The sequence below is a fragment of the Pseudomonas sp. GL-R-26 genome, from assembly GCF_019947365.1.
In the GTDB taxonomy this organism is placed as follows: Bacteria; Pseudomonadota; Gammaproteobacteria; order Pseudomonadales; family Pseudomonadaceae; genus Aquipseudomonas.
This window is the reverse complement of sequence record NZ_JAGYGI010000027.1, coordinates 1-81,548: the sequence shown is the minus strand read 5'-3', so window position 1 is coordinate 81,548 and position 81,548 is coordinate 1. Positions and strand designations below refer to the sequence as shown.

69 protein-coding genes, 1 other RNA gene and 1 pseudogene are annotated in these 81,548 nt (G+C 60.5%); 34 read left to right on the top strand and 37 right to left on the bottom strand.

Going from position 1 to position 81,548, the window contains the following annotated elements:
* The 4 genes and pseudogenes from KGA96_RS23695 to ffs all read left to right on the top strand — a co-directional run.
* A pseudogene (locus KGA96_RS23695) lies at nucleotides 1–178 on the top strand (group II intron reverse transcriptase/maturase); the annotation flags it as partial.
* Between the two features lie 86 nt (nucleotides 179–264).
* Complete coding sequence (gene ligA, locus KGA96_RS23690) at nucleotides 265–2,622, top strand: NAD-dependent DNA ligase LigA (protein ID WP_223515146.1); 2,358 nt, start codon at nucleotides 265–267, stop codon at nucleotides 2,620–2,622.
* Nucleotides 2,623–2,791: 169 nt separating this feature from the next.
* On the top strand, nucleotides 2,792–3,958 hold the full coding sequence (locus KGA96_RS23685) for a putative zinc-binding metallopeptidase (protein ID WP_223515144.1): 1,167 nt from the start codon (nucleotides 2,792–2,794) through the stop codon (nucleotides 3,956–3,958).
* Between the two features lie 111 nt (nucleotides 3,959–4,069).
* An RNA gene (gene ffs / locus KGA96_RS23680) (signal recognition particle sRNA small type) lies at nucleotides 4,070–4,166 on the top strand.
* A 60-nt stretch (nucleotides 4,167–4,226) separates the two neighbouring features.
* Here the strand turns inward: ffs and KGA96_RS23675 are convergent.
* Complete coding sequence (locus tag KGA96_RS23675; protein ID WP_223515142.1) at nucleotides 4,227–5,024, bottom strand: substrate-binding periplasmic protein; 798 nt, start codon at nucleotides 5,022–5,024, stop codon at nucleotides 4,227–4,229.
* 123 nt (nucleotides 5,025–5,147) lie between these two features.
* On the opposite strand from KGA96_RS23675, the gene dnaX reads away from it, so the two are divergent.
* From dnaX to KGA96_RS23650, 5 genes are all read left to right on the top strand, one after another.
* Nucleotides 5,148–7,229 (top strand): DNA polymerase III subunit gamma/tau, encoded by a 2,082-nt coding sequence (dnaX, locus tag KGA96_RS23670; RefSeq protein WP_046043928.1) that lies wholly within the window; start codon nucleotides 5,148–5,150, stop codon nucleotides 7,227–7,229.
* Between the two features lie 67 nt (nucleotides 7,230–7,296).
* The gene (locus KGA96_RS23665) at nucleotides 7,297–7,635 is read left to right on the top strand and encodes a YbaB/EbfC family nucleoid-associated protein (RefSeq protein WP_007971455.1); all 339 of its coding nucleotides are present in this window, start codon (nucleotides 7,297–7,299) and stop codon (nucleotides 7,633–7,635) included.
* A gap of 262 nt (nucleotides 7,636–7,897) precedes the next feature.
* Nucleotides 7,898–8,929 (top strand): NADP-dependent oxidoreductase, encoded by a 1,032-nt coding sequence (locus tag KGA96_RS23660; RefSeq protein WP_046041323.1) that lies wholly within the window; start codon nucleotides 7,898–7,900, stop codon nucleotides 8,927–8,929.
* A gap of 79 nt (nucleotides 8,930–9,008) precedes the next feature.
* On the top strand, nucleotides 9,009–9,611 hold the full coding sequence (gene recR / locus KGA96_RS23655) for a recombination mediator RecR (RefSeq protein ID WP_046041325.1): 603 nt from the start codon (nucleotides 9,009–9,011) through the stop codon (nucleotides 9,609–9,611).
* 190 nt (nucleotides 9,612–9,801) lie between these two features.
* Nucleotides 9,802–10,950 (top strand): acyl-CoA dehydrogenase family protein, encoded by a 1,149-nt coding sequence (locus KGA96_RS23650; protein WP_223515140.1) that lies wholly within the window; start codon nucleotides 9,802–9,804, stop codon nucleotides 10,948–10,950.
* A 171-nt stretch (nucleotides 10,951–11,121) separates the two neighbouring features.
* Here KGA96_RS23650 and KGA96_RS23645 read toward each other — a convergent pair whose 3' ends face one another.
* The 17 genes from KGA96_RS23645 to ccoN (KGA96_RS23565) form a co-directional block, all read right to left on the bottom strand.
* On the bottom strand, nucleotides 11,122–11,670 hold the full coding sequence (locus tag KGA96_RS23645; protein ID WP_008050206.1) for an adenine phosphoribosyltransferase: 549 nt from the start codon (nucleotides 11,668–11,670) through the stop codon (nucleotides 11,122–11,124).
* Nucleotides 11,671–11,750: 80 nt separating this feature from the next.
* The gene (gene fnr, locus KGA96_RS23640; protein ID WP_046041331.1) at nucleotides 11,751–12,485 is read right to left on the bottom strand and encodes a fumarate/nitrate reduction transcriptional regulator Fnr; all 735 of its coding nucleotides are present in this window, start codon (nucleotides 12,483–12,485) and stop codon (nucleotides 11,751–11,753) included.
* Nucleotides 12,486–12,578: 93 nt separating this feature from the next.
* Nucleotides 12,579–13,961 carry an oxygen-independent coproporphyrinogen III oxidase gene (hemN, locus tag KGA96_RS23635; protein ID WP_046041427.1) on the bottom strand — a complete coding sequence of 461 codons (1,383 nt, stop codon included), beginning with the start codon at nucleotides 13,959–13,961 and terminating at the stop codon, nucleotides 12,579–12,581.
* A gap of 266 nt (nucleotides 13,962–14,227) precedes the next feature.
* A complete protein-coding gene (locus tag KGA96_RS23630; RefSeq protein WP_046041333.1) occupies nucleotides 14,228–14,911 on the bottom strand; it encodes a sulfite exporter TauE/SafE family protein in 684 nt (227 codons plus the stop codon).
* A complete protein-coding gene (gene ccoS / locus KGA96_RS23625) occupies nucleotides 14,904–15,122 on the bottom strand; it encodes a cbb3-type cytochrome oxidase assembly protein CcoS (RefSeq protein ID WP_046041335.1) in 219 nt (72 codons plus the stop codon). Before ccoS ends, KGA96_RS23630 begins: the two co-directional genes overlap by 8 nt.
* Nucleotides 15,123–15,144: 22 nt before the next feature.
* Nucleotides 15,145–17,595 (bottom strand): heavy metal translocating P-type ATPase, encoded by a 2,451-nt coding sequence (locus KGA96_RS23620; protein WP_223515138.1) that lies wholly within the window; start codon nucleotides 17,593–17,595, stop codon nucleotides 15,145–15,147.
* Between the two features lie 181 nt (nucleotides 17,596–17,776).
* Nucleotides 17,777–18,316: a FixH family protein gene (locus tag KGA96_RS23615; protein WP_046041339.1), complete on the bottom strand. Its 540-nt coding sequence runs from the start codon at nucleotides 18,314–18,316 to the stop codon at nucleotides 17,777–17,779.
* A gap of 11 nt (nucleotides 18,317–18,327) precedes the next feature.
* Entirely contained in the window at nucleotides 18,328–19,743 is a 1,416-nt protein-coding gene (gene ccoG, locus KGA96_RS23610; RefSeq protein ID WP_046041341.1) for a cytochrome c oxidase accessory protein CcoG, read from the bottom strand.
* Between the two features lie 254 nt (nucleotides 19,744–19,997).
* A complete protein-coding gene (locus KGA96_RS23605) occupies nucleotides 19,998–21,089 on the bottom strand; it encodes a metallophosphoesterase family protein (protein WP_223465742.1) in 1,092 nt (363 codons plus the stop codon).
* 146 nt (nucleotides 21,090–21,235) lie between these two features.
* The gene (ccoP, locus tag KGA96_RS23600) at nucleotides 21,236–22,213 is read right to left on the bottom strand and encodes a cytochrome-c oxidase, cbb3-type subunit III (RefSeq protein WP_046041345.1); all 978 of its coding nucleotides are present in this window, start codon (nucleotides 22,211–22,213) and stop codon (nucleotides 21,236–21,238) included.
* The gene (locus KGA96_RS23595; protein WP_003175465.1) at nucleotides 22,210–22,395 is read right to left on the bottom strand and encodes a CcoQ/FixQ family Cbb3-type cytochrome c oxidase assembly chaperone; all 186 of its coding nucleotides are present in this window, start codon (nucleotides 22,393–22,395) and stop codon (nucleotides 22,210–22,212) included. Before KGA96_RS23595 ends, ccoP (KGA96_RS23600) begins: the two co-directional genes overlap by 4 nt.
* Nucleotides 22,396–22,400: 5 nt before the next feature.
* On the bottom strand, nucleotides 22,401–23,009 hold the full coding sequence (ccoO, locus tag KGA96_RS23590; RefSeq protein WP_009042961.1) for a cytochrome-c oxidase, cbb3-type subunit II: 609 nt from the start codon (nucleotides 23,007–23,009) through the stop codon (nucleotides 22,401–22,403).
* Nucleotides 23,009–24,451: a cytochrome-c oxidase, cbb3-type subunit I gene (gene ccoN / locus KGA96_RS23585; RefSeq protein WP_223515137.1), complete on the bottom strand. Its 1,443-nt coding sequence runs from the start codon at nucleotides 24,449–24,451 to the stop codon at nucleotides 23,009–23,011. Before ccoN (KGA96_RS23585) ends, ccoO (KGA96_RS23590) begins: the two co-directional genes overlap by 1 nt.
* Nucleotides 24,452–24,951: 500 nt before the next feature.
* The gene (gene ccoP / locus KGA96_RS23580) at nucleotides 24,952–25,908 is read right to left on the bottom strand and encodes a cytochrome-c oxidase, cbb3-type subunit III (protein WP_046041351.1); all 957 of its coding nucleotides are present in this window, start codon (nucleotides 25,906–25,908) and stop codon (nucleotides 24,952–24,954) included.
* Nucleotides 25,905–26,099, bottom strand: coding sequence for a cbb3-type cytochrome oxidase subunit 3 (locus KGA96_RS23575; RefSeq protein ID WP_046041353.1), 195 nt, complete (start codon nucleotides 26,097–26,099; stop codon nucleotides 25,905–25,907). The genes ccoP (KGA96_RS23580) and KGA96_RS23575 overlap by 4 nt, the downstream gene beginning before the upstream one ends.
* A gap of 3 nt (nucleotides 26,100–26,102) precedes the next feature.
* Complete coding sequence (gene ccoO / locus KGA96_RS23570) at nucleotides 26,103–26,711, bottom strand: cytochrome-c oxidase, cbb3-type subunit II (protein ID WP_008020035.1); 609 nt, start codon at nucleotides 26,709–26,711, stop codon at nucleotides 26,103–26,105.
* 10 nt (nucleotides 26,712–26,721) lie between these two features.
* Nucleotides 26,722–28,146 (bottom strand): cytochrome-c oxidase, cbb3-type subunit I, encoded by a 1,425-nt coding sequence (gene ccoN, locus KGA96_RS23565; RefSeq protein WP_223515135.1) that lies wholly within the window; start codon nucleotides 28,144–28,146, stop codon nucleotides 26,722–26,724.
* Between the two features lie 94 nt (nucleotides 28,147–28,240).
* On the opposite strand from ccoN (KGA96_RS23565), the gene KGA96_RS23560 reads away from it, so the two are divergent.
* The gene (locus KGA96_RS23560) at nucleotides 28,241–28,918 is read left to right on the top strand and encodes an alpha/beta fold hydrolase (RefSeq protein WP_046041359.1); all 678 of its coding nucleotides are present in this window, start codon (nucleotides 28,241–28,243) and stop codon (nucleotides 28,916–28,918) included.
* Between the two features lie 112 nt (nucleotides 28,919–29,030).
* Here KGA96_RS23560 and KGA96_RS23555 read toward each other — a convergent pair whose 3' ends face one another.
* From KGA96_RS23555 to acnA, 4 genes are all read right to left on the bottom strand, one after another.
* Nucleotides 29,031–29,492 carry a hypothetical protein gene (locus KGA96_RS23555; RefSeq protein WP_223515133.1) on the bottom strand — a complete coding sequence of 154 codons (462 nt, stop codon included), beginning with the start codon at nucleotides 29,490–29,492 and terminating at the stop codon, nucleotides 29,031–29,033.
* A gap of 222 nt (nucleotides 29,493–29,714) precedes the next feature.
* On the bottom strand, nucleotides 29,715–31,280 hold the full coding sequence (locus KGA96_RS23550; RefSeq protein ID WP_046041362.1) for a methyl-accepting chemotaxis protein: 1,566 nt from the start codon (nucleotides 31,278–31,280) through the stop codon (nucleotides 29,715–29,717).
* A gap of 105 nt (nucleotides 31,281–31,385) precedes the next feature.
* Entirely contained in the window at nucleotides 31,386–32,177 is a 792-nt protein-coding gene (locus tag KGA96_RS23545) for a CPBP family intramembrane glutamic endopeptidase (protein WP_223515130.1), read from the bottom strand.
* Nucleotides 32,178–32,421: 244 nt separating this feature from the next.
* Nucleotides 32,422–35,163, bottom strand: a complete 2,742-nt coding sequence (gene acnA, locus KGA96_RS23540; RefSeq protein ID WP_223515127.1) for an aconitate hydratase AcnA — start codon at nucleotides 35,161–35,163, stop codon at nucleotides 32,422–32,424.
* 487 nt (nucleotides 35,164–35,650) lie between these two features.
* On the opposite strand from acnA, the gene rlmM reads away from it, so the two are divergent.
* Nucleotides 35,651–36,724 carry a 23S rRNA (cytidine(2498)-2'-O)-methyltransferase RlmM gene (gene rlmM / locus KGA96_RS23535; protein ID WP_046041367.1) on the top strand — a complete coding sequence of 358 codons (1,074 nt, stop codon included), beginning with the start codon at nucleotides 35,651–35,653 and terminating at the stop codon, nucleotides 36,722–36,724.
* A 92-nt stretch (nucleotides 36,725–36,816) separates the two neighbouring features.
* Entirely contained in the window at nucleotides 36,817–37,068 is a 252-nt protein-coding gene (tusA, locus tag KGA96_RS23530) for a sulfurtransferase TusA (protein WP_056721984.1), read from the top strand.
* Nucleotides 37,069–37,117: 49 nt separating this feature from the next.
* Here tusA and KGA96_RS23525 read toward each other — a convergent pair whose 3' ends face one another.
* Nucleotides 37,118–38,527 (bottom strand): MATE family efflux transporter, encoded by a 1,410-nt coding sequence (locus tag KGA96_RS23525; RefSeq protein WP_046041428.1) that lies wholly within the window; start codon nucleotides 38,525–38,527, stop codon nucleotides 37,118–37,120.
* A gap of 164 nt (nucleotides 38,528–38,691) precedes the next feature.
* Here KGA96_RS23525 and pdxB point away from each other — a divergent pair, with 164 nt between their 5' ends.
* Nucleotides 38,692–39,834 (top strand): 4-phosphoerythronate dehydrogenase PdxB, encoded by a 1,143-nt coding sequence (pdxB, locus tag KGA96_RS23520; protein ID WP_223515125.1) that lies wholly within the window; start codon nucleotides 38,692–38,694, stop codon nucleotides 39,832–39,834.
* A gap of 83 nt (nucleotides 39,835–39,917) precedes the next feature.
* On the opposite strand, the gene KGA96_RS23515 is transcribed toward pdxB, so the two are convergent.
* The gene (locus KGA96_RS23515) at nucleotides 39,918–40,097 is read right to left on the bottom strand and encodes a PA1571 family protein (protein ID WP_046041374.1); all 180 of its coding nucleotides are present in this window, start codon (nucleotides 40,095–40,097) and stop codon (nucleotides 39,918–39,920) included.
* A gap of 251 nt (nucleotides 40,098–40,348) precedes the next feature.
* Between KGA96_RS23515 and KGA96_RS23510 the strand changes: the two genes are divergently transcribed.
* Nucleotides 40,349–42,142, top strand: a complete 1,794-nt coding sequence (locus KGA96_RS23510) for an ABC transporter transmembrane domain-containing protein (protein ID WP_185754797.1) — start codon at nucleotides 40,349–40,351, stop codon at nucleotides 42,140–42,142.
* Nucleotides 42,143–42,245: 103 nt separating this feature from the next.
* Here the strand turns inward: KGA96_RS23510 and KGA96_RS23505 are convergent, their stop codons facing one another.
* Nucleotides 42,246–44,174: a transglycosylase SLT domain-containing protein gene (locus KGA96_RS23505; RefSeq protein ID WP_046041379.1), complete on the bottom strand. Its 1,929-nt coding sequence runs from the start codon at nucleotides 44,172–44,174 to the stop codon at nucleotides 42,246–42,248.
* A 214-nt stretch (nucleotides 44,175–44,388) separates the two neighbouring features.
* Between KGA96_RS23505 and KGA96_RS23500 the strand changes: the two genes are divergently transcribed.
* Complete coding sequence (locus tag KGA96_RS23500; protein ID WP_223515123.1) at nucleotides 44,389–46,308, top strand: ATP-binding cassette domain-containing protein; 1,920 nt, start codon at nucleotides 44,389–44,391, stop codon at nucleotides 46,306–46,308.
* 188 nt (nucleotides 46,309–46,496) lie between these two features.
* Here the strand turns inward: KGA96_RS23500 and KGA96_RS23495 are convergent, their stop codons facing one another.
* Nucleotides 46,497–46,937 carry a universal stress protein gene (locus KGA96_RS23495; RefSeq protein ID WP_046041383.1) on the bottom strand — a complete coding sequence of 147 codons (441 nt, stop codon included), beginning with the start codon at nucleotides 46,935–46,937 and terminating at the stop codon, nucleotides 46,497–46,499.
* A gap of 104 nt (nucleotides 46,938–47,041) precedes the next feature.
* On the opposite strand from KGA96_RS23495, the gene KGA96_RS23490 reads away from it, so the two are divergent.
* The 7 genes from KGA96_RS23490 to KGA96_RS23460 all read left to right on the top strand — a co-directional run bounded on the left by KGA96_RS23490 (nucleotide 47,042) and on the right by KGA96_RS23460 (nucleotide 55,437).
* Nucleotides 47,042–47,479 carry a hypothetical protein gene (locus KGA96_RS23490; RefSeq protein WP_046041384.1) on the top strand — a complete coding sequence of 146 codons (438 nt, stop codon included), beginning with the start codon at nucleotides 47,042–47,044 and terminating at the stop codon, nucleotides 47,477–47,479.
* Nucleotides 47,480–47,993: 514 nt separating this feature from the next.
* Entirely contained in the window at nucleotides 47,994–50,141 is a 2,148-nt protein-coding gene (gene fadB / locus KGA96_RS23485; RefSeq protein ID WP_046041387.1) for a fatty acid oxidation complex subunit alpha FadB, read from the top strand.
* 29 nt (nucleotides 50,142–50,170) lie between these two features.
* The gene (fadA, locus tag KGA96_RS23480) at nucleotides 50,171–51,346 is read left to right on the top strand and encodes an acetyl-CoA C-acyltransferase FadA (protein WP_008023006.1); all 1,176 of its coding nucleotides are present in this window, start codon (nucleotides 50,171–50,173) and stop codon (nucleotides 51,344–51,346) included.
* Between the two features lie 99 nt (nucleotides 51,347–51,445).
* Complete coding sequence (locus tag KGA96_RS23475) at nucleotides 51,446–51,682, top strand: DUF1653 domain-containing protein (RefSeq protein ID WP_046041390.1); 237 nt, start codon at nucleotides 51,446–51,448, stop codon at nucleotides 51,680–51,682.
* Between the two features lie 114 nt (nucleotides 51,683–51,796).
* Nucleotides 51,797–54,424, top strand: a complete 2,628-nt coding sequence (gene topA, locus KGA96_RS23470; RefSeq protein WP_046041393.1) for a type I DNA topoisomerase — start codon at nucleotides 51,797–51,799, stop codon at nucleotides 54,422–54,424.
* 160 nt (nucleotides 54,425–54,584) lie between these two features.
* Nucleotides 54,585–55,109, top strand: coding sequence for a DUF6586 family protein (locus KGA96_RS23465; protein ID WP_223465736.1), 525 nt, complete (start codon nucleotides 54,585–54,587; stop codon nucleotides 55,107–55,109).
* A 94-nt stretch (nucleotides 55,110–55,203) separates the two neighbouring features.
* Nucleotides 55,204–55,437: a hypothetical protein gene (locus KGA96_RS23460; RefSeq protein WP_046041430.1), complete on the top strand. Its 234-nt coding sequence runs from the start codon at nucleotides 55,204–55,206 to the stop codon at nucleotides 55,435–55,437.
* A gap of 93 nt (nucleotides 55,438–55,530) precedes the next feature.
* Here KGA96_RS23460 and sulA read toward each other — a convergent pair whose 3' ends face one another.
* Together sulA and lexA are read right to left on the bottom strand one after the other, a co-directional pair.
* A complete protein-coding gene (gene sulA, locus KGA96_RS23455) occupies nucleotides 55,531–56,007 on the bottom strand; it encodes an SOS-induced cell division inhibitor SulA (protein WP_046041397.1) in 477 nt (158 codons plus the stop codon).
* A gap of 10 nt (nucleotides 56,008–56,017) precedes the next feature.
* Complete coding sequence (gene lexA, locus KGA96_RS23450) at nucleotides 56,018–56,626, bottom strand: transcriptional repressor LexA (RefSeq protein WP_007974043.1); 609 nt, start codon at nucleotides 56,624–56,626, stop codon at nucleotides 56,018–56,020.
* A 229-nt stretch (nucleotides 56,627–56,855) separates the two neighbouring features.
* Between lexA and KGA96_RS23445 the strand changes: the two genes are divergently transcribed.
* The 3 genes from KGA96_RS23445 (at nucleotide 56,856) to KGA96_RS23435 (ending at nucleotide 59,482) form a co-directional block, all read left to right on the top strand.
* Nucleotides 56,856–57,563, top strand: a complete 708-nt coding sequence (locus tag KGA96_RS23445) for a TetR/AcrR family transcriptional regulator (RefSeq protein WP_007974041.1) — start codon at nucleotides 56,856–56,858, stop codon at nucleotides 57,561–57,563.
* A gap of 170 nt (nucleotides 57,564–57,733) precedes the next feature.
* On the top strand, nucleotides 57,734–58,732 hold the full coding sequence (gene nagZ / locus KGA96_RS23440; protein WP_223515148.1) for a beta-N-acetylhexosaminidase: 999 nt from the start codon (nucleotides 57,734–57,736) through the stop codon (nucleotides 58,730–58,732).
* Nucleotides 58,733–58,744: 12 nt separating this feature from the next.
* Nucleotides 58,745–59,482 (top strand): S-methyl-5'-thioinosine phosphorylase, encoded by a 738-nt coding sequence (locus tag KGA96_RS23435; protein WP_046041401.1) that lies wholly within the window; start codon nucleotides 58,745–58,747, stop codon nucleotides 59,480–59,482.
* 71 nt (nucleotides 59,483–59,553) lie between these two features.
* Here KGA96_RS23435 and KGA96_RS23430 read toward each other — a convergent pair whose 3' ends face one another.
* From KGA96_RS23430 to mfd, 3 genes are read right to left on the bottom strand one after another with little or no spacing between them, the layout of a single operon-like run.
* On the bottom strand, nucleotides 59,554–62,247 hold the full coding sequence (locus KGA96_RS23430) for a DEAD/DEAH box helicase (protein ID WP_046041403.1): 2,694 nt from the start codon (nucleotides 62,245–62,247) through the stop codon (nucleotides 59,554–59,556).
* 6 nt (nucleotides 62,248–62,253) lie between these two features.
* Nucleotides 62,254–62,832, bottom strand: coding sequence for a CsiV family protein (locus KGA96_RS23425; protein WP_046041404.1), 579 nt, complete (start codon nucleotides 62,830–62,832; stop codon nucleotides 62,254–62,256).
* 10 nt (nucleotides 62,833–62,842) lie between these two features.
* Entirely contained in the window at nucleotides 62,843–66,292 is a 3,450-nt protein-coding gene (mfd, locus tag KGA96_RS23420; RefSeq protein WP_223515121.1) for a transcription-repair coupling factor, read from the bottom strand.
* 363 nt (nucleotides 66,293–66,655) lie between these two features.
* On the opposite strand from mfd, the gene KGA96_RS23415 reads away from it, so the two are divergent.
* From KGA96_RS23415 to sthA, 3 genes are all read left to right on the top strand, one after another.
* Nucleotides 66,656–68,119: a glyceraldehyde-3-phosphate dehydrogenase gene (locus KGA96_RS23415; RefSeq protein WP_046041409.1), complete on the top strand. Its 1,464-nt coding sequence runs from the start codon at nucleotides 66,656–66,658 to the stop codon at nucleotides 68,117–68,119.
* A 182-nt stretch (nucleotides 68,120–68,301) separates the two neighbouring features.
* The gene (locus KGA96_RS23410; protein ID WP_223465731.1) at nucleotides 68,302–69,318 is read left to right on the top strand and encodes an FAD:protein FMN transferase; all 1,017 of its coding nucleotides are present in this window, start codon (nucleotides 68,302–68,304) and stop codon (nucleotides 69,316–69,318) included.
* Between the two features lie 207 nt (nucleotides 69,319–69,525).
* A complete protein-coding gene (sthA, locus tag KGA96_RS23405; protein ID WP_223465729.1) occupies nucleotides 69,526–70,920 on the top strand; it encodes a Si-specific NAD(P)(+) transhydrogenase in 1,395 nt (464 codons plus the stop codon).
* A 42-nt stretch (nucleotides 70,921–70,962) separates the two neighbouring features.
* Here sthA and KGA96_RS23400 read toward each other — a convergent pair whose 3' ends face one another.
* Nucleotides 70,963–71,685: a glycerophosphodiester phosphodiesterase gene (locus KGA96_RS23400; RefSeq protein WP_223465727.1), complete on the bottom strand. Its 723-nt coding sequence runs from the start codon at nucleotides 71,683–71,685 to the stop codon at nucleotides 70,963–70,965.
* Between the two features lie 14 nt (nucleotides 71,686–71,699).
* Nucleotides 71,700–72,281: a PilZ domain-containing protein gene (locus tag KGA96_RS23395; protein ID WP_046041414.1), complete on the bottom strand. Its 582-nt coding sequence runs from the start codon at nucleotides 72,279–72,281 to the stop codon at nucleotides 71,700–71,702.
* Between the two features lie 94 nt (nucleotides 72,282–72,375).
* On the opposite strand from KGA96_RS23395, the gene KGA96_RS23390 reads away from it, so the two are divergent.
* The 3 genes from KGA96_RS23390 (at nucleotide 72,376) to KGA96_RS23380 (ending at nucleotide 75,625) form a co-directional block, all read left to right on the top strand.
* Nucleotides 72,376–73,626, top strand: a complete 1,251-nt coding sequence (locus KGA96_RS23390) for a lipoprotein-releasing ABC transporter permease subunit (RefSeq protein WP_046041416.1) — start codon at nucleotides 72,376–72,378, stop codon at nucleotides 73,624–73,626.
* 7 nt (nucleotides 73,627–73,633) lie between these two features.
* Nucleotides 73,634–74,317 (top strand): lipoprotein-releasing ABC transporter ATP-binding protein LolD, encoded by a 684-nt coding sequence (gene lolD / locus KGA96_RS23385; RefSeq protein WP_173677889.1) that lies wholly within the window; start codon nucleotides 73,634–73,636, stop codon nucleotides 74,315–74,317.
* Between the two features lie 63 nt (nucleotides 74,318–74,380).
* Complete coding sequence (locus KGA96_RS23380) at nucleotides 74,381–75,625, top strand: lipoprotein-releasing ABC transporter permease subunit (protein ID WP_046041417.1); 1,245 nt, start codon at nucleotides 74,381–74,383, stop codon at nucleotides 75,623–75,625.
* 124 nt (nucleotides 75,626–75,749) lie between these two features.
* Here KGA96_RS23380 and KGA96_RS23375 read toward each other — a convergent pair whose 3' ends face one another.
* Both KGA96_RS23375 and KGA96_RS23370 read right to left on the bottom strand, forming a co-directional pair.
* Nucleotides 75,750–77,099 (bottom strand): heavy metal sensor histidine kinase, encoded by a 1,350-nt coding sequence (locus KGA96_RS23375; protein ID WP_223515118.1) that lies wholly within the window; start codon nucleotides 77,097–77,099, stop codon nucleotides 75,750–75,752.
* Nucleotides 77,099–77,779: a heavy metal response regulator transcription factor gene (locus tag KGA96_RS23370; RefSeq protein ID WP_008053332.1), complete on the bottom strand. Its 681-nt coding sequence runs from the start codon at nucleotides 77,777–77,779 to the stop codon at nucleotides 77,099–77,101. The genes KGA96_RS23375 and KGA96_RS23370 overlap by 1 nt, the downstream gene beginning before the upstream one ends.
* A 155-nt stretch (nucleotides 77,780–77,934) precedes the next feature.
* Between KGA96_RS23370 and KGA96_RS23365 the strand changes: the two genes are divergently transcribed.
* On the top strand, nucleotides 77,935–78,471 hold the full coding sequence (locus tag KGA96_RS23365; protein WP_223515115.1) for a plastocyanin/azurin family copper-binding protein: 537 nt from the start codon (nucleotides 77,935–77,937) through the stop codon (nucleotides 78,469–78,471).
* Nucleotides 78,472–78,532: 61 nt separating this feature from the next.
* Entirely contained in the window at nucleotides 78,533–79,363 is an 831-nt protein-coding gene (gene queF, locus KGA96_RS23360) for an NADPH-dependent 7-cyano-7-deazaguanine reductase QueF (protein WP_150717086.1), read from the top strand.
* Between the two features lie 54 nt (nucleotides 79,364–79,417).
* Here queF and KGA96_RS23355 read toward each other — a convergent pair whose 3' ends face one another.
* Both KGA96_RS23355 and KGA96_RS23350 read right to left on the bottom strand, forming a co-directional pair.
* A complete protein-coding gene (locus tag KGA96_RS23355; RefSeq protein WP_008053327.1) occupies nucleotides 79,418–79,681 on the bottom strand; it encodes a DUF4404 family protein in 264 nt (87 codons plus the stop codon).
* 112 nt (nucleotides 79,682–79,793) lie between these two features.
* The gene (locus tag KGA96_RS23350; protein ID WP_223515113.1) at nucleotides 79,794–80,414 is read right to left on the bottom strand and encodes an HAD family phosphatase; all 621 of its coding nucleotides are present in this window, start codon (nucleotides 80,412–80,414) and stop codon (nucleotides 79,794–79,796) included.
* 201 nt (nucleotides 80,415–80,615) lie between these two features.
* Here KGA96_RS23350 and KGA96_RS23345 point away from each other — a divergent pair, with 201 nt between their 5' ends.
* On the top strand, nucleotides 80,616–81,305 hold the full coding sequence (locus KGA96_RS23345; protein WP_046041426.1) for a VacJ family lipoprotein: 690 nt from the start codon (nucleotides 80,616–80,618) through the stop codon (nucleotides 81,303–81,305).
* Nucleotides 81,306–81,548 lie beyond the last annotated feature (243 nt).

Below are 81,548 nucleotides of genomic sequence, written 5' to 3'. Positions count from 1 at the left end.
CTTGATGCGTCTAGGGCTCAACGAAGCTCGTGCTTGTCACTCAGCATTCAACGGTCGAGGCCCTTGGTGGAATTCGGGAGCACCCCATATGAATCAGGCGCTGCCGAAGAAACTCTGGGATCGACTCAGGCTGGTCTCAATACTGGACACGATAACCCGGCTTAACCGCTTAACCTGAACCGCCGTATACGGAACCGTACGTACGGTGGTGTGAGAGGACGGCGGATGTAAATCCGCCTCCTACTCGATTATGAGAGAACACCCATGACCGCCGCCAAGAACCGTATTTTAGAGCTGCGCGCTGAGCTGGATCAGCACAACTATCGTTACCACGTGCTCGACGAGCCGAGCATTCCGGACGCCGAATACGACCGCTTGTTCAACGAGCTCAAGGCTCTGGAAGCGGCCAATCCCGAACTGATCACCAGCGACTCGCCCACCCAGCGAGTGGGCAGCGCGGCGCTGTCGGCGTTTACCCAGGTGCGTCACGAAGTGCCGATGCTCAGCCTCGGCAACGCCTTCGAAGAAACCGACATGTGCGAGTTCGACCGCCGGGTGACCGAAGGCCTGGACCTGCCGGCCGGCGATCTGTTCGGTGGCGGCGCAACCGTCGAGTACAGCTGTGAGCCCAAGCTCGATGGCCTGGCCGTCAGCCTGCTGTATCAGGATGGCATCCTGGTGCGCGGCGCGACTCGTGGGGACGGCACCACCGGCGAAGACATCAGCGTCAACGTGCGCACCGTACGCAACATCCCGCTCAAGCTGCACGGTACTGGCTGGCCGGCGACCCTGGAAGTGCGCGGCGAAGTGTTCATGTCCAAGGCCGGTTTCGAGCGGCTCAACGCCACGCAACTGGAAGTCGGCGGCAAGACCTTCGCCAACCCACGCAACGCAGCGGCAGGCAGCTTGCGCCAGCTGGATTCGAAGATCACCGCCAATCGCCCGCTGGAGTTCTGCTGCTACGGCATCGGCCAGGTGTCGGCGGACATTGCCGATACGCATATCGGCAATTTGCAGCAACTCCAGGCCTGGGGCATGCCGATCAGCCATGAGCTGAAACTGGCGCACGGCATCGCCGAGTGCCTGGATTACTACCGCGACATCGGTGAGCGTCGCAGTGCGCTGCCGTATGAAATCGACGGCGTGGTGTTCAAGGTCAACAGCATTGCCTCCCAGCGCGAACTGGGCTTTCGCGCCCGTGAGCCGCGCTGGGCCATCGCCCACAAATTCCCGGCGATGGAAGAGCTCACCGAGCTGCTCGATGTGGAATTCCAGGTCGGCCGCACCGGGGCGGTGACGCCGGTGGCGCGTCTGAAACCGGTCAAGGTTGCGGGCGTCACGGTGGCCAACGCCACCCTGCATAACATGGACGAAGTTGCGCGCCTGGGCCTGATGATCGGCGACACGGTGATCATTCGCCGCGCCGGTGATGTGATTCCGCAGGTGGTGCAAGTGGTCATGGAGCGTCGTCCGGAAAACGCCCGGCCGGTGCAGATTCCCGAGCAGTGCCCGGTGTGCGGTTCCCATGTCGAGCGCACGCAGTTGATCAAGCGCAGCAAGGGTCGCGAGACGGTGAGCGAAGGCGCGGTGTATCGCTGCGTCGGTCGTCTGGCCTGTGGCGCGCAACTCAAGCAGGCGATCATTCACTTCGTTTCCCGTCGCGCCATGGACATCGAAGGCCTGGGAGAGAAGAGCGTCGAGCAACTGGTCGACGAAGGCCTGGTGAGCTCGCCGGCCGATCTGTACGCCCTCACGTTCGAGCAGATTGTCGATCTGGAAGGCTTTGCCGAACTGTCGAGCAAGAACCTGCTCGGCGCCATCGAAGACAGTAAGAAGCCGGGCCTGGCGCGGTTCATCTACGCCCTTGGGATTCCCGATGTCGGCGAGGAGACGGCCAAGGTACTGGCGCGTTCCCTGGGCTCGCTGGAGCGGGTGCAGCAGGCCTTGCCGCAGGTGCTCACGTACTTGCCGGATGTTGGCCTGGAAGTCGCGCACGAGATCCACAGCTTCTTCGAGGACGCGCATAACCAGCAGGTGATCGCGGAACTGCTCAAGCATGGTTTGCAGATTCAGGATCAGGGCGAGTTGGGTGCCGAGTTTTCGGCGAGCACCACCCTGGGTGGTTTCCTCGACAAGCTGCATATCCCCTTGGTCGGACCGGGCGGGGCGCAGAAACTGGCGGACAAATTCGGCTCGTTGCAGGCGGTGATCGGTGCTGACTGGCTGGATATGCGCCAGGCACTGCCGGAGAAGCAGGCCAATTCGGTGCGCGAATTTTTTGCGGTCGAGGACAATCGCCAGTTGGCCGAAGCGGCGGAGAAGCAACTGGCCGATTTCGGCATGCACTGGCAGAGCGAGAAGAAGGTCGTCGAAGGTTTGCCGCTGGCCGGGCAGACCTGGGTGCTGACCGGCTCGCTGGAGCTGATGAGCCGGGATATCGCCAAGGACAAACTCGAAAGCCTTGGCGCCAAGGTCGCCGGCTCGGTGTCGGCCAAGACCCATTGCGTGGTCGCAGGGCCGGGTGCCGGTTCGAAGTTGACCAAGGCCAATGAGCTAGGGCTAAAGGTGCTGGATGAAGAGGCGTTTGTGGTGTTCCTGAAGGATCACAACATCCCGATCTAGCACGAACCCTGTGGCGAGGGAGCTTGCTCCCGCTTGCCTGCGCAGCAGGCACCAAGACAGCACAGGGCTGCTTGCACCCCAGCGAGAGCAAGCTCCCTCGCCACAAAAAAGCGGAACGATGTGCGAGCAAGAATGATCTAGTCTCTGCAAGCCCCAGGGAGAGATCGCCATGTACCCTTTCTTCGAGCAGCTCAGCTCGCGCATCGCCGCGCCGTTCATGGGCGAAAGCTCGCGCAACAGCAAGGTCTGGTCCTGTCGTTGCGGGCAGTCGCTGTTCTTTCGCAACAGCCAGTGCCTGGCCTGTTCGGCGGCGTTGGGTTATCAGCCGGAGCAGAGTCGCTTGTCTGCGCTGCAACCGGGTGTGCAGGCGGGCACCTGGCTGCTGGATGCCGATCCTGGGGCAGGCCTGTTTCGACGCTGCGCCAACCTCGACTCCCCGGCGGCCTGTAATTGGTTGTTGTCTGCCAATGACCATGACGTCTTGTGCATTGCCTGCAGCCTCAATCGCACCATTCCTGATCTGTCGATAGCCGAAAACCACGAGCGCTGGCGCAAAGTGGAAACCGCCAAGCGGCGTCTGGTCGCGCAACTGCTCAGCCTGGGGTTGCAGGTGATTCCCAAAACTGTCGATGAAGAGACGGGCCTCGCCTTCGATTTCATCGGCGTGGACCTCGAAGGCAAACCGCCCACCACCGGCCACGCCAATGGCCTGGTCACCCTCGATGTCAAGGAGGCCGACGATGCCCATCGCGAGCAGGTGCGGGTGCAAATGCACGAACCCTATCGCACGCTGCTCGGGCATTTCCGTCACGAAGTCGGGCATTACTACTGGGATCGATTGATCGCCGATAGCCAATGGCTTGAGCCTTTTCGCGGATTGTTCGGCGATGAGCGCGCCAGCTATGCCAACGCCCTCGAACGGCATTATCAGCAGGGCGCACCGCTCGACTGGCAGCAGCACTACGTCAGCGCCTACGCCACCATGCACCCGTGGGAAGACTGGGCCGAAACCTGGGCCCATTACCTGCACATGATGGATGCGGTGGACACCGCGCTGGGGTTTGGCATGAGTGCACGGGAAATGGACTTCGACTATCAGCCGTTTCCGTTGGATACCCTCTACGATCCGCAGCATCCCGGCGGCGTGGCGTTCCTGTCGTTCGTCAATGCGTGGATCGAACTGGCGGGCATGCTCAACGAATTGTCACGCAGCATGGGGCAGCCGGATTTCTATCCGTTCGTCCTGCCGCCAGCTGTCATCGCCAAGCTGCACTTTATCCACCTGGTGATTCAACAGGAGGGCGGCAGGGCGGACGAGGTGCTAGAGGCGCAATAGCAAGTGCTTGAAGCCCCTCATGTTTTTAATCCGAAACCAACGGTTGTAACTTCGTCTCAGATAGGTACAATGGCGCGGCTCGCCGACAGGTGAGCGTCGTTATGGTGACCCCATCGGTCCCCCCGCAACGATTACCCGTGAACCTGGTCAGATCCGGAAGGAAGCAGCCACAGCGGGAACATTGTGTGCCGGGGTGTGGCTGGTGGGGTTACCACCTTAACGCCACGCGAGTGTTCTCCCGCGTTATCTTTCTGAATTCAGACTTTCGCTAGCTGCCAGGATCTTCTCCGGGGTGGTTTTTTGTCGTTTGCGGTTTATCCACAGCCGCAGGCTCGCCACCGATATACAGCCGAACAATTTCATCGATCTCCCCGGACATCTTCATCCGCGCCAGGGTACTCAGGATGCTCTGCACCGGGATCTTCGGGTCGTTGCGAACGTAGCAGCCAATACGGTGTTCCTGCAGCACTGCCACGCCTTGCAGTTGCTGCTCCGGCAGCAGGCGGTGATTGAACCAGTCCAGGCTCCATTGATTGCTGACGGCATAGTCGTTGCGGCCGGCCAGGAGTTTTTCCATTACTTGTTCCTGATTGCGTGCGTCGTCGCGTTGCAGTTGGCCGGTGTCGAACAGTGGCTGCAGGGTCGGGTAGCTGTAGCCCAGCACGGTTCCAATGGACTGTTGCGGCAAGTCGGCGGGTTTGACTGCGCTGGGCGACGCAAGTCGGGTGATCAACACGTCGGGTTGAATAAAGAGCGGGATACTCCAGAGAAAATCGCCAAGCTGATCGGGCAGCCACGATTGCGCGACATAACAGCGGACATCGACCTCGCCTTGCTCCATGGCGCTTTGTATGCGCCTGCGGGGCAATACATGAAATTCGGCCGGTACGCCGACCTGGGTCGCGAGGCTGAGCATCATGTCATACAGGATGCCCTGGGTCGGTTTGCCCCGTTCAATCTGCACCATGGGCATGGTCCAGCTGTCGGTTATCACGAAGCGCAGCGGTGCTTGCGCCGCCGCGCCATCCAGGCTGATCAACAGCAATGCCCCCAAGGCCAGCCGCATAAACACTCCATTAAAAGACCCCGATGTGCAGCTTAGCCACAATACACGAGCGCACCGGATGCAATTTGTCCCTTGCTCCGCTAGCATTAGCCGCTTCTGCTTCCTTCGCTGCGACGGTTTTCGATGAGTTATCAGGTTCTTGCACGTAAATGGCGTCCGCGCTCGTTCCGCGAAATGGTCGGCCAGACCCATGTGCTCAAGGCTCTGATCAATGCCTTGGACAGCCAGCGGCTGCACCACGCCTACCTCTTTACCGGTACCCGTGGGGTCGGCAAGACCACCATCGCGCGGATCATTGCCAAATGCCTTAACTGCGAGACAGGTATCACTTCGACTCCCTGTGGCGAGTGTTCGGTGTGTCGCGAAATCGACGAAGGCCGCTTTGTCGACCTGATCGAGATCGACGCCGCGAGCCGCACCAAGGTCGAAGATACCCGAGAATTGCTCGACAACGTGCAGTACGCCCCGAGCCGTGGGCGCTTCAAGGTCTACCTGATCGACGAAGTGCACATGCTCTCCAGCCATTCCTTCAACGCACTGCTCAAAACCCTTGAAGAGCCGCCACCCTACGTCAAGTTCATCCTGGCGACCACTGATCCGCAGAAACTTCCTGCAACGATTCTGTCGCGGTGCTTGCAGTTCTCCTTGAAGAACATGACACCGGAACGAGTTGTCGAGCACCTGACCCACGTATTGGGTGTCGAGAACGTGCCGTTCGAGGACGATGCGCTGTGGCTGCTGGGCCGTGCCGCCGACGGGTCGATGCGTGATGCCATGAGCCTGACCGACCAGGCGATTGCCTTCGGTGAAGGCAAAGTCATGGCCGCCGACGTGCGCGCGATGCTCGGCACCCTCGATCACGGGCAGGTCTATGACGTCCTGCATGCGTTGATCGAAGGCGATGCCAAGGCGTTGCTCGAAGCCGTCCGCCACCTGGCCGAACAAGGCCCGGACTGGAACGGCGTGCTCTCGGAAATTCTCAATGTGCTGCACCGTGTTGCTATCGCCCAGGCCCTGCCGGAAGGTGTCGACAACGGTCACGGCGACCGTGATCGCGTGCTGGCACTGGCCCAAGCGTTGCCGGCCGAAGATGTGCAGTTCTACTACCAAATGGGCCTGATCGGCCGCCGCGATTTACCGCTGGCACCGGATCCCCGGGGCGGTTTTGAAATGGTGTTGCTGCGGATGCTGGCGTTCCGGCCCGCAGACACCGCGGATGCCCCGAGGCAACCGCTAAAGCCAGTGGGGATCAGCCAGGCCACAGTTGATTCCGCAAACTCAGTGGCTGCCGCGCCGGTTGTTGCGCCGGTAGTCGCTGCGGCCATTGCCCCGGTAGCAGCTGCGCCAGTGGCGGCTCCAGCGCCTGCACCGGAACCGGTTGCGCCGGTCGTTGTGCCTGAACCTGCGCCTGCGCCTGTGGTTGAAGCGATCGTGGTCGAAGAGGTGGTCGACCTGCCGTGGAATGACCCGGTCGAGCCAGCGCCCGTCCAGCAACCGTCGGCGGAGCCGGTGCTGGAAACCGCCAGCGAACAACCCGAATTACCGCCGATGCCGTTGCCGACACCGGACAGCGTGGTGCCGGACGCCCCGGAATGGGCCGCCGCGCCGATCCCGGAACCTTCGGTGGCCGAAGTCGATGCCGCGACGCCTGGCATGGACCTGGATGACGAGCCGCCGCTGGACGAAGATTACATCGAGCCGGACATGGATTCGGCCTACAGTTACCTCGACGAACTGGCCAGCGAGCACGCTGCCGACCCGGCCCCGGAACCCGAGCCTGAACCCGCGGCAATGCCGGCCACCGGTCTGGCCCTGCAATGGCTGGAGCTGTTCCCGAAATTGCCGATCTCCGGCATGACCGGCAGCATCGCCGCCAACTGCACGCTGATCGCGGTGGATGGCGACAATTGGCTGATGCACCTGGACCCGGCCCACAGTGCCTTGTTCAACGCCACTCAACAGCGTCGCCTCAACGATGCGCTGAACCAGTATCACCAGCGCACCCTGACCCTGAGCATCGAGCTGATCAAGCCCGAACAGGAAACCCCGGCACAAGCGGCTTCGCGCCGCCGTGCCAACCGTCAGCGCGAGGCGGAGGAATCGATCCACGGTGATCCGTTCATCCAGCAAATGATGCAGCAGTTCGGTGCGGTGGTCCGTAACGATACTATTGAACCTGTCGACGCCCTGGTCGCTCAGGGCTAATAACTGAAGGCGCTCGGCCGCATGGGCCGGGTGCTGTTTTAATCCAAGTACTTTTGAGGTGATTACCATGATGAAAGGTGGCATGGCCGGCCTGATGAAGCAGGCGCAGCAGATGCAGGAAAAAATGGCCAAGATGCAGGAAGAACTGGCCAACGCCGAAGTCACCGGTAAGGCCGGTGGCGATATGGTCACCGTGGTGATGACCGGTCGTCATGACGTCAAGAGCGTGACCATCGACCCGAGCCTGGTCGAAGGCATGAGCGAAGACGACAAGGAAATGCTGGAAGCGGTCATCGCCTCCGCGGTCAACGATGCCGTGCGCAAGATCGAAGCCAACAGCCAGGACAAGATGGGCAGCATGACTGCGGGCATGCAACTGCCGCCGGGCATGAAACTGCCATTCTGATTCGCCTTCAGGCGGCAGATGAGTTACAAAAATGCCAGGCATAGCGCCTGGCATTTTTGTTTCTGGCCATTGGGTAGGTAGTGACAGGTATGCCACCATCGCGAGCAGGCTCGCTCTCACAGGGGATTGCATTCCAAATGTGGGAGCGGGCTTGCTCGCGAAGAATTCACCCCGGTCCAACTGAGTAAACATCGAACGCCATACCGCCACAAAGGTCTGCTCCCTCTATCACTGAATCTCATCGATCACAGGAGACGCTGCCATGTCCGACACCATGACCCTCAATCAACGCATTGTCCTGGCTTCTCGCCCGGTGGGCGCGCCAACGCCGGAAAACTTCCGCATGGAGCGGGTGGCGCTGCCGGACTTGGCCGACGGTGAGGTGCTGCTCAAGACCGTTTTCCTGTCGCTGGACCCCTACATGCGCGGACGCATGAGTGACGCACCTTCCTACGCCGCTCCGGTGGAAATCGGCGAAGTCATGACCGGGGGCGCTGTCAGCCGGGTCGAGCGTTCCCTCAATCCGAAGTTTCAGGAAGGTGACCTGGTGGTCGGTGCCACCGGTTGGCAAAGCCACAGCATCAATGACGGTCGCAGCATCATTCCGATTCCTGGGCTGCCAAACCCTTCGATGGCTCTCGGGGTGCTGGGGATGCCGGGCATGACCGCGTACATGGGCCTGATGGACATCGGCCAGCCGAAGGCCGGCGAAACCCTGGTGGTTGCAGCTGCGTCCGGGGCGGTGGGCTCGGTGGTTGGCCAGGTGGCGAAGATCAAGGGGTTGCGCGTGGTTGGCGTGGCAGGTGGTGCGAACAAGTGCCGCTATGTCGTCGAAGAGCTGGGCTTCGATGCCTGCATCGACCACAGGAGCCCGGACTTTGCCGATGAACTGGCCAAGGCCTGTGGCAAGGGAATCGACATCTACTACGAAAACGTCGGCGGCAAGGTATTCGACGCGGTGGTGCCGTTGCTCAACCCCAAGGCGCGGATTCCACTCTGCGGCCTGATTGCCTCCTATAACGCCCATGAGGCGCCGAGCGGCCCGGATCGCCTGCCACTGTTGCAGCGCACCCTGTTGACCAAGCGGGTGCGCATCCAGGGCTTCATCGTGTTCGATGACTATGGTGATCGCCAGTCGGAATTCCTCAGCACCATGGCGCCCTGGGTACGCGATGGCAAGGTGAAGTTCCGCGAAGACGTGGTCGATGGCCTGGAACAGGCGCCCGATGCGTTTATCGGCATGCTGGAAGGGCGCAACTTCGGCAAACTGGTGGTTCGGGTTTCCCGGGACTGAGTAATTGACGCTGCAATTTGACGCTCAACCGAGGCGCGGGTATAAACCGCGTCTCGTTGTTTTGTCGGACTTTTCCACCATGAGCTTCAGCCCTTTGATTCGCCAACTGATCGACGCCCTGCGAATTTTGCCAGGCGTGGGTCAGAAAACCGCCCAGCGCATGGCGTTGCAGTTGCTCGAGCGTGACCGCAGCGGCGGCTCGCGCCTGGCGCTGGCCCTGAGCCAGGCCATGGAAGGGGTTGGTCACTGCCGCTTGTGCCGTACGCTGACGGAAGATGATCTGTGCCCGCAATGCGCCGATACCCGTCGCGACGACACCTTGCTCTGCGTGGTGGAAGGTCCGATGGACGTCTATGCAGTGGAGCAGACCGGTTTTCGCGGGCGCTATTTCGTGCTCAAGGGGCATCTGTCACCGCTCGACGGCCTGGGGCCGGAAGCCATCGGCATTCCGCAATTGATGGCGCGGATCGAGGAGGCCGGCACGTTCGCCGAAGTCATCCTGGCCACCAACCCGACCGTGGAAGGTGAAGCCACGGCGCACTACATCGCCCAATTGCTCAGCAGCAAAGGCCTGATCGCCTCGCGCATCGCCCATGGCGTACCGCTGGGTGGCGAGCTGGAGCTGGTGGATGGCGGGACACTGGCGCATTCGTTTGCCGGGCGTAAGCCGATCACTCTGTAATTTGTGTTGTTTGGGCTGACGCCATCGCGAGCAAGCTCGCTCCCACATTGGTTTTGTGTACGCCGCAATACCCTGTGAGAGCGAGCTTGCTCGCGATAAGGGCACCTCGCTCTACCTGACTTACACAATTTTGTTGAAAACCAAGCAAGCGCTCGGTTAACTTCACTGACCTCTTCAGTGGAGCTCGCCGATGTCTGCCTTTCAGGAATACTTCGACCCCGGCCACCAATTGGTCCGTGACAGCGTCAGACGTTTCGTCGAGCGCGAGATACTTCCTGATATCGAGCAGTGGGAAGAAGCCGAAAGCTTTCCTCGTGAGCTCTACCTCAAGGCCGGTGCAGCGGGGATTCTCGGCATCGGTTATCCGGAAGCTTACGGAGGCAGCCATGAAGGGGATCTGTTCGCCAAGGTTGCCGCCAGTGAAGAGTTGATGCGCTGCGGCTCAGGCGGGCTGGTTGCCGGCCTGGGGTCGCTGGATATCGGCTTGCCGCCCATTCTCAAGTGGGCCCGGCCCGAAGTGCGGGATCGTGTGCTGCCCCAGGTGCTGTCGGGAGAGAAGATCAGCGCCCTGGCCATCACCGAGCCTGGCGGCGGCTCCGACGTCGCCAACCTGCAAACCCGTGCCGTGCGCGACGACGATTTCTACCGGATCAGTGGCAGCAAGACCTTTATCACCAGCGGCGTGCGCGCGGATTTCTATACCGTTGCCGTGCGAACGGGCGAGCCAGGTTTCGGTGGCATCAGCCTGCTGCTGATCGAGAAGGGCACGCCCGGTTTCACCGTAGGACGGCAGCTGAAGAAAATGGGCTGGTGGGCGTCAGACACCGCTGAACTGTTCTTCGATGATTGCCGGGTGCCTGTAGGAAACCTGATCGGTGCCGAGAACATGGGCTTTGCCTGCATCATGGGCAATTTCCAGAGCGAACGCCTGGCCCTGGCGTTGATGGCCAACATGACCGCACAACTTGCGCTGGAAGAGAGCCTGAAATGGGCGCGCCAGCGCGAAGCCTTTGGCAAGCCGATCGGCAAGTTTCAGGTGATCAAGCATCGCCTCGCCGAGATGGCGACCGCGCTGGAGGTGTCCCGGGAATTCACTTACCGCCAGGCGGCGAAGATGGCGGCGGGGCAGAGCGTGATCAAGGAAATTTCCATGGCCAAGAATTTTGCGACGGATACCTCGGACCGGATCGTGACCGATGCGGTGCAGATACTCGGAGGTCTGGGTTACATGCGCGAGAGTCTGGTGGAGCGGCTGTACCGCGACAACCGGATCCTGTCGATTGGCGGCGGGACGCGGGAAGTGATGAACGAGATCATCAGCAAGCAGATGGGGCTTTGAACCGATCTTGAATTTAGTGCTGTTGCCGCTGACGCCATCGTCGGATCGCCGCCCGGAGCAAGCTCCCACAGTGTTCTTTGTCATGCACAAGATTTGTGTACGCCGCAGATCCCTGTGGGAGCGAGCTTGCTCCGGGCGGCGATCCGACGATAGCGTCCGTGCAGGCGCCGCTTACTTATCGCTCAACGCAAACTGCGTCAGGCAGAACGTAGGAATGCCCATGTCTTCCAGACGCTGCGAGCCACCCAGTTCCGGCAGATCGATGATCGCCGCCGCTTCATGCACCCGCGCGCCCATGCGGCGGATCAGGTTGGCGGCGGCAATCAGGGTGCCGCCGGTAGCGATCAGGTCATCGAACATCACCACCGAATCCCCTTCACACAGGCTGTCGGCGTGCACTTCCAGGAAGGCTTCGCCGTATTCGGTCGCATAGCCCTCGGCCAGCACTTCAGCCGGCAGTTTGCCTTGCTTGCGGAACAGCACCAGCGGCTTGTTCAACTGATAGGCCAGTACCGAACCGATCAGGAAACCACGGGCGTCCATCGCGCCGATGTGGGTGAAGTCAGCCTCGACGTAACGGTGGGCGAAGCTGTCCATCACCAGGCGCAGGGCCGTGGGTGACTGGAACAGCGGGGTGATGTCGCGAAAGATCACACCCGGTTTCGGGAAGTCGATGACAGGGCGGATGAGGGATTTGATGTCGAAGGAGTCGAAGACCATCGTCGTGGTGTCCTGGCAGGGCTGCAAACAACGAAGTATAACGGCGGCTGAACCGTTTCGCTCAGCCGCAACGTTTTGTTTCAGCCTTCCAGCGAGCCACCGGCCAGGGCGCACAGCTGGATCGGGTCGATAATCCGGATTTCCTTGCCTTCTGCCGCAATCAGTTCGTTTTGCTGGAAGCGGGTAAAGACCCGTGACACGGTTTCCACCGCCAGGCCCAGGTAGTTGCCGATTTCGTTGCGCGACATGCTCAGGCGGAACTGATTGGCGGAAAAACCCCGGGCGCGGAAACGTGCCGAGAGGTTGACCAGGAAGGTGGCAATGCGTTCGTCGGCGGTCTTTTTCGACAACAGCAGCATCATCTGCTGGTCGTCACGGATTTCGCGACTCATCACGCGCATCAGCTGACGGCGCAACTGCGGCAATTGCAGGGCCAGTTCGTCGAGGCGTTCGAAAGGAATCTCACACACCGAGGTGGTTTCCAGGGCTTGTGCCGACACCGGGTGCTTTTCGGTGTCCATGCCCGACAGGCCAACCAGTTCGCTGGGCAGGTGGAAACCAGTGAGCTGTTCCTCACCGGTGTCGCTCAGGCTGAAGGTCTTGAGGGCGCCAGAACGGACTGCGTAAACAGAATCGAAGGTATCGCCCTGGCGGAACAGAAATTCGCCTTTTTTCAGCGGCCGGCCGCGTTTGACGATTTCGTCCAGCGCATCCATGTCTTCCAGATTCAACGAAAGTGGCAGGCAAAGAGGGGCCAGGCTGCAATCCTTGCAATGGGCTTGATTATGAGCGCGCAGTTTTACTGGCTCGGACATTTCTTCAATCCTTGTGGGAATTCACACATAAGACGTAAGGGTAACTCACCCGAGGACATTGAGGCCAGCCTGTGGCGCTTTTGTCGCAGCGCTCTAGATTACCCGTGAAAAACGCTGGCGACTGTGTTGTTCCAGGTACGCGTCGAACACCATACACACCGAGCGGGCCAACAGTCGTCCGGCGGGCAGGATGGTGATCCTGTCGCGTTCGAGTTCGATCAGCCCGTCTTTGGCCATGCCTTGCAGCTGGGGCCAGAGATCACCGAAATAGCCCTGGAAATCGATGTTGAAGGCCCGTTCGATATCGGAAAACTCCAGGCTGAAATTGCAGATCAATTGCTGGATGACCGCGCGCCGCAGCCGGTCGTCGGCGTTGCACAGCAGGCCACGGCTCGTGGCGAGCTGCATGGATGCAAGGACGTTCTGGTACTCGGTCAGGTCGCTGCTGTTCTGGCAGTACAGGTCGCCGATCTGGCTGATCGCCGACACGCCAAGGCCGATCAGATCGCAATGACCGTGGGTGGTGTAGCCCTGGAAGTTGCGTTGCAGGGTCGACTCTTCCTGGGCAATCGCCAGCTCATCGTCGGGCAGGGCGAAGTGGTCCATGCCAATGTAGCGGTAGCCGGCGCTGATCAGTTGCTCAATGGTGCGCTGCAGCATTTCCAGTTTCTGCGCGGGTGTTGGCAGTTCATTGCTGTTGATGCGCCGCTGGGGCATGAAGCGTTCCGGCAAGTGGGCGTAGTTGAACACCGATAACCTGTCCGGTTGCAGGTTGATGACCTCTTCGACGGTGCGGGCGAAATTCTCCGGCGTCTGTCTTGGCAGGCCGTAGATCAGGTCGATATTGATCGAGCGAAACTGCAAGGTGCGGGCGGCGTCGATCACCGCGCGGGTTTCTTCCAGGCTTTGCAGGCGATTGACTGCACGCTGAACCGCCGGATCGAGGTCTTGCAGGCCGATGCTCACCCGATTGAAGCCCAGTTCCCGCAGCAGGCCCATGGTCGACCAGTCGGCCTCGCGCGGGTCGATCTCGATGCCGTAGTCGCCGGAGTCGTCGTCCAGCAAATTGAAGTGTTTGCGCAGATGCGTCATCAACTGGCGCAGTTCGTCGTGGCTGAGAAAGGTAGGTGTGCCGCCACCGAAGTGCAGTTGCTCGACTTTCTGCGTGGGGTCGAGGTGGCAAGCGATCAACTGGATTTCCTGTTCCAGGCGCTGCAAATACGGCTGCGCCCGCCCGCGATCCTTGGTGATGACCTTGTTGCAGGCGCAGTAATAGCAAATGTTCGCGCAGAACGGCACGTGCACGTACAGCGACAACGGGCGTTGGGCCTTGCGGCTGTCGCGCAGGGCATGAAACAGGTCGAAAGTGCCGACCTGGCTGTTGAATTGCACGGCGGTCGGGTACGAGGTGTAGCGTGGTCCCGCCAGGTCATAACGGCGGATCAGATCGGTGTCCCAACGAATGGCGTCGAGCATCATGCGGGCATTCCCCCGGATAGGCTGGCAGTGTCAGCCACTTTATGCGAGGGCGGGGAGGGGCATCTTGATTTGCATCAAGGGGGAGTGTGAAGTGCATTTTGTGGCGAGGGGGCTTGTCGGAATGCCGCACCACCCCGTTCGGCGGCGTAGCCGTCGTATACCCAACAACTTTTTCTCACTGACTCACTGCATTATCTGATTTGGGGCCGCTGCGCAGCCCAACGGGGTGGTGCGGCATTCCGACAAGCCCCCTCGCCACAATGTCAGTGCCCCATGAGCCAATGCTGATGCGGCCCCGGCAAGGTCCAGATGCCGAACAGCATCACGAGCAATCCACCCGCCATCCGCACGCTGCGTTTGCGCAACAGTGCGGTGATGCGCTCGGCGGCAAGGCCTGTCGCCAGCAGCACCGGCCAGGTGCCGAGCCCGAACGCGAGCATCAACAATGCGCTGTCCAGCGCGTTGCCCTGGCTGGCCGACCATAGCAAGGTGCTGTAAACCAGACCGCACGGCAGCCAGCCCCAGAGCGCGCCCAACAGCAGCGCACGGGGAACGCTCGACACCGGCAACAACCGGTTGGCGACTGGCTGGATATGCCGCCACAGGCCGCGACCGAGGCTTTCGATACGGGTCAGGCCGCTCCACCAGCCGGCCAGGTACAGGCCCATGGCAATCAGCAGCAAGCCGGCAAGGATGCGCAGGAACATCGCCGCCGGGCTGCTGGCCACGGCCCATCCGGCCAGGCCGATCAGCAGTCCGGCGCAGGCATAGCTCAGGATCCGGCCCAGGTTGTAGGCCAGCAACAAGCGAAAGCGGCGACTGCGTTGTTCCTTGGGAATCGCCAGGGTCAGCGCGCCCATCAAGCCGCCGCACATGCCCAGGCAATGGCCGCCGCCGAGCAAGCCGAGGATCACCGCAGACACCAGCAGTGGCGCAAGGTCAAGCATGGGGCGGGGCCTTGTCTTGCGGCTTGGTCGGTTGGCCGCTGGCCTCATCGACGGCGGCGGTGTGGTTCGGGTCCTGGTCGTCGAACAGGATGCTATGGGCCGGGCCGTCGAGGTCGTCGTACTGACCGCTGTCCACCGCCCAGAAGAAGATATAGACGGCGATGGCCACGATCAGCAGCGCAGCGGGAATCATCACGTAAAGAGCTGGCATCTGGACTCCATGCCCGCGCGGCTCAGGCCGGCAGCGGGCGGGTTTCTGGCGAAGTGCTGGCGGCGGGCGCGCTCGGCATGCGAGTCAGGCGCAGCGCGTTCAACACCACGGTCAACGAACTGATCGACATGCCCACCGCCGCCCAGACCGGAGTGATCCAGCCGAGGGCGGCGAAGGGCAACATGAGGCCATTGTACAACCCGGCCCACAGAAGGTTCTCGATAATGACCCGGCGGGTGCGCCGCGCCAGGCTGAAGGCTTGCACCAGCGCGTCGAGGCGGTTGGACAGCAACACGGCATCGGCACTGGTTTTCGCAAGGTCGGTGGCCGAGCCCATGGCGACGCTGATGTCCGCAGCCGCCAGCACTGGCACGTCATTTACCCCGTCCCCCAGCATCAACACCTTGCGACCTTCTTTGTGCAGTTGCTGCAGGACCTGCAGCTTATCGTCCGGACGCAAACCGCCACGGGCTTCATCGATACCCAGTTCCGCCGCCACGCTGGCTACCATTGGCGAGCTGTCGCCGGACAACAGCAGCGTGCGCCAGCCTCGCGCCTTGCACGCGGCCAACAGCGCGGGCGCGTCGGCCCGCAAGCGATCGTCGAGGACAAGCCAGGCCAGCGGTCCCTGGTTGTCGCCAAGCAGCAGCCATTGGCCGGCTTCCTCAGGCATCGACGGCACCATGGCGCCGCTGAGTTCGCAGACGAAATTCGGTTGGCCGATGCGCAGGCGGCGCCCGTCAACCAGCCCCTCCAGGCCAAGGCCCGGTGTGCTGTGGACTTCTTCGGCAGCCATCGGTGCACGACCGAAAGCGCGGGAGATCGGATGTTCGGAGCGGTTTTCCAGGGCTGCGGCGAGGCCCAGGCATTGATCGCTGTCGAGTGCGCCGAGGGGGCGGATCGAACGCAGCGCCAGGCGACCTTCGGTGAGGGTGCCGGTCTTGTCGAAAATCACTGTGTCGATCTGGTTCAGGCCTTCCAGCACATGGCCACGCGTCAACAGCAGGCCCAGTTTGTGCAATGTGCCGGTGGCGGCGGTGAGGGCGGTCGGTGTGGCCAGCGACAACGCGCAAGGGCAAGTCGCTACCAGCATCGCCAACACAATCCAGAATGCTCGCGATGAGTCCAGTTCCCACCACAGCAGGCCAATGACCGCAGCCGCAATCAACGACAACAGCAGGAACCATTGCGCGGCGCGGTCGGCGATTTCCGCCAGGCGCGGTTTTTCGGCCTGGGCACGATCGAGCAGGCGAACGATGGCCGAGAGGCGAGTGTCCTGGCCCAGGGCCTGAACCTCGACGGTCAGTGCGCCTTCGACGTTCATTGTGCCGGCGGTGACCGCGTCGCCGAGGGTGCGGGGTTGTGGCAGGTATTCACCGGTCAGCAGGGACTCGTCGACACTCGACTGGCCGTCGAGGATCTTGCCGTCAGCCGGGAGAATGGCGCCCGGATGAACCAGCACCTGATCGCCGACACGCAGTTCACTGAGCAGAATGCGTTCGCTCTGGCCGTCGGCTGTCAATCGCAGGCACGAGGCGGGCAACAGATTCACCAGCTGCGCGGTGGCGGCGGCGGTGCGCTCCCGGGCGCGACGTTCCAGATAACGCCCGGCGAGCAGGAACAGGGCAAACATGCCAACGGCATCGAAATACAGTTCTCCGACCCCGGTGATCGACGTCCAGATCCCGGCGATGTAAGCGCTACCGATGGCCAGCGACACCGAAACGTCCATGGTCAGGTGGCGGGTGCGCAGATCGCGCATGGCGCCTTTGAAGAACGGCGCGCAGCTGTAGAACACAATCGGAGTGGTGAGGAACAGCGCGACCCAGCGCAGGATGGTGTGCAGTTCGGGGCTGAGGTCGATGTTGAATTCAGGCCAGGTGGCCATGGTTGCCATCATCGCCTGGAACCACAGCAAACCGGCCACGCCGAGCTGGCGCAGGGCCAGGCGGTTTTCGCTGGCCAGTTGTTCGCTGGCCCGGTCGGCCTGATACGGGTGTGCGGCGTAACCGATGTGACGCAGCTCGCTGAGGACCTGGCTCAGCGGCAATTGCCCATCGGCCCAGCGTACGTGCAGGCGATGGTTGGACAGGTTCAGGCGCGCTTCGGCCACGGCCGGCAAGGTGCGCAGGTGTTTTTCGATCAGCCAGCCGCAGGCGGCGCAGCTGATGCCTTCCATCAATAGTGTGGTTTCGGCGAGTTCGCCGTCGTGGCGAACGAAGGGTTGCTGCACATCGGCACGGTCGTACAGCGCCAGTTCATCCACCAGTTGCACCGGCAGCGCTTCGGGGTTGGCCGAGGCTTCGCTACGGTGCTGGTAATAGCATTCCAGGCCACCGGCGACAATGGCCTCGGCCACGGCCTGGCACCCCGGGCAGCAGAACTCGCGGGGTTGCCCCAGGACTGCAGCGGTGAAGCGGCTGCCGGCGGGGACGGGCAGGGCGCAGTGGTAGCAGGGGAGTGGGGTGGTCATTTCTGTAGCCATGAAAGCCTTTGTGGCGAGGGAGCTTGTCGGATCGCCGCATCGTCCCGCTCGGCTGCGAAGCAGTCGTAGTGCTGCGGACTCGCTGTACCTGAAGGAACTGAGTTGCAGATTTTAGGGGTGCTGCGCACCCCAGCGGGAGCAAGCTCCCTCGCCACATTCGATGGCATTTTTATTTCTTCAGGTCTTCGGCACCTTGCAGCGGTTCGTCACCCAGCAGCAGGTCTTTGTCATGGCTGACCATTTCTTCTTCGAACATGCGCCAGATGTGCTCGTCCTGAGTGCCGAGCAACTCGACAAAACGCCGGCCTTCGACCTTGTCGCTCAACTGGCCGATGTAGCGGCCCTGTTCGGTTTCGCTGCGGGTCAGGGTGATCTTGCGATCCTTTTCCGGTTGGGTCGGCGAGATCAGGTTCAGCTCCAGGGTCCCGGGCTGGCTGTCGCCGCTCAGGCGCAGGTCAACCTCGCCGGTCATGCCATCGAGATGAACGCTGGCGCGCATTTTCAGGGTCTGGGCCAGCAGCTCACGGTCGAGGGAGCGGTTGATGCCTTTGCCGGCCTCGTAGTAGTTGTCGTTGACCAGGTTGTCCGGGTTCTTCACCGCGATGGTCACCATGGACAAGGTCAGGGTCACCGAGCAGGCCAGGATCCCGATGATGATCCACGGCCAGAGGTGCTTGTACCAGGGACTAGCGGCAGTTGCTGCGGGCATGTTCAGTTCTCTCAACGAATTTGTGGGCCGATGAACCGGCTCTTGGCTTCAATGTGGACGCTGTCGTCATCGGCGTCCTTGAGGATGAATTTCACCTCGTTGGTGCTCGACGGCAGTTTTTCCGGTGCGACGGACAGCTCGGCAGGCTGGCTGATGATCTCGCCGGCCGCGACCTTGATCTCGCGTCGACCCTGCAATTTGAGATCCGGCAGGCCGGAGGCTTCGAGCAGGTAGGTATGGTCGCGCTGGTCCTTGTTCATGATTTTCAGGCTGTAGACGTTTTCGATCCGGCCTTCGGCGTTCTCGCGGTACAGCACGCGGTCCTTGCTGACATCGAAGCCCACCAGTGCACGCATGAAGAACGCCGTCGCCAGCAGGCTGATCATCGCCAGCAGCACCACGGCATAGCCAATCAGGCGCGGACGCAGTTTATGGGTTATCTGCCCGGACAGGTTGTGCTCGGTGGTGTAGCTGATCAGCCCGCGCGGGTAATCCATTTTGTCCATGATGGCGTCGCAGGCATCGATACAGGCGGCGCAACCGATGCATTCGATTTGCAGGCCGTCGCGGATGTCGATACCGGTCGGGCAGACCTGGACGCACATGGTGCAGTCGATGCAGTCGCCCAGGCCCTGAGCCTTGTAGTCGATGCCTTTTTTGCGCGGGCCACGGCCTTCGCCACGGCGCGGGTCGTAGGAAACGATCAGGGTGTCCTTGTCGAACATCACACTCTGGAAGCGCGCGTACGGGCACATGTAGATGCACACCTGTTCACGCAACCAGCCGGCGTTGCCATAAGTGGCGAGGGTGAAGAAACCGACCCAGAAGTACGACCAGCCATCCGCCTGGCCGGTGAAGAAGTCGAACACCAGTTCGCGGATCGGCGAGAAGTAGCCGACGAAGGTCATGCCGGTGACGAAGCCGATCAGCAGCCACAGGCTGTGTTTGCTGAACTTGCGCAGGAGCTTGTTGGCGCTCATCGGCGCCTTGTCGAGCTTGATGCGTTGGTTGCGGTCACCTTCAGTGACTTTTTCGCACCACATGAAGATCCAGGTCCAGACGCTTTGCGGGCAGGTATAGCCGCACCAGACCCGTCCGGCGTACACGGTGATGAAGAACAGGCCGAAGGCGGCAATGATCAACATGCCGGACAGCAGAATGAAGTCCTGGGGCCAGAAGGTGGCGCCGAAAATGAAGAACTTGCGCTCCGGCACGTTCCACCACACGGCTTGATGACCGCCCCAGTTCAGCCACACCGTGCCGAAATACAGCAGGAACAACACGGCACCGCCGGTCATCCGCAGGTTGCGAAACAGGCCGGTGAAGGCGCGGGTGTAGATTTTTTCCCTGGAGGCGTAGAGGTCGACGCTGTTGTTCGCGTTCTTGGTGGGTGGAGTGACGTCGTGTACCGGAATCTGGTTGCTCATCATTGCATCCCACGGCAGTGGAAAAATGCCTCGGTCAGTACGTGCCGACCGCGGTCAAAAAGGGGTGTTGCAGTGGCGCAATGATACGCCTGTCGCTCTAGCCTGCGGGTGCGACCTTTGGTCGCGTTGGGAGAAATCCGCGGATGGTGTAGCGAATGTAACAAAACATGATGCAGGTCAATTGACACCCGCAGTATAGCTGCCCGGTCGTGGGGCATCGACGCCATCAGGTCATCCGATGGCGTCGCGGCGGTTTATTTGACCGGGACGGTATGGCTGGCAACAGGATTGCGCCAGTCATTGCCGGCGATGACGTTGACGGTGAGGGACTTTCTGTCGGGAGAAAAACTGGCCGACAACCAGCTTTGCCGAGTGGCCGAACCACTCATGAACAGTGGCGTATCACCATAGACGTAGTTGCTGGTCGGGTACTTTCCGTTCTGTTTGTTTGCATCGGCGGAAAATACGGCGGTCACGCGATAGTCCTCGAGCATCCGGGAGAACCGCATGATTTCGCGCTCCTGAACCGGCCAGCCGAACGGCTGGTGCAAGTTCAGCAGAATGATTTTGCCCTGGGCTCGAGCACGTTGCAGGTCTCGCTCCAGCCAGTCCAGCGAAGCGGTGATTTCGTAGGCGGTCGTATTGAAAAGCGAGTGAGTGGAAAAGTTGACGGAGTAGGTTGGCTCGTTGTGCAACTGGACCAAGTGAACATCGCCATAGTCCCTGGAATACGCCAGGCTGCCGTACCAGGTTTTCGTGAAAACAGAAGCCCTGGCGGCGAGGTCCAGGGTGGCGACTTTACCCCAGTAGCGATTCTTCAGGTCGTCGACGCTCCCGGCAGCGCAGTCGGGGCAACCTGCGACATTGAAGTCGTAGTCGTGATTGCCCAAGCCAAAGTCGTAAAGTTTGTTGAGTTTGTCCTGCAATACCGAATGAACGTAGGCGCGTTCTCTGGGATGCCCGGAAGCGGTCAGGTTACCGTTGATCATCACCGGGATGGCGGCAGCCCCTCCGAGTTGGTTCCTGAAGTCGGCAATGCTGCTGTATTGGGCGTTGATCAGCCACTTTGATCGCGCTTCCTTGTCGGCTGCGGACTCGTGTTCCTTGTTATCGGATTTTTCACTGGAGGGGTACTTCGGTTCCGAGGCAAACACCAGGTGTTGCGGCTGGGATTGGCTGGCCATCGAATGCATGACGGGGGCACAGGTCAATATCAGCAGGGAGAGCAGTTTGCAGCTGTTTGAAATTATCATGGAAGTCCATTTCCGTTTTATTGATGTTGTTTGTCTTGCGGTGCAGGGATTGTCGAAATAGATGAATTTATGCGGCGGTTTTTTCTGAAGCAATCAGGTGTCGAGGCTTTGTTGATAAGGCATGTTTCCGCGATTGACTGGAAATTTGCTCTATTGGTTTTGTTGTTTGGCATCAATAACAAAACGGCCCCGCCAATTCACATTGGCGGGGCCGTATTTTGTAGCTTCAAGCGTTTGCCTTACTCGGCGTCCGCTGCCTTCTCGCCGTGAGACAGGCTGTAGACGTAAGCGGCCAGCAGGTGAACCTTGTCGTTACCTTGCAGCTGCTCTTGCGCAGGCATCTGGCCCTGACGGCCATAACGGATGGTCTGCTGCAGTTGAGCGAAGCTCGAACCGTAGATGAACGCTGCCGGGTGAGTCAGGTTAGGTGCGCCCATCGCTGGGGTGCCTTTGCCTTCCGGACCGTGGCACGCCACGCAGTTGGTAGCGAACAGTTTCTGCCCGGCAACCGGGTCGGCCTTGGTGCCTTCCGGCAGCTTGCGGCCATCGAGGTTGGTCAGGACAAACGCGGCCACGTCGGCCACGCCTTGCTCGCCAATCACGTCAGCCCACGCAGGCATCACCGCATGACGGCCGCCCATGATGGTGGTCTTGATGGTTTGCGGCTCGCCGCCCCAGCGCCAGTCGGCGTCGGTCAGGTTCGGGAAGCCATAGGCGCCCTTGGCGTCGGAACCGTGGCAAACCGAGCAGTTGGAGGCGAACAGGCGGCCACCCATCTTCAGGGCTTGCGGGTCCTTGGCCACTTCTTCGATTGGCATGGCCGCGAACTTGGCGAAGATCGGACCGAACTTGGCGTCCGACTTGGCCATTTCCTTTTCCCACTCGTGAACGCCGGTCCAGCCGGTCTGGCCGTTGGCGAACGGGGTCTGCTTCTCGTTGTCGAGGTAGCCGTAACCCGGCAGCAGGCCTTTCCAGTTACCCAGGCCCGGATACAGCGCCAGGTAGCCCAGTGCGAAGATGATGGTGCCCACGAACAGCATGAACCACCATTTCGGCAGCGGGTTGTCGTACTCCTCGATGCCATCGAAGGAGTGCCCGACGGTCTCGTCTGTCTGTTCGCTGCGCTGGCCCTTGCGGGTCGACAGCAGCAGCCAGGTCAGGGCGAAGATCGTACCGAGACTGAGGACTGTGACGTACAGACTCCAGAATGTAGTCATTCTTTGTTACTCCTAGAAGCTTGCTCGACGTGCTTGATGGCTTCGGGATCATCCGCGAAAGGCAGCAAGGTCGCGTCTTCAAACTCCGACTTGCGCTTGGGGCTGAACACCCACAGTGCCAGTCCGATGAAGGCCACCATCACGACAACGGTGCCCAGGCCACGAATCATCCCTATATCCATCTAATTCACCGTTTGCTTTTGATGATGGTGCCCAGGCCTTGCAGATAGGCCACCAGCGCGTCCATTTCGGTTTTGCCCTTCACAGCATCCTTGGCGCCGGCGATGTCTTCGTCGGTGTAAGGGACGCCGAGCGTGCGCAAGACTTCCATTTTCTTGGCGGTGTCTTTGCCGTCGAGCTTGTTTTCCACGAGGAACGGGTAGGCCGGCATTTTCGACTCGGGCACTACGTTGCGCGGGTTGTACAGGTGCGCACGCTGCCAGTCATCGGAGTAACGACCGCCGACGCGGGCCAGGTCCGGACCGGTACGCTTGGAACCCCACAGGAACGGGTGGTCCCAGACGCTTTCACCGGCGACCGAGTAGTGGCCGTAGCGTTCGGTTTCAGCACGGAACGGACGGATCATCTGCGAGTGGCAGCCGACACAACCGTTGGCGATATAAACGTCCCGGCCTTCCAGTTCAAGGGCGGTGCGGGGCTTCATGCCCTCGACCGGCTTGTTGGTGACATCCTGGAAAAACAGCGGAACGATCTGGGTCAGGCCGCCGATGCTGACGGCGATGACCATGAAGAAGGCCAGCAGGCCAATATTCTTCTCGACTGCTTCATGCTTCATCAGTGAACTCCAACTACGGCAATCTGTTCGGCGGCTTTGGCTTCAGCCGGGTTCGAGGCGCGTACGGTACGGAATACGTTGTAGGCCATGAACAGCATGCCGGTGGCGAAGAATGCACCGCCCAGGGCGCGGACGATGAAGCCCGGGTGGCTGGCTTGCAGCGCTTCGACGAACGAGTAGGTGAGGGTGCCGTCATCGTTGATTGCACGCCACATCAGGCCCTGGGTGATGCCGTTGACCCACATCGAAGCGATGTAGAGCACGGTACCGATGGTCGCGAGCCAGAAGTGGGTGTTGATCAGGCCGGTGCTGTGCATCTGCGCACGACCGAACAGTTTCGGGATCATGTGGTAGATGGCGCCGATCGAGATCATCGCAACCCAGCCCAAGGCGCCGGCATGTACGTGGCCGATGGTCCAGTCGGTGTAGTGCGACAGCGAGTTGACGGTCTTGATGGCCATCATCGGGCCTTCGAAGGTCGACATGCCGTAGAACGCCAGGGAAACCACCAGGAAGCGCAGGATCGGGTCGGTACGCAGCTTATGCCAGGCGCCCGACAGGGTCATCATGCCGTTGATCATGCCGCCCCAGCTTGGCGCCAGCAGGATGATCGACATCGCCATGCCCAGCGATTGTGCCCAGTCCGGCAGTGCGGTGTAGTGCAGGTGGTGCGGGCCGGCCCAGATGTACAGGGTGATCAGTGCCCAGAAGTGCACGATCGACAGGCGATAGGAGTAGATCGGACGCTCGGCCTGTTTCGGCACGAAGTAGTACATCATCCCCAGGAAGCCGGTGGTCAGGAAGAAGCCCACGGCGTTGTGGCCGTACCACCACTGGATCATCGCGTCCGTCGCACCCGAGTAGGCCGAGTAGGACTTGAACAGGCTGACCGGCAACGACATGTGGTTGACGATGTGCAGCATTGCGGTCACGACGATGAACGCGCCGTAGAACCAGTTGCCCACATAGATGTGCTTGGTCTTGCGCTTGACGATGGTGCCGAAGAACACCAGACCGTAGGTGACCCAGACAATGGCCAGCAGAATAGCCAGGGGCCATTCCAGTTCCGCGTATTCCTTGGTGGTGGTGAAACCCATCGGCAAGGTAATGATCGCGCCGACGATCACCGCTTGCCATCCCCAGAAGGTAAAGGCGGCGAGGCTGTCGGAAATCAGTCGCGTTTGGCAGGTTCGCTGCACGACGTAATAAGAAGTGGCAAACAGTGCACATCCACCGAAGGCGAAAATCACCAGGTTGGTGTGCAGCGGGCGCAGGCGTCCAAAGCTCGTCCATGGCAGACCGAAGTTCAACTCCGGCCAGACCAGTTGCGAGGCAATGAAGACACCGAGCCCCATGCCAAGGATCCCCCAGACCACCGTCATGATGGCGAACTGGCGGACTACCTTATAGTTATAAGCAGTCGGACTGATTGCTGTGCTCATTCTAAGGTTCCACGGTTTGGGTGTTTTATTAGGATTAAAAATCGGCCGCAAGTATGGAGAAAGCAAGGGGTCATTGCAACGCGCCATGACCTGGGTCAATGCTTTCAAAAGCTGATTCTGCGGCCTTTCCATGCGCCGCGTAAGGACAAAATTGCCCGCGGGCAAAACGTCCCGGCGGACTGATCAGGCGAGGGGGTCAGGTCGGATGTAACGAGGTGTGTTCAAACGCAACGTTTGGCTGACCGAAGGCAATTGGTGCGACAGCCGGTATCTACCAGCCTTTGCGGCCTGTCATCGGGCAGATTCGTCGAACACATCGTTCAGGGTCGACCTGGAACCGGCACCGGCCAGTCCGCATCGGGGGAAGCTTAGACCCGAATCCGGTGATCCGAAAGAAAGAGTCAAAGAGGGTGCGACAATGCGTCGCAAAGAGGCAGCGGCAAGCTTCAAGCTGCAAGCTTCAAGAGAAATCCCGTTGCTTGCAGCTCTGGCTTTTGACTTTACTTGCCGCTTGTAGCTTGAAGCTTGCCGCTCAACTGCTCATCACCTCTGGAAAGGCTGTACACGTAAGCCGCGAGCAGCTGCACCTTATCGTTGCCGAGCAGTTCGTTCTGCGCCGGCATATGGCCCTGGCGGCCATGCCGAATCGTCTGCTCAAGCTGCGTCAGGCTTGTACCGTAAATGAAGCCGGCCGGGTGCGTCAGGTTCGGCGCGCCCATGGCTTCGGTGCCCTGGCCATTAGCTCCGTGACAGGCGACGCAGGTGGTGCTGAAGGCTTGCTGTCCGGCTTGCAGGTCGGCTTTGCTGTCGGCAGGCAATGGCAACTTGGCCAGGCCATGGCGCACATAAGCGGCGACGTTTTTCACACCGTCCTCCCCCAGGACTTCACCCCAGGCCGGCATCATCGCCATCCGGCCACCCATGATGGTGGTCTTGAGGGTTTCTGCATTGCCGCCCCAGCGCCAGTCGCTGTCGGTCAGGTTGGGGAAACCGTATGCACCCTTGGCGTCCGAGCCGTGGCACACCGAGCAGTTGGAGGCAAACAGGCGGCCGCCCATTTTCAGTGCCTGCGGGTCCTTGGCCACTTCTTCCACGGGCATCGCCGCGAACTTGGCGAAGATCGGCCCGAACTTCGCGTCAGCCTTGTCCATCTCCTTTTCCCATTCGTGCACGCCGGTCCAGCCGTTTTCGTAGCCGGGGAGGACGCCTTTCCAGTTGCCCAGGCCCGGATAAAGGATCAGATAACCGACGGCAAACACCAGGGTGCCAGCGAACAGCATGAACCACCATTGCGGCAACGGGTTGTCGTACTCCTCGATGCCGTCGAAGCTGTGGCCCATGGTCTGGTCGACACTGCCCTTGGTTTCACCCTTGCGGGTGCCGATCAACAGCCAGGTCAGGCCGATCAGGCTGCCGATGGTCAGTACGCAGATCCACGTACTCCAGAAGGTGGTCATGGCCGGGTACTCCTTGTTGCTGATTCTTCAGTGATGTCGGGTTGTGGCTCGTCGGCGAACGGCAGCAGGCGCGCTTCGGCGAATTCCGGGCTGCGCTTGCCGTTGAATACCCACAGGGTCAAGCCAATGAACGCGACGAATACGACGACAGTGCCAAGGCCGCGGATCATTCCAGTGCTCAATTCAAACATTGCTCACCTCTTGCTCTTGATGGCAGTGCCGAGCACTTGCAGGTAGGCGACCAGTGCATCCATCTCGCTCTTGCCCTTGAGGGACGCGACGGCGCCGGTGATGTCTTCGTCGGTGTACGGCACGCCCAGGGTGCGCATGGCCTTGATCTTGGTTTCGGTATGACTGCTGTCGAGTTGATTGGCCACCAGCCACGGGTAGGCCGGCATCTTCGACTCCGGCACGACGTTGCGCGGGTTGTACAAGTGCGCGCGGTGCCAGTCGTCCGAGTAGCGCGCGCCGACCCGCGCCAGGTCCGGCCCGGTGCGTTTCGAGCCCCACAGGAACGGGTGATCCCAGACGCTTTCACCGGCCACCGAGTAGTGCCCGTAGCGTTCGGTCTCGGCGCGGAACGGGCGGATCATCTGCGAGTGGCAGCCGACGCAGCCTTCGCGGATGTAGATGTCGCGACCTTCCAGTTGCAGTGCGGTGTAGGGCTTCATGCCTTCCACCGGTTTGTTGGTCACGTCCTGGAAGAACAGCGGGACGATCTGGGTCAGGCCGCCGATGCTCACGGCCAGGATCATCAGCAGCAGCAACAGGCCGACGTTTTTCTCGATAGTTTCGTGTTTCATGGCGGACTCCTCAGGCCATCTGCGCGGCAGCGTCGACTTCGGCAGGCTGCGAGGCCCGCACGGTGCGCCAAGTGTTGTAGGCCATCAGGAACATGCCGCTGAGGAAAATCGCACCGCCCACCAGCCGCACGACGAAGCCAGGGTGGCTGGCCACCAGGGTCTCGACGAAGGAGTAAGTCAGCGTGCCGTCTTCGTTCACCGCACGCCACATCAGACCCTGGGCGATGCCGTTGACCCACATCGAGGCGATGTACAGAACGGTGCCGATGGTGGCGAGCCAGAAGTGCGCGTTGATCAGGCCGATGCTGTGCATCTGCTCGCGGCCGAAGATTTTCGGGATCATGTGGTACAGCGCGCCGATGGAAATCATCGCCACCCAGCCCAAGGCGCCGGCGTGTACGTGGCCGATGGTCCAGTCGGTGTAGTGGGAGAGGGCGTTGACCGTCTTGATCGCCATCATCGGCCCTTCGAAGGTCGACATGCCGTAGAACGCCAGGGACACCACGAGGAAGCGCAGGACCGGGTCGCTGCGCAACTTATGCCAGGCACCCGAGAGGGTCATCATGCCGTTGATCATCCCGCCCCAGCTTGGTGCCAGCAGGATCAGCGACATCACCATGCCCAGCGACTGCGCCCAGTCCGGCAATGCGGTGTAGTGCAAGTGGTGCGGACCGGCCCAGATGTACAGGGTGATCAGCGCCCAGAAGTGCACGATCGACAGGCGATAGGAGTACACCGGACGCTCGGCCTGTTTCGGCACGAAGTAATACATCATCCCGAGGAAACCGGCGGTGAGGAAAAAGCCCACGGCGTTGTGCCCGTACCACCACTGCACCATCGCGTCAGTGGCACCGGAGTACAGCGAGTAGGACTTGGTGAAGCTGACCGGCAACTCCATGTTGTTGACGATGTGCAGGATCGCCACGGTGATGATGAACGCACCGAAGAACCAGTTACCGACATAAATGTGCTTGGTCTTGCGCTGCATGATCGTGCCGAAGAACACGATGGCGTAAGCGACCCAGACGATGGTGATCAGGATGTCGATCGGCCATTCCAGCTCGGCGTATTCCTTGGAGCTGGTGTAGCCCAGCGGCAGGCTGATGGCTGCCAGCAGGATCACAAGCTGCCAGCCCCAGAAACAGAACGCGGCAACTGCGGGAGCAAATAAGCGTGTTTGGCACGTCCGTTGTACGGAGTACAACGAACTGGCGAACAGTGCGCAGCCGCCAAAGGCGAAGATCACCGCGTTGGTGTGTAGCGGGCGCAAGCGGCCGAAGCTGGTCCACGGCAAATTGAAGTTGAGTTCGGGCCAGACCAACTGGGCAGCGAGAAAAACCCCGAGCCCCATGCCGACGATGCCCCACACCACCGTCATAATGGCGAATTGGCGGACCACCTTGTAGTTGTAGGCGGTACTGATAGAAGTGTTCATGGTTCCCCATCCACGGTTCAGCCGAAGTGAGCGCGCAGCGCAAGGCAGTGCACCCTTCGGCCGGAGTTATAGGCAGACTAAAAGCGAGGCAAGCATGGACAAAGGGCACAAGGCCGGTATTGACGGGGATCAATGGGCGCAGTGCGTGCGGGATCATGGATGGTTGTGGAATGCCGCCGCTGGCAAGGCTACTGCGACGTTGATCCTCGCCCATGGCGCTGGCGCACCGATGGACAGCGACTGGATGAGCGACATGGCTGCACGCCTCGCCGCGCAAGGCGTCAACGTGTTGCGCTTCGAGTTTCCCTACATGGCGCAGCGGCGCCTCGATAGCGGCAAACGCCCGCCGAACCCGGCGCCGAAACTGCTGGAATGCTGGCGTGATGTGTATCCCCAGGTGCGACGCCATGTCACTGGGCCGTTGGCCATCGGCGGCAAGTCCATGGGCGGTCGCATGGCCAGTTTGTTGGCGGATGAATTGGGCGCGGATGCCCTGGTGTGCCTGGGGTATCCGTTCTATGCGGTGGGTAAACCGGAGAAGCCACGGGTTGAGCATTTGGCGGGGTTGAAGACACGAACCTTGATCGTGCAGGGTGAACGCGATGCATTGGGCAACCGGGAGGCGGTCGAGGGGTATGCGCTATCGCCGGGTATCGAGGTGTTCTGGCTGGTGGCGGGGGATCATGATTTGAAGCCGTTGAAGGCTTCGGGGTTTAGTCATGAGCAGCATTTGGTGGCTGCGGCACAGAAGGTGGCTTCATTCCTTCAATGAAGTTTTCGGCAGCAATCATCGCCTCATCGTGAGTAAGCCCACAATGGATTGGATATGCCTGATCCATTGTGGGGGGAACTACGCCGCTTGGGGGACTTGCGATGTACTAACTTCAGGATGTTTGTCTTGTTAAGTTGAATACGCCATTGGGGGATTCAAATTCGGGACTGAATGTCGCTTCAAAGTCGCCCGTGCTGATGCCGTCTTTCGGATCGAGTTTGATGGAAACTTTAGCTGATAGTGCGTCTATGCATTTGAAATGACCATCGCTGGTCATATAACAGTGCGTAAAGGTAAGACCCTGTTCTCCCAAGTTGAATGTCTTGTCAAAGATGTTTTCGTCAATGTAGTCAAGGGTGAAGTCATAGAGGAAAATGTCCCCTGTATTATTGGAGCCTGTCGAAGCGTTCCACGCCCAGAAATCCCTCCCATTAAAGCGGATGCGTTGAAGGGATGCGGTGGTCGCTTCGATCCAGGCGGGTTCTGTGTTGAAACGCCACCTGAACGTGCCGGGGGGTACCGGATAAAGTTTTTGTTTCGTTGCCGCTAATAGGCGTTCCAGTTTGCTATCCATCTTGGTTAAAGACCTCATAGATGTTGACACGTGACGTTCTGTCGATGTCGGGATGAATAGCGTAAGATTTTTATCGGAGCAATTTAACTATCAAGGTTGATAGTGGATTTTTTGGTTTTTATGTGAGTTATGAGATGTCGTTTTTTAAGGTGAAGCTTTATGCAATAAAAAATCCCCGATCATTGGTCGGGGATTATAGGGAAGTAGACGGCGCGCAATCGGCTAGCGGTTAAACCGCTCCACTAACGAATACTGGGTATTCGCGGTTTTGGTCAGCTCTTCACTCAGCAACGCCGAGTTCTGCGCCTGTTCCGAGGTCTGGTCCGCCAGCTCCGAAATGTTGCTGATGTTGCGGCTGATTTCTTCGGCCACGGCACTTTGCTCTTCAGTCGCGGCGGCAATCTGGGTGGTCATGTCGGTGATGTTGGCCACCGCTTCACTGATCCCCACCAGTGCCTGGTCCGCTTCCAGTACCCGCGCCACGCCTTCTTCCGCCTGACGATGCCCGGCTTCCATGGTCTGCACGGCGGTGCTGGCGGTTTGCTGGAGCTTGGCGATCAGCGCATGAATCTGCCCGGTGGACTCGCTGGTACGTTGCGCCAGCTGACGGACTTCGTCGGCCACCACCGCAAAACCACGACCCATCTCGCCGGCACGGGCCGCTTCGATGGCGGCGTTCAGGGCCAGCAGGTTGGTCTGGTCGGCGATGCCTTTGATCACGTCGACTACGCCGCCGATTTCGTTGCTGTCCTTGGCCAGTTGGGTCACGGTCACGCCGGTTTCACCGACTACCACCGACAGGCGCTGGATGGCTTCGCGGGTTTCCCCGGCGATATCACGACCGCGACCGGTCAGGCGATTGGCTTCCTGGGTGGCGTCGGCGGTGCGTTGCACGTGGCTGGCGACTTCCTGGGTGGTAGCTGCCATCTGGTTGACCGCAGTGGCCACCTGTTCGGTCTCGACCCGTTGACGTTCCAGACCGCTGGAGCTGTTGTGCGCCAGGGCGTCGGACTGCCTGGCTTGATCGGTCAGGTGTTCGGCCGTGTCCTGCAGGCGCGTCAGGCAGGTTTTCAGGCGTGCTTCCTGACTCAGGATGGACATTTCCAAACGCGCCTGGGCGCCGCGACTGTCGGTGTACATCTGTGCGATCAACGGATCGGAGGTGGTCTGCTCGGCCAGGCGCAGCAAACGCTTGAGGCCACGCTGTTGCCACTGAAGGCCCATCAGGCCCAGCGGCACCGAAAGACCGGCAGCCAGGGCAAACCCCCAATGGGAGTTCAGCGATGCACCGATCATGAAGCTTAATTGGCTGACCAGGATGAACGGCAGCCAGTCCTGCAGGATCGGCAACCATTTATCCGAGGAGGGAATGGCCGACTTGCCCTGGTTGATGCGTTGGTAGAGCGCTTCGGCACGGCGGATCTGTTCGGCGCTGGGCTTGACCCGCACCGACTCGTAACCGATCACCTGATTGCCTTCGAAGATCGGTGTCACATAGGCGTTCACCCAGTAATGATCACCGGTCTTGCAGCGATTCTTGACGATGCCCATCCATGGCAAGCCTTGTTTCAGCGTGTCCCACATGTGTGCGAACACCGCGGCCGGGACGTCGGGGTGACGGACCAGGTTGTGCGGTGCACGGATCAGTTCCTCTCGGGAAAACCCGCTGATCTCGACGAAAGCGTCGTTACAGTAGGTGATCATGCCCTTGGCATCGGTGGTGGAAATCAACCGTTGCTGAGCCGGGAAGGTCCGCTCGCGTTGTGTAATTGGCTGGTTGTTACGCATGGCTTTTTTAATCCGCAAGGCTTTCAAGTGCTGTATCGGCAAGGCCGGCGGATTGTTGAGATTATTTTTCGATAATCAGCGATGCGTCGCAAAATGACCCTTGCGTCAGCTGGTGAGCATCGGATAGGTGAACAGGCCGAAATGCAGCAGGTTCAAGCCAAAGTGGCTGGCAATGGCGGCGCCCAGCCCGCCGAACCGGTAGGCCAGGCCATAGCCGACCCCGGCCAGCGTCGCCAGCAACACCCACTGCCATCCTGCGCCGATATGGGCCAGGCCGAAGACCAATGACGCCAGCAGCAGGGCGAGGTGTTCACCGTAGGGCCGGTCTTTGAGGTACCGGCTCAGTCCGCCCTGGATGTAGCCACGGAACAGCGCTTCCTCGACCAGCGTCACCAGAGGCAGATTGTTCAGCAACCACAGCCAGGCTTGATCCGGCCATTTCGGCGCCCAGGCGATTACGCCCAGCAACAGCGCGCCGCCCAATGCCAGCACGGCGCTCAAGGTCAGTGCCAGTGCGGTGGCATACAGGGACAACCGAAGCGAACGTCGGCCGACAATCCACGGACAAACCAGTAACAGCCAGAAGCCGATCAGCGGTTTGTCCAGATTCAGGTGCATGGCGAATGACACGGCATCGTCGGTAAAGCGTTGGGGATTGATACCGCGACCGTTATAGAAACCGGGTAGCCAATGCGTCGCCAAGGCCAGGGCCAGGACGATGAACAGTCCGTGGCCGAGGTAGCGGACAAAAGGGATCTCGCGTTGGCGAACCGCTGCGCCGGCGACCAGCAACAAGAACACCGAAATTGCCGAGAGCCAGCCGAGATGGCCGTAGGTCAGCGCCAGGCCGTAGCCGAAGGAAAGCAGGGCCAGAAACGTCCATGGCAGGGCAATCATTTGAAGTCCTTAGAGATGAACAGCTTTTGTGGCGAGGGAGCTTGCTCCCGCTGGGTTGCGAAGCGGCCCCAATAACAATCAACCCGTTGTGCCAGATGAAATGCATCTGCAGGGCTGGCGACTGCTTCGCAGTCGAGCGGGAGCAAGCTCCCTCGCCACAGATGGGGGTATCCTGAGGGCTGCGATTATAAGCGTGGCCCAAACAAAAACACCGCCCGAAGGCGGTGTCTTTGTCAGCGGTCGGTCAGGACGCGATCAACTGCCGCAACACGTAATGCAAAATCCCTCCGGACTTGAAGTACTCCACCTCATTGAGCGTATCGATGCGGCACAACACCTCGATCTTCTCGCTACTGCCGTCTTCGCGGGTGATGACCAGCGTCAGGTTCATCCGTGGCGTCAGCTCGACGCCGGTCAAGCCGAGGATGTCCAGGATTTCACTGCCGTTGAGCTTCAGGCTCTTGCGGTTCTGATCCAGCTTGAACTGCAACGGCAGTACGCCCATGCCGACCAGGTTGGAGCGGTGAATCCGTTCGAAGCTTTCGGCGACGACCGCTTTCACCCCCAGCAGGTTGGTGCCCTTGGCGGCCCAGTCGCGACTCGAGCCGGTGCCGTATTCCTGGCCGGCGATCACCACCAGCGGGGTACCTGAAGCCTGATAACGCATGGCGGCGTCGTAGATCGGCATTTTCTCGCCAGTGGGAATGTAGCGGGTGTTGCCGCCTTCTTCGCCGCCGAGCATTTCGTTGCGTATGCGAATGTTGGCGAAGGTGCCGCGCATCATCACTTCATGGTTGCCACGCCGTGAGCCGTAGGAGTTGAAGTCCCTCGGCTCCACGCCTTTGTCGCGCAGGTATTGCCCTGCCGGGCTGTCGGCCTTGATGTTGCCGGCCGGGGAGATGTGGTCGGTGGTCACCGAGTCGCCGAGCAGTGCGAGGATCCTGGCGCCGTTGACATCCTTGACCACGGGCGGCGGGCCGCCGATGTCGTCGAAGAACGGCGGGTGCTGGATGTAAGTCGAGTCGTCCTGCCAGACATAGGTCGCCGCCTGCGGAACCTTGATCGCCTGCCATTGCGCGTCACCGGCAAACACTTCGGCGTATTCCTTGTGGAACATGGCGGTGTTGACCTGATTCACTGCGTCGGCAATTTCCTTGCTGCTTGGCCAGATGTCACGCAGGTAAACCGGCTTGCCGTCCTTGTCATCGCCTAGCGGCTCGCGGCTGAGGTCGGTGCGCACCGTGCCGGCCAGCGCGTAGGCCACTACCAGCGGCGGGGAGGCCAGCCAGTTGGTTTTAACCAGTGGATGCACCCGGCCTTCGAAGTTGCGATTGCCTGAGAGCACGGAGGCCACGGTGAGGTCGGCTTGCTGGATGGCTTTCTCGATGGGCTCCGACAGCGGTCCCGAGTTGCCGATGCAGGTGGTGCAGCCATAGCCGACCAGGGCAAAGCCCAATTCGTCAAGGTAATGGGTCAGCCCGGCCGCCTTGTAGTAGTCGGTGACCACTTTCGAGCCGGGGGCCAGCGAGCTCTTCACCCAGGGTTTGCGTTTCAGGCCTTTTTCCACGGCCTTCTTCGCCACCAGTCCGGCCGCCATCATTACGCTGGGGTTGGAGGTGTTGGTGCAGGAGGTGATCGCGGCGATGACCACGGCGCCGTTTTTCAGGCGATAGGTCTGGCCTTCGTAGTCGTAATCCACTTCGCCGGCCATATCGGCATTACCGACGGCAACACCGCCACCGCCTTCACTTTCCAGGCGGCCTTCTTCCTTGTTGGTGGGCTTGAATTGCAGGTCGGCGAAGTCGCTGAACGCTTGCGCGACATTGGGCAGCGACACCCGGTCCTGTGGGCGTTTTGGCCCGGCGAGGCTGGCTTCGACGCTGTCCATGTCCAGCGCCAGGCTGTCGGTGAACAGCGGTTCCTGGCCGGGCAGGCGCCACAGGCCCTGGGCCTTGCTGTAGGCCTCGACCAGTTGCACCGTTTCCAGGGGCCGTCCGGACAGGCGCAGGTAGTCCAGCGTGATGTCGTCCACCGGGAAAAAACCGCAGGTGGCGCCGTATTCCGGGGCCATGTTGGCGATGGTCGCACGGTCGGCCAGGGGCAGGTCGGCAAGGCCGTCGCCGTAGAATTCGACGAATTTGCCCACCACGCCTTTCTTGCGCAGCATCTGGGTCACGGTCAGCACCAGGTCGGTGGCGGTGATGCCTTCCTTGAGCTTACCGGTGAGTTTGAAACCGATGACTTCCGGAATCAGCATCGACACCGGTTGCCCGAGCATTGCCGCTTCCGCCTCGATACCGCCGACGCCCCAGCCGAGCACGCCGAGGCCGTTGATCATGGTGGTGTGGGAATCGGTGCCCACCAAAGTGTCGGGGAAGGCGTAGGTGCGGCCGTCCTCGTCCTTGGTCCAGACCGTGCGGCCGAGGTATTCAAGATTCACCTGGTGGCAGATCCCGGTGCCCGGCGGCACCACGCTGAAATTGTCGAAGGCACTCTGGCCCCAGCGCAGGAACGCATAGCGCTCGCCATTGCGCTGCATTTCAATGTCGACGTTCTGCTCGAAGGCGCTGCTGCTGGCAAACTTGTCGACCATCACCGAGTGGTCGATCACCAGGTCCACCGGCGACAGCGGGTTGATCCGCTGCGGATTGCCGCCGGCCTTGGCCATCGCCGCGCGCATGGCGGCCAGGTCGACAACCGCCGGTACGCCGGTGAAGTCCTGCATCAGCACCCGCGCCGGGCGGTACTGGATTTCGCGGTCGGAGCGACGCTCCTTGAGCCACGCGGCCAGTGCCTTGAGGTCGGCGCCGGTGACGGTTTTTTCGTCCTCCCAGCGCAGCAGGTTTTCCAGCAGGACTTTCAACGACATCGGCAACTTGTCCAGATCACCCAGGCTTTTGGCGGCATCGGGCAGGCTGAAGTAGTGGTAGGTCTTGTTGCCGACTTGCAGGGTCTTGAGCGTATTCAGGCTATCGAGGGACGGCATTGCGATCACTCCTTTGAGTCCGCACGGCTACGGACAGAGGGAACGGATAGAGGACTAAACCTAGCCCTCTTTGGTGCTTAAGGCTAATAACTGGACTCTATGGGCAAGTCCAGGGTCTGTTAACGCTTGCTGTCGAACCGCGTTGCGATGCCAAAGTGTGCGAGGCAAGGCGCGGGATGCCGCCAATGGTTGTTCCCTTGGCAAATCCCGCAACGCGGCCTCGCACACTTTGGCGCGCAACCCGAAGGGACGCGCCCCATTTTCCGCTGGGCGGCGTTGCTCGGAACTTATTTGGAACAACCAAACTGCGTTCCTCGCGCCTTGCCCAGCGGAAAATGGGGCTGCGTCGCGGTCGACAGCAAGCGTTAACAGACCCTGGGTTCCGAAGTCGGCTATCATGCGCCGGTTTTCGTGACAGGCTTTGCTGTAGAGCAAGCCTGGGCATCGCGCAGTGGTTGAATGTCTCGCCATCTGCCCAGGAGTAAGAATGAACACCCTTTTTATGCATTGCCGGCCGGGCTTCGAAGGCGAAGTCTGTTCCGAGATTTCCGACCTCGCTGCGCGCTTGAACGTGGCCGGATATGCCAAGGCCAAGGCTGCAACTGCCTGCGCCGAGTTTGTCTGCACCGAAGAAGACGGCGCCGAGCGCCTGATGCGCGGGCAGCGTTTCGCCGAGCTGATCTTCCCGCGCCAGTGGGCTCGGGGGATATTCATCGATCTGCCGGAAACCGACCGCATCAGCGTGATCCTGGCGCATATGGCGGACTTTCCGCTGTGCGGCAGCCTGTGGCTGGAAATGGTCGACACCAACGACGGCAAGGAACTGTCGAACTTCTGCAAGAAATTCGAAGTTCACCTGCGCAAGGCGCTGATGGCCGCCGGCAAGCTGGTGGAAGACGCTCACAAGCCGCGCCTGCTGCTGACGTTCAAGAGCGGCCGCGAAGTGTTCATGGGCCTGGCGGAGTCGAACAACTCGGCGATGTGGCCGATGGGCATTCCGCGATTGAAATTCCCCCGCGAGGCGCCGAGCCGCTCGACCCTCAAGCTGGAAGAGGCCTGGCACCACTTCATCCCGCGCGATCAGTGGGACGAGCGCCTGCACGGCGACATGACCGGCGTCGACCTCGGGGCCGCCCCCGGTGGCTGGACCTGGCAACTGGTCAATCGCGGCATGCTGGTGACCGCCATCGACAACGGCCCGATGGCCGAAAGCCTGATGGACACCGGTCTGGTGCAGCACTTGATGGCTGACGGTTTTACCTTCAAGCCCAAGCAACCGGTGGACTGGATGGTCTGCGACATCGTCGAGAAGCCGGCGCGCAACGCCGCGATGCTGGAAGAGTGGATTGGCGAGGGGCATTGCCGCGAAGCGGTGGTCAACCTCAAGCTGCCGATGAAACAGCGCTATGCCGAAGTGAAGCGCTTGCTCGAGCGCATTGCCGATGGCTTCAAGGCCCGGGGCATCAAGGTTGAGATCGGCTGCAAGCAGCTGTACCACGACCGCGAGGAAGTGACCTGCCATTTGCGTCGACTGGATGTGAAGAAGCCGAAATCCCGCTGATATCCATCCATGGCTTTTGTGGCGAGGGAGCAAGCTCCCTCGCCACAAACCCGGCAATGCGCGACAATGCCGGCCAGTTTCAGGAGTGAATCATGAGTGAAATGCTTGATACGCCGGTAGACGGCACCCTCGACGCCACCGGCCTCAACTGCCCCGAGCCGGTGATGATGCTGCACCAGCACATCCGTGACCTGGTGCCCGGCGGCCTGCTCAAGGTGATCGCCACTGATCCGTCGACCCGTCGCGACATTCCCAAGTTCTGCGTGTTTCTCGACCATGAACTGGTGGCGCAGCACGAAGATGAGGGCACCTACCTCTACTGGATTCGCAAGAAGTCCGTTTAACGGTAGCCAAAAAAAAGACCTGCAAAAGCAGGTCTTTTTGTTTGTGCAGTCAACCCGCCGAGCGGCTGTTACGAATTCGCCTGCGCGCACTGAGCGTCAGGCGGATCGACAGCATCAGCGCCGCGCAGCTCAAGCCGGCAATCAATCCTTCCCATAGCCCGCTCGGGCCGCTGGCCGGACCGAACCAATCGGTCAGTCCCAGCACGTAACCGACCGGCAAGCCGATACCCCAATAGGCGAACAGGGTCAGGATCATCGTCACCCGGGTGTCCTGGTATCCACGCAGCGCGCCCGCGCAGATCACCTGGATGGCATCGGAAAACTGATACAGCGCGGCATACACAATCAACATCGACGCAATCTGGATCACGGCCTTGTCAGGCGTGTAGATCGAGGCGATAGGTTCGCGCAGGAGCAGGATCAGGGCTGCCGAGAACGCCGCGAACACCAGTGCCGCGCCGAGCCCGACCTTCGCCGCGAAGCGCGCCTGCCAGGGATTGCCGGCCCCCAGTGCCTGGCCGACGCGCACGGTCACCGCCATGCCCAGCGAGTAAGGAATCATGAACAGCAACGAGCTGATATTCAGGGCGATCTGGTGCCCGGCCACCACGGTAGAGCCGAGACTGCCGATCAACAGGGCAATGACCGCGAAGATGCTGGACTCGGCAAACACGGCGATACCGATCGGCAGGCCGATGCTGACCAGGCGCTTGATCACGGCCCATTTTGGCCGATCGAAGCGCACCAGCACACGGGTGCGGGCATAGAAGGGGGCCCAGAAGGTCCAGCCGGCCATGCTCAACGCCATGAACCACATCACGATGCCGCTGGCCCAGCCACAACCGACGCCGCCCAGGGCCGGTGCGCCGAAATGGCCATAGATCAACGTGTAGTTCAGCGGAATGTTCAGCAGTAGCCCGCACAAGCCGATGACCATGCTCGGACGGGTCCGCCCCATGCCATCGCTGTAGCAGCGCAGCACGTAATAGAACGCCATGCCCGGCAAGCCGAAGGCGATCCCGTGCAGGTAACCCATGCTCGGCTCGATCAATTGTGGGTCGACTTTCATCCAGTGCAGGATCGGCTCGGCGCCGAGCAGCAGGCCACTGCCGATCAACCCGACGCACAGTGCCAGCCACAGCGCCTGGCGTACCAGCGGGCCGATTTCGTCAAGCTGCCCGGCGCCAAAGCGTTGCGCGACCTTGGGTGTGGTTGCCAGCAGGACGCCGGACATCAACAGGTAGACCGGAATCCAGATCGAGTTGCCCAGGGCCACCGAGGCCAGGTCCCGGGGGCTGACGCGGCCGGCCATCACCGCATCGACGAAGCCCATGGCCGTGGTCGCCAGTTGCGCGATCATGATGGGCAGGGCCAGGCTGAGCAGGCCTTTGAGCTCCAGGCGAACAGGTGTCGTCCGCGCCGGAGCAATGGCGGCGGTATTCTCAATTACAGGATTCAATGGCGAAACGTCCAAAAGGTATTGATGCACAGGCGCGCATTCTACGCGTTGACGCGCCAGTCAGGAAAAGACCCGTGTTGTGGATTTGTAATCATCTGCGAGCGGCGTGCTAGGCGCGATGAGGTATCTACGCCTAAACTGCCGATCCGCCAAAGGAGCCTGCCATGCTGATTGTTGCCGACGAAAATATCCCCCTGCTCGATGCCTTCTTCGGAGGCTTCGGAGAAATCCGCCGGGTACCGGGTCGCGCCATCGACCGTGCCACGGTCGAGCAGGCCGATGTGCTGTTGGTGCGCTCGGTGACCAACGTCAATCGCGCGCTGCTAGAGGGCAGCAAGGTGCGCTTTGTCGGTACGTGCACCATTGGCACCGATCATCTGGACCTGAATTACTTTCAGCAGACCGGTATCACCTGGTCCAGCGCACCAGGCTGCAATGCCCGCGGCGTGGTCGACTATGTGCTCGGCAGTCTGCTGACCCTGGCCGAAATCGAAGGTGTCGACCTGACCCGGCGTACCTACGGCGTGCTTGGTGCCGGCGAAGTGGGTGGACGGCTGGTCAAGGTCCTGCAAGGCCTGGGCTGGAAGGTGCTGGTGTGCGATCCACCTCGGCAAGCTGCAGAAGGTGGGGATTACGTCAGCCTCGAGCAGATCATCGACGAGTGCGACGTCATCAGCCTGCACACGCCATTGACTAAACAGGGTCCGCAATCGACCTGGCATTTGTTCGATGAAAAACGCCTGAACCAGCTCAGGTCCGGCACCTGGCTGATCAATGCCAGTCGCGGGCCGGTGGTCAACAACGCGGCGCTGCGCGATGTGCTGCTGGAGCGCGAAGACCTGCAAGCAGTGCTCGATGTCTGGGAAGGCGAGCCAGAAGTCGACGTGGCGCTGGCCGAACTCTGCGTGCTGGCAACGCCACACATTGCCGGCTACAGCCTCGACGGCAAGCAGCGGGGGACCGCGCAGATCTATCAGGCCTATTGCGATTTCCTCGGGCAACCGGCCCGCGTCAGCCTGGGCGATTTGCTGCCGGCACCGTGGCTGTCGCACGTGACCCTCAATGCGCAAAGCGACCCGGCCTGGGCGTTGGCCATGCTGTGCCGTGGCGTGTATGACCCGCGTCGTGACGATGCGGATTTCCGTCGCAGCCTTGTCGGCAATGTCAGCGAACAGCGTGCGGCATTCGATGTGCTGCGCAAGCAATACCCGTCGCGCCGTGAGATCGACGGGTTGCAGGTGCGAATCGAGGGAGATGCGCCTGAGTTGCAGAAAATTGTGGCGGCGTTGGGGGCGACGGCAATCTGATAGGCCGTGGCGGCCCCGGATTGGATAAGCAGGCATAAAAAACCCGGCCAACAAAGGGCCGGGTCAAGAAGACGGTGGCTATATCACTTTTGTTCGGCAGGTTTGACCAATCGCTTTTCCAGTTCGCTGCAAGCTTTCTGGATCATTTCTTCAGTGATCGGTACTTCGCGGCCCTGCTCGTCAATAATCGAGCAACCCAGAGACTGGTCTGGTTGCGTGCGGATCACTTGAATCTTGTCATCGCTGCTGTGTTGCAAGGACATGGCCTGTCTCCTCATCAGGTTGTTAGCTTACTGTAGAACCACCAGGTGACCGGGCTATGACAACTCCCTGCGATCTTTCCGGGGGGACAGAACCAGTCCAGCAGAAATGCCTTCGCCTGGCTACCCGAACTTTAGACCAATAATGTCTAGCCTCTAGTGTTGGTGGACATAATCAACCCGACTCATTGTGATTTGCAGCGAGCCACCCCATTGAGCGGTATAGGCTGACCCTAATGACTGCCTTGTCCAGGATGATTACGATGCTCTCTGCCCGTCACCGCCGTGCCATTCGCCTGGCCAGTCGTTTCATCGCGCCGTATCGCTGGCAGGCCTTTGGCGCCTTGCTGGCGTTGATCGCCACCGCCGGCATTACCTTGTCCATGGGGCAGGGCATCCGTCTGCTGGTGGACAAGGGGTTCATGACCCAGTCACCGCACCTGCTCAATCAGTCCATCGGTCTGTTCATGCTGCTGGTGGCGGGGTTGGCGATCGGAACCTTTGCACGGTTTTACCTGGTGTCGTGGATCGGCGAGCGCTGTGTCGCCGACATCCGGCGCAACGTGTTCAATCATCTGATTTACCTGCACCCGGGGTTTTACGAAGACAATCGCAGCTCGGAAATCCAGTCCCGCCTGACCGCCGACACCACGCTGCTGCAGTCGGTCATCGGCTCTTCGCTGTCATTGTTCCTGCGCAATCTGTTGATGGTGATCGGCGGTATCGTCCTGTTGTTCATCACCAACCCCAAGCTCACCAGCATCGTGGTGGTCGCCTTGCCCCTGGTGATCGCGCCGATCCTGATCTTCGGGCGCCGGGTGCGTAACCTCTCACGTCTGAGCCAGGACCGGATTGCCGACATCGGCAGCTATGTGTCGGAAACCCTGGGGCAGATCAAGACCGTGCAGGCCTACAACCATCAGGCCCAGGACGAGCGCCGGTTTGCCGTGACGGTGGAAGATGCGTTCAACACCGCACGCAAGCGCATCTTCCAGCGGGCGTGGTTGATTACCCTGGTGATCGTGCTGGTCCTGGGTGCGGTGGGGGTGATGCTCTGGGTTGGCGGCATGGACGTCATCGCCGGGCGAATCTCCGCTGGCGAGCTGGCGGCGTTCGTGTTCTACAGCCTGATCGTCGGCAGCGCGTTCGGCACCTTGAGCGAAGTGATTGGTGAATTGCAGCGGGCAGCCGGCGCGGCCGAGCGGATTGCCGAATTGCTGCGTTCGGAAAACATCATCCTGCCCCCGGTGGCGGGCGCGGTGAAACTGCCGGAGCGGGTCGATGGCCAACTGCAACTGCACAATGTGCGTTTTTCCTACCCGTCGCGGCCGGAAAGCTATGCCGTCGACGGGTTGAGCCTGACCATCAATGCCGGTGAGACGCTGGCGCTGGTCGGGCCATCAGGGGCCGGCAAATCCACGGTGTATGACTTGCTGCTGCGTTTTTACGACCCCGCGCAGGGGCGCATCCTGCTCGATGGCGTGCCGTTGACTCAACTCGATCCGCTGGACCTGCGCCGCTGTTTCGCTCTGGTATCGCAGACTCCGGCGCTGTTTTTCGGCAGCATTGAAGAAAACATTCGCTACGGCAATCCGCAGGCGACCTTGGCCGAGGTGCAGGAAGCAGCAAAAATCGCTTACGCCCATGACTTTATCGAAGCCATGCCCAACGGTTACCAGACTCATCTGGGGGACGGCGGCCTCGGCTTGTCCGGCGGCCAGCGCCAACGCCTGGCCATCGCCCGCGCGTTGCTGGTGGACGCCCCGATCCTGCTCCTGGACGAAGCCACCAGCGCCCTCGACGCCCAAAGCGAGCACCTGATCCAGCAGGCACTGCCGGGCCTGATGAAGAATCGAACCACCCTGGTGATCGCCCATCGCCTGGCCACGGTGAAAAACGCCGACCGAATCGCGGTGATGGACCAGGGGAAACTGGTGGCGGTGGGCACGCATCAGGAACTGATTGCCAGCAATGCCTTGTATGCGCGGTTGGCGGCGTTGCAGTTCAGTGATGGGCAGAATGCCGTTTCCGACCAAATAACCGGCTAAGAAAAGCGCAATAAAAATGCCCGCATCTTTCAATGCGGGCATTTTTATTGCGGTTTACCAGAACAGCTTGCGGCTTGTAGCTTAAAGCTTGCCGCTGCTCCTCTTATTGATCATCAAAATACCGCTCATGCCAATCCACGATCGGCTGCGGTGAGTTGAGCTTGTCGCCATAGATCACCGAATACGACAGCACGTTTTGCACGTACTGGCGGGTTTCGTCGAACGGAATGCTTTCCACCCACACGTCGAAACTCAGGTGATCGGCACCGCGCAGCCATTGGCGTACGCGGCCGGGGCCGGCGTTGTAGGCGGCGGAGGCGAGGACGCGGTTGCCGTTGAACTGGCTGTGCACCTGGCTCAGGTAAGCGGCGCCGAGCTGGATGTTCTTGTCCGGATCCAGCAGTTGCTGTGGCGAGCTGTAGGGAATGCTGAACTTGCGCGCGGTTTCCTTGGCGGTGGCGGGCATCAGTTGCATCAGGCCCGAGGCGCCGACCCCGGAGCGGGCGTCGTCCATGAACGCACTTTCCTGGCGGGTGATGGCGAACGCCCAGCTCGGATGCAGGCCGCGGTTCTTCGCTTCACGCACCAGCGTATTGCGGTGGGCCATCGGGAAACGGATATCCAGGTCATCCCAATACTGCGCCTGACTGATGGTGCGGATCGCCGGGAAATACCATTTCAGGTCGTAGGCCAGTTTGGCCTGGGCGACCATCTCGTCGCGGCTGAAGTGGCGGCTGACGTGGTACCACTCGCGGCGACCGTCGACAATTTGCCCGCGAGCGTGGAATTCCAGGGCGCGACGCACGCCGGGAGTGTTGCGCACCTTGTTGATGGTGGCCTGGCTGAGCACCAGCGGTTTGTTGAGCAGCGAGTAGGGCGACTGTGAGCGATCGGCGGCGAGGAAACCATAGAAGTCGCGTTCGCGGGCCAGGCTTTTATAGAGCGTCTGCGCTTCCGGATTCTGCGGTTGCGCCAGTTCCAGGCTGCGGGCCTGCCAGTAACGCCAGCGGTTGGTGGTGGCCAGGTCCTGGGGCAGGCGGCGGGTCAACTGATAGGCATCGTCCCAGCGCGCCAGGCGCAGGAGCAGGCGCAGGCGCCATTCGGAAACCGTGTTGTCGCGTAGCTCCGGATCGTATTTGGTCATGACGTCCAGGGCTCGGCCGTCGAAACGTTTGGCGAGGGTCAGCCCGATTTCCCGGGCGATCGCCACTTTTTCATCCCGGGAGAAGTGCATGCTGCTGGCGTAACCGTCGAGCAGGTCCATGGCCTTGTCCGGGTCCTGGCGAGCCAGGCGGCGCAGGCCGAGGCTGACCACGTCGGACATGGCTTCATCGGCCGGGGTGAAGCGTGACGGCTGGTTGAGCAGTTCCGGTTTCTGCGCCACGTCCACCAGCAAGCGACCGCGAGGGGCGAGGGTGGTCATGCCGTTGACCAGGCTGTTGGCCAGCGGGTAGTTGCGCGCCTGGGCGGCGAGTTTCGCGCGTTCCCAGCGTTTTTGCTCGGTCAGCTGGCCATCGGCGGCCCACATGCCGAACAGGGCATCACAGGCTTCGGGCTGGGATTTACCGGTCAGCCAGAGTTTCTCGGTGTTGGCGTAACCTTCGGCTTTGAGGTTGTGGCTGATCTGGTACTGCGCATTCAGGCAGTCCAGTTCGGTGAAGTTCATTTTCGGGTCGTAATACTTGACGAAGGTCGCCCAATCGCCCCGGTCTGCCAGCCAGCGCAACCAGCGTAGTTTCATCCAGTTGGCCTGGGGCAGGTCGCCGTGTTCGGCGAGGAATTTCTCGATTTCGGCGTTGCTTGCGGTTTTCAGGCGCGCGGTCAGCTCGTCGTACGCCAGGTAGGGTTCCAGCGGATAATCGGCGAGGGCCTGGCTGTAACGGAAATACGGGCCGCTATCGCCCTTGGCCAAGGCGCGCTTGGCTTCATCGTAATACTGGCGTTGGGTGGACAGGTCCACCGCCTGGACGGATTGGACGGCAGCGGCGGACAGTAAAAAAGCAGATAAAAGATTGAAAAGGCGACTGCGCATGAGACGTCCGGGCAGAGAAAATCATGACAAGTACGGGCCAGGCCCGCGCTGAATTGTCTGTAGCTTAGCCTTTTGCCAGCAGCCGGTGAAAGCTTTGCGGGTCTTCCCGCATCAGTTCGCAACATTTGTCATGCAGAGTGCTACGAGAGTGAAATTGCCGGCCTTCTGAAGCCTCAAGTCAGGTAGAATGCGCGCCCGGTTTTTGGAGAAGCTCATGACCCTGCTCAAATTCAGCGATGTGTCCCTTGCTTTCGGCGCTATGCCGTTGTTGGACAAGGTGTCCTGGCAGATCGCCCGTGGTGAGCGGGTGTGCATCATCGGCCGCAACGGCACTGGCAAGTCCAGCATGATGAAGCTCGTCAAGGGCGACCAGAAGCCCGATGACGGCTCCGTTTGGCGCGCACCCGGGCTCAAGATCGGCGAATTGCCGCAAGAATTGCCGGTGGCCGACGAGCGGACAGTGTTCGACGTGGTGGCCGAAGGCCTGGACGGCGTTGGCGCCTTGCTCGCCGAATATCACCACCTGAGCCAGAACATCGTCACCGACGCCGATCTGGACAAACTGATGCACGTCCAGCACGACCTCGAAGCCCGTGATGGCTGGCGCTTGCAGACCCTCGTCGACAGCACCCTGAGCCGCCTGCAATTGCCGGCCGACAAGACCCTCGCCGAGTTGTCCGGCGGCTGGCGTCGTCGCGTCCTGCTGGCCCAGGCCCTGGTGTCCGAGCCGGACCTGCTGCTACTCGACGAACCGACCAACCACCTGGACATCGGTGCCATCGCCTGGCTTGAAGAAGCGCTGAAGGATTTCCAGGGCGCCGTGCTGTTCATCACGCACGACCGTTCTTTCCTGCAGAACCTGGCAACCCGCATCCTGGAACTGGATCGCGGTGGCCTGATCGACTGGAACGGCGACTACGCCAGTTTCCTCGTGCACAAGGAAGCTGAACTCGCTGCCGAAGCCACTGCCAACGCGCTGTTCGACAAGCGCCTGGCCCAGGAAGAAGTGTGGATTCGCCAGGGCATCAAGGCCCGTCGTACCCGTAACGAAGGTCGCGTGCGTGCACTGAAAGCCTTGCGTGTCGAGCGCAGCGAGCGTCGTGAGCGTACCGGCAAGGCCAACATTCAGCTGGATACCGCCGACAAGTCCGGCAAGCAGGTCATGGTGCTCGAGAATGTGAGCTTCGCTCACCCAGGCGGGCCGTTCCTGATCAAGGACTTCTCCATGGTGCTGCAGCGCGGTGACCGTATCGGCCTGCTCGGCGCCAACGGTACCGGCAAGACCACGTTGCTGAAGCTGATGCTCAGCGGCCTGCAACCGACCAGTGGCAAAGTGGAAGAGGGCACCAGGATCGATGTCGCCTACTTCGACCAGCTGCGCCATCAACTGGACCTGGAAAAAACCGTGATCGACAACGTGGCCGAAGGTCGCGACTTCATCGATATCGACGGCCAGAGCCGCCACGTGCTGAGCTACCTCGGCGACTTCCTGTTCAGCCCGCAGCGTGCCCGCACGCCGGTCAAGGCGCTGTCCGGTGGTGAGCGTGCCCGTCTGTTGCTGGCCAAGCTGTTCAGCAAGCCGGCGAACCTGCTGGTACTCGACGAACCGACCAACGACCTCGACGTTGAAACCCTCGAATTGCTCGAAGAGGTCTTGCTGACCTTCAACGGCACCGTACTGATGGTCAGCCACGACCGGGCATTCCTCGACAACGTGGTTACCAGCACCCTGGTCTTCGAAGGTGAAGGCAAGGTTCGCGAGTACGTCGGTGGCTATCAGGACTGGCTGCGCCAGGGCGGCTCGCCGCGCCTGCTGGGCGTGACCGAGAGCAAGTCCGGCAAGGCCGACCTGAACTCCGCGGTGGTGAAGGCCGAGCCTGCCCCGGTAGCGGCAGCGGTCGAAGCGCCAGTGGCAAAGAAAAAGCTCAGCTACAAGTTGCAGCGCGAGCTGGAAGCGTTGCCGGGGCAGATCGAAGCCATGGAGCAGCAGATTGCCGCCGTTGAAGCACAGATGGCGGATGCGGGTTTCTACCAGCGTCCTGCTGCCGAGTCCGCTGCGGTGATCGCTCAGTTGGAGCAGTTGCAGGCTGAACTCGACATCATGGTCGAGCGTTGGGCCGAGCTGGATGCCTGATTGACGCTGCAATAAAAAAGCCCGGCGCTCAGTGATGAGCGCCGGGCTTTTCGTATGAAGATTTGAAGGTTGTTACGGTTTCAATGTGGGAGCGAGCTTGCTCGCGATGGCGGCCTGTCAGTCAATGTTGATATCGACTGACAGTGCCTCATCGCGAGCAGGCTCGCTCCTACAGGTGATGTACAGCGTCAGGATTTGTTCTGCAGGCGCACCGCCAGCACATCGCAAGGCGCGCCGTGCAGCACGTCATTGGCGGTGGAGCCCAGCAGCAGTGCCAGGCCATGCCGGCCATGGCTGCCCACCACGATCAGGTCGCAGGTTTGCTCCTTGGCCAGGTGGTGGATCTCCTGGCGTGGCTGGCCGTAGGTCAGGTGGCTGTATTCCCTGGAGAGCTCCGGATATTTCAGGATCAAGCGGTCAAGGCGCTCCTTGGCCTGATCGAACTGCTGCTGTTGCAGTTGTGACAGGTCCATCGGCACGTCGCCGCCGAAGGCCATCGCCATCGGTTCGACAATGTGCACCAGCGACAATTTCGCACCGTTGCTCACCGACAGTTCGCGAGCGCGGTGAATCACAGGGTCGCACTCTTCGGTCAGATCTACAGCGACCAGAATATGGTTGTAGGGCATGAGGTGCTCCTCCTGAGGGATGCAATATTGGTAAGTATGGCTGGTTTCAAGCGCATTGGCTCCAAAGTGACACAATGGGCTCATTCAAATTCGGGAGTACAGATATGACGGTCTGGATAGTGGTGTCAATCCTGCTGGTGGTGCTGAGTCCGCTGGCATGGTTGCGGCCGTCGCGAGTTCAGAGCGGGCGCATAGCCTTGCGGATGGAGGCTCGGCGCATCGGGCTGGCCATGCAACTGGCACCTCAGGAATGGCCGCACTGGCTCAGCCAGGAGCCGCCGAGCCCCTGCGCCCAGTACCATCGTCCGCGGCGTGGCAGTCGGCCGGCGTGCTGGAGTTACTGGCAAAAATCACCGGGTGTCTGGGTCAATCAATGGCAGGAAATCTGTGAAGATCGGTCGCTACTCGATCATTTCGAGAAATTGCCAGGCAATGTCTTCAAGGTCGAGGCTGACAAGCAAATAATCGCCCTGTATTGGGGCGAGAAGGGCGAGGCCGAGGTATTGCAACAGATTGATGCCACCCTCAAGGCATTGGCCTGACACCGCAAGCAGCAAAAATCATCAGGCAATAAAAAGCCCGACAAAATCATCGGGCGGGTTGGCCAGGCAGGCCGGTAAATCGGTGTTGGCTGATCTTACGCTGGGCATTCGCCAAAAGCGTTCACAATTTTCCCCTTGGTTTCGCCAGCGTAGCTTGTTAAACACGGGCTGCAGCGAATTAGGGCGACTTTTCTAACAATTGATTCTATGAATGACCTTGCATGCTTCGGCGTGTTTAAGGTCTTCGCAGTACGGAAATGACCGGAAAGTCGCGTTTCAACCCGTTTTTCAGGCGATTGACAATTGTCGGAAATTCCGTGAAGGTGACGTACCCAAATCAAACGGGCGTATGAATTGAGCGTTTGTATTTCAGACCGCTCCTACAGAATCCCGACTATCGCGTTGGCGGGTGTGCCGGGGGAATGGGCGTAGCATTGACGATCAACGTCCCTGCCGAGCCATTCGCCTGCGTCCGACGTGTACTGTTCAGCTTCCATATCGTGGAGATCAGTTGATGATTTACGAAGGTAAAGCCATCACGGTTAAGGCTCTTGAAAGTGGCATCGTCGAACTGAAGTTCGACCTCAAGGGTGAGTCCGTCAACAAGTTCAACCGTCTAACCCTGAACGAACTGCGTCAGGCCGTAGACACTATCAAGGCAGATGCTTCGATCAAGGGCGTGATCGTCAGCAGTGGCAAGGACGTGTTCATCGTCGGCGCCGACATCACCGAATTTGTCGACAACTTCAAGCTGCCGGATGCAGAACTTGTTGCTGGCAACCTCGAAGCCAACAAGATTTTCAGCGATTTCGAAGACCTCAACGTCCCGACTGTTGTTGCCATCAACGGCATCGCGTTGGGTGGCGGTCTGGAAATGTGCCTGGCGGCGGACTACCGCGTCATGTCCACCAAGGCCAAGATCGGTCTGCCGGAAGTCAAGCTGGGCATCTACCCGGGCTTCGGCGGTACTGTGCGCCTGCCGCGCCTGATCGGTGCCGACAACGCCATCGAGTGGATTGCCGCCGGCAAGGAAAACCGTCCTGAAGACGCGCTGAAAGTCGGCGCCGTCGATGCAGTGGTTGCTCCTGAGCAGCTGCAGGACGCCGCGCTGGAATTGATCAAGCGCGCCATCTCCGGCGAGTTTGACTACAAGGCCAAGCGCCAGCCGAAGCTGGAAAAGCTCAAGCTGAACGCCATCGAACAAATGATGGCTTTCGAAACCGCCAAGGGTTTCGTGGCCGGCCAGGCTGGCCCGAACTACCCGGCGCCGGTTGAAGCGATCAAGACCATCCAGAAAGCCGCGAACTTCGGTCGCGACAAGGCGCTGGAAATTGAAGCTGCCGGTTTCGTGAAGCTGGCCAAGACCTCTGCCGCGCAGAGCTTGATCGGCTTGTTCCTGAACGATCAGGAACTGAAGAAAAAGGCCAAGGCCTACGACGAAATCGCCAAGGACGTGAAGCAGGCCGCCGTACTGGGCGCCGGCATCATGGGTGGCGGTATCGCCTATCAGTCGGCTTCCAAAGGCACGCCGATCCTGATGAAGGACATCAACGAGCACGGTATCGAGCAGGGTCTGGCCGAAGCCGCCAAGCTGCTGGTTGGCCGCGTTGATAAAGGTCGCATGACCGCCGCGAAAATGGCTGAAGTGCTCAACGGCATCCGTCCAACCCTGTCTTACGGCGACTTCGGTCACGTGGACCTGGTGGTCGAAGCGGTCGTCGAGAACCCGAAGGTCAAGCAAGCGGTACTGGCTGAAGTCGAAGACAAGGTCAAGGAGGACACCATCCTGGCGTCCAACACCTCGACCATTTCCATCACCTTGCTGGCCAAGGCCCTCAAGCGTCCGGAAAACTTCGTCGGCATGCACTTCTTCAACCCGGTGCACATGATGCCGCTGGTGGAAGTGATCCGTGGTGAGAAGTCCAGCGAGCTGGCGGTTGCCACCACCGTTGCCTACGCCAAGAAAATGGGCAAGAACCCGATCGTCGTCAACGATTGCCCGGGCTTCCTGGTCAACCGCGTCCTGTTCCCGTACTTCGGCGGTTTCGCCAAGCTGGTCAGCGCCGGTGTGGACTTCGTCCGTATCGACAAGATCATGGAAAAATTCGGCTGGCCGATGGGCCCGGCATACCTGATGGACGTGGTCGGCATCGACACCGGCCACCACGGTCGTGACGTGATGGCTGAAGGCTTCCCGGACCGCATGAAGGACGACCGTCGCTCGGCCGTCGACGTGCTCTATGAAGCCAAGCGCCTGGGCCAGAAGAACGGCAAGGGCTTCTACGCCTACGAGACCGACAAGAAGGGCAAGCAGAAGAAAGTTGCCGATCCTTCGGTGCTGGAGGTGCTCAAGCCGATCGTTTACGAGCAGCGCGAAGTCACCGACGAAGACATCATCAACTGGATGATGATCCCGCTGTGCCTGGAAACCGTGCGTTGCCTGGAAGACGGCATCGTCGAAACCGCTGCCGAAGCCGACATGGGTCTGGTCTACGGTATTGGTTTCCCTCCATTCCGTGGCGGTGCGCTGCGTTACATCGACTCGCTCGGTGTGGCAGAGTTCGTTGCCCTGGCTGACCAGTACGCTGATTTGGGCGCGCTGTACCACCCGACCGCGAAGCTGCGCGAAATGGCCAAGAACGGCCAGAGCTTCTTCGGTTAAGCGCCCCCAACTAGAGTGAGAGTGAACTTATGAGCTTGAATCCTAGAGACGTCGTGATTGTCGACTTCGGTCGTACTCCGATGGGCCGCTCCAAGGGCGGCATGCACCGCAACACCCGCGCCGAAGACATGTCGGCGCACCTGATCAGCAAACTGCTGGAACGTAACGTCAAGGTCGACCCGAACGAAGTCGAAGATGTGATCTGGGGCTGTGTGAACCAGACCCTGGAGCAGGGCTGGAACATCGCGCGCATGGCGTCGCTGATGACCCAGATCCCGCACACTTCGGCCGGCCAGACTGTCAGCCGCCTGTGTGGCTCGTCCATGAGTGCTCTGCACACTGCTGCACAAGCGATCATGACCGGCAACGGTGACGTTTTCGTGGTTGGTGGCGTCGAGCATATGGGCCACGTGAGCATGATGCACGGTGTCGATCCGAACCCGCATATGTCGCTGTACGCGGCGAAAGCCTCGGGCATGATGGGCTTGACCGCGGAAATGCTGGGCAAGATGCACGGCATCACTCGCGAGCAACAGGACGCTTTCGGCGTGCGCTCCCACCAACTCGCCCACAAGGCGACCGTGGAAGGCAAGTTCAAAGACGAAATCATCCCGATGCAGGGCTATGACGAGAACGGTTTCCTGAAAACCTTCGACTACGACGAAACCATTCGTCCGGAAACCACCCTGGAAAGCCTGGCGGCTCTCAAGCCAGCGTTCAATCCAAAGGGCGGCACCGTGACAGCCGGTACCTCGTCGCAGATCACCGATGGTGCCTCGTGCATGATCGTGATGTCGGCGCAGCGTGCACAGGACCTGGGCATTCAGCCTCTGGCGGTGATTCGCTCGATGGCGGTGGCAGGTGTGGATCCGGCAATCATGGGCTATGGTCCAGTACCGGCCACACAAAAAGCACTGAAGCGCGCGGGTCTGGGCATCTCCGACATCGACTTCTTCGAGCTCAACGAAGCTTTCGCCGCACAGGCCCTGCCAGTGCTGAAAGATCTGAAAGTGCTCGACAAGATGAACGAGAAGGTTAACCTGCACGGCGGCGCGATCGCCCTGGGTCACCCGTTCGGTTGCTCTGGTGCGCGTATCTCCGGCACTTTGCTCAATGTGATGAAGCAGAATGGCGGTACCTTCGGGGTAGCCACCATGTGCATTGGTCTCGGCCAAGGCATCTCCACCGTCTTCGAACGCGTTTAAGCGTCTCGTTGATGGAAGCCGGGGCCAAGTGCCCCGGTTTTTGTTTTTCCGGATTTATTTTTGTTTTTATTTTGAAGAAATTTCAGTGAGGGCCAAAGCATGCCGATACAACCTGGGCTCTACCAACATTACAAAGGTCCGCAGTACCGCGTATTCAGTGTTGCGCGGCATTCGGAAACCGAAGAAGAAGTGGTCTTCTATCAAGCCCTGTATGGCGATTACGGCTTTTGGGTGCGTCCCTTGAGCATGTTCCTGGAGTCCGTCGAAGTTGACGGCGAACAGGTGCCACGCTTTGCTTTGGTGCAGGCCGAAGAAAGCCTTTTCAACAAGGCATAAGCTGAGTGCGCGCAAAACCCTGCGCTTGACCTCACCTTGTTGCCACTATATATAGCGGTGCCGCGTCAGGCGCCAACCGCCTTTCACTTCTCGAATTCAGGAATTTTCTGATCCATGGGCAAATCGCTGGTCATTGTGGAATCCCCGGCTAAGGCCAAGACCATCAACAAGTATTTGGGCAACGAATACGTGGTGAAGTCGAGTATCGGCCATATCCGAGACCTGCCCACCAGCGGTTCGGCTAGCGCCAGCAAAGAGCCAGCCGCCAAGCGCGGCAAGGCTGCTGCGGGTGAAGTGCCGGCACTGTCGCCGAAAGAAAAAGCGCGCAAGCAGCTGGTCGCACGCATGGGTGTCGATCCGGACCATGGCTGGAAAGCCAAGTACGAGATCCTCCCGGGCAAGGAAAAAGTCATCGAAGAGCTGCGCCGGCTCGCCAAGGATGCTGACACCATCTATCTCGCAACCGACTTGGACCGCGAGGGGGAAGCCATTGCCTGGCACCTGCGCGAAGCCATCGGTGGTGACGACACCCGCTACAAGCGCGTGGTGTTCAACGAAATCACCAAGAAGGCGATTCAGGAAGCCTTCTCGAAACCGGGCGAGCTGGATATCGACCGCGTCAACGCCCAGCAGGCGCGTCGCTTCCTCGACCGCGTCGTGGGCTATATGGTTTCGCCGCTGCTGTGGGCCAAGATCGCTCGCGGTCTGTCCGCCGGTCGCGTGCAATCGGTTGCCGTGAAGCTGGTGGTCGAGCGTGAACGTGAAATCCGCGCGTTCATCCCTGAAGAATACTGGGAAGTTCATGCCGACCTCGGTACCGCCAAAGGCGCGACCGTGCGTTTCGACGTGGCTCGCGAAAAGGGCGAAGCCTTCAAGCCGCTCAACGAAACCCAGGCCATGGCCGCGCTGGAGAAGCTCAAGGCTTCCAGCTACAGCATCGTCAAGCGCGAAGACAAGCCGACCAGCAGCAAGCCGTCGGCGCCATTCATCACCTCCACCCTGCAGCAGGCCGCGAGTAACCGCCTGGGCTTCGGTGTGAAGAAGACCATGATGATGGCCCAGCGTTTGTACGAAGCTGGCTATATCACCTATATGCGTACCGACTCCACCAACCTTTCGGTTGATGCCGTGGCGATGGCGCGTACCTATATTGAAGGCGAGTTCGGCAAGAAGTACCTGCCGGAAACCCCGAACGTCTACAGCAGCAAGGAAGGCGCACAAGAGGCTCACGAAGCGATTCGTCCGTCCGACGCCAATACCGAGCCAAGCAAGCTGTCGGGCATGGAGCGTGACGCTGAGCGCCTCTACGAGCTCATCTGGCGCCAGTTCCTCGCTTGCCAGATGCTGCCGGCGCAATACCTGTCGACCACGGTCACTGTGGGTGCCGGCGACTTCGAGCTGCGCGCCAAGGGCCGCATCCTGAAGTTCGACGGTTACACCCGCGTCATGCCGCAAATCGCCAAGCCAGGTGATGACGACGTACTGCCGGACATGGCCCAGGGCGACGCGATGAAGCTGATCAAGCTTGATCCGACCCAGCACTTCACCAAGCCGCCGGCACGTTACTCGGAAGCCAGCCTGGTAAAAGAAATGGAAAAACGCGGCATCGGTCGTCCTTCGACCTATGCGGCGATCATTTCGACCATCCAGGACCGCGGCTATGTGGCGCTGCACAACCGTCGTTTCTACTCGGAAAAGATGGGCGACATCGTCACCGAGCGTCTGGCTGAGAGCTTCTCCAACCTGATGGACTACGGCTTCACCGCCGGCATGGAAGAGCACCTCGATGACGTGGCCCAGGGCGAACGCGACTGGAAAAACGTGCTCGACGAGTTCTACGGTGACTTCAAGAAGAAACTCGAAGTGGCCGAAAGCCCGGAACACGGCATGCGTGCCAATCAGCCTGTCATGACTGACATTCCGTGCACCACTTGCGGCCGGCCGATGCAGATTCGTACCGCATCGACTGGTGTGTTCCTCGGTTGCTCGGGCTACAGCCTGCCGCCGAAAGAGCGCTGCAAGGCCACCGTCAACCTGGTGCCGGGCGACGAGATCGCTGCGGACGACGAGGGTGAATCGGAATCGCTGGTGTTGCGTGGCAAGCATCGTTGCCCGATCTGCAGCACGGCGATGGATGCCTACCTGCTCGATGAAAAGCGCAAGCTGCACATCTGCGGTAACAACCCGGATTGCGATGGCTACGAAATCGAAGAGGGCACTTATCGCATCAAGGGCTATGAAGGTCCGAGCCTGGAGTGCGACAAGTGTGGCAGCGAGATGCAACTCAAGACCGGCCGTTTCGGCAAGTTCTTCGGTTGCACCAATGCCACCTGCAAGAACACCCGCAAACTGCTGAAGAGCGGTGACGCGGCGCCGCCGAAGATGGATCCGGTGAAGATGCCTGAGCTGAAATGCGAAAAGGTCAACGACACCTACATCCTGCGCGACGGTGCATCCGGCCTGTTCCTGGCGGCCAGCCAGTTCCCGAAAAACCGTGAGACTCGTGCTCCGCTGGTGATGGAAATCATCCCGCACAAGGATGAGATCGATCCGAAGTATCACTTCCTCTGCGAAGCGCCGAAGAAAGATCCGGATGGCCTCCCGACTGTGATTCGTTACAGTCGCAAGACCAAGGAACAGTACGTGCAGACTGAGGTTGACGGTAAGCCGACTGGCTGGAAAGCGTTCTACGATGGTGGCAAGTGGACGGTCGAAGACAAGCGTCCAGCTGCGAAAGCGTAAAGCGTCACAGCAATGAAAAGGCCGCATGAGAACCCTCGGGTTTTCATGCGGCCTTTGTTGTGCTCCTGTAAAAAAAAGGGGGGGCTTGCGGTTGGATCGGCTGATCCACGACACTGTCCAACCTGCATGAAGCAATTATTTCGTTGTGGAGGCTGCCGTCATGGCCCACGAACTGTATACCCGCACCAATCAGAAGATTTATTTCGCCGGCTTGTCGCTCGAAGCACTGGCCCGCACTGAAGAGGGGCGGGCGATGAATTCGCTGGCGCTGATCCAGGCTGGACGCGAATCCGCGCTGTTTCACCTGTACGGCGCGCTGTTGGGTCTGTGTCACGAAATCGCCGGTTTCTATCGCTTGCCTCAGGCCAATGCGCCCCGTGCGGAGTTGTTGCTGACTCGCGAGGTGCTGGAAACCATCGCCATTCCGGAAATGGCTGAGCTGGTCGAACTGGCCAATAATCCGGAAACCTGGTTGGCCAAGTTGTTGGCTGCCCATGCTGCGTTGTTTCAGCCGCCGCGCGCGCCCCACAAGCCGAAAGGGGACGTGACCCAGCCACTGATCCTGGCTGTCAATCTGGATGAAGAGGAAGCGCCGGAAGAGCTGAGTCGGGAGGAGTTGGAGAGCTGGCGTCAGAATCTGAAAGGATTGGCGATCCGCTTTCGCGAAGGCCTGAACGAGTGCTGACAGAAACAGTTTTGGGATGGCATCTGGTCAAGATCCCGAGCGAAGCCAGGCCGATGCCTATATAATCCCCGCCTTTCGTGGAGAACAGTCCTTTATGCCAACGTCCTTTCTAGAAATTGTCGAGTTACCAGACGGCCGTATCGAGCTGCGCAGGGCCGAGGACGAGGGTTCTCTGGTTACTTTGGATTTCTCCGAGGACGCCAAGGCATTCCTGCAAGGGCAGCACGTGGAAGTCGCCAAGGCGATGTTGAGCGTCGGTGTTCAGATGGCCGGTCGCCTGGTTGAGGGCGAATTCGACAAGGAAGAGGGGTCGCGGGTTCTTCATTGACCCCCGTCTGTCGCTTTTCTTGATGTCGTTACTCATCGGCTTCTCTGTCCCTGGAGAAGCCTGGCGCGGTGAAGCGCGCGTCTTGCTTGTCGGTTAACCCAGTCGAATATTCAGGCTCTGAGCGTCCCCGGTGCGGGCGGCGCTGATCAGTTGTTGCCGCGATTGGGGGCTCAACGGGTTGATCCAGCTGACCACCGTGTGGCTACGACCCAGGCGCAGGGCTTCGCAGGTCAGTTGCTGGGCGCTCTGGGTGCCCCGCGGTTGCAGCAACAGAATGCGCTCGCGGTTGAGGCCGGCATCTCGCAGCCAGGCTTGGGTCAGGCTGGCGGGCGGCGCGATCAGTGTCAGCCAGCGTGCATCCTGGTCCTGGCTCAATTCCCTGAGGATCGGTGCCAGAAGGCTCAGGCAGTTCCCGGTTGCACCACGCAGTGACAGCTCGCTGAAAACGTCAGGTTCGGCGCTCCAGGGGGACTCGACTACGTCTTTCAGAATCGGCGCCAATGGCTGTGCCATGAACGCTTCGAACAACGGCAGTTGGGTTTGCTGTGGTGATGTCTGTGGGAACTGCATGGTGCCTCCTTTAGCGGCGAATGACGCCGACACTCAAGCCTTCGATCACCAGTTCCTGGTCTTGAAGGTTCACTTCAATAGGGGCGAACTCGGGGTTCTCGGCGATCAGCCAGACTTTGCTGCCGTCACGCTTGAAGCGCTTGACGGTCACTTCGTCGCCGATTCGCGCAACCACGATCTGACCGTTACGGGCTTCGCGGGTGGTGTGAACCGCCAGCAGGTCGCCGTCGAAAATGCCAACATCCTTCATGCTCATCCCATGGACGCGCAGCAGGTAGTCGGCGCGCGGATGGAAGAAGGCGGGATTGATGTTGCAGGACTCTTCGATGTGTTGCTGCGCAAGAATCGGGGCGCCGGCTGCGACCCGGCCAATGATCGGCAGGGTGGAATCGTCGGCCTTGGCTTCGAATCCTGGGATGCGAATGCCACGGGAGGCGCCAGGCGTCATCTCGATTGCACCCTTGCGGGCCAGTGCCTTGAGGTGTTCTTCCGCCGCATTGGGCGATTTGAAACCCAGTTCCTGAGCGATTTCCGCACGGGTGGGTGGATACCCGTTGTCTTCCAGGCAGCGTTTGATGAAAGCCAGAATCTCTGCTTGTCGTGGCGTCAGCTTTAGCATATCGATCGCTCTGTTTTTTTATACAGTGACTGGGATTATATACAGTGCGGCGGTCTTGGCAATGCCCCATTTTTCAGTCGCCGCCGGACGGTCAAACAGTCAGTGGATTGAAGCTTCGCCGTTGTGTGGTTAAATGTCTGACCGACCATTCCCAAAACGAACTGCCAGACTTGACAATGCACAGGCTGAAACGTATGTTTCAAACAAGTGTTTGTCAGGCGGAGTAGCCATGGCCCAGTCGGAAACCGTTGAACGCATTCTTGATGCAGCCGAGCAGTTGTTCGCGGAAAAAGGTTTCGCCGAAACCTCGTTGCGTCTGATCACCAGCAAGGCGGGTGTCAACCTGGCGGCGGTGAACTATCACTTCGGTTCGAAGAAGGCGTTGATTCAAGCGGTTTTCTCGCGGTTCCTCGGGCCGTTCTGCATCAGCCTCGATAAAGAGCTGGAGCGGCGTCAGGCCAAGCCTGAAATCAAGCCGACGCTCGAAGAGTTGCTGGAAATCCTCGTCGAGCAGGCACTGGTGGTGCAGCCGCGCAGTGGCAACGATCTTTCTATTTTCATGCGTCTGCTGGGGCTGGCGTTCAGTCAGAGTCAGGGGCACTTGCGTCGTTATCTGGAAGACATGTACGGCAAGGTGTTCCGCCGCTACATGATGCTGGTCAACGAAGCGGCGCCGCGTATTCCGCCCATCGAACTGTTCTGGCGCGTGCACTTCATGCTGGGTGCGGCGGCGTTCAGCATGTCCGGTATCAAGGCCTTGCGCGCGATTGCCGAAACCGATTTCGGCGTGAATACCTCCATCGAGCAGGTCATGCGCCTGATGGTGCCATTCCTGGCTGCCGGCATGCGTGCCGAATCCGGCGTTACTGACACGGCCATGGCTACGGCCCAGTTGCGTCCGCGTAGCAAATCGACACCGGTTGCCGCCAAGGTTTAACCGCACACGGGTGGGCGCGGCAGCTGACATCCGCTAAGCTAGCCGCCCATGCCGACTCTCGTTCTGAACCCGTTTCCCATTGATATCGCCGACCTGCCGGGCATAGCGTCTGGCGGCGAATTCGTGTAGGCCGGGTTTTCTGTTATCAAGGAATTTTTATGACTGCTGGCTTGCAAGGCTCGTTGATGGTGGACGTCGCCGGTACCTGGCTGACGGCTGAAGATCGCCAATTGTTGCGCCAGCCCGAGGTGGGCGGCCTGATCATCTTTGCCCGCAACATCGAGCATCCGCGTCAAGTGCGCGAGCTGAGTGCGGCCATCCGCGCTATTCGTCCCGATCTGTTGCTGGCGGTGGATCAAGAGGGCGGCCGCGTGCAGCGCCTGCGCCAAGGGTTCGTGCGCTTGCCCGCCATGCGCGCCATTGCCGATAACCCGAACGCCGAATACCTGGCCGAGCAGTGCGGCTGGATCATGGCCACCGAAGTGTTGGCCGTTGGCCTGGACCTGAGCTTTGCCCCGGTGCTGGACCTGGATTACCAGCGCAGCGCCGTTGTCGGCACCCGTTCGTTCGAAGGTGATCCCGAGCGCGCTGCCTTGCTCGCGGGTGCATTCATCCGTGGCATGAACAGCGCCGGGATGGCGGCCACCGGCAAGCATTTCCCTGGTCATGGCTGGGCTGAAGCGGATTCCCACGTCGCGATCCCGAATGATGAGCGCAGTCTCGACGAGATCCGCGCCAAGGACTTGGTGCCGTTTGGCAAACTGAGCAAACAACTGGCCGCGGTCATGCCGGCCCACGTTATTTATCCACAAGTCGATTCCCAGCCCGCAGGTTTCTCCCGCCGCTGGTTGCAGGACATCCTGCGCGGCGAGTTGCAGTTCGATGGCGTGATCTTCAGTGACGACCTGTCCATGGCGGGCGCCCACGTGGTCGGCGATGCCGCCAGCCGTATCGAAGCGGCACTGACTGCCGGTTGCGACATGGGCCTGGTGTGCAACGACCGTGCGGCCGCCGAACTGGCCCTGAGCGCTGCGCAACGCCTGAAGGTCAAGCCTTCCGAGCGCATTGCGCGGATGCGCGGCCAGTCGTTCGCCAACACCGAATACCGTCAAGACCCGCGCTGGCTGGCCGCTGTCAGCGCGCTCAAAGAAGCTCAATTGATTGATTAAGGACTGTTCGTTATGACGGTTTACGCGATTATCGGTGGCACTGGCCTGACTCAACTCGAAGGCCTGAGCATTCGCCAGTCACTGGCAGTGGACACGCCTTATGGCGCACCTTCGGCCGAGGTGCAGATCGGCGAGTATGCCGGCAAGGAAGTACTGTTCCTCGCGCGTCACGGCCATCCCCATCGTTTTCCGCCGCATCAGGTCAACTACCGCGCCAATCTCTGGGCGCTGAAGCAGGCCGGAGCCGAAGCCATTCTGGCGGTCAACGCTGTGGGTGGCATTCATGCCACCATGGGCACCGGGCATTTCTGCGTGCCGCATCAGTTGATCGACTACACCAGCGGTCGTGAGCACACCTACTTTGCCGATGACCTGGAGCACGTCACCCATATCGACTTCAGCTACCCCTACAGCGAACCGTTGCGTCAGCAACTGATTGCGGCATTGGCGGCGGAAGGCGTGGGCTACAGCAGTCATGGCGTGTATGCCTGCACTCAAGGGCCTCGCCTGGAAACGGTGGCTGAAATCGCCCGGCTGGAGCGTGACGGCTGCGACATCGTCGGCATGACCGGTATGCCGGAAGCGGCCCTGGCCCGCGAACTGGAACTGGATTACGCCTGTCTGGCGCTGGTGGTGAACCCGGCGGCGGGCAAGTCGACGGCCGTGATCACCATGGCCGAGATCGAGCAGGCCTTGCATGACGGCATGGGCAAGGTGAAATCGACGCTGGCGCGGGTGCTCAAGGGCTGAGTCCCGCTTGAAACCGAGTTGACCTCATCGCGAGCTTGCTCGCGATGGCGGTCTAAAAAACGCCGAAAGTCTCAGCGTTTTTCAAGGTTTTCCGGCAGCGGCGCAAACAACGCCTCGATATCATCGCTCTGCAGTTTCCAGTCCCCGGCCTTGCGCCCATCCAGCACGCCGGCCGCGAGGTCGGATTTTTCCTTTTGCAGGTGCTGAATCTTCTCTTCCACAGTGCCGCGCGCAATCAACTTATAGACGAACACCGGCTTCTCCTGGCCGATGCGGTACGCCCGGTCGGTCGCCTGGTTTTCCGTCGCCGGGTTCCACCATGGGTCGTAATGAATCACCGTGTCCGCTTCGGTCAGGTTCAGGCCAACGCCACCGGCCTTCAGGCTGATCAGAAAGATCTGACGCTTGCCGCTCTGGAATTCCTTCACCGGTGTGCGGCGGTCGCGGGTCTGGCCGGTCAGCAGGGCGTAGGCCACGCCGCGTTTGTTCAGTTCGTCTTCGATCAGTGACAGCATCGAGGTGAACTGCGAGAACAGCAGGATTCGCCGACCTTCCTCGAACAACTCTTCGAGCATTTCCATCAGGCTGTCGAGCTTGCCCGACGTGCTGCCACGGCTTGGCAGGGTTGCCTCGTTGACCAGGCGCAAGTCGCAGCACACCTGGCGCAGCTTGAGCAGTGCTTCGAGAATGATGATCTGGCTGCGGGCCACGCCTTTGCGGGTGATTTCGTCGCGGACCTTCTTGTCCATGGCCAGGCGCATGGTTTCGTACACATCGCGCTGGGCCTCGTTGAGTTCGACCCAGTGGATGATCTCGGTTTTCGGCGGCAACTCGGTGGCCACTTGTTCCTTGGTGCGGCGCAGCAGGAAAGGTTTGATCCGGCCGTTGAGGTGCTGAAGCCTGACCTCGCTGGTGCGTTTTTCAATCGGCACGCGGTAATCGCGGTTGAAGCTTTTGACGTCACCCAGCCAGCCGGGTAACAGGAAGTGAAACAGCGACCAGAGTTCGCCCAGATGGTTTTCCAACGGCGTGCCGCTCAGGCACAGGCGCTGCCGGGCGTTGAGCTCGCGAGCAGCCTGGGCGGCCTTGCTGGTCGGGTTCTTGATGTATTGCGCTTCGTCCAGCACCAGTATGTGCAAGGGCTGCGCCGCCAGGCGTTCGACATCCTTGGGCAGCAGCGCATAGGTGGTCAGGATCAGGTCGTAATCGGCCAGCTTGTCGAAGTGCTTTTTGCGGCTGGCACCGTATAGCGCCAGTACCTTGAGCTGCGGCGTAAAGTGCGCCGCTTCGTCGAGCCAGTTGGGAATCAGGCTGGTCGGCATCACCACCATGCAAGGCCGATCCAGGCGGCCGGCGTTTTTCTCGCTCAGCACGTGCGCGAGTGTCTGCAGGGTTTTGCCCAGGCCCATGTCGTCCGCGAGAATTCCACCCACTTCCAGCCGCCGCAACGATTGCATCCAGCTCAAGCCTTCGAGCTGATACGGACGCAGCGTCGCATTCAGGCCTTCCGGGGCGGTGGCCGTGTGGTCCTTGATGTCGCGCAGGCGCTGGGCAAAGGTGCGGATCTGTTCGCCACCCTCCCAGAGCAGTGGCATGTCTTCCAGCGGGTTCAGGCGCGTGGCATCGGCCTTGCTCAGGCGCAGTGTGGTGTCGCCGGGCTCCTGCAGGTAGAACTCGCCGAGGGTGGCCAGCACCGGTTTCAAGCGACCGAAGGGCAGGGCGACTTGCAGCGGGCCGTACTCGGAGTTCGGGCGATTGGGGATGTTGACCAGGATCAGCTCGTCGTCGCGGCGTCGGGCAAGGCGTTCCGGGTTGAGGATTTCGGTGTGCGAGCGCATCAGGTTGAGCAGGATCGGTAACAGGCTCAGGCGTTCGCCGTTGACGATGATCCCCAGTTCCAGGTCGAACCAGTCGCGCTCTGGAGCCTGTTCGACCGTAGCGTACCAGTCGTCTACCGCCGTCAGGTCGAAACCGAAGTCCTCGTCGATCTGCAATTCCCAGCCCTGGGTGCGCAACTTCGGCAGTTCATTGAGGGTAAAGGTCAGCCAGGCGCTGTCATTGACCATCTCAAAAAGCTCGCCGGCGCTTTCCGGCAAGGCCTTGCTTTGCCGGGTGGCGATTTTGAAGCCGAGGATTCGCAACTGTTCCCGGTAGGACTGTTCCACGTCCGGGTGGCGTTTTATCCGCAGCGTCTGGGTTTCCTGGCGAATCAGGATGTCGGTGTTTTTCTGTCCGGAAACGTACTCGTCCAGATAACTGAAAGACAGCGCCGCACGATGCTGGATGTAACGCTGCATTCGACCGTTGCGCGGTTCGAACGCGCTGAACTCGATGCTCGCCAGCCACAGGCGCGGGACGGGCTGCACATTGTCCACCAGCACTTGCGGCGGGGCTTTCGGGCTGCGGTTTTCCAGGACGGCCTGGAGCTTTTCCAGGAGTTCGGCGTCTTTGGCTGCGGCGGGGTAGTCGAGGGTTTCCTGCACTTGCAGAAGCACCGCCGCGCAATGTTTGCAGTTGCTGTGGACCGGGCAGGAGCAGGTGGCGTCGACCATCAGCAGCGTGCCCTTGGCTGACTCGCGCAGGCGAATGGTCTGACGGTAAACGTTACCGCCAGAGCCTTCGCAGGCAGCAATGATCGTGGCGTCGCCGGCCTCGACGATCCTGACGCGATTCTCCAGCGCGTAACGGCGACCACGCTCCAGGCTCTGTTCCTTGAATCGGCTGACCCAGGATGGTGCCAGGGGTTTGCTCAGGGTCGCGGACATAGGGAATCAGTCCGGAATTTCTTCGGGAGCTGCTCGGGGTGCGGGGGCGGTCAGCGAAGTGATCTTGATCAGCAGGCCGAGGTGGCCGTTATCGAGAAAATTCAGCTGGCCGTTCTTGGTGTGGCTTTCCTGTTTCAAGCGCTCGCTGGCGGTCACCATGCCATTGGCATCGATCTGGTTGACCCAGAAATCGGCGTCGACGTCGGTAAAGCGTCCCAGTGTCATGTTCAGTGTGCCCTCGATCGGGAACTGACCATATTGTTCCTTGCCGTCGCTGATCGCCACTTTGCTGGCCGTTTCGCCGAGGGGCTGTTGCCAGGCCTTGTGCAGCAACACCGTGTAGTCGGCGCTGCTGGTGAGTTTTTCCACTTCGCCATTGAGGCTTGGCGTGCGCAGGCTGTCGGCGCTGACTGGCTGAGCGCCAGCCGCCCAGTCTTCCGGCGCGGCGCGGCTGACAATCGCCGGTACGGCGTTTTGACGGACCAGAATCATTTCGACCTGGTACAGGTCATCGGCAAATGCCGTGGATGCGACCAGCGCTGGCATCAACAGGGTCAGCAGGGTCAGTGAGCGAAACAGGCGCATGTGGCGTCCTTCAAGCAGTTTTCGGAACGAGGCGCTCGAACAGCGCCTCTACAGTATTAAAGCGCTCTTCCGGGCGCTCCATCGGAACCATGAACTTGAACATCGTGGCGCCTTCGAATTTGTAGCGTTTTGGCTGGCTCTGGATCAGTTTGATCAGGGTCAGCGGGTCGACCGGCGTCTGTGCGGCGAACTCGACGCGACCGCCCTGGGGGCCGCCATCGACTTTTTTGATGCCCAGTTGCTCGGCCTGCAATTTCAATGCTGTGATGCGGATCAGGTTCTTGGTCGGTTCCGGCAACAGGCCGAAACGGTCGATCATCTCCACCTGCAAATCCTTCAGGCCGTCCTCGTCGGTGGCCGAGGCAATGCGCTTGTAGAGAATCAGGCGGGCGTGGACATCCGGCAGGTAGTCTTCCGGGATCAACGCCGGTACCCGCAAGTTGACTTCCGGACCGCCGCCGAGCGGTTGATCGAGGTTCGGCTGCTCGCCCTTGCGGATCGACTTCACCGCGCGCTCGAGCATTTCCATGTACAGCGTAAAGCCGACGGCCTGGATCTGCCCGCTCTGGCCATCGCCGAGCAATTCGCCGGCGCCACGGATTTCCAGGTCGTTGGTGGCGAGCACGAAGCCCGCGCCGAGATCCTGGGTGTTGGCAATCGCCTCCAGGCGCTTTTCCGCGTCCGGGGTGATTTGCTGGCGTGGCGGTGTCAGCAGGTAGGCGTACGCCTGGTGGTGGCTGCGTCCGACCCGGCCGCGCAACTGGTGCAATTGTGCCAGGCCGAACTTGTCGGCACGCTCGATGATGATGGTGTTGGCGCTCGGTACGTCGATGCCGGTCTCGATGATGGTCGAGGCGATCAGCACGTTGAAGCGCTTGTGGTAGAAGTCGCTCATCACCTGTTCGAGATCGCGTTCACGCATCTGCCCGTGGCCGATACCGATCCGTGCTTCCGGCACCAGTTCGGCGAGGTCGGCGGCGCATTTCTCGATGGTCTTCACGTCGTTGTGCAGGTAATAGACCTGACCGCCACGCAGCAACTCACGCAGCAAGGCCTCTTTGACCGTGCTCTTGTTCTGTTCCATGACGAAGGTGCGGACCGACAGGCGACGGGCCGGCGGCGTGGCGATGATCGACAGGTCGCGCATGCCCGATACCGCCATGTTCAGCGTTCGCGGAATCGGCGTGGCGGTCAGGGTCAGGATGTCGACTTCGCTGCGCAGGGCCTTGAGCTGTTCTTTCTGGCGCACGCCGAAGCGGTGTTCCTCGTCGATGATCACCAGGCCAAGGTTTTTGATCTTCACGTCGTCCTGCAGCAGCTTGTGCGTGCCGATCACGATGTCGATCTTGCCTTCGGCCAGGTCCGCGACCGCCGCATTCACTTCCTTGGCCGACTTGAAGCGGCTCATCACTTCCACGGTCACCGGCCAGTCGGCAAAGCGGTCGCGGAAGCTGTTGTAGTGCTGCTGGGCGAGCAGGGTGGTCGGCACCAGGATCGCTACCTGGCGACCACCGTGCACGGCGATGAACGCGGCGCGCATCGCCACTTCGGTCTTGCCGAAGCCGACGTCGCCGCACACCAGGCGATCCATCGGCTTAGGCGCGAGCATGTCTTCGCGCACCGCTTCGATGGTGGTTTGCTGGTCCGGGGTTTCTTCGAACGGGAAGCCGGCGCTGAAGGTGGCGTAGTCGGCTTTCGGGTCGGCGAAAGCGTAGCCTTCGCGGGCGGCGCGGCGGGCATAGATGTCGAGCAGTTCGGCGGCCACGTCACGCACCTGTTCGGCGGCTTTGCGCTTGGCTTTCTGCCAGGTCTCGGAGCCGAGGCGGTGCAGTGGGGCCAGAGCATCGTCGCTGCCGGTGTAGCGGGCGATCAGGTGCAGGTTGGCCACCGGCACATAAAGCTTGGCGCCTTCGGCGTATTCCAGGGCAAGGAATTCGGCGGTCTGGCTGTCGATTTCCAGGGTCGCCAGGCCCAGGTAGCGGCCGACGCCGTGGTCGATGTGCACCACCGGCGCACCCTCGCGCAGCTCGGTGAGGTTCTTGATGACGGCATCGTTGTTGGCGTCGGTGCGCTTTTCCCGGCGACGGCGCTGCATCACGCGCTGGCCGAACAACGGGCTTTCGGCGACGAGGGCCAGGGCCGGGTCGTCGAGCAGCAAGCCTTCGTCGAGCGGGGCGATGGTGATCGCCAGGCGTTCCTTACCGGCGACAAAGTCCGGCCAGCTGTCGACGGTTTTCGGTCGCAGTTTCAGGCGTTCCAGCAGTTCCAGCAGCACCTCGCGGCGGCCTGCGGATTCGGCGGTGAACAGCACGCGACCGGGGAACTGGTCGAGGAAGTCCGCCAGTGCCGCCAGCGGTTGGGTAGCCTTGGCTTCGATGGCCAGGTTCGGCAGCTCCCGAGCGGGGAAGCGCTCGCGACCGCTACCGCTTTCCACGTCCTGTTGACTGGCCACCACGCGCGGCCAGTTCTTCAGGCGCGCGAAGCAGTCTTCCACCGGCAGGAACAGCTCTGCAGGCGGTAATAAAGGACGGGACGGGTCGACGCGGCGTTCTTCGTAGCGATTGCGCACGTCGTTCCAGAAGTTTTCCGCGGCCTGTTCGATGCCGGGCAGCGAGAACACTTGGGTGTCCTGGGGCAGGTAATCGAAAAGCGTCGAGGTTTCTTCGAAGAACAGCGGCAGGTAGTACTCGATACCGGCCGGGGTAATCCCGCTGCTCAAATCCTGGAAAATCGGGCAGCGGCGGAAGTCGACGTCAAAACGTTCGCGGAAGCGCGCCTTGAAACGGGTGACCGCTTCTTTCTGCAGCGGGAATTCCTTGGCCGGCAACAGCTTGACCGAGTCGACTTTGTCGATCGAACGCTGGTTCTCCGGGTCGAAGGTGCGCAGGGTTTCGATTTCGTCGTCGAACAGATCGATGCGATACGGCAGTTTGCTGCCCATCGGGAACAGATCGATCAGCGAGCCGCGAACGGTGAACTCGCCGTGTTCATACACCGTATCGACGTAGCGATAACCCGTGGCTTCAAGCCGGGTGCGCATTTGCTCGACGTCGAGCTTCTGGCCGATATCCAGCACCAGGCTGCTGCCGAGCAGGAATTTGGTCGGTGCGAGGCGATGCAGGGCGGTCGTGATCGGCACCACCAGCACGCCATGGCTCAGCTCCGGCAGCCGGTACAGGCTGGCGATGCGCTGGGAAATGATGTCCTGGTGCGGCGAGAACAGGTCGTAGGGCAGGGTTTCCCAGTCGGGAAAGTGCAGTACTGGCAAATCCGGGGCGAAGAAACTCAGCTCCTGTTCCAGCCGTTCGGCACTTTGGCTGTCGGCGGTCAGCAGCAGGGTAAAGCGCTTGGCAGCGCTGGCGGCCTCGGCGATGGCCAGGCTCAGGGCGGCACCGGGCAGGTTGCCCCAGTGCTGTTTACCTGCCGCGGCAGGGAGAAGCGGTAGACGCAGAACGGGCACGGAAGGTTGAACTCCAAGCGTTGCGACAAAGTCGGCAATTGTAGCGGTCAACGATGCCGCCTGTCAGTTGCTGACTGTGTCTAAAGCACGGGTTTGGTGAAATGTAGTGGTAAAGACAAAATTCGATGGTTTTTTGCCGGAAATCATTGAATATGTAGTGGCAAATACAACGAGTGTTACGGAGGGTTACGGATAACGAGGCGCGACCTCCAAAAAATTGACTGCGCTGCAAGCCCCGGTTTTATTGGGCTTGCGCGAGGCGTAATTTTTTTGAACGACGAATTGTTACGTAAAGCACGACGGGCGCGCATTGCTACCGCGGTCACTCGGCGGCATAATGTAGCCCCTTTTTTCTGCCCCTACATGTGGAAGGTTCCCGTGACTCAGAAGCCCGACCAGTGTCTTGGTGAATGGATCGACCGTGAAGCACTCGCTGAAGCGATGATTCCGCTTATCGGTCAGCTCTACCGCAATAACAACGTGGTGAGCTCGATCTATGGCCGCAGCCTGATCAACCGTTCAGTCATTGCGATTCTCAAAGCGCACCGCTTTGCTCGTCACCGTCAGTCCGACGAAAGCGAGCTGTCCGTCCACGAAACATTCCCGCTGATCAAGGCGATGAGCGAGCTCAAGCTCGGCGCCGCTTCGGTGGACCTGGGCAAGCTGGCGGCCAAATTCAAGGCCGAAGGCAATGGCCGTACTGCCGAGCAGTTCGTCCGTGAAGAACTGGCTGACGTGGTTGGCCAGCAAAACGCATCCGCCCGCAAAGGCACCGACGTTGTCCTCTACGGCTTCGGTCGTATCGGCCGTCTGCTGGCGCGCATCCTGATCGAGAAAACCGGTGGTGGCGACGGCCTGCGTCTGCGCGCCATCGTTGTCCGCAAGGGCGCCGAGAACGACCTGGTCAAGCGTGCCAGCCTGCTGCGCCGTGACTCGGTCCATGGCCCGTTCGATGGCACCATCACCATTGATGAAGCCAACAACACCATCACCGCCAACGGCAACCTGATTCAGGTTATCTACGCCAAGAGCCCGGCCGAAGTCGACTACACCCAGTACGGCATCGAAAACGCTCTGATCGTCGACAACACCGGTGTATGGCGTGACGCTGACGGCCTGGGCCAGCACCTGGCCTGCCCGGGCGCTGCTCGCGTGATCCTCACCGCACCTGGCAAGGGCGCGCTGAAGAACATCGTGCACGGCATCAACCATGGCGAAATCACCCCTGACGACAAGATCATCTCGGCGGCTTCCTGCACCACCAACGCCATCGTGCCGGTGCTCAAGGCAGTCAACGACAAGTACGGCATCATCAACGGCCACGTCGAAACCGTTCACTCGTTCACCAACGACCAGAACCTGATCGACAACTTCCACAAGGGCAGCCGTCGTGGCCGCGCCGCGCCGTTGAACATGGTTATCACCGAGACCGGTGCCGCCACCGCAGCCGCCAAGGCGCTGCCAGTGCTCAAGGGCAAGCTGACCGGTAATGCGATTCGCGTTCCTACGCCGAACGTGTCGATGGCTATCCTGAACCTGAACCTGGAGAAGGCCACCACTCGCGAAGAGATCAACGAGTACCTGCGCCAGATGGCCATGCACTCGGACCTGCACAAGCAGATCGACTACGTGAGCTCCCAGGAAGTGGTTTCCACCGACTTCGTTGGCTCGCGCCACGCAGGCGTAGTGGACGCTGAAGCGACCATCACCCAGGATAACCGCGTTGTTCTGTACGTCTGGTACGACAACGAGTTCGGTTACAGCTGCCAGGTGGTTCGCGTGATGGAAGACATGGCCGGTGTAAACCCGCCAGCATTCCCGCGCTAAGCCTTTAGCTGTACATGAAACGCCCCGACCTTGGTCGGGGCGTTTTTGTTTGGGCTGCTTTTGTCTGTTGAGGGTTGTGTTGTTCGGCCTGGCCTCTTCGTGGGCAAGCTCGCTCCCACAGTTCTATCGCATAATGGCTGGCCTTGGCGGCGTGTCAGGGGATGTTTCGGGGAGTTCGGGAATTGTTGATCAGGTGGCAGGGGGTAGCATTTTTGTTGCTCGGCGCACTATCAGGCTGCGGCAACAGCGACACTCTGGAAAGCTTCAGCGGCCCGACCATGGGCAGCACTTACTCGATCAAGTATGTGCGCCATGCCGGCCTTCCGGCGCCGAACGAAGTCCGCGTCCAGATTGAGCAGATCCTTGCTGAAGTCGACCGGCAAATGTCGACCTACCGCAGCGACTCGGACATCGAGCGCTTCAATGCATTACCGGCCAACCGCTGTCAGGCAATGCCGGCGTCGATCCTCGAATTGGTCCGCGTGGGCGAGCAACTGTCAGTGCAAAGCGACGGTTCCTACGATCTGACGGTGGAGCCGTTGCTCAATCTCTGGGGGTTTGGTCCGCAGGCCCGTGGGGAAAAAGTCCCGACCGCCGAAGCGCTCGCCGAAGCCCGCAAGCGCGTCGGCCATGAACACTTGCGCATCGAGGGCGACCGGTTGTGCAAGGACGCCGCCGTCGAGGTCGACTTCAACAGCATCGCCGCCGGTTATGCGGTGGACACGATTGCCGCAAGACTCGAGGCGATGGGCATCCACGACTACCTCGCCGAGGCCACGGGCGAGCTCAAGGCGGCAGGCAAGAAGGCTGACGGCTCGCCATGGCGCATTGCCCTGGAAGAGCCGCGGGATGACCGGCAGGTGGCCGAGCGGGTCATTGTCGTCGACGGCTATGGCCTGTCCACTTCCGGCGACTACCGGAATTATTTCGAGCAGGACGGCCAGCGTTTTTCCCACACCTTCGATGCCCGCACCGGTGCGCCCGTCTCACATAACCTGGCATCGGTCACGGTGATTCATCCTTCCGCGTTGATGGCCGATGGCTTATCGACGCTGCTGCTGATTCTCGGCCCGGAGCGCGGTTGGGACTACGCAGAAAAACACGATATCGGCGCATTTTTTGTGATTCGTGCCGATACAGGATTCGTCACACGCAGCAGTCACGCTTTTGAACGCCTCAGTGGCAAAAAAACCGAATGATTTCGGCGATTTGAGCATTGAAAACTGGTGTTGTAGCGCAGGCAAAAGTAGCCTACGACGCGACCAAGGGTTAATGTGCGCGGCGTTGACGCTTCTATAGACTGTGTCCGGGTTCTGCACTGGCCCCAAATTGTTCCTTCATGCCACGCATTGGCGTGATTTAGCCGCAGGTGCCGAGGGTGCCGCGGCCTGTTCTGAGGAGTACGCATGGCTGTCTACAACTACGACGTGGTGGTGTTGGGTTCCGGCCCGGCGGGGGAAGGCGCGGCAATGAACGCCGCCAAGGCAGGGCGCAAGGTGGCGATGGTCGATAGCCGTCGCCAGGTCGGCGGCAACTGCACTCACTTGGGCACCATCCCGTCCAAGGCACTGCGTCACTCGGTGCGGCAGATCATGCAGTTCAACACCAACCCGATGTTCCGGGCCATTGGTGAGCCGCGCTGGTTCTCTTTCCCGGACGTGTTGAAAAGCGCCGAGAAAGTCATCGCCAAACAAGTCGCTTCGCGTACCGGTTACTACGCCCGTAACCGCGTCGACGTGTTCTTCGGCACCGGCAGCTTTGCCGACGAGCAAACCATCGAAGTGGTCTGCGCCAACGGCGTGGTCGAGAAACTGGTGGCCAAGCACATCATCATCGCCACCGGTTCGCGTCCATATCGCCCGGCGGACATCGATTTCCATCACCCGCGTATCTACGATAGCGACACCATCCTCAGCCTCGGCCACACCCCGCGTAAACTCATCGTTTACGGCGCCGGCGTGATCGGTTGCGAATACGCCTCGATCTTCAGCGGTCTGGGTGTATTGGTTGAATTGGTGGATAACCGTGGCCAGTTGCTGAGCTTCCTCGACTCGGAAATCTCCCAGGCGTTGAGCTATCACTTCAGCAACAACAACATCACGGTTCGCCATAACGAAGACTACGACCGCGTCGAAGGCGTGGACAATGGCGTGATCCTGCACCTCAAGTCCGGCAAGAAGATCAAGGCCGACGCCTTGCTCTGGTGCAACGGCCGTACCGGCAACACCGATCAGCTGGGTCTGGAGAATATCGGCGTGAAGGTCAACAGCCGTGGCCAGATCGAAGTCGACGAGGCGTACCGCACCTGCGTGCCGAACATCTACGGCGCCGGTGACGTGATCGGCTGGCCGAGCCTGGCCAGTGCTGCCCACGACCAGGGCCGTTCGGCTGCTGGCAGCATCGTCGATAACGGTAGCTGGCGCTTTGTGAATGACGTGCCGACCGGCATCTACACCATTCCGGAGATCAGCTCGATCGGCAAGAACGAGCAGGAACTGACCCAGGCCAAAGTGCCGTACGAAGTGGGCAAGGCCTTCTTCAAGAGCATGGCGCGGGCGCAGATCGCCGGCGAGCCGCAAGGCATGCTGAAGATCCTGTTCCACCGTGAAACCCTGGAAGTACTGGGCGTTCACTGCTTCGGCTATCAGGCGTCGGAGATCGTGCACATCGGTCAGGCAATCATGAGCCAGCCGGGCGAACAGAACACGTTGAAGTACTTCGTCAACACCACGTTCAACTACCCGACCATGGCCGAAGCCTATCGGGTAGCCGCGTACGACGGCCTCAACCGGCTTTTTTGACGGGCTCCGGCCGGTGGCCTGAGCCGGCCGGGGAGACCGATTTCAGCAATTCTCGAGCGTGGCGGTGGCCAAACCGGGAAAGTCTGTAATCAGGCTGTCAACGCCGAAGTCGGCGAGTCTGCGCATCAGCGCGGGCTCGTTGACGGTCCACACCGACACATGCAGCCCCTGACGCTGCGCCCGTTGCAGGCGTTCCGGCGTGCACAGGGTCCAGTTCAGCGCCAGAATCTCACAGCCATAGCTGGCCGCGACCTTCAGCGGGTCGAGCCAGGCGTACTCGGCCACCATCCCGCGGGACACGTCCGGCACCAACTCCAACGCAGCCTTGAGCACTTCACGGGAACTCGAGGTGATGGTCACCTTGTCCATCAGGCCATGACGCTGCACCATTTCGCGAATCGCCAGTACGGTGGTCGCGGCCCGCATCCTTGATGCGCTTTTGACTTCCAGCTGCCAGTGATCGAAGTCGCATTTCTCGAACAGTTCTTCCAGCGTCGGAATCGGGCACGGCTTGATCCAGCCCGGGCCACCCTGGCGTGCGTCATATGTCACAAGCTCGGCCGCCGTGTGTTCGACGACCTTGCCGCGACGGTCGGTGGTGCGCTTGAGGGTCGGGTCGTGGATGACCATCAACTCGCCGTCTATGGACAGGTGCAGGTCCAGTTCGCAGCGACGCACGCCGTGCTTGAGACATTCCTGAAAGCTGGTCAGGGTGTTTTCCGGTGCTTCGCCCTTGGCGCCGCGATGGCCGTAGATGAGGGTCACGGTTCTTCCTTAATTTAATTGCCTGATTCAAGTTGGTCGCGGGCCAGGCGTCGTTCCTGGGCCTGCTTTTGCAAGATGTGGCGGGCCAGCAGTTGGCGCTGGGCGTCGGTCAGGTGTTCGAACTCGGTGCCGACGTCATAGCCATCGCCCTTGCGGTCGCAATGGGTGACGCGGGCGCGCAGCAGCAGGCCCAGGGCTTGCGGCATCAGCACCAGCTTGACCGACAGGCGTGCGCCGGCGGCAAGGGGCGAAGGATGCTGAAAGTCGATGCCGCCTTCGGAGATGATCACCGGCTGCGGTTCGCCGATCTGCCCGAGCACGGTGATGGCGATCACCTGGCTCAGCAAATCGATGCGTTTGTTCTGGGATTTGAGGAAGGCGGCGGTCGTGCGGTCGCGTTCGCTGATCTGGCGCAACAGGTGTTGCGACTCGAATTCGCTCAGGTGCAGTTCGCTGAGCAAGTTGAAGAGTGGGGAAGCATCCTGCAACACTTCATGGCCTGCGGCTTCAGTAGCGGACAGGGGCCGAATTTCCAGTGCGATCGTATCCTCGATACGGTAGTATTCGCGGCGATCTTCTTCATCTAATGTCGACATGGCGAACCCATGGTAGCGGCGGTGGTCTGAGTGTAAAGCTGGTTATCGACCCCCGCCACAAGGACGTTCCTTTTCCCTCCGAACAAGCCCCGACATGTTCAGACCTCTCTTCGTATTTATCGGCACGCGTTACACCCGTGCAAAGCGTCGCAATCATTTTGTGTCATTCATTTCCCTGACTTCGATGATCGGGCTCGCCCTTGGCGTGGTCGTGATGATCGTGGTGCTGTCGGTGATGAACGGCTTCGATCATGAGATGCGCACCCGCGTGCTGGGCATGGTGCCCCACGCGACCATCGAGTCCGGCGAGCCGATCAGCGATTGGCAAAGCCTGGCCGCGAAGGTCAAGCAGAACCCGCAGGTGACGGCCGTGGCTCCGTTTACGCAAATGCAGGGTTTGCTGACCAACAACGGCAAGGTCTCGAAAGTCCTGCTCAATGCCATCGACCCGGTGCAAGAGCGTCAGGTGTCGATCATCGATCACTTCATGACCCAGGGAAAACTCGACGACCTGGTGCCGGGTGAGTTCGGCATCGTCATCGGCGACAAGGCCGCGACCAAGCTCGGTGCAGCCATCGGTGACAAGCTGACCTTCGTCGCGCCGGAAGTCACCGTGACCCCGGCCGGGATGTTCCCGCGCATGAAGCGCTTTACCGTGGTCGGCATCTTCCATGTCGGCGCCGGTGAGCTCGATGGCTATCTTGGCGTCACCAACCTGCAGGATCTGGCCCGGCTGCACCGCTGGAAACCGGATCAGGTCCAGGGCCTGCGCCTGAAGTTCGACGATCTGTTCCAGGCACCGCGCACCGCGTGGAGCATCGCCCGCGATCTCGGCGAAGACCGCTTCTACGCCCGCGACTGGACCCGCACCCACGGCAACCTGTACCAGGCGATCCGCATGGAAAAAGCCATGATCGGCCTGTTGCTGCTGCTGATCGTTGCCGTTGCTGCCTTCAACATCATTTCTACGCTGGTGATGGTAGTGAACGACAAGAAGGGCGACATCGCGATCCTGCGCACATTGGGCGCCACGCCGGGCACGATCATGCGCACGTTCATGGTGCAAGGCACCGTGATTGGCGTGGTCGGCACGGCCATTGGCGCCGTGGTCGGGATCTTCGCCGCGCTGAACGTCAGCGCCGCGATCTCGGCCCTCGAAGGCCTGATTGGGCACAAGTTCCTCAACGCCGACGTGTACTTCATCGATTACCTGCCGTCGCAGGTGCAGAGCCAGGACGTGGTGATGGTCTGTTCTGCGGCGTTGGTCCTGAGTTTCCTCGCCACCCTGTATCCAGCCTGGCGTGCCGCGCGCACCCAGCCTGCGGAGGCGCTACGTTATGAGTGAGTCGGGCATGAGTGATAAAGCAATCTTGAGCTGCCGCAGCCTGGGCAAGTCCTACGAGGAAGGCCCGGAATCGGTGGAAGTGTTGGCCGGCCTGCAACTGGAGTTGCACCCTGGAGAGCGTGTAGCGATTGTCGGCAAGTCGGGCTCGGGCAAAAGTACCTTGCTCAACCTGCTGGGCGGCCTCGATACACCGACCAAGGGCAGCGTCTGGCTCGACGGTGAAGAGCTGTCGGCGCTGAGCGAGAAGAAACGCGGCCTGCTGCGTAATCGCGCCCTCGGCTTCGTGTACCAGTTCCACCACTTGCTGCCGGAATTCACCGCCCTGGAAAACGTCTGCATGCCGCTGCTGATCGGCAAGACCGCGATCCCCGAAGCGCGCCAGCGTGCCACGGCGTTGCTGGAGCGGGTAGGGCTGGGCCATCGCCTGGAGCACAAGCCGGCCGAACTGTCCGGTGGTGAGCGTCAGCGCGTGGCCATCGCCCGCGCTCTGGTGAACAATCCTGGCCTGGTGATGCTCGACGAGCCGACCGGCAACCTCGATTCCCACACCGCCCAGGGGATCCAGGACTTGATGCTGGAGCTCAGCACCTCGATGCGCACGGCGTTCCTGGTGGTGACCCACGACATGAACCTGGCCCGCCAGATGGATCGCGTCCTGCATTTGCAGGAAGGTTGCCTCACTCCTATCTGATTGGCTGAAACCCGATGCCTGAAAAGGCGTCGGGTCTTTTATTTCCATACGGTGCCCCAGCGAATGTTCAGACCGTTATCGATCTTTATCGGCACGCGCTATACCCGCGCCAAGCGCCGCAATCGCTTTGTTTCCTTCATCTCGATGACCTCGATGATCGGTCTCGCCCTCGGCGTACTGGCGATGATCGTGGTGCTGTCGGTGATGAACGGCTTCCAGCGCGAAATGAGCTCGCGCATCCTCGGCATGGTGCCCCACGCCACCATCGTCGGCGTCAATCCGATTGATGACTGGAAGCCCGTGGCAGCGGCCGCGATGAAAAACCCGGAAGTGACGGCGGCGGTGCCGTTCACCGAGATGGAGGGCATGCTGTCCTACAAGGGCACGATGCAGCCGATCCAGGTCAGTGGTGTCGACCCGGCGCTTGAAGGCCAGGTGTCGATCGTCGCCAAGCACATCGTTCAGGGGAGCCTCGAAGCCCTGAAACCGGGCGAGTTCGGCGTGGTGATTGGTGAGATCACGGCGCGCCGCTTCCGCTTGAACGTCGGTGACAAGATCACCCTGATCGTGCCGGAAGTCAGCAATGCGCCGGGCGGCATCACCCCGCGCATGCAGCGACTGAATGTGGTCGGCGTGTTCAAGGTGGGCGCCGAACTGGATGGCACCATGGCGCTGATCCACATGGCCGATGCCGCGCAAATGCAGCACTGGGAGCCGAATCAGGTGCAGAGCGTGCGCCTGGCGGTGAAGGATCTGTATGCCGCGCCGCAAGTGTCGAGCGACATCGCCACGGGGCTGGGCGACGCCTACAAGGCTGACGACTGGACCCACACCCAGGGCAGCCTGTTCAGCGCGATGAAGATGGAAAAAACCATGATCGGCCTGCTATTGCTGATGATCGTCGCGGTGGCGGCGTTCAACATCATCGCGACCCTGATCATGGTGGTGAACGACAAGGGCGCGGATATCGCGATCCTGCGCACCATCGGCGCCACGCCACGGCAGATCATGGCGATCTTCGTGGTGCAGGGCACGGTGATCGGCATCGTCGGCACCCTGATTGGTGGTGTGTTGGGCGTGATTGCCGCGCTGAACGTCAGCCAGATCGTAGGCTGGATCGAGCGAGTCAGCGGGCAGCACATCTTCAGTTCCGACGTGTATTTCGTCAGCAACCTGCCATCTGAACTGCAAGGCGCGGATGTGGCGTTGATCTGCACGGCGGGCTTCGTCATGAGCTTTCTGGCCACGGTTTACCCGGCTTGGCGGGCGGCGAAGATCGAGCCGGCTCATGCGTTGAGATATTCGTAACCAGTAACACCGTCATCGCGAGCAAGCTCGCTCCCACAGGGATCTGCGTCGTACACAGATTATGTGAGCGCCACAAGACACTGTGGGAGCGGGCTTGCCCGCGATGAGGCCGCAACTGCCGGCCTCAATCCCCCCTTGGCAACTCGATCACAAACCGCGTCCACCCATTCTCCGATTCGCAACGAATCTGCCCGCCATGAGCGCGGATGATCGAATGGGTGATCGCCAGTCCCAGTCCCGCATGTTCGCTACTGCCTTCACGACGCGCAGGGTCGGCCCGGTAAAAGCGGTCAAACAGGCGCGGCAATAGATCTTCGGGAATCTGTTGGCCCGTATTTTCAACGGTCAGGCGCAACTCTTTTGGTTGATCGACGATTCGCACCAGAACCTCACCATCGGCCGGCGTGAACCGCAGTGCGTTGTCCAGCAGGTTCGACAGCGCCCGCCGCAACATGCTGCGGTCACCTTCGATGCGGGCATTGCCGTCACGACTCAGTTTTACCTGCGCGTCTTCGGCCAATGGCGCAAAGAACTCCAGCAGCAGATCAGCTTCCTCCGCCAGTTCCAGTGGCTCGCATTTGGGCATTAACAAGCCGTGATCGGCTTTCGCCAGATAGAGCATGTCATTGACCAATTGCGCCATCCATTGCAGCTCTTCGAGGTTGCTGTGCAGGGCTTCGCGGTAGTCCTCGATGGGGCGAGGGCGGGTGAGGGTGACCTGGGTGTGGGTCAGCAGGTTCGACAGTGGCGTGCGCAGTTCATGGGCGATGTCGGCGGAGAATGCGGACAGGCGCTGAAAAGAGTCGTCGAGGCGTCCGAGCATGGCGTTGAAGTTGTGGGCCATTTCCGCCAGTTCCGGCGGCATATTTTCTTCAGGCAGCCGCGAGTTCAGCGATTGCGCGGAAACACCACTGGCCACCGCGCTTATCCGCCGCAACGGGCGCAAGCTGCTGCGTGCCGCCCAGGCGCCCAGCAGTGCGGTGGCCAGGGCTGACAGGCCGACGGTCAGCCAGATCAAATGCTGCATGCGTTGCAGGAAGTGCTGGTGGTGGGTGATGTCCAACAGCAGGGTCAGTTGAGGTGACTCGGGTTTGTCCGCGAAAAGCGGCGCATTCAGCACCCGGTAATCCATGCCTTCATGGCTCACCGTCGACAATCCGGGCTGGCGCGGCAATGCCTGGGGAAGGTTGGTCGAGCTGTCATACCAGCGCTGGCCGTCGCTGCCGGTGATTCGCAGGGACAGGTCAGCCTGCCGGCTCAACTCCTCGGCCAGTTTCACCTCGCTGTCACTCGACTGAAGGTCGTGCAGGGCCCGACGCAAGCCAATCAGCTTGCCGTCCAGCAGTTGCTGGTCGAGCTCAACGAAGTGCGCCTCGCTGGCGCGGCTGAACAGCACTCCGGCGAGCAACGACACCACGGCGGTGCAGGCCGCAAACAGCAGCGCCAGGCGGCTGCTCAGGGAGAGACGACGCATCAGGCGGGGCGCTCTTCAAGGACGTAGCCCATGCCGCGCACTGTGTGAATCAGCTTGTTGGGGAATTCATCGTCGATCTTCAGGCGCAGGCGACGGATCGCCACCTCGATGACATTGGTGTCGCTGTCGAAATTCATGTCCCAGACCTGGGACGCAATCAGCGACTTGGGCAGGACTTCGCCCTGGCGGCGCAGGAGCATTTCCAGCAGGGCGAACTCCTTGGCGGTCAGGTCGATACGCTGGCCGCTGCGTTCGACCCGGCGCCGGATCAGGTCCAGGCGCAAATCGGCCAGTTGCAGGCTGGTTTCCTGAGGCGTGGCGCTGCCGCGACGCAACAGGCTACGGACTCGGGCCAGCAGTTCGGAGAAGGCAAACGGCTTGACCAGATAGTCATCGGCGCCCAGTTCGAGGCCGTGAACCCTGTCCTCCACGGCGTCACGGGCGGTCAGGAAAAGTACCGGCGTGTCCAGGCCGGCGCTGCGCACCGCTTGCAGAATCTGCCAGCCATCACGACCCGGCAGCATCACATCGAGAATCAGCAGGGCATATTCGCCGCTGAGGGCCAATTGCTGGCCGGTGGTGCCGTCGGCCACCAGTTCCGTGTTGAACCCGGCCTCGGCCAGGCCCTGGCGCAGGTAATGGCCGGTTTTCGGTTGGTCTTCGACGATCAGCAGTTTCATGGGCGACTCTTGGCAAGTGGAACGAACGCTTTATACCGTGGGAAGCATTGGCACAGGGCAACCTGACAAAGTTGTAATCTGGCTGTCAGGTTACAGGCAGTGGCAGCAGTTTAGAGTTTTGCCCATGCTGAGCCTTATCTTGTTGGAGTATGACGATGTTTTTACGCAAATCCGTGGCGCAAATCCTGTGTTTGCTGGCGCTGAGTTCGCCGGTGTGGGCCGACGCCGGGCATACCTATGATTTCGGTCAACCGGCCCCGGCGGCCAAGGCGACCCGCAGCATTGAGGTAGTGATGGGTGACATGTCCTTCACGCCGCAGGCCATCGACATCAAGGCCGGGGAAACCGTGCGCTTCGTGTTGGTCAATAAAGGCCAGTTGCTGCATGAGCTCAACCTGGGGGATGCGGCGATGCACGCCAAACACCAGCAGGAAATGTTGCAGATGCAACAGAGCGGCATACTGACGCCGACCGGCATGAAGGCTATGGACCACGGCAACATGGCCGGCATGGATCACAGCAAAATGGACCACGGCATGAAGCATGACGATCCCAACAGCGTGCTGGTTGAGCCAGGCAAGACCGGCGAACTGACCTGGACCTTCAGCAAGGCCACCAGCCTTGAGTTTGCCTGCAATATCCCCGGTCATTACCAGGCCGGCATGGTCGGCAAACTGACTGTCAGTCAGTAAGCACTCAAAGGCGGGAGCAAAGGCTGATAGAATCCGCTGATTCTTCAGTCAGGTTTCCGCCATGCATCCCGCAGCCGAACATTCGCCGCTGGGCAAGTCCAGCGAATACATCGCCACCTACACGCCGTCCTTGCTGTTCCCGATCCCGCGCACCGCGAAGTGGGCGGAACTGGGCCTGACGGCGCAAACCCTGCCGTACAAAGGCGTGGACTTCTGGAACTGCTTCGAGCTGTCCTGGCTGCTGCCGTCGGGCAAGCCGGTGGTGGCGATCGGCGAATTCAGCATTCCGGCGGATTCGCCGAACATCATCGAGTCGAAGTCGTTCAAGCTGTACCTCAACTCCCTGAACCAGACGCCGTTTGCCGATACCGCGAGCCTTGAGGCGACGCTGGCCAAGGACTTGTCGGCGGCTGCCGGCAAGCCGGTGGGTGTGCGCATTCGCAGTCTCAAGGATGTCGAGAGCGAAGGTGTCGTGGCCTTGCCGGGTGTGTGCATCGATGAGCTGGATATCAGTGTCAGCAACTACGAGCATCCACGGCCGGAACTGCTGCGTTGCGATGATTCGCGCATTGTCGAGGAGAGCGTGCACAGCCATTTGCTCAAGTCCAACTGCCCGGTCACCAGCCAGCCGGACTGGGGCAGCGTGGCGGTGGAGTACCGTGGCGCGGCGCTGGATCACGCGAGCCTGCTCGAGTACATCGTCAGCTTCCGCCAGCACTCGGACTTCCATGAGCAGTGTGTAGAGCGGATTTTCCTTGACCTGCAGCGGTTGCTGAAGCCGGAGAAACTGACGGTGTATGCGCGCTACGTGCGTCGTGGCGGGCTGGATATCAACCCGTACCGCAGCACTGAAGAGGTGCAGCTGCCGAACCATCGCCTGGTCCGTCAATAAAGATCCAATGATGTAGGAGCGAGCTTGCTCGCTCCTACAAAGGCATTGTTGGGTTCAGATCCCCATGTTGGCCAAGGCCTGCCCGATGTTGCGCAGGGTGCCGGCAAGGGTAGGGTGTTCGAGTTCGAAGCGTTCCACGGCCAGGTTGACGCCATCGGCGAGGCTGGAATCCTGGGTTTTGGTTTCGAGCTCAAGCTTCAACTCGATCTGTTGCATCAGTTCGTGCAGCTCGGCGCGTTCGGCTTCAGACAATGGAGGATTCTGTTCCAATTGCTCGCGCAGGGCATTGAGCTGTTCTTGCAGTTCGCGGGCAGGCATGGCGTTCTTCCTTCTTTGATCGATAGGCACTGGCATAGACCATGGCGGCAGGCCAAAGGTCGATGGCTGACCTTTAGATTAATCCACTCGCGCCCAACGTGCATGATCTCGATCAGGGCTTTTCGCCCTTGAGCCGACGCAAGCTGATATCCGCCAGGCAGGTGTCGAGTTCACCGAGGTGATCGATTACCGAATGCACGCCCAGACCGAACAGTTGCATGGTCGCCTTGCCACGTTTGATGTCGCGCTCCTGCGGGGTCAAGGCTTGCCATTGCTCGGGTGCCAGGCCGCACAGCGAGCCGCAGGACGCCAGGCCGATGGTCCACAACCCGGCATTGAGCCCAGCCTGCAGCAAGCGGGGTTCGCCGCTCACCAGCACGCAGCCGTCGAGTCGCTCGACGTTCAGGGTCATCAAGGCTTGCCAGCAGGCATTCGGGGCGGGCCATGGGATGTTTGTTGCTGGATGTTGCGAAGGTTTGATCCATTCCGGCAATGCCGCGGCCAGGGACTGGCTGAGGGCAGGGGGCAGTTCATCGAGCCAGGCGCAGGGGATTTTCTGGTGCTGCAAGCTGCGCAGGCTATCCAGTGCGCCGGGTGTGGCCTCGGCGTGTTCGGCCGAGTGGCTACCGTGCCGGTGCGTGTGCGCGCCGAAATCCACCAGGCAGCCACTGAGGCCGAACAGTACGGCGGTCAGGCTGGGTGCGGTTTGGGGCAAGGCTTCGGCGAGCGGCATGTGGACGTCCCTGAAATAACCTGAAGGCTAGCGGGCGACGGTGACAGTTGAATGACATGGATGTGAATCGCTCACATTTGGCACCATTCCTTCGGTGTGGATTTCGTGCAAAGTGCCTTAAACGGCGTTTACGTCTTATACTTGCCAACTTATTGCCCGGGCCAGGCGCCCGAGCCAGTACAAACCAAGGAGTTTTTTTCTATGCGCTGGAGCAATCATCTAGCCAGGATTTGTGTATGCGCCAGTGCGATGCTGGTTCCGTTCGTTGCCCAGGCAGCCACGGAAGATGATCCTTGGGAAAGCGTCAACCGTCCGATTTACAAGTTCAACGACGTGATCGACACCTACGCGCTCAAACCCCTGGCCCAGGGCTACCAGTACGTGACGCCGCAGTTTGTCGAAGACGGTGTTCACAACTTCTTCCGCAACATCGGCGATGTGCGCAACCTGGCCAACGATATCCTGCAGGCCAAGCCTCGCGCCGCAGGCGTTGACACCGCACGAATCATTTTCAACACCACCTTCGGCTTGCTGGGCGTCATCGATGTCGGCACCAAAATGGGCCTGCAGCGCAATGACGAAGACTTCGGCCAGACGCTGGGTTACTGGGGGGTCGGCAGCGGCCCTTACGTGATGCTGCCATTCCTGGGGCCAAGCACCTTGCGTGATGCGCCGTCCAAGTACGTCGACAGCTACACCGGCGCTTATCGTTACGTAAACGACATTCCGGTGCGTAACTCGTTCTTCGCGCTGGACGTCGTCGATACCCGTGCCAACCTGTTGTCGAGCGAGAAGCTGATCACCGGCGACAAGTACACCTTCATCCGTAATGCGTACTTGCAGAACCGTGAATTCAAGGTGAAAGACGGTCAGGTCGAAGACGATTTCTGATCTTGACCGGTAAACTGAAAAAGGCGGCCATCAATGGTAATGCCGATCAGTTAAGCCTCATTGCTTGACCTTTGGCCGCAAGAAATCAAAATCCGATGCCTGAATAGGCATCGGATTTTTTTATGCGTCTGGCTCGGGCACTGGAACTGACCCACAACTTCGTCTCGACTCCCAATTCCCTCGAGGGATTGGACTCGTTGCTTGATCCATCGCTGGTCGAACAGGCCTTGGAACAAGCCGGTG

Coding starts and splice junctions, on each gene's coding strand:
- KGA96_RS23560 (WP_046041359.1), top strand. CDS start 28,241: ATGGACAAAGGGCACAAGGCCGGTATTGACGGGGATCAATGGGCGCAG.
- KGA96_RS23345 (WP_046041426.1), top strand. CDS start 80,616: ATGCGCTGGAGCAATCATCTAGCCAGGATTTGTGTATGCGCCAGTGCG.
- rlmM (WP_046041367.1), top strand. CDS start 35,651: ATGAACACCCTTTTTATGCATTGCCGGCCGGGCTTCGAAGGCGAAGTC.
- KGA96_RS23445 (WP_007974041.1), top strand. CDS start 56,856: ATGGCCCAGTCGGAAACCGTTGAACGCATTCTTGATGCAGCCGAGCAG.
- KGA96_RS23355 (WP_008053327.1), bottom strand. CDS start 79,681: ATGCCTGCCCGCGAACTGCAAGAACAGCTCAATGCCCTGCGCGAGCAA.
- KGA96_RS23495 (WP_046041383.1), bottom strand. CDS start 46,937: ATGCCCTACAACCATATTCTGGTCGCTGTAGATCTGACCGAAGAGTGC.
- ccoP (WP_046041345.1), bottom strand. CDS start 22,213: ATGACTACATTCTGGAGTCTGTACGTCACAGTCCTCAGTCTCGGTACG.
- KGA96_RS23425 (WP_046041404.1), bottom strand. CDS start 62,832: ATGCGCCTGTTTCGCTCACTGACCCTGCTGACCCTGTTGATGCCAGCG.
- ccoO (WP_008020035.1), bottom strand. CDS start 26,711: ATGAAACACGAAACTATCGAGAAAAACGTCGGCCTGTTGCTGCTGCTG.
- dnaX (WP_046043928.1), top strand. CDS start 5,148: ATGAGTTATCAGGTTCTTGCACGTAAATGGCGTCCGCGCTCGTTCCGC.
- ligA (WP_223515146.1), top strand. CDS start 265: ATGACCGCCGCCAAGAACCGTATTTTAGAGCTGCGCGCTGAGCTGGAT.
- ccoN (WP_223515135.1), bottom strand. CDS start 28,146: ATGAACACTTCTATCAGTACCGCCTACAACTACAAGGTGGTCCGCCAA.
- KGA96_RS23475 (WP_046041390.1), top strand. CDS start 51,446: ATGCCGATACAACCTGGGCTCTACCAACATTACAAAGGTCCGCAGTAC.
- KGA96_RS23500 (WP_223515123.1), top strand. CDS start 44,389: ATGACCCTGCTCAAATTCAGCGATGTGTCCCTTGCTTTCGGCGCTATG.
- sulA (WP_046041397.1), bottom strand. CDS start 56,007: ATGCAGTTCCCACAGACATCACCACAGCAAACCCAACTGCCGTTGTTC.
- ccoP (WP_046041351.1), bottom strand. CDS start 25,908: ATGACCACCTTCTGGAGTACGTGGATCTGCGTACTGACCATCGGCAGC.
- fadB (WP_046041387.1), top strand. CDS start 47,994: ATGATTTACGAAGGTAAAGCCATCACGGTTAAGGCTCTTGAAAGTGGC.
- KGA96_RS23415 (WP_046041409.1), top strand. CDS start 66,656: ATGTGGAAGGTTCCCGTGACTCAGAAGCCCGACCAGTGTCTTGGTGAA.
- KGA96_RS23515 (WP_046041374.1), bottom strand. CDS start 40,097: ATGTCCTTGCAACACAGCAGCGATGACAAGATTCAAGTGATCCGCACG.
- KGA96_RS23595 (WP_003175465.1), bottom strand. CDS start 22,395: ATGGATATAGGGATGATTCGTGGCCTGGGCACCGTTGTCGTGATGGTG.
- KGA96_RS23620 (WP_223515138.1), bottom strand. CDS start 17,595: ATGACCACCCCACTCCCCTGCTACCACTGCGCCCTGCCCGTCCCCGCC.
- fadA (WP_008023006.1), top strand. CDS start 50,171: ATGAGCTTGAATCCTAGAGACGTCGTGATTGTCGACTTCGGTCGTACT.
- tusA (WP_056721984.1), top strand. CDS start 36,817: ATGAGTGAAATGCTTGATACGCCGGTAGACGGCACCCTCGACGCCACC.
- recR (WP_046041325.1), top strand. CDS start 9,009: ATGAGCTTCAGCCCTTTGATTCGCCAACTGATCGACGCCCTGCGAATT.
- ccoO (WP_009042961.1), bottom strand. CDS start 23,009: ATGAAGCATGAAGCAGTCGAGAAGAATATTGGCCTGCTGGCCTTCTTC.
- KGA96_RS23660 (WP_046041323.1), top strand. CDS start 7,898: ATGTCCGACACCATGACCCTCAATCAACGCATTGTCCTGGCTTCTCGC.
- queF (WP_150717086.1), top strand. CDS start 78,533: ATGCATCCCGCAGCCGAACATTCGCCGCTGGGCAAGTCCAGCGAATAC.
- KGA96_RS23505 (WP_046041379.1), bottom strand. CDS start 44,174: ATGCGCAGTCGCCTTTTCAATCTTTTATCTGCTTTTTTACTGTCCGCC.
- KGA96_RS23390 (WP_046041416.1), top strand. CDS start 72,376: ATGTTCAGACCTCTCTTCGTATTTATCGGCACGCGTTACACCCGTGCA.
- KGA96_RS23350 (WP_223515113.1), bottom strand. CDS start 80,414: ATGCCGCTCGCCGAAGCCTTGCCCCAAACCGCACCCAGCCTGACCGCC.
- KGA96_RS23465 (WP_223465736.1), top strand. CDS start 54,585: ATGGCCCACGAACTGTATACCCGCACCAATCAGAAGATTTATTTCGCC.
- pdxB (WP_223515125.1), top strand. CDS start 38,692: ATGCTGATTGTTGCCGACGAAAATATCCCCCTGCTCGATGCCTTCTTC.
- KGA96_RS23675 (WP_223515142.1), bottom strand. CDS start 5,024: ATGCGGCTGGCCTTGGGGGCATTGCTGTTGATCAGCCTGGATGGCGCG.
- acnA (WP_223515127.1), bottom strand. CDS start 35,163: ATGCCGTCCCTCGATAGCCTGAATACGCTCAAGACCCTGCAAGTCGGC.
- ccoS (WP_046041335.1), bottom strand. CDS start 15,122: ATGCCAGCTCTTTACGTGATGATTCCCGCTGCGCTGCTGATCGTGGCC.
- KGA96_RS23395 (WP_046041414.1), bottom strand. CDS start 72,281: ATGTCGACATTAGATGAAGAAGATCGCCGCGAATACTACCGTATCGAG.
- lexA (WP_007974043.1), bottom strand. CDS start 56,626: ATGCTAAAGCTGACGCCACGACAAGCAGAGATTCTGGCTTTCATCAAA.
- KGA96_RS23650 (WP_223515140.1), top strand. CDS start 9,802: ATGTCTGCCTTTCAGGAATACTTCGACCCCGGCCACCAATTGGTCCGT.
- KGA96_RS23375 (WP_223515118.1), bottom strand. CDS start 77,099: ATGCGTCGTCTCTCCCTGAGCAGCCGCCTGGCGCTGCTGTTTGCGGCC.
- ccoG (WP_046041341.1), bottom strand. CDS start 19,743: ATGAGCAACCAGATTCCGGTACACGACGTCACTCCACCCACCAAGAAC.
- fnr (WP_046041331.1), bottom strand. CDS start 12,485: ATGTCCGAGCCAGTAAAACTGCGCGCTCATAATCAAGCCCATTGCAAG.
- KGA96_RS23430 (WP_046041403.1), bottom strand. CDS start 62,247: ATGTCCGCGACCCTGAGCAAACCCCTGGCACCATCCTGGGTCAGCCGA.
- KGA96_RS23550 (WP_046041362.1), bottom strand. CDS start 31,280: ATGCGTAACAACCAGCCAATTACACAACGCGAGCGGACCTTCCCGGCT.
- KGA96_RS23510 (WP_185754797.1), top strand. CDS start 40,349: ATGATTACGATGCTCTCTGCCCGTCACCGCCGTGCCATTCGCCTGGCC.
- lolD (WP_173677889.1), top strand. CDS start 73,634: ATGAGTGATAAAGCAATCTTGAGCTGCCGCAGCCTGGGCAAGTCCTAC.
- KGA96_RS23685 (WP_223515144.1), top strand. CDS start 2,792: ATGTACCCTTTCTTCGAGCAGCTCAGCTCGCGCATCGCCGCGCCGTTC.
- KGA96_RS23645 (WP_008050206.1), bottom strand. CDS start 11,670: ATGGTCTTCGACTCCTTCGACATCAAATCCCTCATCCGCCCTGTCATC.
- topA (WP_046041393.1), top strand. CDS start 51,797: ATGGGCAAATCGCTGGTCATTGTGGAATCCCCGGCTAAGGCCAAGACC.
- KGA96_RS23460 (WP_046041430.1), top strand. CDS start 55,204: ATGCCAACGTCCTTTCTAGAAATTGTCGAGTTACCAGACGGCCGTATC.
- KGA96_RS23435 (WP_046041401.1), top strand. CDS start 58,745: ATGACGGTTTACGCGATTATCGGTGGCACTGGCCTGACTCAACTCGAA.
- hemN (WP_046041427.1), bottom strand. CDS start 13,961: ATGCTCGACGCCATTCGTTGGGACACCGATCTGATCCGCCGTTATGAC.
- KGA96_RS23615 (WP_046041339.1), bottom strand. CDS start 18,316: ATGCCCGCAGCAACTGCCGCTAGTCCCTGGTACAAGCACCTCTGGCCG.
- KGA96_RS23370 (WP_008053332.1), bottom strand. CDS start 77,779: ATGAAACTGCTGATCGTCGAAGACCAACCGAAAACCGGCCATTACCTG.
- KGA96_RS23490 (WP_046041384.1), top strand. CDS start 47,042: ATGACGGTCTGGATAGTGGTGTCAATCCTGCTGGTGGTGCTGAGTCCG.
- sthA (WP_223465729.1), top strand. CDS start 69,526: ATGGCTGTCTACAACTACGACGTGGTGGTGTTGGGTTCCGGCCCGGCG.
- KGA96_RS23630 (WP_046041333.1), bottom strand. CDS start 14,911: ATGCTTGACCTTGCGCCACTGCTGGTGTCTGCGGTGATCCTCGGCTTG.
- ccoN (WP_223515137.1), bottom strand. CDS start 24,451: ATGAGCACAGCAATCAGTCCGACTGCTTATAACTATAAGGTAGTCCGC.
- KGA96_RS23555 (WP_223515133.1), bottom strand. CDS start 29,492: ATGGATAGCAAACTGGAACGCCTATTAGCGGCAACGAAACAAAAACTT.
- KGA96_RS23665 (WP_007971455.1), top strand. CDS start 7,297: ATGATGAAAGGTGGCATGGCCGGCCTGATGAAGCAGGCGCAGCAGATG.
- KGA96_RS23380 (WP_046041417.1), top strand. CDS start 74,381: ATGTTCAGACCGTTATCGATCTTTATCGGCACGCGCTATACCCGCGCC.
- KGA96_RS23575 (WP_046041353.1), bottom strand. CDS start 26,099: ATGTTTGAATTGAGCACTGGAATGATCCGCGGCCTTGGCACTGTCGTC.
- KGA96_RS23365 (WP_223515115.1), top strand. CDS start 77,935: ATGTTTTTACGCAAATCCGTGGCGCAAATCCTGTGTTTGCTGGCGCTG.
- KGA96_RS23545 (WP_223515130.1), bottom strand. CDS start 32,177: ATGATTGCCCTGCCATGGACGTTTCTGGCCCTGCTTTCCTTCGGCTAC.